At 58.8% G+C, this 115,343-nt stretch carries 102 protein-coding genes and 8 pseudogenes (2 of these 110 running past the window's edge); 70 read left to right on the forward strand and 40 right to left on the reverse strand.

What is annotated here, in order from left to right:
- Nucleotides 1-112 carry the 5' portion of a hybrid sensor histidine kinase/response regulator gene (locus BLS41_RS36095; protein ID WP_253189919.1) on the reverse strand. The gene continues 1,463 nt to the left of window position 1, outside the view, so only the first 112 of its 1,575 coding nucleotides appear in the window; the start codon lies at nt 110-112; its stop codon lies off the left edge, out of view.
- 129 nt (nt 113-241) lie between these two features.
- Between BLS41_RS36095 and BLS41_RS36105 the strand changes: the two are divergent.
- The 3 genes and pseudogenes from BLS41_RS36105 (at nt 242) to BLS41_RS36115 (ending at nt 6,272) form a co-directional block, all read left to right on the forward strand.
- Nucleotides 242-1,415, forward strand: a pseudogene (locus BLS41_RS36105) (IS3 family transposase).
- A gap of 347 nt (nt 1,416-1,762) precedes the next feature.
- A pseudogene (locus BLS41_RS36110) lies at nt 1,763-2,822 on the forward strand (IS110 family transposase).
- Nucleotides 2,823-3,584: 762 nt separating this feature from the next.
- Complete coding sequence (locus BLS41_RS36115; RefSeq protein ID WP_074773878.1) at nt 3,585-6,272, forward strand: excinuclease ABC subunit UvrA; 2,688 nt, start codon at nt 3,585-3,587, stop codon at nt 6,270-6,272.
- Nucleotides 6,273-6,290: 18 nt separating this feature from the next.
- Here BLS41_RS36115 and BLS41_RS40345 read toward each other — a convergent pair.
- Nucleotides 6,291-6,590, reverse strand: a pseudogene (locus tag BLS41_RS40345) (IS66 family transposase); the annotation flags it as partial.
- Nucleotides 6,591-7,117: 527 nt separating this feature from the next.
- On the opposite strand from BLS41_RS40345, the gene BLS41_RS36125 reads away from it, so the two are divergent.
- The 3 genes from BLS41_RS36125 to BLS41_RS36135 all read left to right on the forward strand — a co-directional run bounded on the left by BLS41_RS36125 (nt 7,118) and on the right by BLS41_RS36135 (nt 11,560).
- Nucleotides 7,118-9,316, forward strand: coding sequence for a hybrid sensor histidine kinase/response regulator (locus BLS41_RS36125; protein ID WP_074773881.1), 2,199 nt, complete (start codon nt 7,118-7,120; stop codon nt 9,314-9,316).
- Between the two features lie 749 nt (nt 9,317-10,065).
- Nucleotides 10,066-10,347, forward strand: coding sequence for a DUF6723 family protein (locus tag BLS41_RS36130; RefSeq protein WP_074773884.1), 282 nt, complete (start codon nt 10,066-10,068; stop codon nt 10,345-10,347).
- A gap of 91 nt (nt 10,348-10,438) precedes the next feature.
- Complete coding sequence (locus BLS41_RS36135) at nt 10,439-11,560, forward strand: sensor histidine kinase (RefSeq protein ID WP_074773887.1); 1,122 nt, start codon at nt 10,439-10,441, stop codon at nt 11,558-11,560.
- An 800-nt stretch (nt 11,561-12,360) separates the two neighbouring features.
- Here BLS41_RS36135 and BLS41_RS36145 read toward each other — a convergent pair.
- From BLS41_RS36145 to coxB, 9 genes are all read right to left on the reverse strand, one after another.
- Nucleotides 12,361-14,673, reverse strand: coding sequence for an FdhF/YdeP family oxidoreductase (locus BLS41_RS36145; RefSeq protein ID WP_074774886.1), 2,313 nt, complete (start codon nt 14,671-14,673; stop codon nt 12,361-12,363).
- Between the two features lie 125 nt (nt 14,674-14,798).
- Nucleotides 14,799-15,878, reverse strand: a complete 1,080-nt coding sequence (locus tag BLS41_RS36150) for a catalase family protein (protein WP_074773895.1) — start codon at nt 15,876-15,878, stop codon at nt 14,799-14,801.
- A 185-nt stretch (nt 15,879-16,063) separates the two neighbouring features.
- Nucleotides 16,064-17,200 (reverse strand): glutathione-independent formaldehyde dehydrogenase, encoded by a 1,137-nt coding sequence (locus BLS41_RS36155; RefSeq protein ID WP_074773898.1) that lies wholly within the window; start codon nt 17,198-17,200, stop codon nt 16,064-16,066.
- Nucleotides 17,201-17,322: 122 nt separating this feature from the next.
- Nucleotides 17,323-18,573: a phosphatidylserine decarboxylase family protein gene (locus BLS41_RS36160; RefSeq protein ID WP_074773901.1), complete on the reverse strand. Its 1,251-nt coding sequence runs from the start codon at nt 18,571-18,573 to the stop codon at nt 17,323-17,325.
- Nucleotides 18,574-18,788: 215 nt separating this feature from the next.
- Entirely contained in the window at nt 18,789-20,087 is a 1,299-nt protein-coding gene (locus BLS41_RS36165) for a c-type cytochrome (RefSeq protein ID WP_074774891.1), read from the reverse strand.
- Between the two features lie 98 nt (nt 20,088-20,185).
- Nucleotides 20,186-20,620, reverse strand: a complete 435-nt coding sequence (locus tag BLS41_RS36170; protein WP_074773904.1) for a hypothetical protein — start codon at nt 20,618-20,620, stop codon at nt 20,186-20,188.
- Entirely contained in the window at nt 20,617-21,249 is a 633-nt protein-coding gene (locus BLS41_RS36175) for a cytochrome c oxidase subunit 3 (protein WP_074773907.1), read from the reverse strand. Before BLS41_RS36175 ends, BLS41_RS36170 begins: the two co-directional genes overlap by 4 nt.
- Before the next feature lies 1 nt (nt 21,250).
- Nucleotides 21,251-23,257, reverse strand: a complete 2,007-nt coding sequence (ctaD, locus tag BLS41_RS36180) for a cytochrome c oxidase subunit I (protein ID WP_074773910.1) — start codon at nt 23,255-23,257, stop codon at nt 21,251-21,253.
- Nucleotides 23,258-23,289: 32 nt separating this feature from the next.
- Complete coding sequence (gene coxB / locus BLS41_RS36185; protein ID WP_083380286.1) at nt 23,290-24,354, reverse strand: cytochrome c oxidase subunit II; 1,065 nt, start codon at nt 24,352-24,354, stop codon at nt 23,290-23,292.
- A 527-nt stretch (nt 24,355-24,881) separates the two neighbouring features.
- Between coxB and BLS41_RS36190 the strand changes: the two genes are divergently transcribed.
- From BLS41_RS36190 to BLS41_RS40235, 5 genes are all read left to right on the forward strand, one after another.
- Entirely contained in the window at nt 24,882-25,058 is a 177-nt protein-coding gene (locus tag BLS41_RS36190) for a cold-shock protein (RefSeq protein WP_074774901.1), read from the forward strand.
- 54 nt (nt 25,059-25,112) lie between these two features.
- The gene (locus tag BLS41_RS36195; protein WP_074773913.1) at nt 25,113-25,397 is read left to right on the forward strand and encodes a DUF2934 domain-containing protein; all 285 of its coding nucleotides are present in this window, start codon (nt 25,113-25,115) and stop codon (nt 25,395-25,397) included.
- Nucleotides 25,398-25,850: 453 nt separating this feature from the next.
- Entirely contained in the window at nt 25,851-26,387 is a 537-nt protein-coding gene (locus tag BLS41_RS36200) for a hypothetical protein (RefSeq protein WP_074773916.1), read from the forward strand.
- 129 nt (nt 26,388-26,516) lie between these two features.
- The gene (locus BLS41_RS36205) at nt 26,517-27,068 is read left to right on the forward strand and encodes a low affinity iron permease family protein (protein WP_074773919.1); all 552 of its coding nucleotides are present in this window, start codon (nt 26,517-26,519) and stop codon (nt 27,066-27,068) included.
- The gene (locus BLS41_RS40235) at nt 27,068-27,334 is read left to right on the forward strand and encodes a DUF6723 family protein (RefSeq protein ID WP_074773922.1); all 267 of its coding nucleotides are present in this window, start codon (nt 27,068-27,070) and stop codon (nt 27,332-27,334) included. Before BLS41_RS36205 ends, BLS41_RS40235 begins: the two co-directional genes overlap by 1 nt.
- Before the next feature lie 283 nt (nt 27,335-27,617).
- Here BLS41_RS40235 and BLS41_RS36215 read toward each other — a convergent pair whose 3' ends face one another.
- On the reverse strand, nt 27,618-27,806 hold the full coding sequence (locus tag BLS41_RS36215) for a hypothetical protein (RefSeq protein WP_074773925.1): 189 nt from the start codon (nt 27,804-27,806) through the stop codon (nt 27,618-27,620).
- Nucleotides 27,807-27,993: 187 nt separating this feature from the next.
- Here BLS41_RS36215 and BLS41_RS36220 point away from each other — a divergent pair, with 187 nt between their 5' ends.
- Nucleotides 27,994-28,398, forward strand: a complete 405-nt coding sequence (locus BLS41_RS36220) for a PRC-barrel domain-containing protein (protein ID WP_074773928.1) — start codon at nt 27,994-27,996, stop codon at nt 28,396-28,398.
- 999 nt (nt 28,399-29,397) lie between these two features.
- On the opposite strand, the gene BLS41_RS36230 is transcribed toward BLS41_RS36220, so the two are convergent.
- Both BLS41_RS36230 and BLS41_RS39850 read right to left on the reverse strand, forming a co-directional pair.
- Nucleotides 29,398-30,144: a sensor histidine kinase gene (locus BLS41_RS36230; RefSeq protein ID WP_253189920.1), complete on the reverse strand. Its 747-nt coding sequence runs from the start codon at nt 30,142-30,144 to the stop codon at nt 29,398-29,400.
- Between the two features lie 9 nt (nt 30,145-30,153).
- Complete coding sequence (locus BLS41_RS39850) at nt 30,154-30,519, reverse strand: RsbRD N-terminal domain-containing protein (protein ID WP_253189921.1); 366 nt, start codon at nt 30,517-30,519, stop codon at nt 30,154-30,156.
- A 1,048-nt stretch (nt 30,520-31,567) separates the two neighbouring features.
- Between BLS41_RS39850 and BLS41_RS36240 the strand changes: the two genes are divergently transcribed.
- Both BLS41_RS36240 and BLS41_RS36245 read left to right on the forward strand, forming a co-directional pair.
- Entirely contained in the window at nt 31,568-31,927 is a 360-nt protein-coding gene (locus BLS41_RS36240) for a DUF4148 domain-containing protein (protein WP_074773943.1), read from the forward strand.
- A 454-nt stretch (nt 31,928-32,381) separates the two neighbouring features.
- Entirely contained in the window at nt 32,382-32,744 is a 363-nt protein-coding gene (locus BLS41_RS36245) for a DUF3022 domain-containing protein (protein WP_074773946.1), read from the forward strand.
- Nucleotides 32,745-32,921: 177 nt separating this feature from the next.
- Here the strand turns inward: BLS41_RS36245 and BLS41_RS36250 are convergent, their stop codons facing one another.
- Nucleotides 32,922-34,703, reverse strand: coding sequence for a hybrid sensor histidine kinase/response regulator (locus BLS41_RS36250; protein WP_253189922.1), 1,782 nt, complete (start codon nt 34,701-34,703; stop codon nt 32,922-32,924).
- A 405-nt stretch (nt 34,704-35,108) separates the two neighbouring features.
- Here BLS41_RS36250 and BLS41_RS36255 point away from each other — a divergent pair, with 405 nt between their 5' ends.
- The 4 genes from BLS41_RS36255 (at nt 35,109) to BLS41_RS36270 (ending at nt 39,954) form a co-directional block, all read left to right on the forward strand.
- Nucleotides 35,109-36,011, forward strand: coding sequence for an SDR family oxidoreductase (locus BLS41_RS36255; protein WP_074773952.1), 903 nt, complete (start codon nt 35,109-35,111; stop codon nt 36,009-36,011).
- A gap of 125 nt (nt 36,012-36,136) precedes the next feature.
- The gene (locus tag BLS41_RS36260; RefSeq protein WP_074773955.1) at nt 36,137-36,928 is read left to right on the forward strand and encodes an SDR family NAD(P)-dependent oxidoreductase; all 792 of its coding nucleotides are present in this window, start codon (nt 36,137-36,139) and stop codon (nt 36,926-36,928) included.
- Nucleotides 36,929-36,988: 60 nt separating this feature from the next.
- A complete protein-coding gene (locus BLS41_RS36265; RefSeq protein WP_074773958.1) occupies nt 36,989-38,146 on the forward strand; it encodes a Gfo/Idh/MocA family protein in 1,158 nt (385 codons plus the stop codon).
- Nucleotides 38,143-39,954, forward strand: coding sequence for a glycoside hydrolase family 15 protein (locus BLS41_RS36270; protein ID WP_074773961.1), 1,812 nt, complete (start codon nt 38,143-38,145; stop codon nt 39,952-39,954). The genes BLS41_RS36265 and BLS41_RS36270 overlap by 4 nt, the downstream gene beginning before the upstream one ends.
- 280 nt (nt 39,955-40,234) lie before the next feature.
- Here BLS41_RS36270 and BLS41_RS36275 read toward each other — a convergent pair whose 3' ends face one another.
- Together BLS41_RS36275 and BLS41_RS36280 are read right to left on the reverse strand one after the other, a co-directional pair.
- Entirely contained in the window at nt 40,235-40,780 is a 546-nt protein-coding gene (locus tag BLS41_RS36275; protein ID WP_074773964.1) for a hemerythrin domain-containing protein, read from the reverse strand.
- Nucleotides 40,781-40,947: 167 nt separating this feature from the next.
- On the reverse strand, nt 40,948-41,472 hold the full coding sequence (locus BLS41_RS36280; RefSeq protein ID WP_074773967.1) for a response regulator: 525 nt from the start codon (nt 41,470-41,472) through the stop codon (nt 40,948-40,950).
- Between the two features lie 268 nt (nt 41,473-41,740).
- Here BLS41_RS36280 and BLS41_RS36290 point away from each other — a divergent pair.
- The 3 genes and pseudogenes from BLS41_RS36290 to BLS41_RS36310 form a co-directional block, all read left to right on the forward strand.
- Nucleotides 41,741-42,842: pseudogene (locus tag BLS41_RS36290) on the forward strand (IS3 family transposase); the annotation flags it as partial.
- A 1,256-nt stretch (nt 42,843-44,098) separates the two neighbouring features.
- Nucleotides 44,099-45,445 (forward strand): PQQ-dependent sugar dehydrogenase, encoded by a 1,347-nt coding sequence (locus BLS41_RS36300; RefSeq protein WP_074773976.1) that lies wholly within the window; start codon nt 44,099-44,101, stop codon nt 45,443-45,445.
- A 443-nt stretch (nt 45,446-45,888) separates the two neighbouring features.
- A pseudogene (locus BLS41_RS36310) lies at nt 45,889-46,170 on the forward strand (FadR/GntR family transcriptional regulator); the annotation flags it as partial.
- 595 nt (nt 46,171-46,765) lie between these two features.
- Here BLS41_RS36310 and BLS41_RS39855 read toward each other — a convergent pair.
- A complete protein-coding gene (locus tag BLS41_RS39855; RefSeq protein ID WP_253189923.1) occupies nt 46,766-47,053 on the reverse strand; it encodes an ester cyclase in 288 nt (95 codons plus the stop codon).
- The gene (locus BLS41_RS39860) at nt 47,008-47,211 is read right to left on the reverse strand and encodes a hypothetical protein (protein WP_253189924.1); all 204 of its coding nucleotides are present in this window, start codon (nt 47,209-47,211) and stop codon (nt 47,008-47,010) included. The genes BLS41_RS39855 and BLS41_RS39860 overlap by 46 nt, the downstream gene beginning before the upstream one ends.
- A gap of 334 nt (nt 47,212-47,545) precedes the next feature.
- On the opposite strand from BLS41_RS39860, the gene BLS41_RS36325 reads away from it, so the two are divergent.
- The 3 genes and pseudogenes from BLS41_RS36325 to BLS41_RS36335 all read left to right on the forward strand — a co-directional run bounded on the left by BLS41_RS36325 (nt 47,546) and on the right by BLS41_RS36335 (nt 50,698).
- Complete coding sequence (locus BLS41_RS36325; RefSeq protein WP_074773985.1) at nt 47,546-48,952, forward strand: sugar porter family MFS transporter; 1,407 nt, start codon at nt 47,546-47,548, stop codon at nt 48,950-48,952.
- Between the two features lie 195 nt (nt 48,953-49,147).
- The gene (locus BLS41_RS36330) at nt 49,148-49,786 is read left to right on the forward strand and encodes a nitroreductase family protein (protein WP_074773988.1); all 639 of its coding nucleotides are present in this window, start codon (nt 49,148-49,150) and stop codon (nt 49,784-49,786) included.
- Between the two features lie 217 nt (nt 49,787-50,003).
- Nucleotides 50,004-50,698, forward strand: a pseudogene (locus BLS41_RS36335) (IS6 family transposase).
- Nucleotides 50,699-50,945: 247 nt separating this feature from the next.
- On the opposite strand, the gene BLS41_RS36340 reads toward BLS41_RS36335, so the two are convergent.
- A complete protein-coding gene (locus BLS41_RS36340) occupies nt 50,946-51,236 on the reverse strand; it encodes a hypothetical protein (RefSeq protein ID WP_366487204.1) in 291 nt (96 codons plus the stop codon).
- A gap of 1,421 nt (nt 51,237-52,657) precedes the next feature.
- Here BLS41_RS36340 and BLS41_RS36345 point away from each other — a divergent pair.
- The gene (locus tag BLS41_RS36345; RefSeq protein WP_074774906.1) at nt 52,658-53,629 is read left to right on the forward strand and encodes a tyrosine-type recombinase/integrase; all 972 of its coding nucleotides are present in this window, start codon (nt 52,658-52,660) and stop codon (nt 53,627-53,629) included.
- 976 nt (nt 53,630-54,605) lie between these two features.
- On the opposite strand, the gene BLS41_RS36350 is transcribed toward BLS41_RS36345, so the two are convergent.
- Both BLS41_RS36350 and BLS41_RS36355 read right to left on the reverse strand, forming a co-directional pair.
- On the reverse strand, nt 54,606-55,589 hold the full coding sequence (locus BLS41_RS36350; protein WP_074773994.1) for a ParB/RepB/Spo0J family partition protein: 984 nt from the start codon (nt 55,587-55,589) through the stop codon (nt 54,606-54,608).
- The gene (locus BLS41_RS36355) at nt 55,586-56,794 is read right to left on the reverse strand and encodes a ParA family protein (protein ID WP_074773997.1); all 1,209 of its coding nucleotides are present in this window, start codon (nt 56,792-56,794) and stop codon (nt 55,586-55,588) included. The genes BLS41_RS36350 and BLS41_RS36355 overlap by 4 nt, the downstream gene beginning before the upstream one ends.
- Before the next feature lie 821 nt (nt 56,795-57,615).
- Between BLS41_RS36355 and BLS41_RS36360 the strand changes: the two genes are divergently transcribed.
- The 15 genes from BLS41_RS36360 to BLS41_RS36430 all read left to right on the forward strand — a co-directional run bounded on the left by BLS41_RS36360 (nt 57,616) and on the right by BLS41_RS36430 (nt 74,426).
- Nucleotides 57,616-58,992, forward strand: a complete 1,377-nt coding sequence (locus BLS41_RS36360; RefSeq protein ID WP_074774000.1) for a replication initiation protein — start codon at nt 57,616-57,618, stop codon at nt 58,990-58,992.
- 648 nt (nt 58,993-59,640) lie between these two features.
- Nucleotides 59,641-60,342, forward strand: coding sequence for a VirB8 family type IV secretion system protein (locus BLS41_RS36365; protein WP_074774003.1), 702 nt, complete (start codon nt 59,641-59,643; stop codon nt 60,340-60,342).
- Nucleotides 60,339-61,196, forward strand: coding sequence for a TrbG/VirB9 family P-type conjugative transfer protein (locus tag BLS41_RS36370; RefSeq protein ID WP_074774006.1), 858 nt, complete (start codon nt 60,339-60,341; stop codon nt 61,194-61,196). Before BLS41_RS36365 ends, BLS41_RS36370 begins: the two co-directional genes overlap by 4 nt.
- Before the next feature lie 13 nt (nt 61,197-61,209).
- Nucleotides 61,210-62,493, forward strand: coding sequence for a TraB/TrbI/VirB10 family type IV secretion system protein (locus BLS41_RS36375; RefSeq protein WP_074774009.1), 1,284 nt, complete (start codon nt 61,210-61,212; stop codon nt 62,491-62,493).
- Nucleotides 62,486-63,319: a transglycosylase SLT domain-containing protein gene (locus BLS41_RS36380; protein ID WP_074774012.1), complete on the forward strand. Its 834-nt coding sequence runs from the start codon at nt 62,486-62,488 to the stop codon at nt 63,317-63,319. Before BLS41_RS36375 ends, BLS41_RS36380 begins: the two co-directional genes overlap by 8 nt.
- Entirely contained in the window at nt 63,316-64,659 is a 1,344-nt protein-coding gene (locus BLS41_RS36385; RefSeq protein WP_253189925.1) for a TrbG/VirB9 family P-type conjugative transfer protein, read from the forward strand. The genes BLS41_RS36380 and BLS41_RS36385 overlap by 4 nt, the downstream gene beginning before the upstream one ends.
- On the forward strand, nt 64,656-65,084 hold the full coding sequence (locus tag BLS41_RS36390; protein ID WP_074774015.1) for a lytic transglycosylase domain-containing protein: 429 nt from the start codon (nt 64,656-64,658) through the stop codon (nt 65,082-65,084). Before BLS41_RS36385 ends, BLS41_RS36390 begins: the two co-directional genes overlap by 4 nt.
- Nucleotides 65,085-65,096: 12 nt before the next feature.
- Complete coding sequence (locus BLS41_RS36395) at nt 65,097-65,648, forward strand: toxin co-regulated pilus biosynthesis Q family protein (protein WP_074774018.1); 552 nt, start codon at nt 65,097-65,099, stop codon at nt 65,646-65,648.
- A gap of 2 nt (nt 65,649-65,650) precedes the next feature.
- Nucleotides 65,651-67,264 carry a secretin N-terminal domain-containing protein gene (locus BLS41_RS36400; protein WP_074774021.1) on the forward strand — a complete coding sequence of 538 codons (1,614 nt, stop codon included), beginning with the start codon at nt 65,651-65,653 and terminating at the stop codon, nt 67,262-67,264.
- 8 nt (nt 67,265-67,272) lie between these two features.
- Nucleotides 67,273-68,559, forward strand: a complete 1,287-nt coding sequence (locus BLS41_RS36405; protein ID WP_074774024.1) for a type IV pilus inner membrane component PilO — start codon at nt 67,273-67,275, stop codon at nt 68,557-68,559.
- A complete protein-coding gene (locus BLS41_RS36410) occupies nt 68,546-69,139 on the forward strand; it encodes a hypothetical protein (RefSeq protein ID WP_074774027.1) in 594 nt (197 codons plus the stop codon). Before BLS41_RS36405 ends, BLS41_RS36410 begins: the two co-directional genes overlap by 14 nt.
- A gap of 4 nt (nt 69,140-69,143) precedes the next feature.
- Entirely contained in the window at nt 69,144-71,378 is a 2,235-nt protein-coding gene (locus BLS41_RS36415) for an ATPase, T2SS/T4P/T4SS family (RefSeq protein ID WP_074774030.1), read from the forward strand.
- Between the two features lie 26 nt (nt 71,379-71,404).
- A complete protein-coding gene (locus BLS41_RS36420) occupies nt 71,405-72,517 on the forward strand; it encodes a type II secretion system F family protein (RefSeq protein ID WP_253189955.1) in 1,113 nt (370 codons plus the stop codon).
- Between the two features lie 7 nt (nt 72,518-72,524).
- Nucleotides 72,525-73,115, forward strand: coding sequence for a type 4 pilus major pilin (locus tag BLS41_RS36425; RefSeq protein ID WP_074774036.1), 591 nt, complete (start codon nt 72,525-72,527; stop codon nt 73,113-73,115).
- A 12-nt stretch (nt 73,116-73,127) separates the two neighbouring features.
- A complete protein-coding gene (locus BLS41_RS36430) occupies nt 73,128-74,426 on the forward strand; it encodes a hypothetical protein (protein ID WP_074774039.1) in 1,299 nt (432 codons plus the stop codon).
- 812 nt (nt 74,427-75,238) lie between these two features.
- On the opposite strand, the gene BLS41_RS36440 is transcribed toward BLS41_RS36430, so the two are convergent.
- From BLS41_RS36440 to BLS41_RS36465, 5 genes are all read right to left on the reverse strand, one after another.
- A complete protein-coding gene (locus BLS41_RS36440; protein ID WP_074774045.1) occupies nt 75,239-76,234 on the reverse strand; it encodes a CAP domain-containing protein in 996 nt (331 codons plus the stop codon).
- Nucleotides 76,235-76,482: 248 nt separating this feature from the next.
- Nucleotides 76,483-76,848 carry a hypothetical protein gene (locus BLS41_RS36445; RefSeq protein WP_074774048.1) on the reverse strand — a complete coding sequence of 122 codons (366 nt, stop codon included), beginning with the start codon at nt 76,846-76,848 and terminating at the stop codon, nt 76,483-76,485.
- Between the two features lie 180 nt (nt 76,849-77,028).
- Nucleotides 77,029-78,219 carry a FlhC family transcriptional regulator gene (locus BLS41_RS36455; protein WP_074774054.1) on the reverse strand — a complete coding sequence of 397 codons (1,191 nt, stop codon included), beginning with the start codon at nt 78,217-78,219 and terminating at the stop codon, nt 77,029-77,031.
- Nucleotides 78,220-78,260: 41 nt separating this feature from the next.
- Entirely contained in the window at nt 78,261-79,517 is a 1,257-nt protein-coding gene (locus BLS41_RS36460) for a hypothetical protein (protein WP_074774057.1), read from the reverse strand.
- 227 nt (nt 79,518-79,744) lie between these two features.
- Complete coding sequence (locus BLS41_RS36465) at nt 79,745-80,458, reverse strand: nuclease-related domain-containing protein (protein ID WP_074774060.1); 714 nt, start codon at nt 80,456-80,458, stop codon at nt 79,745-79,747.
- Nucleotides 80,459-80,981: 523 nt separating this feature from the next.
- Between BLS41_RS36465 and BLS41_RS36470 the strand changes: the two genes are divergently transcribed.
- From BLS41_RS36470 to BLS41_RS36490, 5 genes are all read left to right on the forward strand, one after another.
- The gene (locus tag BLS41_RS36470; RefSeq protein ID WP_074774063.1) at nt 80,982-81,365 is read left to right on the forward strand and encodes a hypothetical protein; all 384 of its coding nucleotides are present in this window, start codon (nt 80,982-80,984) and stop codon (nt 81,363-81,365) included.
- A gap of 114 nt (nt 81,366-81,479) precedes the next feature.
- The gene (locus BLS41_RS36475; RefSeq protein ID WP_074774066.1) at nt 81,480-81,908 is read left to right on the forward strand and encodes a hypothetical protein; all 429 of its coding nucleotides are present in this window, start codon (nt 81,480-81,482) and stop codon (nt 81,906-81,908) included.
- A 9-nt stretch (nt 81,909-81,917) separates the two neighbouring features.
- The gene (locus BLS41_RS36480) at nt 81,918-82,754 is read left to right on the forward strand and encodes a hypothetical protein (RefSeq protein ID WP_074774069.1); all 837 of its coding nucleotides are present in this window, start codon (nt 81,918-81,920) and stop codon (nt 82,752-82,754) included.
- Between the two features lie 11 nt (nt 82,755-82,765).
- Nucleotides 82,766-83,344 carry a single-stranded DNA-binding protein gene (locus tag BLS41_RS36485; RefSeq protein WP_074774073.1) on the forward strand — a complete coding sequence of 193 codons (579 nt, stop codon included), beginning with the start codon at nt 82,766-82,768 and terminating at the stop codon, nt 83,342-83,344.
- A 100-nt stretch (nt 83,345-83,444) separates the two neighbouring features.
- Nucleotides 83,445-84,731 carry a primase-helicase zinc-binding domain-containing protein gene (locus BLS41_RS36490; RefSeq protein WP_253189926.1) on the forward strand — a complete coding sequence of 429 codons (1,287 nt, stop codon included), beginning with the start codon at nt 83,445-83,447 and terminating at the stop codon, nt 84,729-84,731.
- A 371-nt stretch (nt 84,732-85,102) separates the two neighbouring features.
- Here BLS41_RS36490 and BLS41_RS36500 read toward each other — a convergent pair whose 3' ends face one another.
- The 4 genes from BLS41_RS36500 to BLS41_RS36510 all read right to left on the reverse strand — a co-directional run bounded on the left by BLS41_RS36500 (nt 85,103) and on the right by BLS41_RS36510 (nt 87,111).
- Nucleotides 85,103-85,357, reverse strand: coding sequence for a hypothetical protein (locus BLS41_RS36500; RefSeq protein ID WP_074774080.1), 255 nt, complete (start codon nt 85,355-85,357; stop codon nt 85,103-85,105).
- 3 nt (nt 85,358-85,360) lie between these two features.
- Entirely contained in the window at nt 85,361-85,507 is a 147-nt protein-coding gene (locus tag BLS41_RS39315; protein ID WP_171910396.1) for a hypothetical protein, read from the reverse strand.
- A 222-nt stretch (nt 85,508-85,729) separates the two neighbouring features.
- The gene (locus BLS41_RS36505; RefSeq protein ID WP_143026498.1) at nt 85,730-86,080 is read right to left on the reverse strand and encodes a hypothetical protein; all 351 of its coding nucleotides are present in this window, start codon (nt 86,078-86,080) and stop codon (nt 85,730-85,732) included.
- Between the two features lie 14 nt (nt 86,081-86,094).
- Nucleotides 86,095-87,111: a PRTRC system protein D gene (locus BLS41_RS36510; protein WP_074774086.1), complete on the reverse strand. Its 1,017-nt coding sequence runs from the start codon at nt 87,109-87,111 to the stop codon at nt 86,095-86,097.
- Between the two features lie 1,172 nt (nt 87,112-88,283).
- On the opposite strand from BLS41_RS36510, the gene BLS41_RS36515 reads away from it, so the two are divergent.
- Complete coding sequence (locus tag BLS41_RS36515; RefSeq protein WP_074774089.1) at nt 88,284-89,426, forward strand: phage integrase N-terminal domain-containing protein; 1,143 nt, start codon at nt 88,284-88,286, stop codon at nt 89,424-89,426.
- A 180-nt stretch (nt 89,427-89,606) separates the two neighbouring features.
- Here BLS41_RS36515 and BLS41_RS36520 read toward each other — a convergent pair whose 3' ends face one another.
- From BLS41_RS36520 to BLS41_RS39450, 3 genes are all read right to left on the reverse strand, one after another.
- Entirely contained in the window at nt 89,607-90,278 is a 672-nt protein-coding gene (locus tag BLS41_RS36520; RefSeq protein ID WP_074774092.1) for a Lar family restriction alleviation protein, read from the reverse strand.
- A 128-nt stretch (nt 90,279-90,406) separates the two neighbouring features.
- On the reverse strand, nt 90,407-90,691 hold the full coding sequence (locus tag BLS41_RS40240; protein WP_074774095.1) for a DUF5131 family protein: 285 nt from the start codon (nt 90,689-90,691) through the stop codon (nt 90,407-90,409).
- The gene (locus BLS41_RS39450) at nt 90,663-90,758 is read right to left on the reverse strand and encodes a phage Gp37/Gp68 family protein (RefSeq protein ID WP_216350661.1); all 96 of its coding nucleotides are present in this window, start codon (nt 90,756-90,758) and stop codon (nt 90,663-90,665) included. Before BLS41_RS39450 ends, BLS41_RS40240 begins: the two co-directional genes overlap by 29 nt.
- 306 nt (nt 90,759-91,064) lie before the next feature.
- On the opposite strand from BLS41_RS39450, the pseudogene BLS41_RS39865 reads away from it, so the two are divergent.
- From BLS41_RS39865 to BLS41_RS36545, 4 genes and pseudogenes are all read left to right on the forward strand, one after another.
- Nucleotides 91,065-91,286 (forward strand): annotated as a pseudogene (locus tag BLS41_RS39865) (IS30 family transposase); the annotation flags it as partial.
- Between the two features lie 772 nt (nt 91,287-92,058).
- Complete coding sequence (locus tag BLS41_RS36535; protein ID WP_074774098.1) at nt 92,059-93,243, forward strand: tetratricopeptide repeat protein; 1,185 nt, start codon at nt 92,059-92,061, stop codon at nt 93,241-93,243.
- Nucleotides 93,240-94,493 carry a tetratricopeptide repeat protein gene (locus BLS41_RS36540; RefSeq protein ID WP_074774103.1) on the forward strand — a complete coding sequence of 418 codons (1,254 nt, stop codon included), beginning with the start codon at nt 93,240-93,242 and terminating at the stop codon, nt 94,491-94,493. Before BLS41_RS36535 ends, BLS41_RS36540 begins: the two co-directional genes overlap by 4 nt.
- Nucleotides 94,486-95,715 (forward strand): MFS transporter, encoded by a 1,230-nt coding sequence (locus tag BLS41_RS36545; RefSeq protein ID WP_074774106.1) that lies wholly within the window; start codon nt 94,486-94,488, stop codon nt 95,713-95,715. Before BLS41_RS36540 ends, BLS41_RS36545 begins: the two co-directional genes overlap by 8 nt.
- An 833-nt stretch (nt 95,716-96,548) precedes the next feature.
- Here the strand turns inward: BLS41_RS36545 and BLS41_RS36550 are convergent.
- The 3 genes and pseudogenes from BLS41_RS36550 to BLS41_RS36560 form a co-directional block, all read right to left on the reverse strand.
- The gene (locus BLS41_RS36550; RefSeq protein WP_074774111.1) at nt 96,549-97,160 is read right to left on the reverse strand and encodes a hypothetical protein; all 612 of its coding nucleotides are present in this window, start codon (nt 97,158-97,160) and stop codon (nt 96,549-96,551) included.
- Between the two features lie 227 nt (nt 97,161-97,387).
- A pseudogene (locus BLS41_RS40245) lies at nt 97,388-97,720 on the reverse strand (DUF5131 family protein); the annotation flags it as partial.
- A 79-nt stretch (nt 97,721-97,799) separates the two neighbouring features.
- Nucleotides 97,800-98,264 carry a hypothetical protein gene (locus BLS41_RS36560; protein WP_074774115.1) on the reverse strand — a complete coding sequence of 155 codons (465 nt, stop codon included), beginning with the start codon at nt 98,262-98,264 and terminating at the stop codon, nt 97,800-97,802.
- A gap of 123 nt (nt 98,265-98,387) precedes the next feature.
- Here BLS41_RS36560 and BLS41_RS36565 point away from each other — a divergent pair, with 123 nt between their 5' ends.
- The gene (locus tag BLS41_RS36565; RefSeq protein WP_074774119.1) at nt 98,388-98,591 is read left to right on the forward strand and encodes a hypothetical protein; all 204 of its coding nucleotides are present in this window, start codon (nt 98,388-98,390) and stop codon (nt 98,589-98,591) included.
- Nucleotides 98,592-99,012: 421 nt separating this feature from the next.
- Here BLS41_RS36565 and BLS41_RS36575 read toward each other — a convergent pair whose 3' ends face one another.
- The 3 genes from BLS41_RS36575 to BLS41_RS36590 form a co-directional block, all read right to left on the reverse strand.
- Nucleotides 99,013-100,254: a DUF1173 family protein gene (locus BLS41_RS36575; RefSeq protein ID WP_074774124.1), complete on the reverse strand. Its 1,242-nt coding sequence runs from the start codon at nt 100,252-100,254 to the stop codon at nt 99,013-99,015.
- A 416-nt stretch (nt 100,255-100,670) separates the two neighbouring features.
- A complete protein-coding gene (locus BLS41_RS36585) occupies nt 100,671-100,925 on the reverse strand; it encodes a hypothetical protein (protein WP_171910397.1) in 255 nt (84 codons plus the stop codon).
- Nucleotides 100,926-101,111: 186 nt separating this feature from the next.
- Nucleotides 101,112-101,636, reverse strand: a complete 525-nt coding sequence (locus tag BLS41_RS36590) for a hypothetical protein (protein WP_074774135.1) — start codon at nt 101,634-101,636, stop codon at nt 101,112-101,114.
- A gap of 513 nt (nt 101,637-102,149) precedes the next feature.
- Here BLS41_RS36590 and BLS41_RS36595 point away from each other — a divergent pair.
- The 19 genes from BLS41_RS36595 to BLS41_RS36680 all read left to right on the forward strand — a co-directional run.
- Nucleotides 102,150-102,371, forward strand: coding sequence for a hypothetical protein (locus tag BLS41_RS36595; RefSeq protein ID WP_074774138.1), 222 nt, complete (start codon nt 102,150-102,152; stop codon nt 102,369-102,371).
- Between the two features lie 71 nt (nt 102,372-102,442).
- Nucleotides 102,443-102,820 carry a hypothetical protein gene (locus BLS41_RS36600; protein ID WP_074774141.1) on the forward strand — a complete coding sequence of 126 codons (378 nt, stop codon included), beginning with the start codon at nt 102,443-102,445 and terminating at the stop codon, nt 102,818-102,820.
- 32 nt (nt 102,821-102,852) lie between these two features.
- Nucleotides 102,853-103,854, forward strand: a complete 1,002-nt coding sequence (locus BLS41_RS36605) for an N-6 DNA methylase (RefSeq protein WP_253189927.1) — start codon at nt 102,853-102,855, stop codon at nt 103,852-103,854.
- Between the two features lie 106 nt (nt 103,855-103,960).
- Nucleotides 103,961-104,221 carry a hypothetical protein gene (locus tag BLS41_RS38800; protein ID WP_143026499.1) on the forward strand — a complete coding sequence of 87 codons (261 nt, stop codon included), beginning with the start codon at nt 103,961-103,963 and terminating at the stop codon, nt 104,219-104,221.
- 259 nt (nt 104,222-104,480) lie between these two features.
- On the forward strand, nt 104,481-106,169 hold the full coding sequence (locus BLS41_RS36610) for a PRTRC system ParB family protein (RefSeq protein WP_074774149.1): 1,689 nt from the start codon (nt 104,481-104,483) through the stop codon (nt 106,167-106,169).
- 82 nt (nt 106,170-106,251) lie between these two features.
- Nucleotides 106,252-106,737, forward strand: a complete 486-nt coding sequence (locus tag BLS41_RS36615; RefSeq protein WP_074774153.1) for a PRTRC system protein E — start codon at nt 106,252-106,254, stop codon at nt 106,735-106,737.
- A gap of 3 nt (nt 106,738-106,740) precedes the next feature.
- Nucleotides 106,741-106,959 carry a PRTRC system protein C gene (locus BLS41_RS36620; RefSeq protein ID WP_074774158.1) on the forward strand — a complete coding sequence of 73 codons (219 nt, stop codon included), beginning with the start codon at nt 106,741-106,743 and terminating at the stop codon, nt 106,957-106,959.
- A gap of 96 nt (nt 106,960-107,055) precedes the next feature.
- Entirely contained in the window at nt 107,056-108,216 is a 1,161-nt protein-coding gene (locus tag BLS41_RS36625) for a PRTRC system protein F (protein WP_074774161.1), read from the forward strand.
- Nucleotides 108,213-108,935 (forward strand): PRTRC system protein B, encoded by a 723-nt coding sequence (locus BLS41_RS36630; RefSeq protein ID WP_074774164.1) that lies wholly within the window; start codon nt 108,213-108,215, stop codon nt 108,933-108,935. Before BLS41_RS36625 ends, BLS41_RS36630 begins: the two co-directional genes overlap by 4 nt.
- 2 nt (nt 108,936-108,937) lie before the next feature.
- Nucleotides 108,938-109,579, forward strand: coding sequence for a PRTRC system protein A (locus BLS41_RS36635; protein ID WP_074774167.1), 642 nt, complete (start codon nt 108,938-108,940; stop codon nt 109,577-109,579).
- Nucleotides 109,576-110,409, forward strand: coding sequence for a PRTRC system ThiF family protein (locus tag BLS41_RS36640; protein ID WP_074774171.1), 834 nt, complete (start codon nt 109,576-109,578; stop codon nt 110,407-110,409). The genes BLS41_RS36635 and BLS41_RS36640 overlap by 4 nt, the downstream gene beginning before the upstream one ends.
- Before the next feature lie 338 nt (nt 110,410-110,747).
- Complete coding sequence (locus BLS41_RS36645; protein WP_074774177.1) at nt 110,748-111,032, forward strand: hypothetical protein; 285 nt, start codon at nt 110,748-110,750, stop codon at nt 111,030-111,032.
- Between the two features lie 107 nt (nt 111,033-111,139).
- Entirely contained in the window at nt 111,140-111,529 is a 390-nt protein-coding gene (locus BLS41_RS36650) for a hypothetical protein (protein ID WP_074774179.1), read from the forward strand.
- 71 nt (nt 111,530-111,600) lie between these two features.
- A complete protein-coding gene (locus BLS41_RS36655; protein WP_074774184.1) occupies nt 111,601-112,062 on the forward strand; it encodes an outer membrane lipoprotein in 462 nt (153 codons plus the stop codon).
- An 89-nt stretch (nt 112,063-112,151) separates the two neighbouring features.
- Complete coding sequence (locus tag BLS41_RS36660) at nt 112,152-112,544, forward strand: hypothetical protein (RefSeq protein WP_074774188.1); 393 nt, start codon at nt 112,152-112,154, stop codon at nt 112,542-112,544.
- 8 nt (nt 112,545-112,552) lie between these two features.
- Entirely contained in the window at nt 112,553-113,035 is a 483-nt protein-coding gene (locus tag BLS41_RS36665) for a hypothetical protein (protein ID WP_074774920.1), read from the forward strand.
- Between the two features lie 200 nt (nt 113,036-113,235).
- The gene (locus BLS41_RS36670) at nt 113,236-113,643 is read left to right on the forward strand and encodes a hypothetical protein (protein ID WP_074774193.1); all 408 of its coding nucleotides are present in this window, start codon (nt 113,236-113,238) and stop codon (nt 113,641-113,643) included.
- Nucleotides 113,644-113,725: 82 nt separating this feature from the next.
- Nucleotides 113,726-115,240 carry a hypothetical protein gene (locus BLS41_RS36675; RefSeq protein WP_074774197.1) on the forward strand — a complete coding sequence of 505 codons (1,515 nt, stop codon included), beginning with the start codon at nt 113,726-113,728 and terminating at the stop codon, nt 115,238-115,240.
- Nucleotides 115,241-115,251: 11 nt separating this feature from the next.
- Nucleotides 115,252-115,343, forward strand: partial view of a hypothetical protein gene (locus tag BLS41_RS36680; protein WP_074774200.1) — the 5' end (the start) only. 373 nt of this gene lie beyond the right edge of the window; only the first 92 of its 465 coding nucleotides appear in the window; its start codon is at nt 115,252-115,254; its stop codon lies beyond the right edge, outside the window.

Consider the following 115,343-nt stretch of genomic DNA (forward strand, 5'->3'; position numbering starts at 1 on the left):
TGCCATCGGTTGTGGTAGCAACCAGTCCACACGCAGCGTATTCGAACGCGTCGTCAACTGTGAGCACACTGACCGCCCGATACAAGGCTGTGAGCGCGGAGAAAGCGTTCAATCGCCTCGATGCTTGCACCTGGCGCGCTCAGATGTGGACAGTGTCCAATATTTTCGACGATGTTGAGGGTGAGGTCGGTCGAAAAAAGTAGAGGCCAACGTTTCGTACAATTGTGAAACGGAGGCATAGATGAATCGAATTCCCAGGGCGGTCTACACGAGCGAATTTCGTGAGCAGGCGGTCAAGCTTGCGCTGACCGAAGGTGTAGGCGTTTCGGAGGCCGCACGTCGGCTGTCAGTTCCGATGAAGACGTTGGCGAACTGGGTCCGTTCGGCTAGAGCGGGCAAGCTGCGGGAGGTCGGCAAGGAGCAGAAACCGCAGACCGAACTTGAAGCCGAGCTGGCACGCGTGCAGCGGGAACTGTCGGAAGTGAAGATGGAGCGCGATCTCCTAAAAAAATTCGCGACGTACTTTGCGAGGGAGTCGCGGTGAAGTACGGCGTGATTGAACAGATGCGACAGGAATATCCGGTGCCGCCGATGTGCCGCTTGCTCGGCGTCTCGGTCAGCGGTTATTACGCATGGCGCAAACGCACGCCCTCCAACCGGGCACGGCAGGAAGCCCGACTGGAGACGGAGGTGCTCGCTGCCCATCAGCGTACGCGCGAAAGTTTCGGTCCGGAGCGGTTGCAAAGGGATCTCGAACGGCACGGCGTTTGTGTGGGCGTACACCGGATAAAACGGTTGCGCAGAAAGCTCGGCCTGCGGTGCCGGCAGAAGCGTAAGTTCAGGGCCACCACTAATTCAAAGCATGACTTGCCGGTCTCGCCGAACCTGCTGAACCAGAAATTCTCCGTGTCAGCGCCCGATCAGGCCTGGTGTGGCGACATCACGTATATTGCGACTGACGAAGGATGGCTATATCTTGCCGGCCTGAAAGACCTGTACAGCGGCGAAATCGTTGGCTATGCAATGAGCGAACGCATGACGAAAGATCTGGTGATGCAGGCGCTGTTTCGCGCCGTCTCAAGCCGACGTCCGAAGCCCGGCCTGATTCAGCACACCGACCGCGGCTCGCAATATTGCGCACGGGCTTACCAGGAGCTCGTCAGGCAGTTCGGCATGCGCGCGTCGATGAGTCGCCGCGGCAATTGCTACGATAACGCGCCGATCGAATCTTTCTGGGGTTCTCTCAAGAGTGAACTGATCTATCATCTGCGCTTCGCTACGCGGGAACAAGCCAGCTCGCCATCAGCGAGTACATCGAAATGTTTTACAACCGGCACCGCACGCAAGCCCGTCTCGGCTACCTGTCGCCTGCCGCATTTACGCAGCGATTTTATCTGGATCGTACTGCGGCTTAACGCGTTGGCCTCCACCGATTCCGACCGACCTCAAAGGAACGCTTAAGGGTCCTCGGATATCGCGTCGATATGTGCGCTTCCGTACATTGATGGGCACACACCCATTGGCCGCGTGAGACTTGGGAACAGACCGTAATCTAACTAGTCGCATCTATGGTCTGGAGTCGAGAGGCCGCTTTGCGCAGTTGAGTGGTCCTCCGAATGTCGTGGTCAGTGTCCCGACAACCGCGCTTCTTGGCCGATTGGTGCGGTATCCAATGAATTGGTAAGGACCTCCCTGATTGCAGGATCGACACCGTCTGGTGCCATCATGGCTGGTGCTTCGACCTTCCGGGAAGGGGGATGTCATGGACAGGATTACTCGTGTTGGCGTGGATCTGGCGAAGAACGTGATGCAGATTCATGCGGTCGACAGCGCCGAACGCGTCGTAGTACGTAAAGCAATTCCGCGGGAGCGATTTGTGAGCTGGTTTGCCAATCTGGAACCGTGTCTGATCGCCATGGAGGCATGCGGTGCGGCGCATTTCTGGGCACGCAAACTACACGCGCTCGGCCATGAGGTGCGGCTGATTCCCCCGCAATTTGTCGCGCCCTATCGTAAAGGCGGCGCCCATGTAAAGAACGATGCACTCGATGCCGAAGCTGTCTGCGAAGCGGCGAGCCGCCCGCACATGCGTTTCGTGCCGGTCAAGTCACCTGCGCAGCAAAGCGTGCTGGTGCTGCACCGCATGCGTACCAGATTTGTCGAAGAGGGTACCGCGCTGGTGAACCGGTTGCGCGGGCTGCTGGCCGAGTTCGGGGTGTTCCTGCCGCAAGGCATCCGCCGGTTACACGAGCACCTCATGGAGCGCATTGAGGACGGCAGCAATGAGCTGACAGGACCGGCGCGGCTGGCCCTGTTGCGCGGCTGCGAACAATGGCAGGTACTGGATGAGCAGATTGCCTGGTTTGACAGACAGATTGCCGAGCATGCCAACCGCGACCCGCAGGCGCAACGCTGCATGGACGTGTGCGGCGTGGGCCGGCTAACGGCATCGGCCGCAGTGGCGACGGTGGTAGATGCCCGCCAGTTCAGGAACGGCCGGCAGATGGCCGCCTGGCTCGGCATCGTGCCCAAACAGAAAAGCAGCGGAGGCAAGCAGCGGCTCGGGAGCATCACCAGACAGGGCAACGACTATCTGCGAACCTTACTGTTCCAGGGTGCCCGCTCAGCGGTCCTGACGGCGCACCGACGTGACGACCGGCTCTCGCGCTGGATTGTCCACTTACAGGCGCGTGGGCTACTACAAGACACTGGTCGCCGTGGCGAACAAGCATGCACGCATTCTGTGGGCAGTGCTCGCCAAGGGGGAGCGATTCGATCCGTCCTACGCGCCCGCCCGCACTGGTGGGGCGACGGGCGCCTGATACCCCAAACGACATCGCCATAAACTGGTTCCGAAGTTGAGGACGCATTCGACGAACGATAGCGACAGGTCAGACCGGCAGCGGGCGAACTCGATAAGCGGTGAGGCGCTACACGAAATGTATTCGCCGTCCAACGGATGGAGTCCTGCTGCGCGGTTACTATCTGGGCCCAGGCGCGGTTGTGATGGCGCCCAACAAGGCCGTTTATAGGCATGCAGTCTGTCACGCCGCCAACCGTTGTCGTTGAAGTCCTCCACTGACCGATACAGGAATCGAACATATGAATCACTAAACCCAGCTTGCAAAAACTGGAAGGTCCTTATAGGCCGCTTATCGGCGCTCCAAGTCGCAAAATCTGAATCTGGCTGGGTGACCGGTTTGGAGGAAGCTATCTGACCGGAGTGGGTCGGGCCGAGTCCGTCCACACTTCAAACTCATCGCCGGAAAGCGGTCAGTGGAATTCAACTGCCTAGAAGCGGCCACTTGGCAACGCGTCTTCCCGACCCACTCCGGACCTTGAACCCGGCCGGACCTCTACGGCTGCTTTGATGTGATTAACGGCCATCCCCAGTACACGGCGTTTCCATGCCGAACTCTCCGAGGAACGAAAACTGCCATCTTCCGCGCGGGTCATTGGGATTTGACGGGCGTGCGGGCGCCCTGCCTTCACTGGCATCATCGCCACATAACCGTCGGGCATGCTTCGTGCGGTTTGGTTAGCGTTGGCCCCATAGGGCCTTGCTTATTCGCCACTCTGCCGATATGGACGCCATCCACAACCAAGCCCGCTCGACATCGCCGCCGTCCGGGGAATCTGCCTTCACCGGTTTCGTGCGGGTGCGCGGCGCTCGCGAACACAATCTGAAAAACGTCGATGTGCAGATTCCGCGTGATGCGCTGGTCGTCTTCACCGGCGTGTCCGGATCGGGCAAATCGTCGCTGGCATTCGGGACATTGTATGCCGAAGCGCAGCGGCGCTATTTTGAATCGGTCGCGCCGTATGCCCGGCGCCTGATCGAGCAGGCCGGCGTGCCCAAAGTGGACGCGATCGAAGGCCTGCCGCCCGCAGTCGCGTTGCAGCAGCAGCGCGGCACGCCGAGCGCGCGCTCGTCGGTTGGCAGCGTGACCACGCTGTCGAGTCTCGTGCGCATGCTCTATTCGCGCACGGGCGACTACCCACCGAAGCAGCCCATGCTGTTCGCCGAGGATTTCTCGCCCAACACGGTGCAAGGCGCCTGTCCGACTTGCCATGGACTTGGCCGCGTGTACGAGGTCACGGAAAAATCGATGGTACCCGACGACTCCCTGACCATTCGCGAGCGCGCAATCGCTGCATGGCCGCCCGCGTGGCACGGACAAAACCTGCGCGACATTCTCGTGACCCTTGGCTACGACGTCGATAAACCGTGGCGCGATTTGCCGAAGAAAGACCGCGACTGGATTCTTTTCACCGACGAGCAGCCGACCGTGCCGGTCTATGCCGGACTCACGCCGAAAGAAACGCGCGCCGCGCAGAATCGCAAGGACGAACCGAGCTACCAGGGCACATTCACCAGTGCACGCCGCTACGTGCTGCACACGTTCGCGAACACGCAAAGCGCGCTGATGAAAAAGCGCGTGTCGCAATTCATGATTGGCGGCGTTTGTCCAGCCTGTCATGGCAAGCGGCTCAAGAAGGAAGCGCTGTCGGTGAAATTCGCCGGGCTCGATATCGGCGCGTTCGCTCAGTTGCCGCTAGCCAGACTTGCCGAAATGCTCGAACCGATCGCGCGCGGCGAATGGCCCGAGCCGGATGCCGCTCATTCGGGGAAAGACGCCGGCAAAGGCAGCGTGCTCAGCAGGAGCGCCATGCGCGATGCCGTCGATAAGCGGATCGCCGCAGGCGGTTCCGCGCATAAAGCCTCGCCCGACGTGCGGCGCACACCCAACCTGTCCGGGGAAAAACGCATCGCCGCGCAACGCATTGCTGCCGAGTTGCTCGAACGCCTGACGACTCTGGTCGATCTGGGTCTGGGCTATCTCGCGCTGGAGCGCAGTACGCCGACACTGTCATCCGGCGAACTGCAGCGCTTGCGACTCGCCACGCAGTTGTCGTCGCAGTTGTTCGGCGTCGTGTATGTACTCGACGAGCCATCGGCCGGCCTGCACCCCGCGGATGGCGAAGCGCTCTTCCGCGCGCTACAAAGTTTGAAAGCCGCGGGCAATTCGCTGTTTGTCGTCGAACACGATCTTCAGATGATGCGGCGTGCCGACTGGCTCGTCGATGTTGGTCCCGAGGCCGGCGAAGCCGGCGGCCATGTGGTCTATAGCGGGCCGCCCGCGGGCCTCGAGAAGGTCGAAGCGTCGCATACGCGCCGGCATCTGTTTGCGTCGGCCGCGCCCGTTGCGCGCGCGACGCGCGAACCGGCCGGCTGGCTTCGGCTCGCCGGCATCACGCGCAACAATCTGCATGGGCTGGACGCCGCGTTTCCGCTCGGCTGCCTGACTGCCGTCACAGGCGTGTCGGGCTCGGGCAAATCGAGCCTCGTGAGCCAGGCGTTACCGGAAATGGTTGCCAGCCACCTTGGCAGCGTCTTTGAAAACCCGGACCACGGCGAGCAGGATTTGTTGCTCGCGGCAGCGAGCGCGCCAACCGGTGGGCACATTGCCGAAGGCATGGACGCGCTGCGCCGCCTCGTGCGCGTCGACCAGAAACCGATCGGCCGCACACCGCGTTCCAATCTCGCCACCTACACCGGCCTCTTCGATTACGTGCGCAAGCTGTTCGCCGACACGCCCCTAGCTCGCAAGCGTCGCTATGGCGCGGGCCGCTTCTCGTTCAACGTGGCGCAAGGCCGTTGCCCGACATGTGAAGGCGAAGGCTTCGTCAGCGTCGAATTACTGTTCCTGCCAAGCGTCTATGCGCCCTGCTCGACCTGTGATGGTACGCGCTACAACCCGCAGACGCTGGAAGTCACATGGCGCGATAAGAACGTCGCCGAGGTGCTCGGCTTGACCGTCGACGCCGCCTGCGATTTCTTCGCCGACGAAGCCAGCGTGATGCGCGCACTGAACGTGCTGCGTGACATCGGCCTCGGCTATCTGCGGCTTGGTCAGCCTGCCACCGAATTGTCCGGGGGAGAAGCTCAGCGCATCAAGCTCGCCACGGAACTACAACGCGCGCAACGCGGCGACACGTTGTACATCCTCGATGAACCGACTACCGGCCTGCATCCCGCCGACGTCGACCGGCTGATGGTGCAACTGCAGCGACTCGTGGATGCGGGCAATACCGTCGTCGTGGTGGAGCACGACATGAGAGTCGTCGCGCAAAGCGACTGGGTTGTCGACGTCGGCCCGGGGGCCGGCGACGCCGGCGGCAAGATCGTGGCGAGCGGCACACCGGCCCACATCGTGCGCGCGAAGGAAAGCTGCACCGCCGAATATCTGCGGCAGCACCTCGTAGCATGAAAGAAGGAAGCATGCACACTACCGAGCGCCGCGCTGCTCTGTCAGAAAGCCGATCAGCGTGCGCAGTCTGGGCGGCATTTGCGCGCCGCTCGACGTGTAGAGACAGAAACCAGGGAAGCTCGGACGCCATGCCTTGAGTCCGGGCACGAGGCGGTCGTCGTCGAGTTGGTCGCGCACATAGTCCTCGATAACATGCGGCAGACCCTGCTGCAGGATTTCCTGATGCAGTGCGTCCACCTGCGGCTGTAGTTGCATCCCGCAGTTTCCGGCCCATGCGCCTAATGTCGAGCGGGATATCGCGAGCCCCTGGGCAAAGGTCTGCTCCTGACGTTACTGGCGAAGGTGCTCAGCGTACCTGGCAACCAACACCGACGCGGGGAGCCCGCTGCTCGGAGAGTGTTTGCTGGTCGAATCGCTGGAACGGTCACAGCCGCCGCATAGCATCGGCAGGGCGATCACAAGCGCCATAGAAAGCAAGAGGTGTTTTATCGTGTTCACGCCCTGTCTCCCTGTCTTCAAACCGCTAGCCGACGCAGACCCAAGATAGTGACGCGTAGCTCAACCGGTCTGCGCTGTTGGTGCAGCAACCACCATTCCCACCTTGCGAAACGACGGAATCATAGCCATTGCACGCACAGAGCAACGAAACGCCAGCGGCATTTACACGCAGCGTTGAAACTTGTTCCTTTCAGCTACGAGTCATTGGTTCGAAAACCTTCAGCGCGTGGCGTTATCGCGATCGGGCACTTCATTTGTGGGTGCCTCGCCCGTGATCCATTCGTCGACAGGCTGGCTACAATAAGGCGCCCTGGCTGCTCCTCCTCTTTTTGCGCAACGGCGCCCACATGCCATTCAGAAAATTGTCTGCCGATCCCACCGCCGCGGCTGGAACCAACCGCAATTCGCAATTCCAGCGGACTCGTCAGGCGTTTTTTCTTGCTCTCGCGCTCACAGTGGTCGCGCCAACGCTTTTTCTGGGCCTGCTCGGCTGGCAGGACTGGGAGGGCCGGCTCCGCGCTGCGCGAGACACGACTGAACGCTCCACATACATCGCCGAAGAGCATGCTCAAAAAATTTTCGACATCAACGCGGCGCTGGCCGAGCGCGTGCTGGACACGCTCAGCGATCAAGCCGACGCTCCGTCAGACCGGCTGCGCAGAGATCGGCCGTTCTACGACTATCTGAACCGGCTCGTGCAGGGCTACCGGCAGGTCGATGCGCTGTCGGTCTGGATGGCGAACGGCCTGCTTGGTGCGACCAGCGTCGTCTATCCGGCGCCGGACCTGAACATCGCCGACCGGTCCGACTTCAAAGAAGCCGTGGCCGGCACCGACCAGTTATACGTGTCCGGGCCGATGAAAGGTCGCGTCACCGGAAGATCGACCTTCAATGTGATGAAGCGTGACGTGCGGCCGGACGGTACCTTTGCGGGCCTCGTTTCGATCTCGATGTCAGCGGACTATTTCGAGCACTTTTACCGCCAGCTTGCGGATGAGCACCCAGTCACGATCGGGCTGATTCGCAGCGATGGCGCGGTTCTCGCATGGTCGCGCAACGCAGGCCCGCGGCCGGAACGCATTGCCCGCGATACACCGTTCTTCAAAATGCTCGCGAGTGGTCAGGAAGCCGGACTGGTCCAGATGGTCTCGAGCGTCGACGGCGAAGAGAAGATCCTCGGGTTCCGCCGCGTCGGCGCCTATAACGTGTATGCGAGCGCCGGAATCCCGCTAGCCTCGATCCGCTCGGCGTGGCTCGCGCGCTTCAGGACGCTCGCGATTGCCACGGCGCTCCCGTCGAGCGCACTGTTCATCCTGATCCTGTTCTCTCTGAGGCGCCTGCGAGTCGAAGAGCGGCTGTGGCTGCACGCCGAAGAAGAATCGGTGAAGCGGGCTGCCGCCGAAGCCGCAGCGAAGGAAAGTCAACGGCTAGAAGCGCTCGGCAACATGGTGGCGCTGGTCGCGCATGACTTCAATAATCTGCTGATGTCGATCCTCGGATACGCGCATGCGGCTTCGCGTGCAGCAAACGCCCAGCATTCCGACCTGCTTGACCGCATCGTGAAGACCGTGCAGCGGGGCCAAACCCTCACCCGGAAACTGCTATCGGTCAGCAGAAAGCTTCCCGTACGTCCCGAGAAGCTGACGGTCGCCGACTGGTCGCGTAACGTCGATCTTCTGCGCTCCGCCGTAGGCGTCGGGATAGAGATCGAACTGACGCTGCAGGAACGCCTGTGGGAGTGTCACGTGGATCAGGCGGAGCTCGAATTGGCCCTGCTCAACATCGCCATCAACGCTCGGGACGCAATGAATGGCCGGGGCCAACTCTCCATTCATATCTCCAACGTCGACGCGCAGTTCGACCCTGCCACAGCCCCAGCGCAATTCGTGAGAATCGATCTCACCGACAGCGGTCCGGGGATTGACGAAGCGACAGCTGCACGGGCTTTCGATCCGTTTTTTTCAACCAAGCCGGCCGGCCGGAGTACGGGCCTCGGACTGGCACAGGTACGCTCATTCTGCGAACTCTCCGGTGGTTATAGCAGCATCGCGGCCGCGCCGACCGCTGGCACGACGGTCAGCCTTTTTCTGCCCCGCACAGACGGTCAGGCCTTGCAGCCTCTTAGCAAGCCAGCGGCAGCGGCGAACACGAGCACACCGGATAGGCCCATCAGGATGCTGCTTGTGGAGGATGACGAAACGGTTGCCGATGCGCAGACGGCAATGTTCTCGGCACTGGGCTACGAGGTGAGACATGCGGCCACAGCGGACGAGGCTTACCTGCTGCTCGTCCCGCCGCATCCTTTCCAGGTAGTTATCTCCGATGTACAGATGCCGGGGAAGCTGAATGGCGTTGATTTGGCCGAGCACCTGCAAACCAGTCAACCGGAGCTTCCCTTGCTGATGCTGACCGGATTTGTCGATCAGGCCGAGCGGCTCAGGGCGCTCGGCCTGCCCGCGTTTCTCAAGCCGGTCATCGACCTCGCCGCAATGGACGAATGGATTCGCCGGCGCGTCGGGGCAATCTCGACCACGAAGAGATCCTGATACCACGCCGGTCGCGGCGCCTTCCTTGAGCTACTCATGTTCCCGGGCCCTGGGCTCTGCAGTTTGTCTTGGCCGTGCAGAAAGGTTTTTGCGCGGTTCGCATCTCTGCATACCCGCAGGACCTAGGCCACCACTTCCTTAACAGAACCTTAAGCGCAAAAAGAGTTGCAGACGTGTATGTTTTGCGCATCTTTTGTCTGGCGGGCGAGTGCGGACTCGCGCACACTCACAACCCTCTCAGGTTATAGCCGCCTCGAGCTGATAACCTTTCAAGGCCGATGTAAATCGGCCTTTTTTTCTTTTCGCGGAAACGTCTTCAAGCTCATCGCCGGAATGCGGTCTGGCATTCATCTGCCTGGAAGCGGCCACTTGCCAATGCGTCTTCCCGACCCCCAGCGGCCACTAGCCGCGTCAGATGGCGGCCGCCTGATCCTGCACTGCAGCCGGCCATCTGGTGTGCACGTAGGATTGGTCCATCCGGCTGGTGCAGCTGAATCGATTATTTGCTTAAGACAGGGTCACCATGAAATGCTTTGGCAGGTATCCTTTTCTGTCTCGCATCCCGTTTTCCGCCATCGCGAGAAAAAAGGTTTCGGTGTAGCAGTGGCTCTCTCAGGGGCGCTGCGTGTGTTAGGGGCGGCCTTCACGGCTGCCCTCCTTTTTGCATCGGCTTGGACCGATGCCCCGGATCCCGTCCGTCACCACGCCGTTATGCGAGCCTTGGCCTGCGGGGCGACAAGGGAGGAAACATGAGCAGACCCAAGCTGCTCTTTGCGAAAGCGGCTATACGCCGATGCAAGAGCGTTCCAGCGACGCGATCCGATTACCGCATGTACGTCAGCTATCGCGCGAACCGTTCGGGCTCGTTTCTGGGTGAGCTGAAAGTGGTCCGGATGACGGACGACCGGCTGCTGTTTCCCTTCGACGGCGCACCCTCCATCGGCCCATTTGCAACACCGGCCGAGGCCCGCGAAGCGGCAGTCAGCAAGGGCGAGGAGATCATCTCGCTGGACCTGGAAAATCCGGAATAATAGTGACGCTGGCAAGCGGTTCGGATTAGCCGCCGCGAAAGCCAGCGAATGTCGCATAAAGCGATGTGGCTCCCACCCACCGAGGATCTCCTTGACACTTTCGGACTTCATCGAAGCAAATCTCGACATCCTGATCAAGGACTGGATGGACTATGCCAGGATAGTGGGACCAAAGGGCTGTCGTATGACCGACGAGCAGCTGCGCGATTCAGCGCGCGATCTGCTGGTCGGGATCGCTGCCAACATTCGCGAACCGCAAGATGCCGGACAGCAGATAGCGAAATCGCGCGGCGAGTGGATTGCTCCGGATCCGGCTTTTGATGAGGTCGGTCGGACCCACGCAGATGACCGTCAGACTCATGGGTTCGATATCAACGCCGTGGTGGCGGAATATCGCGCACTTCGTGCCAGTGTCCTGTACCGGTGGCAACAGGGTTGCGAGGCAGATGCGACCGCGTTTCAGGAAATGGTCCGTTTCAACGAGGCAATCGACCAGATGGTCGCTGAATCTGTGCGGCAGTTCACGAGAAGGACCGAGCGGATTCGAGATCTGTTTGCGGGAGTCCTCGCGCATGACATGCGCTCGCCATTGACGGCCATCGTCAATTCGGCACATCTTCTTCTGCGCGACGAAAACCTGTCGTCGGTCAGTCTGCGGGCGGGAATCAATCTACAACGTGGCACGGAGCGGATCAGGTCTTTGGTGGACGACCTCTTCATCTTCACACGCACCCGCCTGGGCGACACATTGCCTGTAGAACCGACGGAACAGGACTTCGGGCGGATTTGTGTCGGCGCCGTAGAGGAGGTGCGTGCGGCCAGGCCCGGAGCGCAGATCGAGCTAAGTGCGACGGGCAGTCTTGCCGGCACATGGGACGGGCAGCGCATGAGCCAGCTGATCGTCAATCTGCTGACGAACGCTGTGCAGTACGGCAGTAACAAGGTTCGCCTGAAGGCGGTCGGCGACGATGATTCGATTACGCTCGTCGTATCGAATGAGGGGCCTCCGATTCCTGCGGACGTGCTGCCTACGCTGTTCGATCCGTTGACGCGCGCCGTTTCGCCGTCCGCGACAAAACGTTTATCGGCCGGCGTTGGGCTTGGTTTGTACATCTGCCAGTGCATCGCCCATGCCCATCAGGGAACGATTTCCGTCGAGTCTTCCGAACGCGAAACCGCATTTACGCTCAAAATCCCTCGCTTTCGCCCGTGACTGATGCGACGGGCGTTCATCGCCCATTGGCGCTTCGCCCCTCAGTCACGGCGAACGTCCTGCCGTGACCCAGGAACCTTAATCTGAACGACACCGTATGCCCCGACGTGAATGGCGCTTACTGGCCGAGATGGAATGGACACCGCCCTCCCTTCGGGGAAGTGGGCATGATTGAGGGCCTCCAGAACCGAACTGGACGACGACCTCGACCGGCCGCTCCTGGCCGAAGCCGGAAATTCGAGCCGAAGCGGCGCACCAGCGCCTGTAAGTCAGCACTGAATTTCCGTCACCGACCCAAAGCTGTCCCTGAAGACTCTGCACTGCAGTGACCAGTTGAATCTACAGTGTAAGCGGACAAACACCGCAGCCAATTTCGTTTTGGTTTTTCGGCGAAGTGTTACCGCCTATATTCGAAAAGCAGCTATCGCGTGCTTAGCGACAACAATAGCGACGAGGGCCCCTTTCGCATTGATTTTCCGCAATTCCGCGCGTGTCGCTTTCGCGACCTGCGCTGAACTGAACCACACGGTGGCGCGGATCCCTCCCCGCAACGTCCCCGTTCGAACGATGCAGGGATTTCTCCATCCCTGAGGCATCAGGACATTCTCAATGACCCATTGGGTTGCGATAGCGGTCAGCGTGAGCATCGACTACTTGCCAAACTCCTTGACTACGGCTGCGATTTCAAATCGTGTGGGGTGAAAGTCGTGGCCTCATTACGATGTACAATCCGGGCGGCCAGTGCCGAATTTCCCGTGTGTCGACAGAGCCTATCGACAAAACGCTCGTCTGGCAGCCTTTCACGCAGCACTTATCTGCTGACTTTTTCCGCTTTTCCGCAACCGCACCGGTATCGATTTCGACGCGGGTACGAGGCTGTCCTTTGCATGATGCGATAGCGGGATGAGCCGGTTGCACTCAGGGTAATAGCCCATGACACAACCGGCGGGAATATCGAAAGCATGGACGCGCATGCCATCCACTTCGCGTGTTACATCGTCTTTCGAATCGGTGGATGCACACACTTCGTCGCCTTCCGCGAGATCGAGTCTTGTCATGTCGTCGCGATGCATCAGCAGGACATTGCGCGTGCCGTGCACGCCGCGAAAGCGGTCGTCCAGCGAATAGACCGTGGTGTTGAACTGGCTGTCGCCGCGCGTTGTCATCAGACGAAGCACGTCGGGACCGCTGGACGGCATGTCGGCATCTTCGTCGAGCGTATCGGGCATCACGAAATTCGCTTTGCCGTTGGGCGTTTTCCATTTGCGTTCGGCGGCCGGTATCGGTCGATGAAAACCGCCGGGTTCGCAAAAGCGCCGATTGAAGTCGGCAAACTGATCGGGATACGTCCGTTCGATCGCATCGCGGATCGTCGCGTAGTCGGCCACCCAAGCATCCCAGTCGACGTGAGGGTTGTGCGGCAGCAGAGCCTTGGCGATACCGGCCACGATGGCTGGCTCGGACAAAAGCATGTCACTGGCCGGGTCGGCATAACCGTGTGAACCGTGGACGCACGCCGTGCTGTCCTCGACGCTCACCCATTGTTCGCCTTCTGCCTGCTGGTCGATCTCGATGCGCCCGAGGCACGGCAGCAGGTAAGCCACTTCGCCATGCAGCAGATGGCTGCGATTGAGCTTCGTCGCAATCTGCACGGTCAGCCTCAGCGAGCGCCACGCGGCATCCATCACGTGATGATCCGGAATCGCCACCTGGAAATTGCCGCCAAGCCCGATGAACGCTTTGACTTTTCCGTCCAGCACACCCTTGCAGGCCTCTACGGTACTCATACCTTTGTGACGCGGCGGCTCGAAATCGTACAGTTTCTTCAATGTGTCGAGCGGCGCGAGTTCCGGCTTCTCGGTGATGCCGACCGTGCGCTGACCCTGCACGTTCGAGTGTCCCCGTATCGGACAGATACCGGAACCAGGCCGGCCGATATTGCCGCGCAACAGCAGCAGATTGGACAGCATCTGAACGTTGTGCACGCCATTGCGATGCTGTGTGATCCCCATCCCGTACAGCACCATGACAGACTTCGCGCGAGCGTATTCCGTGGCGGCTGCAGTGAGTGCGTCGCGCGTCAATTGCGAGCGCGCTTCGATCTCGGCCCAGGTCGTTGCGCGCATCGCCGCAGCGAATTCTTCGAAGCCTGCCGTGTGTTCGGCAATGAACGCTGCGTCGAGCACCCGAGGTGCTCCATCGCGTTGCGCCGCGTCGTCCCATTCGATCAGCAGCTTGCAGAGACCGGCCACGGCGGCGGCATCGCCGCCAATCCGCACCTGATGATATTGCGTGCTGATGCGCGTCTCGGCCGGCGTCAGCATTTCAAGCGGCGATTGGGGATTAGCGAAACTGACCAGCCCGCGCTCCCTGATCGGATTGAACGTAATGATTTGCGCGCCACGTTTGCGCGCGTCCTGCAACTGATGCAGCATCCGCGGCGCGTTAGTGCCGGTGTTGTGGCCAAAGAAGAACATACAGTCGGTATGTTCAAAGTCGGCGAGTGTGACCGTTCCAACCGGTGAACCAATCGTTTTCGGTAGAGCGACAGACGTACTCTCATGACACATATTGGAACTGTCCGGCAGATTGTTCGTGCCGTACAGGCGAGCGAGAAGTTGATACAGGTACGAGGTTTCGAGCGACGCGCGTCCTGACGCATAGAACACGGCTTCATCGGGTTCGATTGCAAGCAACTCTTTTGCGATGTCGGCGAACGCGTGTTCCCAGGTTGTTTCCACGTAGCGATCGGTGGCGGGGTCCCAGCGCATGGGTGCAGTCAGCCGTCCCGACGATTCGAGTTCCAGGCCGCTCCATGATTCGAGTTCAGTCAGTGTGTGTTGTGCGAAAAAGGCGGGATCGATATGTTTGCTCGTGATCTCCCAGGCAGTCGCCTTCGCCCCGTTCTCGCAGAATTCGAACAGATGCGGGTCAGCGGGTTTGGCCCACGAACAGCTGACGCACGCGAAACCGTCGGGTTTGTTCTGATGAGACAGAATCGCGCTACCGTGCAACGCGACATGCTCCTGAATCAGAATCGTTGCAACCGCCTTGACCGAACCCCAACCGCCGGCCGCGTTCTGATATTCCTTGATTGTGCTGTCCGTGCTCATGCCGTCCGCTCCTTGCGCGATCGCCGCTGACACAGCCTGCGGTTTCGCATGGCTGAACAGCTTGGGGTCCGCAACAAACGGACCCGCGAATCGTTGCCTGAAGCGGGCCGGTCACTTTTATGGATTTATCCGTGCACCGGACATCCGTTGAATCGCCCGCGAAACTCCGCCGACATTTCATAGGCAGGTTTGCGGGATCGCATCACGCCACCGAGCGGTCGATGCGCGGCAATTCCATGCCATGGACTGAACGTCATGCCGTCATCGATGGCGGCCGAGCGCGCCTCGGTCCAGGCAGGTTGAGCCGCTACCCGAATACGCGCGACTGCAATATAAGGGCTGTCGTCTTCCGGCCATTTAACGGACGCGTCTTCGACCGGCATCTTGCCGATATCGGTTGCAAGCTGTACACGCACTTCCCACTCACCCGGATGCGTTGCAAAAAATTCGTTGACCGCATCGCGCAGCGCATTGGGATGGCCGTTGATGTCCAGTGGCGCATCAGTCAAAGCAGTGAGTTCTTCCGAGACCGGCACAACGCTTAGCTTGGCGAAATATTTTCCGTACAGAAACGGCACGGCCGTGAAAAAAGTCTCGCCGAGGATATGTGTTTCAGGATGGCCGCCCAGACTCTTAAGCGTCCCGCTCTCCCCGCCCACCGCCTCGACTACTTTTTCCGCACCACGCAATACAGCCGACAACATCTTCTTGCCGGTCGGCGCGCGGTCGGTTGTTTTGGCCAGTAGTTTCAGACTCGAAAGAAAGTCCTTGGGTGTTGCCGCCGTGAATGCCGGCGCATTGATCATCACAAAGTCCTGGGTGGTCTCGGCTTCACTGCCTGGAAGACGCGCACCCTCTACCTCGGCGATCTTGAGAGCGAGCCCACGCGGCGTTGAAACGCTGTCGTCCAGAATGTCACCGGGATTGGTCGACAGGCGCATCACGACTTTGTGAGTGCCGGGGCGTGCGAAGACGCCTTGGCTAAGCTCCGGTGGCAGGTCTGAAAAAACAGTTAGTTCCCCGTCGAGCAGACCGTGGCTCTTCGCATGCACGCTACGCACGCCGTGCTGATAATCCTGTGACGTGGTTTCCAGGATGCTGTGCATCGCCTCGACAAGTTGGCGAGTGGTGTCTGCTTCATCTTCGGGGACCTGTTCGAACGTCGGATCAAACGGCAGCGCGTGAATAGCAGAAACGGAATTCATGTGGGACTCCAGGTGGGGAACATGTTGGTTGTGCGGAGGTTGCGCAACCGCCATGCCTGTCGGACATTTCGTTCCGTGCCATGCGGATGAGCCGACGCGTAGGGAATGTCATGCGTGGTCGTCACGTCACACTAGCGGTACTGCCGGCTACGGGCATTTCCTTTCGCCGGCAGCGTAACCGCTCGTCAGGCGGCCGTCTTCAGCACCACCTTTGTCCAACCCTCGGCGCGTTCGTCGAAATGCTTATATCCGTCGGCTGCCTGCTCCAGCGGGAGTTCGTGCGAAATAATCTGCGACGGCTGCGCCTTACCCGCTGCAATCAGATCGCACAGGCGACGGTTATATGCCTTGACGTTCGCCTGGCCCGTGGCGATTTTTTGGCCCTTCATCCATAACTGACCGAAGTCCAGCGCGACCTGTCCTTTTTTGGCAAGCGCGTCTTCGGCCTTCGGATCTTCCGCGACGAAAACGCCCACCACGCCGATACCGCCCGTCGGCCGGACGGCTTTGATCAGGTTATTCATCGTCGCATTCGGAACCTCATGGCCCTTGCATGTGCACTGATAGCCCACGCATTCGCAACCGCGGTCCGCACCCTCTCCGCCGGTCATGTCGAGAATTCGCTCAGCCGATTTGCCGTCGGTGTCGTCCACCGGAATCGCGCCTATCTTCTCAGCCAGTTTCAGGCGATCAGGATGAGTGTCGACCACCATGATCTTGCTGGCCCCCTTGATTTGCGCCGATAGCGCCGCCATGAGTCCGACTGGCCCCGCTCCGTAAATCACCACGCTTTCGCCGGGCAGAACGCCGGCCAGTTCGGTCGCGTGATAGCCGGTCGGAAAAATATCCGACAGCATCACGTAGTCATTCTCCTTTTCTTCCGAATCGGCCGGCAGCACCAGGCAGTTGAAGTCGCCGAACGGCACGCGCAGATATTCCGCCTGACCGCCGCTATACGGCCCCATTCCGGCGAAGCCATACGCTGCGCCAGCCACACCCGGATTCGCAGTTAGACAGAAACCTGTCAGCCCGCGCTCGCAATTCTTGCAGAAACCACAGCCGATATTGAACGGCAAACAAACTCGATCGCCGACCTTGATCCGCTCGACGCCCTTGCCGATTTCAGTCACCACGCCGAGATTCTCGTGGCCGAGAATGCGGCCCGATTCCATGTTTGTACGACCTTCGTACATATGCAGGTCCGAACCGCAAATATTGGTCGTCGTGATTTTTACCAGCACGTCATTGGGACGTTCGATTTTTGCATCCGGCATTTCCTTGACAGTCACTTTGCGGGGGCCTTCATACACTAATGCTTTCATTGCTGATCTCCGGGAACGGCGCTCGCCGTTGTGGCGACCGTTCATATGATCGAGCAGCGGCCGTGCCCGAAGAACAAAGCGCATGAAAATGAATTGCATGGACGTGCAATTGCCGTGCAAAACTATCTGGCGATGGCGATACGCGAGTTCACCTTCACGGGTGTGCTTTTGTCGTCGAACGGCGGCTGCGGAACGAAGCCTTCGATTACCCCTGGCTCGAACACGAGACAACAGGTCGATCCTCCGTACTGGAAGAATCCCAGTTCGTCACCTTTGCGCAGTCGCATGCCTGGCAGCGCTTCGATGATGCACGATGAGACGTCGGCCATACCGACAAAGATGCAAGCCACTTTACCGATCGAACGATCATCGCATTCGATGACGATCACCGCTCTTGCAGCCACGGCTGTAATGTAGCCCTGCGAATCGTTGAGACCAGCCGGGTCTTCACCTTCCGAATCCGCATTCGAATAATACGTACCGTCAACGGCGTATGCGTGAGAAACGACGCCGCTTACCGGCGCATGCCAGCGGTGATAGTTAAACGCACTGAGAAAAGCCTGATAGACCGAGCCGCCTGCAAACGTGTCTGCCAGTTCGCTCCGGTTCGCAGTAAATACGTCCCGCAACGAGTAAGGCTGCGCTTTTATCCAGAACGTGTCGTCGGCTTTTACATCGTGCTGGACGTTATAAGGAGCGGCCTCGCAGGCGCTCACGATCACCTTGTCATTATCAGGCTCATCGACCGGCCGCATGCCGTCGCGAAACCGTCGCGTGAAGAAATCATTCCACGACGCAAATCCCCAGTAAGGTTGATCTGGATTGCAAATAAACTGGGAAAGGCCGATTCGTTGATCGGCCTCGCGGGACAGCCAGCCGTCGGGTGGCGAAACAGTCAGGTGCTCGCGCGAATGCGGGCCGCTCAGAAAGCCGCACCAGCAATTCAGCACGCGTTTGAGTTGCGCGTTCAAGGCAGGGTCCCGAAACAGCGCGTAGCCCGAGGGCATGCACATCGGCCAGTCGAGCAACGCATTCAAAGGACAATGAATCAGGCTTGTCGTGCTGAAGGGCGGCGCATAGGTCATCAGATAATCGATCACATCCATCAATTCGTCGATGTTTGAATAACCCAGAACGAATCCGGCTTCACGTGCCTGGGCGATAGCTCGCGTCAGGTCCATTCGAAGGACCGCATCGTCATTTACCAGTGCTGCGAGTTCCTCGACAGCCCTCGTTCGCGGCTCGCTAGCGCCTCGCTGCCGCGCTTTCGCCGCTACCTCCGTGCGGTATCGAGCCAGGTGGGGCTCATGAGTCGGGAGCCAGCCTCCCAGGCGACGTCGCTCTTCAGTTGCCTTGCCGGCTTCGTGTGCCATGTCCAATCCTTTCATTTGTTGGGGAGAAATTCCGAATCGTGCAATGGAGCCGCCACATGACGCGGACACTGTGGGCTACACCGGAAGCGCGGGTCAAGAACTCTAATCGTGCACACGGGATGAATTGATACTCTGAAACCGGCGAGCAACCTCCATACCCGTGTCCCGCAATGCGGAAGTGGCCCTCGACGACGCATTCATCCCGCCGCAGCCGCCTATTTGTGTATCGCGCTACGTACCGCCGACACGTCATGCGCTGTGACAGGCTCAGCCGCGTTTCCCCACGCACTGCGCACAAACGTCAGAACGTGCGCAATTTCGCTGTTATTCAATTTATCGGCAAAGGGCGGCATTTTGCGCGAATCGGGACCGTCAACGGTGTTCGGGCTCGCGCCGCCCTCCACTAGCAGTCGCACCAGCGAGACCGTTTGCGGCGCCAGCACCGCGGGATTGCCAGCGAGGCGCGGATACTTTTGCGGCACACCCGCGCCGGTCGACTGATGGCATCGAGCGCAATAAGTCGCATAAATGCCGGCGCCGGGCCGTTCGACGTCGCCGGTCGCGAGCGCCTGCGCGCTTTGTTGCGCGGCGCTCGAACGCGGGTCGAAATGAGCGTTCGGGGCTCGCGGCGGCAAGTTCTTCAGATAAGAGGCGATTGCGATGAGATCAGCGTCATTGAGGTACTGGGTACTGTCCTCCACCACTTGCACCATGCTACCGAACGTAACCAGGCCTCCGCCGTGGCCATGCTTGAGGAACGCCGCAACGTCCGACGCGGAAATTCGTCCGAGTCCCGAGCCCTCGTCGCCGCTCAGATTGGGCGCAAACCAGTGGTCGTTCGTGCCGCCAGTCAGATAAAGCAGGCTGGCTTCCGTGTAGCCTCGCTCCTCATACGCAGGTCCTCGGGGCGTGTGGCATGCGCCACAATGCCCCAACGACTGCACGAGATAGGCACCCCGGTTCCATTGTGCGTCGTGCCGGGCGTCCGCCTTGAATGGACCAGTTGGAGCGAACGCCCAGTCCCAGAACATCAGCGCCCAGCGCTGATTGAACGGAAACGGCAAACGCGTCGGCGTTGCGGGCGTCGCAACCGGTGTCACACCGTGCATGAAGTACGCGTAGAGTGCGTGCATGTCATCGTCGTCGATTCGGGCAAATGACGGATACGGCATGGCCGGATAAAGCCGTTTTCCGCGAGGCGCAACACCGTCGCGCAGCGCTCGCGCAAAATCGTCGTAGTTATACCGGCCGATGCCCGCTTGTGGATCAGGGGTGATATTCGACGAATAGATGGTGCCAAACGGAGACGCCATGCCGAGTCCACCGGCGAACGGCACGCCTGGAATCAAAGCGCCACCTGCCGGTTTCGCATGCGGCGCGGCAGTGTGGCAGCCCGCGCAATCGGCAGCTTTCGCGAGATACGCGCCGCGCGCGATCTGGGCCGCGTCCGCCGTGGGGACCGCGCCGGATGCAGCGCTTGCAACGTGGACGGGAATAGCGGCGCCCAGCAACATCGCGAGCATCGCAGCCGTCGGGCGCGCAGCACGTCTAAATCCGTGCAAGACCGAGACCCGACGTCGGATCGACGGAGGTTGCCTACGCGTATCCATCGTCACCATCCCTTGCACGGAAATACCAGCGCAAGCGCCACATCGGTCGCGACCAGAGCGAACAGAAACAGAGCGCTACTCATCGCTGCGACGCGCGCCAGAAATCCTTCGAGCCCTCTGCTCCGGCTTCCTTCGCCGGTCGAGGACCCGACTGCCGCGACTGCATCGCGGCGAACGTCTCGCCAGGCGCACCCCGCACCGATGCCGCCCACCACGAGACACACCGCGCTGACCATGACAAGCACAAAGCGCAGCCAAGGCACCGCGGGTGCGGCGAGCGGTCGATCGAACGGATAGCAGCTTTGCGCAGCCAACGTTTCGGCTATTACCATCTGTGCCAGCCACGCAAGCGGTGCAAGCAACAGACCGGCGAGCAGATACCATCGCGACGGGCGCTCATGGCGATTGGGCGACGCGCCCGTGTCGGGGGCCGTCATGTCCAACCCCGAAACAGATAGGGCGTGAGATACAGCGTGCTAAAAATAAACAGCCACACGACGTCCACGAAATGCCAGTAGAGACCGCCGATGGTCAGCGCCGCGCAGCGTTGTTCGTCAAAATAACCGAGGGCGGTCCATAGCAGCAAAAGGAGCAAGACCACGATACCGACCACCACGTGCGCCATATGAAAGCCCGTGATCGTGAAATACAGCGAGCCGTACAGATGCGTTGTCAGGCCATAAGGATGATCGTGCCACTCGATCATCTGGATGCCCACGAATACGATACCGAGCAACGCACCTGTTGCCATCGAGGCAACCGCCCACCGCCGACGTCTGCGCCTCACGCAGCGCTCGCACAGCCAGACGAACATACTGCTCGACAGAAGAATGACCGTATTCGCGATACCGAGCCCTAACTTCGGCAATCCTTCGGGCGGCCAGTGCTGCGTACTTTGCGAAGCCAGGTACAGATACGAAAAGATCAGGTAGCCGAACAACGCGCCTTCAGTTGCGATCAACGTGAGGCAGCCCCACCACCCGCCGGAGCGTTCGCCGGCGCTGCGTACCGGCAACGGCTGATACGGCTCGGCAGCGGAGGCGCTCAGATCGGCGGCGTCGCTCATATCAGTCCCCTGCGTCGCGCACGGTGGCCGGTTCGCGCTGGATCAGCGCGCGCTCGGGCCACAACCAGACAATAATCGACAGCGCACAGCCGCACACCATCGCGCCCGCAAAAGCCCATGCGCCCGCCGCGAGTCCAGCGAAAACGAGCGTGGCGAACACGGCGAGCCAGAACGGCGCGTAAGAATCGCCCGGCATCTTCAGGATGACGTCGGGATTCGCTTCGAGCGCGCTCGTGCCAAGTGCCTCGCGACCTTGCGCGAGCAGATAGCCTTCTTCGAGTTGCGAGCGCGTGTGCGCAGTAGCGCCCGGTTCGTCGAGACGCCCCTCCCATAACGGATGACGGCTCGCGAGCGACGGCACCACCGCGAAGTTGTACGGCGGTGGCGGCGAACTGACCGACCATTCGAGCGTGGGTGCATCCCACGGATTGTCGACGGCCGGTTTGCCATGTTTAAAGCTCGTCAGCAGATCGATCAGAAAGATCAGCACGCCGGCTGCGAACAGGAAAGATCCCAGCGAGGTCACGAGGTTCACCGTGTTCCACCCCATATCGGGAGGATAGGTGTAGATGCGCCGCGGCATGCCGAGAAGTCCCGCGATATGCATCGGAAAGAACGCGACGTTGAAGCCGATGAACAGCACCCAGAAACCCAGCTTGCCAAGACGCTCGCTCATCATCTTGCCGGTGAATTTCGGGAACCAGAAATAGATGCCTCCGATGACGGGAAACACATTGATGCCGAGCAGCACGTAATGCAGATGAGCCACGACGAAGTACGTGTCGGTGAGCTGCCAGTCAAGCGGAATGGCCGCCGTCATGACACCGGACACCCCACCGATCACAAACAGCAATACGAAGCCGGCGAAATAGAAGAACGGCACGCGAAACACCGGACGTCCGGTCCAGATCGTGGCAATCCACGCGAAGGTCGCAACCGCGCTGGGAATCGCGATCACCATGCTGGCCGCGCCGAAAAAAGATAGTGCGAGCGCGGGAATGCCGGTCGCGAACATGTGGTGAATCCACACGACAAAGCCGATGATCATAGTCGCGACGGTCGATAGCGCCACCGCCCCGTAGCCGACGAGCGGCCGGCGGCAAAAGACCGGCAACGCGTCGGAAACAATGCCCATGGCCGGCAATACGACCGCGTAAACCCACGGGTGCGCGAATATCCAGAACAGGTGCTGCCAGAGCAGCGGACGGCCGCCGTCGAGGACATCGAAGAAGTGCGTGCCGATGCGCCGGTCCATCCATAGCATAAAGAATGCAAGGCTCACCGAAGGCACAGCCAACAGGTTGCCGCCCGACGCGGTCAGGGTGCCCCACACCAGCACGGGCATCCGGTCGAGCGACATGCCCGGTGCGCGCATCCGCAACAGGGTCACGACGAAGTTCATCGATCCCACTGTCGTGGAAATGCCGAGCAGAACCATGCCGAGCGCGTAAATGTCGATATTCGGCCCAGTGCTGTACTGCGGGCCCGAAAGCGGCACGTAATTGAACCAGCCCGCGTCCGGCGCCTGCCCCGCCGGAAAACTCGTGTACAGAAAAATCCCCGCGAATAGAAAGATCCAATACGACAATGCATTCAAACGCGGAAACGCCATGTCGCGCGCGCCGAGCACGAGCGGCCACAGATAGTTCGAAAAGCCGGAAAGCACCGATAACGCGTACAAAAAGATCATCGTGACGCCGTGCATCGTGAACAGCTGGTTGTACTGTTCGGGCGTGAGGATGGTCGCATCGGGCCGCGCGAGCTGGATGCGCATGATGAGCGCTTCAACGCCACCCATCAGCAGAAACACGAATGCGGTGACCAGATAGCGCAGGCCGATCGTTTTGTGATCCACGGTGGAGAGCCAGCCTCGCCAACCCGGCGGTGATTCCCATATTTCGCGCAGGCGTTTTTCCGCGACACTGCCGGGAGGCACGCGTCCACGCTGCGGCGTGCGTAACGTGCGTTGCATGCCTTGCTGTGAAGCGGGTTCAGCATGATCGGACATGCGATGACGCTCCCTAATTATTGACGGGACCTTCAATGCAGCGTCGCCAAGTACGCCGACAACGCCGCAGCATCGCTTGCGCTCAGCGGGATATCCGGCATCAGCGATTCGGGTTTTATCCTCTGCGCGTGTTGAATCCAGTCGAGCAGATGATCCGGTGTGTTGGTCAACGCTCCGGCCGCGATCGAGCGGCGTGAGCCGAGATGCGTCAGATCGGGCGCTTGCCGGCCCACGGCATCGGTGCCGCGGATCATGTGACAGCCGGCGCAGCGCTCGGCGAAAAGCTGCTTGCCAGCATCGACCGTATCGGCATTCGTCAAAGCAATCGGCCGCGCTTGCGCGTCCCGCCATGCGTTGAACTCATCAGGTGTCTGTGCCACCACTTCGAAGGCCATATGGGCATGTTGCTCGCCGCAAAACTGCGAACACTGCCCCCGATAGATACCGGGCCGGTCGGCCTCGATCCACTGCTCGTTGGTTTGGCCCGGGATTGTCTGGGTTTTGCCTGCCAGTTGCGGCACCCAGAAAGCGTGCACGACATCAGCGCTTTTCAGCGCAATCCTCACCGGCTCGCCAACCGGGATATGAATTTCGTTGGCGGTGCTGAAACGGTGCGCAGGATTGGGATCGTCGACGTAGTCCACCTTCCACCACCAGTCATAGGCGGTGACCGTCACGGTCAACTGCGGGTGTGTGGCAGGCGATGCTACCGCGCCGAGCGTGAGCAGGATATAGACAAGCATCGCGAACAGGGCGACCGACGACACGCCGGTGCCGATGTAAAGCCAGCGCATGCCGCCCGTCGCCGCGACCAGCGAGTCGGCGCGGACGACCGGGCGCGTACGGAGGATCGCAACAATCAAAAGCGCTGCAACGACGCCTGTGACAACAACCGCGACACCGGTCAGCACCCAGCCGAGATGCATGGTCGGGATCGCCGAAGGTCCATCTGCATGCAGAAAGTAGTTGAGAGGCGCAGACGGATGGGCTTGCGCTAACGAAGCGGTAGACGCGGCGCCAAGCGCCGGAATCAGAATAAGTGCAGTCGATCCAGCGGTTAGGGGCCGTTGTTTGACATATGCTGGCGCCAATCGCATGGAACCTCTCCTCACCGCCGTCGCTCAGCCAATGCAGGGTGTCGTACCGCGCACGATTTGGCGCGTCGACTAATACGGGCCGGCAAGGATCGGGCCACTGCAAACGAATAAATACTGTTCGCGTGACGCTTCACCCATTCGCGCCCTCCTCTACCTGCGGTAAATGGCTCCTATGTAGTCAGATACGCTGTCGCGCGGGTCGGCCAATGTCATAGCCGCGCTGATTCGAGTTCACCCCGACCGCCTGGCGGCGTATAGTCGAGCGCCGGTTCTGGCGAGCGCCCTGCTTCTCCAAACGGAAAGCGCCGCTGCGGGGCAGCCCCGGCGTAATTCTCTATCCATTCCAAAAAATAACTCGCTATAACGCGCCCCCTTATGAACGTCGGGCACGCCACCTGCTAACGTTGTGGCGCTTCAGCCGCGGTCGCTCACCACCGTCAGCGCGTAATGCGGTTTTCCAGCGACTAAAGCTCATTAGCAGAATTTTAACTGCGGGCATACGCCTGCGTTTTAAGACGTAAAGAGGAATTTATGGCAACAGGTACCGTGAAGTCACTCCGGACGGTGGCGGCGAAGATCTCTTTGCTCACTTTTCGGAGATTCAATCCAGCGGCTTCAAGTCGCTGCAGGAAAACCAGAACGTGACCTTTGAAGTGAAGCAGGGTCCGAAGGGCAAGCAGGCGTCGAATATCCAGGCGAGCTAAATCTTTAGTGCGGCTGCGGCAACGCGCCAGCAGCTCTCCAACCGGAAGAAACCCATGCAAGCATCTCCAGGCCGGGCAGACATTGAGTTACGAGCGTATTACCTTTGGGAATCTAACGGGCGACCGGCAGGTCGAGCGGAGGAATACTGGGAAAAAGCTATTGCCATGCTGGACGAGGAGTCGCGCATCGTAGCGCCGATTGATGAGGCGACCGCTGCTGGTTCGCTGCTGACGCAGCATGTATCTGCCTCGAAGAAAATCGCTATGGAAGACGCCGCCATGACGGTTGCGACCGCACCACCGGCAAAGTCTTCGACTCGTCGGAAAAAGGCGGGGTAGCTTCCTTCGCCGCGCGCCTCGTATGCCCGGGCGCTCGATGATTTGCAAAGACGTCTCCTCCATAGCTCCACGACGTGGATTTTTGCCCGCCAGTTGTGCGGGCATTTTTTTCCCGGCATGACCTGCAGGAACAAACGCGCGAAGCGACTCCTATTCACTGACTCGGTGGCCATCCTGTACCCGCCATGGCGTGCGTATGAGCCCCGATGGTCAACAAGTGGCGTTCCGATAAGTACTACCCGTATTGATGCCGTAACTCGAGCCGACTTGGCGCGCCAAGGCGCCCTGTCTGTACACGCGGTGCAGCATCGTCTCCAGGCACGTCCCGTGCATAGGGCCTCGCATGCGCGCTCGCTGAAGTTCTCAAAGGTGAGCGATGCTGCCAGATTGCAGAGCCTGTAAATCGACTTCGGTTCGGCGTATGCGGCGAACCGCTTTTAATGGAGAAATACCATGCATTGGATAGACCCTGACTCCCTGCAAGAGACACGCGGGAAAGTCACGCATTTTCTGCTAAACCCGCATGGCGAATTGGACGGCCTGATTCTCGATAGCGCCAGACAGGTCCATTTCCCGCCACATCTGTCCAGACAGGTCGCAAAACACATTGCCGTGGGCGACAAGGTGCGCGTACAGGGAATTAAGCCACGCGGTGCAGACATCGTTGCCGCTGTTCAACTCATTTCTTCCACCGGCGTACCTATTCTTGACGAAGGTCCGCATCAGGAACCTCATGTGCCGCGTCACGTCCAACTGCGCCCCATGACAACAGAGGGCGAAGTAAAGCTCCCGTTGTTCGGACCGCAGGGAGAGCTTCGCGGTGCGCTACTTACTGATGGCACCTCAATCCGCGTGCCCCCACACGCCGCGAAAGAGTTGGCGGACTACCTGGAGCCCGGCGCACATATTCAGGTGTGGGGACATGGAGTAAAAAACAAATCCGGCAAAACGATCGAAGTCGATGAAATTGCTCACATGGTTGGCGCATAGGTGGAACGGCACAGATATTGCGGTTGCTGCCTGGCGTAGGCCCGACCATATTCGAAAGCGGCTGCTTGAGCTCTCGTCGTAGGTGTCGGGCAGCAATGCGCGCGAAAGCCGTCACTCCAGGAGTCGTACATGCAACATCCGCAACATCAGCCGGTCGACCGGCTAGACACGGTTCCCGACACGTCGAGTCCGGCGTATGCATCCCGACATCCTGTCACCAAAGCTTTCGATACGTTTGCCGCTACGGTTACACGTTGGGCAGGATCGCCGATGGCATTCGGGGCTGCCGTAATTTCTGTTCTCGCATGGCTTACCTGCGGACCTGTATTCAAGTATTCGGAAAACTGGCAGCTGGTGATCAATACAGGAACGACCATCGTTACGTTCCTGATGGTTTTTCTTATCCAGCAAAGCCAGAATAAAGACAGCGTCGCTGTACATCTGAAGTTAAACGAGCTCCTCGCCTCAAACCGTTCTGCGAGCAATCAGCTCATCGGTATAGAGGACGCGTCGGAAGAGGACTTGCGTCGCATCGCCAGCGCGTACCTTCGTCTAGCCAAAAAAGCTGGTGAACGCAACGGTCAGCAGGATAACGTTGACAACTGCGTTGAAGAAGCTCGTAGGAACACAAAGCCTCATGAGCAAACTGCCCAGCACGATGCAGCCGAAGAGGCAAAGTGATGGCGCGGAGACTTTCATCCACAAAAGCTGCAGCGAGGCCGCAAACCGCGGACGACTATTTCGTGAGCATCGCGAGTAAATCGGTTCAGAAGGGACGTTACTACGGGACACTTTCGGTGGTCCGGAAGACCGACGGACGGATTCTTTACCCATTCGACGGTGCACCTGATCTCGGCCCTTTCCCCACATTCGTGGAGGCACGAGATGCCGCTCAAGTTTGGGCGTCCCGCCTGATCAGCGCCGACCTTCTGAATCCAGAGAGGTGAGCCAAACCTTCACGTCCAAACATGTGCTCTCACGGAGCATGAAGTATGTTGAGCCGGGTCACAACCGTCAGTGCGACGGTTACAGCATCGCGCACCTCTTTTATTTCCAAATGTCACCGGTTGACTCAACAGCAATCCCGCTTTTGCACGGATCCCTTTGTCGCTACCGCATGAAGGAAAACTTGCGGCCACGATGGGTGTCGATATGCTCAGTCGCGTCTTGTGCGACGCGAAGACGGACGAAATTCCGTTTTTTTCAACTACGTAACAAAACTCTTTTAAGTCATTGCGTACCGATCTCGATGGCAACAATTTCATGCCCGGCGTCAGCGTATTTATTTGCCGCCTCTTCCGCTTCTTCACGGGACAGGAAGCGCTTCGCTTCCTTGATTTCTGGCGCCAACCCGATGTCGCCATCTTCCGCACTACAGAGAAATTTTTCACCGGTTTTGACAACGTACGCGTCAGTCATGCCTGCCTCCACTACCTTGTTAGATGAATGGTCAGTCTAGCACCCTGACGAAACTGCGGGTGTAGTCGCAATCGCGGGGTTTGTGCGGCACAACTTTTGCAGCTTCCAATTCGAAAGCTGAAATTCTGGGGTGCTATTTATCGGTGCAGTCAGGCGTCAGTCGGTCGAACACGACAGGGAGAATCTCATGCGGAAAATTCAATTCAAGTCGTATGTCGGCGCAGCGTTGCTTCTCGCAACTCTCGCATCCTATGGCAACGCGTACGCACAGGGTGCGCCACAAGCCATTACGGAAAAGCGCACAGACGTAGTTCAGCTTGCGAGCGGATATCGTGCGTCGAAGCTCGCAGGCGCCGACGTGTACAACAAGATAAAGGACAACATCGGCACGCTGGACGATCTGATCGTCTCGCCGGGTGGGGACCGTGGCACATACGCGATTTTGTCGGTTGGCGGCTTTCTGGGCATGGGCAAACATCTGATCTCCGTACCGTTCAACGATCTGCAGATCAATAACCGGCGCATAGTCTTGCCAGAAGCGACAAAAAAGTCACTCGAGGCGTTGCCGGAGTTCAAGTACGCACTGGACTAAGCAGCAAATGCGTCGCAACGAACCGAGGAATTCTGCTTCCGGCGAAGCGGCAGACTGGGCAAGGGGGGGCGTGATGCGTCTACGAACGGGATAACTTCATCCCCAGCGGCTCGACGCATTGACAACGCTTATGCTCTACAAGGCCGCCTCCCGTACTCTGCAATGGTGCGATCCCGTTCGACGGAGCAGGACTTACTCCACCTCCGGCCTCGACCGCTCTTTGTAACTAAAGCGGATCGCGCGACACAGTGCTTCGGGCTGCGCACGAGCAACCCGGCAGTGGCTAACAAATCGATTAAATAAAGCTCGCCAGTTCCGCTTAAAGCGAACATACTGGCCTCCTCTCAGGGTCTGGCTCCCTCGACTACGCTAGATTCCCATTGGCCGACTGACGTCGGCTTTTTTTCGTTCGTGCTCGCCTGGCATGCCACCGCTCTGTATCTGGGCACGCCCGGTTACCAAGCCTAACTTGCTTCCTGCCCTTCATACGTCTCTTAAGTCAGACGCGATGTAGAGTCGCCGGACGTCGATGCATGGAGCCGTTTGACCACTTGAAATCCGAGAAGCGATCGTTGTTCGCAACCGTAGGCCAGCAAAAGGCCGAATACCCCACAAGAACATGAGAGTCCGATGGTGCAACGACGAAAACCGAAGCGACCGAGCCCTGATCTCTATCGGTCCGTCTACATGCTTGATCTTGCGCGAGGAGGCTCGCATATAGGCAGCGCGTTATCTGAAGCCTCACAGCGCGCTGCCATCGATGACGCCTTGAAAGAATTTCGTCAACGGCACACAAACGGTGACGTCGACGGCTTTTTGAACCTGCTTGCCGAGGAGCTTGAGAAAAGAGGAAGGACCGGTGCCGCACGCCTTGTTCGCGCTATAGCTGGTGCTGACTGATGCTATGAGAACAACAGCACGGACTGGCCTACTAGTTTATCAGGCTGTCGGTCGACAGCGGCCGGTTCGTTCGCACCGCAGCAGCACCGCGGCCGTTTGCTAAGTTGAAAAGCGCGGGATTTCGATCGTGAATACAGTTTCGTTTGCCTGAGAATCTACTGAGACTGTCCCGTGATGAGCATTCGCGATGCAACGGCAAATGTAAAGGCCGAGTCCAACACCTGACGTAACGCGCTTCGGGCCAGCGGAAGGACCTGCGCGCGTCAACGGATCAAAGATTGTCGGCAGAGCGGTTTCGGGTATCGGCGAACCTTCATTCGAAACTGCAAGAACGATATGCCCGTCGTCGCCGCTAACTCTCACAATCGCGGAGCCACACCCATATTCAATCGCATTGGTCAACAGGTTGACGACCAGTTGGTTCATGCGTCCCGCGTCCCACATGCCCCCCAGATCGCCCGTCGAGTGCAGTTCGATATGTGCGTCGGGCCTTGCGGCGCGGATCTCTTCGACCGCACCGGCGCAGATACGTCCTAAATCCTGTTCTGTGGCTTCAACCGGCAGAGAGTCTCCCAGGCGGGTACGTGTAAAGACAAAAAGACCGTCGACCAGCGACTTTATCCGCTCGACACCGCGTTGAAGGTTGATCCCCGCGCGAAGGCTGATAGGCGACAAATTCTCGTCGCGAAGCAGTACGTTCGCCGAATTCACGATCGCCGTCACTGGCGAGCGCATATCGTGAGCAAGGACGCCTGTGAATAGATCCCGGATACGCTCCGAACGCGTTGAGAACTGCCTGACCGACTCTGCGACCATCTGATCAATCGCTTCGTTGAAGCGGAGCATTTCCCCGAACTAGGCGGCATCAATCGGGCATGTCTGCTGCCATCTGCGCAGGACACTCGCGCGAAGCGCGCGATACTCCGCGACCAAGGCGTTAACGTCAAAGCCGTGAGTCTGCCGCGCGTCCGCATGCTCGCGCCCCACCTCGTTGAAGGCTGAGTCTGGTTCCGAGCGGTTTCCGTGAGACTTCGCCTGCTGCTGCGCGGCACTTTGCGATGCGCGCATATCTGCTGCGATGCCGATCAGAAGCTGGCGACCCGAGTCGCGTAGTTGCTCATCAGTAAGTCTGACACTTTCGGGTCCAACCACGCGCGCGTACTCTATCCAGTCTTCGAGCAAGCCGTCGAGATTTGCCTCAATAAAGTCCGACAAAGTCACGTGATCCTCGCGAGACAATCAACGGTCTTACGCACCGCTGCGCTATTGAGTTGCAATCGGGTATCGGGAACAGCGAGTGCTTGAAGAGTTTCGCACTTTACGCAGACCGATCCCGGCAGACCTATGCCCGCATCAGCGGCGCCTTTCATAGGGTGAAGCTTACCGACGTGTCGCAGCTAATATGCTCCGGTGAGATGAACAGAAAGGCACGAATCGTCCTCGAACAATTCGACTGGGTTCACTGTTAATTTAATGGTGACCGCATGCACTTGCTCTCAAATTACTGCTTGACTCGGCTTGGCTGAACGCTTTTACGCCGGCCGGATCGAGGATTGCAACTCACGTGCGGTGGGACCGCGGCAGTGCAGCAGTCGAAAACGGATTGAACGCGGAAGTGCTGGGCCGCTTAGAGGGTTTCTCGTCCCGCCGACGTTTGTCCTGGCGCGCGCTTCTCGCCAATTGCCCAACTAGCTCGTCGGCAATGTCAGATACATCATCAGCCTTCGTGGCGCTTCGTCTACCCTGGCGGGGACCCTCAGCCTTTCGAGCGCCCGGCTTTGCCGCACCGGCGGGGATCGGGGCACCAAGGATATGTTCGATGACCGTCCTGAATGACTCCGATGCAGAGTCCCCGGGAACTTCGCGCGAAAGCATCGTCCTCGCAATAATTTCGTGTAGCGAATGACCGTCGACGGCTTGCCTTTTCGGCACTCGAGTCCATTCAACATCTATAGACGCGAAGCCGCGAATCACCCTTTCGAGCACCGCAGGTGAAAGAACTCCACCGTCATATAGGCTGATTGCGACGCTCTCAAACTGGTCGAATGCTCTCGTTCGAGGTGATTTTTGCATGGCTCTTCCTGATTTTTCTCAAACTGACTTTTGATAACAAGCAATAAATTCGAGCAAAGCGCATGCCGGTCAAACGCGCGCCCGTCCAGTCGATCACTAAAACTCTCATGCGAGGCCGCTACGATGATGTCTTTTTCCGCAGCTGGCATAGCGCATGCGGGGAGAGCTTCGTGTTTAACCTCACGGGAGATATCAAATGAACACGATTAAACGTGCTGTTGCCGTCGCCGCCCTCATCGCTATGCCGGTAGTGGCATTTGCCCAAACGGATACCGCTCCTTCCGGCGACTCATTGAGCCGGGCCCAAGTCAAGCACGACCAGTTAAATGTCGAGCGAGCGGGTTATAACAACTCGATCGGCGATCAAACGTCGTATCCGCGCGAGGCGCAAGCGGCAGAGGCACGGGTGGGTGCACAGCAGGTACGTAGCGCGGAAAGCGGGAGTTACGGCGGCGTGATGCCCGGGTCGTCTGCCTCGGGCGCGCCCGAGCAGATCAGGCAGCCCGCACACACGGGAGGCGCACCCGGAACCAAGCCGGTCTATTTCGGACAGTAATCTCGAATCGTTTGATGAGTAGCCTGGATTGCGCAGATGTTCGATGCAGAGCACCTGCGCAATCCAGCGTAAGGGCTGAGAAAATATCTGCACGCATCAGCTGATGGGCGACCAACCAGTCAAACTATTCAATTTTCCAAAGAGCGTACACAGAAGCGCTCATGGCGCACCATCAAATCGTTGAGCTGTGCCGTCTACCACTAAGAAAATAGCCACATTTATACGTTCCATCCTTTTCTGGCGCCATTGCCGTAGATCTCGCGTTGACTCGGGTAAGTCACGTCACTCGGCATGTGTATGGAGCAATAGGCGGCATGCACCGACCGTGCTGCTATCTGCTCGAATCCGGATGCGCGGGCTTGACACTCACAAACCTATACGTCCTGTCGATGGGAATGGGGCTTGCTGGTGCTCGGCTATTCGCTAACACCAATCAATGCATACGAAGCTGTCAATGAACGAATCGGAGTTGGAACAACGCGCCGAAGAAATAGAGCTGGCACTGGCCGATATCTTCGAGTCGCCCAAGGCTCCCGCTATGAGCAGTTATGACGAAGGCACGCGGCTTTTTGTGCAGATTTCGTGGGTCGTAGAATCTCGCGGCGACACGACGCTGGACGCTCGGCGCGTCCTTACGCTGACATTCGCAACTGCACAATTCGAGAGATATGCAGAGATGGACACGGCGCATCGCAAGACTTTCCAGTCTCGCTTACGCGCGTGGGTCAAGCATCGATTTGCAGAGCAGCGCGACGGAGCCGTGACGCCAGACGATTGCTCGCTGGAAGCGGCGGTGCCGGACGAGCTATTTTCCTGAAACCCATTCAGATTGGAAAAATTCGGGGTGACTGGTTACTGCCTACCCCCGCACATTCGCGTTCGACCTGCCAAACTGCCCACACCAAACAATCGCAAAATCCGAAACGCCGCACGTTAGCGACGTGCGCCAATTCACGCAAAGCGCTCGTGATCGGTCCGAGCGCAAATCGCCTTTCTAGACGATACCGCGTAACCTGCCCTCGAGTCGATTCGCAAGGACGTATTGGAGTTTGTCGAGTGAGAGTGGCTTGGTCAGGTGGTAATCGAAGCCTGCCGCGAGCGCCCGCGACTTGTCAGATTCCGATGCGTAGCCAGTCAGCGCCACCAACATGACGTCGTCGAGATTCGCATTGCGACGAACTCGCTGAGCCACTTCGAAACCGTCCATTTCCGGCATTCCGACATCGATGATCGCCACCTCCGGATGCCGCTCCATCATCAATTGCAGCGCGTCTCGCCCGTTGTCTGCTGTCGTGACCTCGTGTCCTTCCAGTTCGAGCAACACGCCGAGTGCCTGCAGGGCGTCGCGGTTATCATCCACGAGTAGCAGTCGGGCCGCAGTCGTGACGGTATGCTTTTCGGCGGCAGCCAGCAGCTCTTCACCTGCCGACGCTCGCAATATTGGCAGCCTCAGCGTCACAGATGTGCCGCGTCCAGGCCCTTCGCTGTAAAGGGCAATCGTGCCACCGTGGAGTTCGACCATGCGCTTTGCCACGGCTAGCCCGATTCCCAAGCCACCTGCTGCGTGAGCTTTTCCACGAGTAGTTTGTGCAAACAGATCGAACAGGTGCGGCTGGACCGCAGTATCGATACCCATGCCGTCATCAGTGATGGCGATAATGACTGAGCCGGCGGGCGCGTCATCCAGACTTCCGTTCTCGACTTCAACAGAGATTTCGATATTGCCGCCCGCCGGCGTGTATTTGGCGGAGTTCGACAGAAGGTTGCCCAGCACCTGGCTCAACCGGACATGGTCGGCGCGCACATAAACGGGCAGTTCCAGCCCTTTGATGACCAGCTTGTGCCGGCGCGATTCGACATGATGCTTGATCGCGGTGACGGCATCGAACGCAATGTCGTTAAGCGTGGTGTCGCTGGGCCTGACGGCCAGTTTTCCGTGCTGCAAGCGCGCGGCATCGAGGAGGTCGTCGACGAGGGTTCGCAAATGCCTCATCTGCTTTTGTGCAATATCGAGCACATCGACGGCCTGTCGATTCTCGGCGCACAAACGCTTCGCCGCGCCGACCGCACTGTCGATCGGCGCCATTGGGTTGCGCAGTTCGTGCCCGAGCATGGCGATGAAATCATTGTGGCGGCGATCGCTTTCTTCGCTGGTATCCCGAGCGTTGATAATGGTAAGCGACGAGCCGGCGAAGACGGCAAGATTCGATAGAAGCCTGACGTCTTCGAGATCGAAGCTGCATTCGTCGGTATGCGACATGACCCAGATTGCACCCAGATCCTGTCCCATCAAACTGATCGGCACGACTATGCCTTCCTGCACCGATACGCCGGGAAACGCGAGACACGAAAACCGTTCCTGTGGCCTGACGAATAGCTGCGGGGTTTGAGCCTCCAGTGCCACTGCACAAGGGCACTCTTCCCACGTTGTGATCTTTCCGCGCAGATCGGCACATAGCCCTGAGACCGAGAGCCATCTGAAGACCCGCGCATTACCGGCTGCCTCGATCAGGCTGATGCCTGCGCTGCCGGCGCGGCAGAGCGACAGCGCGGCATCCGCGATGGTTTGCAACAGATCGGTGCGGGGTCCGGCCTGAGCACGCGCCAGCGTCACGAGTGAACGGTTTTCTGCCGCGTAATCAGGCGCCCGCGCAACGCGCCGGGCAAGCTCGTCGGTTTGCCCGAGCGTGCAATTGCTGTTCATGCGATATGGAAAAGAGAAAGCCAGAAGGGGCGCCCTGCGTATTGACTCTACAGCGGCAACATTTGCCGACACGAGATACGCAAGAACGCTGGTCTAACATTAGGGGAAGCAATAGCGGAAGTCAACGAAGTACGTTGTTTGCGGCGCGTGACAATGACCAAATGCGGAACGGTTCACGTACGCCTTTGCCCACTCCGCAAAAATGGGCCTGTCCCAGGGTGACGACGGTCATCTTTACGCATATCTTCTTCCATCCCGGCATTGTGTTCATTACGCGCGGTGCCGGCTGTGCACGGTCAAGCACGAACGCGTGATGTTGCTGTGCATTCGCTCCAGCAATTTTTCGGAGTCGCTCCCCTACTGAACAACGCCCATCGCTTCACTGCACCGTATTCACACAGGAATACACCTTGCTGTCTAACGTGATCCATACGGAGGCCTCTGCTCCGTTTCACGTCACCCCCAAGGAGTCGAGTCATGCCCGAAACTCAGGATCAATTCACCATGCAGGATCCTCTGACTCAATATCCGCAACCTGATTTCGAGCGTCAGCCTCAATCTGAGCCCGGCCTTGCCAAAGACATGACGCCGCGACCGGATCATGGAGAGACAAGCTACAAAGGGTTCGGGCGGCTCGCCGGACGCCGGGCACTGATCACCGGTGCGGATAGCGGAATAGGCCGCGCGGTTGCGATCGCCTTTGCTCGCGAAGGCGCCGACATCGCGATGAACTATCTGCCTAGTGAAGAAAAAGATGCGCGGGAAGTCATGCAGCTCATCGAAGACGCAGGACGCAAGGCAGTCGCGTTGCCAGGTAACATTGCCGACGAGGCTTTTTGCAAACGTCTGGTCGATGAATCCGTCGCGGGCCTGGGCGGTCTCGATATCCTCGTGAATGTCGCGGGCAAACAGACGTTCGTCGAAAATATCGCCGATCTCGCCACCGAGCAGATCGAAGCAACTTTCCGCACCAATGTTTTTGCAATGTTCTGGCTATGCAAAGCCGCTCTGCCCCATCTCCCGCCGGGCGCGACGATCATCAATACGACGTCGATCCAGAGCTATCAACCAAGTCCCGGTTTGCTCGACTATGCATGCACCAAGGCGGCAATTACTGCCTTTACCCATGCGTTCGCCAAGCAGGTGATCGGCAAGGGCGTGCGGGTCAACGCGGTTGCGCCTGGACCCGTCTGGACCCCGTTGCAGCCAAGCGGAGGCCAGCCGCAGGAAAAGGTCGAAAAATTCGGTTCGGAGGCTCCGATGAAACGCCCCGGTCAACCAGCCGAACTTGCACCGATCTATGTGGTTCTGGCGTCGCAGGAATCGAGCTTTGTCACCGGTGAGGTGTATGGCGTGACAGGTGGCAATCATTTGCCCTGATCGGGATTTTTAGGGCCGCGTCGAAATCCCGGCGCTATCCGGGGCGGCCAACGTCACTCCACTGCGTTGCGCCGACTATCCGGGCTACCCGCCCGGAGGACTTTGAATCCCACTCGGGGAAAGATATGGACCTAGGCATCAAGGGGCGCGTCGCGCTCGTCAGCGGTGCGGACTCTGGCATTGGCTTCGCCACCGCGACGCTACTGGCAGCGGAAGGCGCCAGTGTTGTCATCACTGATAAATCGCAGGCGGCGCTGGACGAGGCGGCGCAAAAGCTTCCTTTGGGCATCCATGCGTTCGCCGCGGATCTGACGGACGTTACGCAAATAGCCTCATTAAAAAAGCGGGTGCTGGACGCAGTCGGCGCGCCGCAGATTCTTGTCAATGCGGCAGGAGTGACCGGCGCAACCGGCCTGTTCCACGAAATCGACGACCAAGGCTGGCTGGATACGCTCAACATCGATCTGATGTCGCCGGTCCGTCTGGTGCGCGCGTTCATCGACGAAATGAGGGCAAGCGGCTGGGGCCGCATCGTTTTACTGGCATCCGAAGATGCGGTGCAACCGTACGTCGATGAACTGCCCTACTGCGCCGCAAAAGCGGCCGTGCTGAATCTCGCCAAAGGTTTGTCGAAAACCTACGCAAAAGAAGGTGTGCTGGTGAATGCCGTTTCACCCGCCTTTATAGCGACACCGATGACGGACGCGATGATGCGCAAGCGAGCCAATGAAAAAGGCACCGACTTCGACGAAGCGATCGCGAGCTTTCTGGACGAAGAGCGGCCGTTCATGGAATTGAAAAGACGAGGCAAAGCTGACGAAGTAGCGTCCGTCGTTGCCTTTCTGTGTTCGGAACGCGCGAGTTTCGTAAATGGCAGCAATTACCGGGTCGATTCGGGATCGGTTGCTACCGTCTGATGCGAGGCTCGCGACGCTCTGCCGGCCAGTCACTTCACCACCGCAACCAGGGGTAACAACATGAGTATCCTCTCAGCAATAGGCCTGACGAACAGCAAGAAAATCCGTTACGCGATTGTCGGACTCGGTGACATCGCGCAGGAAGCGATGATGCCTGGCGTCGACCATACCGGGAATTCGGAGATCACCGCCCTCGTCTCTGGAGATCCCGAAAAGGCGCAGCAGGTGGCCGAGCAATATGGCGTGACCGACGTCTACCGGTATGAGCAGTTCGACCAGATGCTTTCATCGGGGAAGATCGACGCGATCTATCTCGCTACGCCGAACTGGCGACATGCGGAGTTCGCCATTCCCGCATTACGCGCGGGCATACATGTGCTGGTGGAAAAGCCGCTCGAAGTATCGACCGAACAGTGCAAGGCAATTGCAGAAGCCGCGAATGCGTCGACGGCAAAGCTGATGGTGGCTTATCGATTGCATTTTGAACCTGCCACGCTGTCCGCTATCGAGCGTATTCGTTCAGGCGAGCTGGGCGAGATCATTCTGTTTTCGTCGACCTTCGTTCAGAAGGTGGATCCTGCGAACCATCGTGCCCGCAGTGGTGTGGCAGCCGGTCCGCTGCTGGATATGGGTCCCTATCCGATCAATGCCGCGCGCTACGTATTCGAAGACGAACCGATTGAGATCGTGTCTGCGGTCGGCGTCCGGCATGAAAAGGCGGGACTAGGCGATTTCGACGACACCGTCGCCGTCACACTCAGATTTCCCGGCGAGCGCCTCGCACAGTTTGTCGTTTCTTATGCGGCCAATGCACTGGAGTCGTATTTCGTGGTCGGCACGAAGGGCAGTATTGCCATGCAACCTTGTTATACGTACGGTAAGCCGCTTCAGCAAACCGTGACCATTGGCCAGGACGAAAGTCGTCATTCATTCAAAAACACCGATCATTTCGGCGGTGAGATGAAGTATTTTTCCGACTGCATCCTCAACGACACACACCCGGAGCCGGACGTCGAAGAAGGATATGCGGACGTGCGTGTCATCGAGGGCATCCTCAAGGCGCTCGAAAGCGGTGGACCGGTCCAGCTCGAGCCTTTCGCGAGGACAATGCGAATCGACACGAGCGCGCAGGCGGAAACGCTGCGCGCGGTCAAGTCGCCGGATCTTGTCGGGGTCAGCAACCCGGGAGCAGGCATCGATAAGGTTCCGAAGAATTGAGCGACACCCGCAAAGACTGGGAGCGCAGTAGCGGCGGTGCGCTCGCCCTTCGTGCTTATGGCGCGATTGGAGACGGACGCTCTGTTGCATTGAGCGGCGCCGACGGTTCTATCGACTGGTGGTGCGTGCCGGGGATCGACTCACCGCCGCTCTTCGATCGTCTTCTCGATCCGGAGCGCGGCGGATTCTTTGCCCTCACGCCGACCGACCCGTTCACCGCCGAACGCCGGTATCGGCCCGATAGCAACGTGCTCGAAACGACCTTCACCACCGCTTCAGGAGAGGCGAAACTGGCGGAGTCGCACAATAGCAGCGGCGCCGGGCGCCTTCCCTGGGCGGAGTTAGCCCGGCGCATCGAAGGCATTGCAGGAACGGTCAGGTTCGACATCCGCATCCGTTGGGGACGTCAGGGCGATACGATCAACCCCTATTGCTCCGTCATCGGCGGACATGACGTCTTTCACGCCGGCCGCGTGCTCGGGCTGTTTCTACACAGCGAGGGTCTCACGATCGACGCACGCGAAGACGGTGGCCTGACTGCGCATCTGGTTGTCTGTGCGGGGCACCGGGAAACCGTCGCTATCGTCGCAGGACAGGACGAGCCGCTGGTCGTCCCTCCGATCGAACAGATCGACCGCCGGATTGACCGTTCCGATGAGGCCTGGCGCGAGTGGACGCACCAATTGCGGTACGACGGAGCGTATCGATCGTTACTCGTGCGCAGCGCGCTCGCGCTCAAACTCTTACTGTATTCACCGAGCGGCGCGATCGCAGCTGCCGCGACCACCTCGTTGCCCGAGCGCGTCGGTGGTAGCAAGAACTTCGACTATCGCTACGCGTGGGTACGTGACGCCGGCTACACCATCAAGGCGTTTCTTCGGATAGATGCTCAGGAAGAAGCCAAGGCGGCATTCTCGTGGCTACTCAGGCAAATCGAGAACGACGGCGCCCGGGTTCTGTTCCCGCTGTCCGGCGGCGTTGTCCCCGCTGTTACCGAGCTGGATCTTCCCGGCTACAGGAACTCGACGCCAGTCGTGGTCGGCAATGCCGCGACGAATCAGCATCAGCACGGCATTTACGGCGATATCTTCGGAACGGCTGCCGAATTTGTCCGCGGTGGCAACATTCTCGACTCGCAAAGTGCACAAACACTTTCCCGCCTCGCCGATCAGTGCGCAGACCGTTGGCGACGCGAAGATGCCGGCATCTGGGAGCTCGAAGAGGCCCGGCAATACACGATGTCCAAATTCAGCGCGTGGGAGGCGCTGGCGCGCGCGGTCGAGCTGGCCGACAGCGGGCAATTGCCCACCACGTGCCGCGATCGCTGGGAACGCGAACGCGACCGGATCGCCGAATGGATCAATGAACACGGCTGGTCCGAAGAGAGAAGCGCCTATGTCATGTACCCGGGCAGCGACAGGCTGGATGCGTCGATAGCGCTCGCCGTACGATTCCGCTTTGGCGATAACGACCGGATGGAGAAGACACTCGACGCCATTCAGCGCGAGCTGGGAAACGGTCCTTATCACCACCGTTACTCCGGCGTGGCGAATGAAGAAGGCGCGTTCCTCGCCTGCACGTTCTGGCAAATCGAAGCGAGAGCGTTACTGGGACAAACTGAAGTAGCGACGCGGGCAATGGATGCGATCATTCAGGCGCTACAAGGGGGAACGGGTATCTACCCTGAAATGGCCGATCCGCACAGCGGCGAGTTTTTGGGGAATTTGCCGCAGGGACTGACGCACCTTGCGTTGGTGCAGGCGCTGACCTCGATTGCGACCCAAACACGTTCTGAGCTGCGGCGGTGAGCCGGGCCTGCTGGTCGATTTGCGGAACGGCTGAACCAGACGGTGCCCGGACAGCTTTTAAATAGCTCGACACAAAGATCCGTATTGTGCCGTCTGGAAGCAGCCCGGCGACCTGCTTGCCGCTTTGCAATGCGACTGCCCTAGCGCTGAACCTCGGCATGCGCACTGCGTCACCCAGTGCCCCACGTCTCGCGTGTTGTCTCGCGCAAGCTGCGAAGCCGTTGGCCCCGCGACGCAGAGCGTTTCGCCGTCGCCATCTGGAAAAGGTTGTGATGTTGCTTCAGAGACCTGAAAGCATCGCGCTTTTGTCACCCACCTGTCTGCTGCCCACCGCATCCAGCTTTCCCTGCAGTTCCGCTTTGCGTCGCTCCATTTTCTCTCCGAGCGCACGTAAGTCACACTTCGATTTGCGCAGCTCCGGAAAAAGTTCCTCCTCTTCTTCCTCCACATGATGACCGACCATTTCGCTCATCACTTTGAAAGTCGCGTCGAAGCCCTTCTCGCCGGCTTTCAGCGTTTCAAACTTTCCGATCAGCGTCTTGACCAGAAAGTGCTCGACATAGGCTTCTTCCACGTCAACCTTGTCGCTTTCGGGTAGAGCCTGCTGGGCGGCGGGATAAAGCAACTCTTCTTCGATCATCGTGTGAATCGTCAGCTCTTCGCAGGCGCGCTGCGCGAGTGCTGCTTTTGCTTCGAGGTCGTCATCGGCCGCACGCTCGAATGCCTTGAACAGCTTTTCAACCGCTCGATGGTCCGCCTCCAGCAAATGCAGCGCATCTTGTGCGCCAGAAGCCGCTTTTGCCTCATGCTTTGTCGTTGTTGCCATGCTGACCTCCTAGGTGATGCCGGTCTTCACCCCGAATCAGAATGTTCCGGCTGACTCTTCGTAGCACAAGCGCTATGCCTATCGACGAGACGGGCGATCGCAACGGGAAAACCGAAACCACTAGGGGAAAAAGCACGTGGTCCCGATCCGCCCCGCCGTGTCCGCCGTCATGAGTCGGAATCGCGTTGGAACCCGGAAGGCGCTAGCGCCGCGATACGGCCCGTATCGTCCACATCCATAACGGACCGACGACCGACAAGGGCGAGGACCCGCCCCTCCAGCTCGTCGAGCTCAGCAGGTTTGCGACAGATGATGTCAAAGCCCACCGCTTTCATTTCTCCGAGATAGTCTTCCGTGTCGAACGCGGTATAGGCGAGCAGCGGAATCTTCGCCGTCGCTGCAATTCGCTTGAGGGCGGCCGCGACGCCAATGCCGGACAGCCCGGGCATCGCCACATCCAGAACAATGCAATGCGGTATCCAGGTTCGCGCCACGCTTAATGCATCCGAGCCGTGATACACGGTGCGCACGCACATTCCGCCTCCTTGTAGATAAGCGCTGAGCGCGTCAGCCGACGGACGCGAGTCGTCCACGACCAGCACGCGCATGGCTGTTTCATGGGGACGGCCGTCATTCAGGCTCTCGGACCGCAAAGTATTGTCCCGTTCGCAGCTTTCCTGTTTCGAGTCCATGGACGCTCTCTTGCTGGTAGGGTGGAAGGTCGTTTCCTGGCAGCCGCAACGATCGTACCCATGGTCAAGACAATGGCGCTTCTCACGGATATCTGAACTGAAAAAAGCGTTTTGCCGCAGTCGAACACACAATGCAGCGAGCGACGAACCAGTACGGCTCTCGCTCGCCCTCTCTACACATTAACTGTCGCTGATCTGCTGTCGAAATCCTGGACAGAAATGAGTGTTAGTGTTTCGGAGCGATTTCCCCTGACATGGGAGGTTGGCGATGAAACGCAAACAGTATTCGGTAGAACAGATCGTGGCCGCGCTCAAGCAGGCCGAACTGGGCATGCCGGTGGCGGATCTGATCCGGCAACCGGGCATTTCCGAGCAGACGTACTACCGCTGGAAGAGGCTGTATGCAGGCCTGGAGTCTAACCAGGTCCGCGAACTGAAGCAGCTCCAGGATGAGAATGCGCGGCTCAAGAAGCTGGTTGCGGAACTCAGTCTGGACAAGGCGATCCTGCAGGATATCGCCATAAAAAAGTGGCCCCGCCCGCGCTGAAGAGGGACGCAGTGCCTACATCATGAATCACTACGGTCTTCCGACGCAGCGGGCGTGCCGTCTGGTCAAACAGGCGCGCAGCACCCACTACTATCGCAGCGTCAAGAATCCGCAGACGGCATTACGCCAGCGGATGCGCGAGATCGCGCAGACCCGGGTGCGATACGGATATCGACGCGTACATGTGCTGCTCAAACGCGAAGGCTGGCATGTGAGTCGCAACCGGGTCTACCGGCTGTACGCCGATGAACAGTTGCAGCTACGCTCGAAGCTGCCCAGGCGACGCAAGATGGTGGTGGCGCGCCGTGAACGGTGCGTACCGGTGCGCCCTGACGAAGTCTGGAGTCTGGATTTCGTGGCCGATCAACTGGCCAGTGGCACCCGCCTGCGGGCTTTGACGATCGTCGATGTGTTCAGCCGTGAAGCACTTGCCATCGAAGTCGGACAGCGCCTGCGCGCAGAAGACGTGGTGTCGGTGCTGAACCGGCTGGTAGCGCAACGTCGGGCGCCACGGTTCCTGTTCGCCGATAACGGCAGCGAGTTCTCAGGCCGTCTGCTGGATATGTGGGCCTACCACTACAAGGTACAGATCGACTTCAGCCGTCCAGGCAAACCCACCGATAACAGCTTCATCGAGACGTTCAATGGTTCATTCCGGGACGAATGCCTGAACCTGCACTGGTTCGAATCCCTGGCGGAAGCGAAACGCGAGATCGAGGCCTGGCGGCGGGACTACAATGAGAGTCGGCCTCACATGGCGCTCAACGACCTGACGCCGGGCGAATTTGCCCGGCAGTACAGCCTTCGGCCTACGGCCTACGGCCGAAGGCTCATGAAACTCCGGACACTAACATTGCAAGGTGTCCAGGAAACGCAAGCGGATCAGTCGCCGGCCTTGATATCAACCGACCCTGTGCAATGGATCAGTGCCACCAGATTATTTGAGTCTGCACTTTGGCCCGCCGTACGGAACGAAACCACCCACAGATGATTCTCTGCGTCCCAGTGCGATCCGGCCTGAACATCGAAAGACTTTGCCTTCAGCAAGGGAGCATTGGTGCTGTCTATCTTGTTTCTGAGCGCCGTTTGCCGCCAATCTGCACCGTTCGTGGGACACTCGCCTGCATCGGCTGGCTTTCTCGACTAGGGTTTGAGTTCGGCGATACCGAAAGTCACTAATAGCAACGCGGCACAAATTAAAGCAACCATCCGGGCGTTCTTACGTTCGCGGCGACCAGTAGCTTGTTGCATCAAAGACTCCTATGAATTCAGGGGCAATCGTTCGCTTCATGACCTACAGCAATTTCCGGCCTCGCTGCGAGTCATCTCGGCAAAAACGGATATATAGACACCCCCGATGGTGTATTGGCTCTTTCATTTAGCAACCCTCGGGCCAGTGTTGATAATTTTCCCGGCGCTAGCGGCCTCTTGATATTCGGATCGCGCGTTGATCGGCAAATTAACCGATCGCAGCCGATAGCTGCCTCTGATCACGCAGCCAAGAAAATCCGCGGAATCCGCTGCAGTTCTCAGGCAACACGTATGCGCCCGTCAATGCGCGGGCCATCGGTGATCTCCTCGACTCGGTCCAATTCGACCGAGGTCACGACGACCATCAAAATGGCAATGGGCTGCGTATTAACGTCGGCTTTGGCCCTTGGACATTCCGAAAAGGTTTGAGCCGAGCAAACAGATGACAACCTTCGCGGAATAGCAGGCGACTGTATTGAGGAAAGATGTCACGGCTCAAGTCGCGCCGAATATAGCACCGACCGCGGATGCCACACCCATCGACAGCACGCTCCAGAAGGTAACCCGCAATACGCCCGGACCCACTCTCGCTCCTCCGGCGCGCGCGGCAATTCCGCTAACGATTACCAAGGAAATCAGCGCCGCCACCGCGATACTCGGGGCCACCCATCGCTGCGGGGCGAGCGCCGTGACGAGGCCGCGCCGCACCTAAATCGCCGCCAACTCTCAATGCTCGCGCGCGCTGCGCCTTAGCAGGCAACGTCACGGGCCGGCTTCTTGCTATTCCACCCATGCGTCATCAATTAAAGACCTTCGCTGGGAACCGACATGCGCCTGCTAAGCCGTCTGGCTATTTCAATAGTTTTGCCTCTGGCCTCCTGCGCGGTCGGACCATCAAGTTCAAGCGACGCGGGCTTCGGCGCGTCGCCCGCCATACCGGCTCCGGAATCGTCGTTGGTTCCGACGGTCAACATCGCGCCCGTTCAGGCACGCCCCGACGGTTTCGCGCCCACCGCCCCCGCCGGCTTTCTCGTCACCGAGTTTGCCGGTGGCCTCGCGCATCCGCGCTGGCTTTACACGCTGCCCAATGGTGACGTACTGGTAGCGGAAAGCGACGCGCCAAAAGAACACGATGAAGGCAGCGGCCTATTCGGCTGGGTCAGAAAGCAGGTCATGAAGCGCGCAGGCGCCGGTGTGCCGAGCCCCGATCGTATTGTGCTGTTGCGCGATGTCGACGGCAGCGGCGTCGCGAGCACTCAGACCGTGTTTCTGGGCGGCCTCCACTCGCCGTTCGGGATGGCGCTCATCGGCAATCAACTCTATGTTGCCGATACGGATGCTCTGCTGCGTTTCGACTATGTGACGGGCACCACCCAGATTACAAGCCTCGGCGTAAAGGTTGCTGACTTGCCGGCCGGGCCGATCAACCATCACTGGACCAAAAATATCCTGGCCGATCGCTCCGGTAAGCACCTGTACATCACGGTAGGATCGAACAGCAACGCAGGGGAAAATGGAGTCGATGCCGAAGAAGGTCGAGCGCGCATCCTCGCGTTCGACATCGACACGGGCCACGTGCGGCCCTATGCGACTGGATTGCGCAACGCCAACGGACTTGCCTGGCAACCGGATAGCGGCGCGTTGTGGACGGCGGTCAATGAGCGGGACGATCTCGGCAACAATCTTGTCCCCGACTACATGACGGCTGTGAAAGATGGCGCTTTCTATGGTTTTCCTTATAGCTATTACGGCCAGCACATCGACACCCGCGTCAAACCGCAACGCGCCGATCTGGTTGCAAAGGCCATCGCGCCGGACTACGCCCTGGGCAATCATACGGCTTCGCTAGGTCTGGTCTTTTACGACCGGACGCTGTTCCCGCCTCATTATCGTGGAGGCGCATTTGTCGGCCAGCATGGATCATGGAACCGTAAACCGCGTACCGGCTACAAGGTGGTCTTCGTGCCATTTATCGATGGAAAACCTGCTGGCGTACCCGAGGACTTCCTGAGCGGCTTTCTGACGGCAGACGGCTACGCCGTGGGTCGACCTGTTGGCGTCGCCCTGGATGCGCATGGGGCCTTGCTTGTGGCTGACGACGTCGGTAACGCTGTATGGCGAGTCGCGCCGCGTAACAACGACAAATCGGCTGACATCGCGCCGGCAGGTAAATGACAAGGCCTTGGCCGCTTTGCTCCGAAGCCCGGCGGACTTCAGGTTGTCGTGCAGATCAGAACCGTTTCATCAGTCAAAGCCGCATGCCCGTGGCGTCACCTCAAAAAACGGGGATCCGCAACTGGATCCCGGCGAGGCTCCGCATGGTAGAGCCAGCATTGTCGCGATTCGGCAGCTTGCGGTAATTGATCGGAAAATCCGCGCCGGTTGACCGCTCCCTCGCCGAATTATCGAACGGCCGCTAACTCGACAATCATTGGCTCTTCGCAACAACCCATTGAGACCGTCGCTTCCTGGGCCGGCAAGCGTTCGCTTGCCGGCCGCCAGCTATCAAACTTCAATCTGCTCGGCCATCTCGAGCGCATCGTCTACCTCGATCCCGAGGTATCGTACCTGTAAGCATCGGCAGGCAAGGCTGCCGCCTTCCTACGAAACTTACGCAACACCATCTCGCAATCGCGCAGATGACCGGCAACGAGGTGCTGGTGCGTACCGTCAGTTCCGTTTTCGACGCGCGGCAAAGTCCGCTGTCCGAAAAACTGCGAGGGCATTTCGAAAACGAGAGCACATGGGGCGCGGTGCCGGATGATCATCTGGTGATCCTCGAAGCGCTCGAGGCGCATGACCCGATCCAGGCTCAGGCGAGCATGCAGCGTCATCTGAAGATGTCGCTAGAGCGTGTCATCACGGGCGGACGGCGCGGCGGCAGCGCACCGCCGCGCTGACGACTCCGAAAATGCAGTCCGGGCACGACCAGGCCGGGGGCCGTCGCATCGCGAAGGCCCCGCTCTTGCGTCACTTGAAAGCCCGTAAGCTACGCACCATTTACGTTCCGTGAACAAACGAACTCGCCGCCCTCCGCTTCCGCGCTGGCCCTTCCCTCCGGGGAGGGACGTCGCTGGCCGCCCGTGCGGCGATCTCGTTGCGCTTCAATACGACGGCGCCGGCGCGTGGCTCTGGCAATGCCGGTGCGGTAACGTCGTCAGAGCCGCGCTGCAGATGGTGGAAAGCGGCGTGTTGAACGATTGCGGCTGCCGGGAGCAGCGTCGCGTGTGGCGTTCGCGACCCAGCTCGCCCGCACTGAAAAGCGGCGAAGTATTCGGCCAGTTGACGACCGAGCGCTACGCCGGCGACGGACTGTGGGTCTGCCGCTGCGAGTGCGGTTCCGAAACGACGGTGAGTGCTGGGCGCCTCCGGCTGGGTAAGGCGCGCATGTGCGATATCTGCGCCGTCACGTCGCCCCATCGCGCGTTATAGCGCATTAACGGGGTGAGCCGATTGCCGTGAATATGTGGACGGACCGGTACGGTCGCGTTGACTTTACTCCCGTAGATCAAGTGCGCGGGGAAGCTGTCCGATCTGTTGAAACACGGTGAGCCAGTCCTCCAGATGCCATGTCTTCGCGACCCGCCCGCCGCGCATCTCGTGGAACGAGTGAATTGCAAAGCGCACCGGCTTCGAGGTGGCCGCAATGCCCATTAGCGGCCCCGCCTGGGTTCCCGTGACTTCGGCTCGCACGCCGACCCGGTCGCCATGTATCAGCAGGTCGTGGATTTCGATCTTCATGTCGGGCAGTGCCGCCGCGATGTTGTGGAATATCGCGGCCATCTGGTCCGGACCGGGCGCTGCCCCTTCGGCTCGGGCAGATATTCCCAGTCGGCGGTGACCACGTCACGCAGCAACGCCAGGTCATGGCGCGAGAAGGCCTCGTATAAACGCTCGATTTTCGCGCGCGTCTCGGCCTCGGCAACAACGTTCGATGTCATGGCTACTGTCCTTTCAGAATGCCCGGCTGGGACTTCGGTGCAGGTACAAATCATGTTACCGCAGTCGGGCTCAGCGGGCGTACGGTGGTTCATGACCTTTCATGACCATTCACAGCTATTCCAGCGGCTGAAAACACCCGGCACTCGTAGCCCAGGTGAAAGCGTTTCGTCATCGACGGGCACGCGACATGCTGCCGTCACGGCAGTTGGCACCATAGCCGGCGCTGCATCGTCGATGCTCGCGCGCTGCCCGTCGCAATCTCTTGAGCCGTCTTGACGCTCAAGCCGATACGCGTGGTGCCCTCCATCAAGCAAAAAAAATCATAGGATCACCATGTCGACTACACACCATGGACTAAAAGCGCGGACTGCCGGCGCGGATAAACGATTTCAGATCATCTTGACCTGCGTCATTGCGGCCCTCGCGGGTCTGCTGTTCGGGTTGGACATCGGCGTCATCTCCGGGGCGCTGCCGTTCATCACCAAACAGTTTCACGTGAGCGACCGGGCGCAGGAATGGATCGTTAGCTCGATGATGGTCGGCGCCGCGTTCGGCGCGCTCATGTCGGGCTGGACCGGAAAGCGGATCGGCCGGAAATATTCGCTGATGATCGGCGCCGCGCTATTTGCGGGTGCCAGCGCGCTGTGCGCATTCGCCCCCGATCCCGGCTGGCTGATCGGCGGCCGCGTGCTGCTCGGTATCGCGGTGGGTATCGCTTCGTTCACGGCGCCGTTGTATCTGTCGGAGGTCGCGCCGCGCAAGATGCGCGGCTCGATGATCTCGCTGCATCAGTTGATGGTGACCGTCGGCATACTCGTGGCCTTCCTGTCCAACACCGCGTTTAGCGGCACCGGCAATTGGCGCTGGATGCTCGGAGTGATCGCGTTGCCGGCGCTCGTCATGCTCGCCGGCCTGTTGCTGCTGCCGCAAAGTCCGCGCTGGTTGATGAGCGTCGGCCGCGAGAAAGAAGCGAATTCGGTACTCGAGAAATTGCGCGCCGACCCGAACGAGATTGCGGTCGAAGTGAAAGAGATCCGCGCGCAACTGAAGATCAGCGAGGAAGGCTGGGGCCTGTTCAGGAGCAACGCGAATTTCCGTCGCTCGGTATGGCTCGGCGTGGCACTTCAGGTGATGCAGCAACTCACCGGCATCAACGTGGTGATGTACTACGCGCCTCGCATTTTCGGCCTGGCCGGATTTGCGTCGTCGCACGATCAGCTGTGGGGGACGGTGATTGTCGGCGCGGTGAACGTCGCCGCCACTTTCGTGGCCATCGCACTGGTCGACCGTTGGGGCCGCAAGCCCATCCTTCTGACAGGGTTCACGGTGATGGCCGCGTCGCTCGCCACGCTGGGCGTGCTTCTGCACGCCGGCATTTCGCCGGGCACGCCGCAGATACTCGCTGTCGCCGCGCTGATGGTTTTTATCGCGGGCTTTGCGATGTCCGCCGGTCCGATGATCTGGATTCTGTGCGCCGAGATTCAACCGATCAAGGGCCGCGACTTCGGCATCTCGGCCTCCACCTTCGTCAACTGGGTTGCCAATACCGTGGCGGGGGCCACGTTTCTCACGCTGCTCAACACGATGGGGCATGCGCAAACCTTCTGGCTCTATGCCGCGATGAATGCGCTGTTCATTCTGGTCACGCTGCGTTTCGTGCCGGAAACACGCTCGGCTTCGCTGGAGCAGATCGAGCGCAACCTGATGATGGGAAAGCCGTTGCGGCAACTCGGCGAATAGATTTTCTGCCACTGTCGCGTGAAATCGTGGCGTGTCCCGCATGTAGTCGAGCCTCGAATCAGTCGAGGCCACGCTCAGCGGGCACGCCCGTTTTACGTTAGGATGGCGGCGATTTTTGCTCCGGCCATCCCGATGACGGGTAAGCATAGACGCTGGCCGATACCCTCTTCAAGATAGATGCAGAAGGAAAATGTCATGACGACAGTAAATGAAAGACTGGCCTGGCGCTACGCGACCAAGAAATTCGACGCGACCAAAAGCGTGCCCGCCGACAAACTCGAACGGATTGTCGAGGCAGTTCGGCTCGCCCCGACTTCGAGCGGTCTTCAGCCTTTCGAATTGTTCGTCGTCACCAATGCGGAGATTCGCGCGAAGATCCGCACCGTTGCGTGGGATCAGGCGCAAGTGACCGACTGTTCGCACCTGCTGGTCTTCGCGGCATGGGACGACATCACCGCCGACCGCGTCAATATGATGTTCGATCTGACCAACGAAGTCCGTGGCTTCAGGAACGAAGGCTGGGAAAATTATCGGCAGATGCTGCTGGGAATCGTCGCCGATCGGGGCACCGACGCGAACTATCACGCTGCGGCGCGGCAAGCGTACATCGGCCTGGGCGCTGCGTTGATCGCGGCCGCTTTCGAAGATGTCGACGCAACGCCGATGGAAGGCTTCGATCCGGCAGCCGTCGATGACATTCTCGATCTGAAATCGAAGAACCTGCGCAGCGTGGTCATGCTGCCGCTCGGATACCGGGCAAGCGAAGGCGACTGGCTGGTCAACCTGAAGAAGGTGCGACGCAGCCGCGAAAACTTCGTCACGGACATCGCGTAAAGCTGGCACACGCGGCGGGTGGGTCTCACCCGCCCGTGGCGACTGTCGCCGCAAACATACGCGCCCGGCTTGTCAATTCTCCCGCCATTTCAAATCCCCAATAGCGCGACGGCCCTGCACGCTCGCGCGGACGGCGCACGCCGCTACCGGCTCGCCGATTCTGTCGCAATAAGGCGGTGCGGTATTATGTTCGGCGCCAAAACGAAGTCTTTGCCCGATGAAACAGAGCCTAACGCCAGCCTTAGCGCGCGTGTTTAAACGCCTTCGTTATCCGTTTGATGTGATGCTGATGTGTGTGCGCTGGTATGTTTCATACGGACTGAGTGTACGAAACCTGGAAGAGATGATGGCTGAGCGAGGCATCGAGGTCGACCATTCGACGGTGCATCGTTGGGCAATCAAATTGCTGCCAGTGCTTGGAAAAGCGTTCGGTCGCCACAAGCGCCCAGTGGGCAAGAGCTGGCGCCTTGATGAGACGTACATCAAGGTCAAGGGAGCATGAAAGTATCTGTATCGAGCAGTAGACAAGGCCTGCCACACGGTTGATTTCCTTCTCCGAGCCCATCGCGACAAGGCTGCAGCACAGCGTTACTTTGAGAAATCGATTGATCAGAACGGCGAGCCTGAGACGATTACGATCGATAAAAGTGGCTCAAACCTGGCCGCGATTGAAGCGCTGAACGCCCAGCGCGGCACACCGATCAAGATCCGCCAGAATGGTATTTGAATAACATTATTGAACAGGATCACCGAGCAATCAAACGGCGCACTCGGCACATGCTCGGCTTCGAGACATTCCGGTGTGCACGCATTCTGCTGGGCGGCATCGAACTCATGCATATGATTAAGAAAGGCCAGATGACAGGCACTGGCCAAGCTGCTGCCGAGCAGTTTTACTCGTTATCCAAATAAGCACTGCATATTATATCGCTTTTGCTTGCCCCGCCATCCTTATTGCGACAGAACCTAAAAATCACGATCTTCAGTCAAGACGTCGCTGGTGCCACGCTTACGGTTCGACTGCGCTCCGCCCTGTTCCAATCGGACACGGAACTCAGATTGTCGGAACCGAGGAGAGAAGGACCCGCCGGTTACGTAACGTGAGCTATTTAACCCGTCAGTCGCCGGACGGATTGAGAAGGCATCTCTTCGCAGTAAGTTACTGGCCTGGCAGCGGATCCCCGAGCAGATCCAGACGAAATGGATCGCCAAAAAGATCCATGGTCGTGCCACCCAATTCAGCGGGCAGAATTCCGCTTCGAATCTGGCTCGAAATTTCCTTGGGTAGCCACACGTCCTCCATGGCTGCGATCCCATCTTCGATTAACTGCTTGAGAAAGAACGACTGGCTTTGCCCAGTACTTTCCGCAAGTAGCTTCAGTCGTTGTTCAATCATCGGCTCGACGCGTACTGCAATGACCTGCGAACTCTTTTCCGGCTTACTTCGCAATCCCCACTCCTTGTTTCCTCGTTACCCGCTAGACCCGGGCATTCGCGCGCTGTTGTACCACAAGCGGCGGACATGGGGAAAGGAGCTGACACGTCCAGTGGGATTGCGTTTGTTCGGTTCACGATGAGGCCAACCTTGGATCCGGAGATCAACTCCCGGGTGGAACGTCGGGCGGGCAGTACCGCTCATCACAACGCAACGGCACGTGATTGGACTGTCGTGACTTCAAACGTCCGCAGCGATCATTGACAACGAACGCTTTACCAGACTTACGTTTGGGCAAGGCCGGGCAGTCTAGGCGTTATATCCTGTTCGGCATGCGTGCTCGGGGGGTAGTGAGAGGCGACCGGTCCGCCACCCGCACTTACAGAATACGTAGCGTTTGCTACAACACACAAGGACATCGACGATAGGTTCGATCAACCCAGCAGAAAACGGCGTCTGAATCGTCCCACAAGGAAAGATTCGTGAAACATTCCGCCCGCTCCGCCTGAATGGCGTTCTGATTCAATCAGTTAGGGTTGGGCCGATGAGGCGCCGGATGTTTCACGGTCGGGCGTCGCGCTCTCACTTTAAATATGTTGACATTACCGCCAGAATGTCGATTTTTCAGGATTCGCAACACGAATCATTTTGGGTGGCCTTTGGGTTCTCCTCCATTGCGATTACGAGAACTTGCCGACGAGTGGTTGGAGCTGACTATGAATGGTTCGGTAGCTCCCCTGCATAAGTACTTTGGATGACTTGATCGTTAGTTGCATTATTTGTCGGCTATCATTGATGTGAGCACATCCTTAGACTTGGCGGATGACTGACGCGTCGGTTCCCCGTTGCTGCATCAGACACCCGGGTTATCGCGGTTGTCCGTGCGGCTAGTTGGGCCGGGCCATATGATGTTCGATGCGGCTGCACCTGCTCGTAGTCAACCAGTCCCTCCCCTCGCGCTGCTGCATGCCCATTGCCGCACCGGGTTCACGCGACGCTGCTCCTCTCGCCGGCGTTGGCCGCGCTCCTGCAATGCCAAGGAAGTCGTGCTTTGCAACCGGCGTGCGGCGCTTGACAGAGCTCCCTGGCGCTATCAAGCGCCGCAAATCTTCGTGCGCAGCGAAGGTTGCGCAAGACGCGATCTGGGCGCGGGGGCGATGAACTGACCTCAAAGCCTCAGTAATGGCATCCGAAGAGGCGTGGGTAGTGTTCCAAAAAGTCCCCTGGCGCGGATTGTTCAAATGGTGTCGTGCACGCCATTGTCAGACGCAACGCTTACCTACCGCCTATGGTTTGCATTCACTCAAGTACGCATCGAACGCAACGCGGTAGACGCCGACCGGAACCGCTCCCGCGACCAGCTCCACACGCGGCGCGGGTATATCGGGGAGTTGGTTTGCTTCTTTTCGTGTGCCGTAATCGTGCGCGGAAAGCCGATGATCGCGTTGCTGGTCGAGGCGTGCGAAGCCTACAAAGACTTCCTCGCCCTGCCCTCCCCCGCGTTGGTCGGCCCGAAAACGGCGCGTCAGTTGGCTTACTGGCGACGGTTTGCAAGCGATGCACTAGCGCCGGAGTCGCAACGCTACGCGACGCGCGCCCTGCGCGCGGCATTCACTTGGCTGGTCGATGTCCGCTATCTGGCGGGCAATCCTTGGAACGCCGTGAACGACCCGCGAGTGGTCCGTCGCGAGGCCCCGATCAGCATCGACCGTGCCCTGCCAAGAGATCTGTGGGAGCGGGCGCGGCATTTTATGGATCGTGCGTGTGCGCCGGCCGACGCTAAACAGTGGCGAATCGCGCGCGCCCTACTGTTGCGTATGGGCGAGTCCGGCCTGCGGCGCGAGGAGGCGGCTAGCGCGCAACGCGACAAGTTGAGGGTTTCGCCGCACAGCGCTGGGGTAGATCCGGTCTGGGCGTTGACCGTCGTCGGCAAGCGCAACCGCGAGCGTACTGTCCCGGTGAGTCCAGCCACGGTGTCGGCGCTATGCGCACACTGGCGCGACAGGGACCGAGCCTTCGATGATCCTGCCTCGACGGCCCCCCTGCTGGCTCCTCTTGTCGTCCCGGGTTCTCGCGTGGCGGAAGCGCGACATAGCGACGGTACACAACCCGGCTATACGAGGCACGGATTGTGGAAGCTGGTCCGGCGGGCGATGGAAGGCATGTTGAGGGAAATGGAAGACCTCTCAGAAACGGACCGGATGTCACTTCATCAGGCGTCGCCTCATGCTTTTCGCCATACATTTGGCACGCACGCGGCTGTAGAAGAAGTGCCGATCGATGTGATTCAGCGGGCCCTTGGACATGCAAGCATGCAGACAACCTCGATTTGTGTGCAGGCCGAACAACGTCGTATGGCCGATGAATTCGAAAGTTTTATTCGCGTAGGCCAAACTCGAGCGACGTGAAATAGTGGTCGTTGCAGGTACGTGTGAACGGTCCCTATCAACTCTCGCGGGATGCAGGCGACGCTGGTCGGCCCGGTAAGCGACTGAGAGCGAAGCGCTCAATCAGTAAAAGCGGACTAATTCAGTATGTAAGACTCACTTACGGCTGTTGTCTGTGATGAGCGCCCATAGAGCGAGAAGAGTTTGCGTCCGGCTGTGGTTTTTTGTGGACAGGCCGTCGCGATGAGTAACTATCAGAAAACTGATAGAAACAATGCTTGCATCGGCAAGCCTCCGTCGATCTGACAGATTCCTGATAGAAAAGTGTTAGTTCGAGCTGAGCGCTGCCCCAGCTGTTCGCGTCGACTCAACGAAAGATCCATTCATTTGGCCGCCTTCGCCGCGAAGTCGATCTCTCCGAACCTCTAGAGCAAATGGTATTTCGGAGCAGGAAACCCGGCGCTCAGGCTTTGGCACTAAGTGGCCTGAGGAGCCGGCACCTTCTACTTTGAGGCAATCGTGATCGGGTAAGACGCAGAATCGAAGCGAAGGCCTAGCCCACCCGGTGTTTGCTAGGCGCGCGTAAAAACCGCTGCAGCACATCACGACGTCCATGCGTGTCATTAGCAGGAGGGTGTCCCCAATGGGGACACCCTCTCCACCCGTCGTGTTTTCGGAGGATTTCCAACTGGAAGAGGATTGCAATCAATCGGGATTAAATTGATGCCCCAAGGACACGGCCAAACCTCCTGATGCCTCCGCCCGTCAAGCTTCGGATGCTTGATATCTACAACCAATGGCGGACAGCCCATTGCGCGGCAGGTGATACCCAGCACATCTTCGTGAGTGACACCATTGGGGACACGGTCGCTGCATATAAAGTCACCCACGCTATACGACGAACACTTGCATCACCCGTGTGGATCTTTTATTGGGGCGACTTCGCTCTAGCTCAACTGTGTCTGTGTCCCCAATGGGGACACAGACACAGCAACATTCAGTCAGTGCTAGCGTTACCGGCTGAGAAGAGCTCCGCGATAAGCGTTCGAATCTGTTGCTCTTTGTCGACTGTCAGCATCCCCGCTTTGATTTTGACTGTGAAGCCAACGGCATCCTTTGTAATCGAACCTGCTTGATTCTTTCCCGCAAAGATTTTTTCAATGCTCCGGTCGCTAACGCCACTGGAGACTTGCCCTCCATTTTCGATTGCTATCTTGATGACCCGTCCTAGTTTGGACTGGTCAAGATCCCCGCTAACTACTCTCGCCCAAACCCCCCGCGCTATTTCAAGAGCCCGATCATCCTTGTCTCGGAGAGCTGACACCACAGCTTCCGCCGCATGGGCACCGATTAGGCGTGGTTGTACGTCGAGGTCTTTGCTAATGAACTCAGGAAGGTCAGCAAAAGCAAGATACCGGTAAAGCTCCGACCGGGACATCCCCAAAGCCTCCGCCGTCCTCTTCCGGTTCGGAAATTCCTTCTCGGTACGCCGAATGGAGCGCGCAATCTCATAGTCAGAAAGATCCTCACGCGCAACGTTTTCCACCAGAGCCAACATTGCCATTTCTTCGTCAGAGATATCAATAATGACTACCTTGATTGTCTCCTTTCCGATCATCTTGTGAGCACGCCAACGCCGCTCGCCAGCGACTAACTGGTACCCCTCACCAGCGCGACGGACCACAATCGGCTGAACTAGCCCCGATGCGCGGATAGATTCGGCGAGTTGCTGCAGTTTCGCGTCGTTGAATAGCTGGCGAGGTTGCCACGGGTTCGGCACGATATCTAAGACGCCCACATCCGAAGCAGCCCCCGTCTTTTCAAGCTCCGAGATGCGTTGTTGTGCATGCGCAAGCGCCCCGGCCATTCCAGGTGCAGTTCGCGGGCTCGTTGGCTTATCCTGCTGTGGATCGATCTTTATATCTTTGGCTGCACGGACGTCTGCAGTCTTGCTCATCATGCGTTCGCGAAGGCTACTCATTGTCCATCCCTCCATTGGGCCACGTATTGATCATCAATCCACTTGCAATAGTCCAACAACGGCTGTTTCACCCGAGCCAGCGTCTTGGCCACTGCGTCGGAACGGGATAGGTCGAACACCGTCGAAAACGCGAGCGCGCCGTTACTCATCACCGAGCTTGAGGGAATTTCTGTTGTATGAAGCCAATCCCCATAAGCCCGCTGTGACCACGAACGCACCACAGGAGCCGACGAAGTAGTGCCGTAGTCAACCCTCGACAGGAGAACGGATATGAAGTCATAGGTTTTATCGACTTCATGTTTAACAAATCCATTCGCGACTTCCGAGAAAAGCGACCAGAACGACACTGACGAAATAAAATCCAGACTTTCGGGGACTAGCGGCATAACCATAGAGTCGGCCGCCATCAGACCGTTGAGGGTCATATACGATAGGGACGGGGCGGTGTCGAGAATGATGTAGTCATATTGAGCCCGCAGCGGCTCAATCCCTTTGCGCAAAACGGACCAGAACTCGAAACCAGGATTTGTTTGCTGCGCCGTCGGCAAATGAAATTCCGCGTCATGCAGGTAGTTATGTGCCGGAATCACATCAATGCCGTCCCAATATGTACTCTGCACTTTGGACGCCAAACCGCCTTCCATTTCCGGTTCGTAGATGAAGGGCAAGACCGTGTCTTCCCACGTCACATCCTTTTCGGCATACAAGCCGCATAGCTCCGAGAGCGACGCTTGAGGATCCAAGTCAATAACTAAGACCTTCCGCCCGCGCAAGCTCAGCCCTTGCGCGATACACATCGTCGTTGTAGTTTTGCAGGAGCCACCTTTGAAGTTGGCGGTAATCAAAACACGGCCACGATGGTCACGCGTACCACTGACAAGTGGTGTTTGGTAAATGTCGGAAACCTGTTGAACCCAGGTTCGCACATCTTTCAGCGAAAAACTGCGCGCTCGACCTGTGCCGTGAGTTGTACCCGACGGCAACTCGCCGCCTTCCTTAGTTGCTAAATAGTTGATCTTCTGCCGGTCGATGCCGCAAAGCTCCGACAGCTCACCGATTGTGAAAATTGGTGGATTCTTCCGCGGACGGGGAGCCAAGATTTGGTCGCGCAGTTCATTCGCCATCACCGACAACCGCTCGGCGAACTCTCCTAGATTAGAGAGCTTCACGCGCCGATCAATTCCTGGCAACTCGCTCAGATTCATTTGCAAACTTCCTTTTTGTTAACGGTGAGCTGATTTCTCAACGCTCCCCGTGCGTTTTTACGGTTTATACGTATAGATACATCAAACCGTAGAATACTCATCACACTGATTAATAGCTACAAAAATATCCAATACCGCTATTGAAAGCCCAGTTTCCAATCAAATTCCTTTGATTTCGGCTACTTACCGAGAAAATTGTGCTTGATAAAGCTCCTTCTCGATGGTGTCAGGCTTCTGATATTCGCGGATCGCCCGCCATGCCACTCAAGTCCAACACAATTTGCCTCACCTAAGCGCACCAAAAGCTGCGACATTTGCAACGTTTCACCGAGCAACACAATTCGCCTCACCTATCGGATCGCTATCAAACGGGAGATCCAACCGTCCGTCTTTCAGCAAATTCCGTTCATTCCACCGATTTCCAAGCGGATCACGAACTGATGTTGCCCACAGGAAGTTCTCCGGTTTGCGTCACCGGTGGTAAGTTCTTATACAAAAATCAAAACCACAAACCACTAACAGGAAAACTTACGTCTATATAAATCAATGACTTACTGTCGCAAGGTGAGCTGTTTTGTGTTGAAGGTGCTGTGAATTGAGTAAAGAGGTGAGGTGTTTACCACGCCAAAGTGAGATGAATTGGCGACCAAGGTGAGGTGTCGTGGCACCAATGGTGAGGTGAAATGTGATGCGCGAATCGAAAGGTGAGGTGTTTTGTGATTAGTCTCGGAGTTAAGGTGAGGTGTTCTGTGTTGACACCGCACCTTGCGGTCGGTACCGTACCGCTCCAGATCACCCTCAAACCATGATTCGGAGGCGGAATGTCGATAGGGCAGGTAGCCACGTCGCGGCAGCTAGCCCTAGCTTTGTTCGACGATGCCAATGCGGAGGACCTCCCGGTTGACGCGGCTCGTTCGGACGTCGGTTTCGCACGAAAGAATGTTCTTATCCGTATTGTTGACTTGGGAGTCGCGGCTCGACGTTTGATTGACGCGGCGTACTTCATCGTCGCGCAAGACGAGAAGGTTCGCGACTTGTATGACGTGGAGTTGGACTATTTCAAGTGGCTTATGCGCTACTCCAGTCGCAACAACACGCATCTCGAGCAGGTCATCACTGAGGCGCAGAGGGCATTGATTCAAGCGACCGCCGCGCCGGACGCGGACGGCGAGAAGCCTTTCGGTTCTGTCCAATTGATCGGTCGTATATCCTACGCCAGTGGTCGGTTTCAGTTCCGGGTGCCACCCGACCTCGTAGGCATTATTAGAGGTCCCGGGAAATCACATTGGTTAAGCCTGCGCATTACCTCTCTGTTTTCGCTCAGCTACGCTCGGGTGATGTATGACCATCTGCTGCCCTATGCTGACGAAGGTGAGACTGATTGGCTCGCTCTGGAAGAATTACGCTCGTGGCAGGGGGCGATGGGGGCGAAGGCACACGAGTTCAAGTATTTCAAACGGGACTGGCTCTCGCCGGCCGTTGATCAGATCAACGAAGTATCTGATCTGAAGCTCTCTTACGAGACACGAAATGAGCAGGGCTCTCGCAAGATTGGCCGCTTGAAGTTTCGCATCGAGCGAAAAGAAATGGCGGAACGAGTTCTCCAAACGCACGAGCAGGCCCAAGAGATCTACCAGACGTTGAAGCAGGAATTCGGCTTGTCCAGCACCCAGCTGAATCAGATTGCCGCTCAGCGCGAGACCTTCACAGACGACCGATTGCAGCAAGCGATCGAGCGTACCCGCTTCAGCTTGAAACTGGGCAAGGTGTCTAAAAGCCCAGCGGGCTTCTTTATGAAAGCCTTAAAAGAAGGGTGGATCGTCTCTGACGCGGAACGCAAGATGATCGAGGTTCAGGAAAGTCTCGCCTTACATGAGCAGCGCGAGGTTGCCGTAAAGCAGCAGGCAGTCACTCAGATAGCACTGCGCGTTGCCGCCCAAGATGTAGACGCGCATGATCGTCGAGTCAATGAGATTCGACTGGGGTGGGACGCGTATGAAGCAGCAGGGCCGAGGCAGCGAGAAGAGTGGCGGCGCACGTACAAGACGACCCCGGCCGGTAAATTGACTTTACGTCGGCTTGGTATTGACCCGGCAGTCGACCTAACAGAACAGACGATTGGACGGTATCCCGACCTGAAGGACGGATTCGCAGGGTACGTTTTTAACAGGGCGAAATCCGTTAAGTCTAAGAGCTGACGAGGGTGCACGCGCGGTTACAACGACGGACTGATGCCGCCAAAGAAGCCAGCGTTTCGCATCGTATCGATTGGCGACTACCGACAGCTTGCGCCCTTCGGTACTCACTTAGCGATGGTGAGCGTTCCAACCTGACGCGTCGGGGAACGCGACAGTGAAATGGCAATGTTCGCATGCGCGTCTGAACGCCTTTGCTGACGCGTCGCAGGGTTTCGTGGCATCTTTAAATGGCTGTGTCGCGACAACAATGTGACGTTCGTCCGGGACGTCGAGCCAAGTTGCACCGGGAGCGTCGCTGTTTCAATTTCCGCAATAAGACCCTCAACCGGTTGAAGGTTGTGAACTTGTGCCGTTGTTCCCAACTTATTGACCCGAAGAAACTGATTCGATTCGGCGCTTCTTCGAAACGGTGAAACCGTGAAACTCTTCGCCGACGAGCTAACATCCATTTCGGCTACAGATTCTCCCGAAAGCTACACGATTTCACGCACCATTTCGCCTTAACTCCGTCAACCGGTTGACGCGAGCCGCGCACTCAGCCTGAGAGAAAAGCAGTTATCCAAAAGCCCGCCAAAATGGCAGCTCTTTTGGATGACCGGGTACCCATGCGGACTGATTCAATTGAGTCGGCCCAATTGGATCCTTCTCATGCGTCTCTTCCGAAACAAAAAACAGGTTGCCCTTGCCGTCGCCCCAGGCGGTTACTCCGAAGACGATCCCGAAAAGATCATCTTTGATAACGGCGCGCGTCTGCGTGTCGAGGCCAATCACTGGAAGACGTTCTGCTTCATTCTCGCGGTGATCACGGCGGGCGCAGTGTATTCACGCAACCCACCGCCGTCCGTCGTCAAGGCGTATGGCGTCTCTTCCGACGTCAACGGGCACGCGGTCGTCACCCAACTGACGGCCTACAAGCCGGACGATCAATCCATTCGCACCGCGCTGAGGGAGACCGTTGAGCGCTGGTGGACCATCGAACCGGTCTTGACCGACGACATCCAGAGCTCGCGCATGGCGAAGAACATCAACGCAGCCAAGGCAATGATGGTCGGCAATGCCAGAAACCAGTTTGCCGAATGGATCAAGAGTGACGCGCCATTCCAGGCGATCACGCTCAATCCCAAGCTCGTACGCGAGCCGAAGGTCACCAATATTGCATTGCTGGAGGATTCGACAGCGGTCGTTGAATTCACGGCAAGCACGACCCAGTCACCGACCGACAAGCCGGTCGTGCAGAAGTACGCGGTGACTCTCCGGTACCAGATCGTTCCGCCTGCCTCAGAGGACGCACTCGGCACCAACCCCTTCGGCGTGTTCTATCCGCTGTTCACCGTCCAGAAGACCCAATGATGATCGATTCCCGCGCGCTCGCCCTGTGGGTTACCGCTGCCGCATGCGCAGTGGTCGTGTCTGTGCCTGCCGTTGCCGCCACTTCGCCGGATATCGCCAGTGCCATCAGCGACCCGATGAGTCCAATTAACCCCTACAACGTCGGCACCGATCCAATCACGATGCCAGGTGACGCCCGCATGGCGGTCTTTCCGTACAGCCGCGATCAGATCTACCGGATCATGACCGCGCCGCTGAAGAATACGACCATCGAGCTGGCGCGTGGCGAGCTGCTCGTCACCGATCCGGCGCTGGGCGACTCCATCCAGTGGATCGTGGATACGGACGGCGCGAACCACGTCTTCATCAAGCCGATCAAGCCGGGTCTCGTCAACACGCTGCACCTGACGACCAACCAGCGGGAGTACGACATGACGCTCGTCTCGTCGCCGATGGGCGGGTTGTTTTATCAGACCGTGCGATTCAACTACCCCAGCTCGCTGATGGCAAAGGTCCGCGCCCGTGAAGACCGGGCGGATGCGGCGGCAGGAGAGGGCGCAGGAGTATCCGCAACCGATTCAGGACCCATCGGCGTCTCGCCCGACAAGCTCAACTTCGGCTATACGGTGTCGGGCTCTGCACCGTTCCGTCCCGAAACCGTGTTCGACGATGGCAAGTCGGTCTGGCTGCGCCTGCCTGCAGATGCGCCGTTTGCCGTGCCGATCGTCAAGGATCACGGCGATGTCATCACGCCCAACTTCATTCGTCGCGGCCAGTACATCGTTGTGCAGGAAATGGCTAACGAGATCGTTCTGCGCGCGGCGGACGACAAGGTCACGATCACGCGTCGCAGGCCCGGCCTCTTCGGCTTCTGAGAGCGCGTTCGCCATGGCACAACAGAATACGCAACCAACCGGCGATCAGGCTGCGATCGTCAAGGGGAAATCACCTCGCAACGCGCTTATCAGCGCGGGCGTCGTCGCGGCCGTCGTCATCGCGGGACTTGGTTTCTACTACCAGGTGAAAGAGAGCGGGCAGCTCGAAGAAGAGGCCAAACTGCAAAAAAAGGCCAAGGCAGCCGAGGTGGTCGACAAAACCAATAACACGCAGGACGTCGACAAGATCATCGAGGAGCAGCAGTCGGACGCGCGCCGCATCGCGGCGTCTGAAGCACGCGCGGCAGTTGCGCCCCGCTCGACAGGGTCGCCTGATACGAAGCCTGGCATCACAGCGGATGACTTCAATAACGAAGAGCGAACACACGAGATCAAGGCGCAATCCGATTCGGATGCCATCTTCGCCTCCCCGATCTTCCGTGCCGGCTTGAAAGTCAAGGACACGCAGCAACAACAGCAGATTCCGCAACTGGCCGGCATCCTGACACCGCAACAGGTTGCCGCACAGCAGGCAGCCGCTCAGCAGGCCGCGACGGGCTCGGCGAATGCACAGGCTGCCGCGCTCGTCGCGTCCGGGCAGCAGGCAGGACGAGGTGGTCTCGCAAGCACACAGGATCAGGATACGGCGTTCATGCGTAACGCCGGTGCACAGTCGGCCGACGGGCAGGATTTCGCACGCGCGGGTTTCGTCGGGCAGGCGCACGGCTGTGTGCTTTCGCCACCGCATCATATTCCGGTGCTGTCGATGGAAGGGTTGAATTCGGATCGCCCGGGCACCGCTGCGCTACTCGTTGAGAAGGATGTGTACGACAGCATCCGCGGCGACTGTCTCATGATTCCCAAGGGCACGACGATCACAGCGCCCTACAGCTCCGATATCAAGCCAGGTCAGGAAAGCATCCTCGTTGCGGCCACTGAGATGCGCCTGCCGAATGGCAAGCACGTCCCCCTCTTTGGTGGACAGGGTGCGGACGCCGACGGCGCCGCGGGGTTTTCGGGTGACGTCAACAACCACTTCCTCAAGATATTCGGCACGTCGTTCCTGACCGCAATCCTGCTGCGTAAATTCGACGGTGGCGACACGTCGACCACGACAGGCCCGCTCGGTGTCACCCAGGTGGGCAGCACCGGCGGACAGGTCGCGGCGCAGACGGCCCAGTCGGTTCTGGACCGCTACAAGAACATTCCACCGACCATTACGACGGATCTTGGTCAGCACCACTTCATGATCAAGGTCAACCGCGACATCTACATGGAGCCATATCGCGGTGACTAAGCCACTCGTTCGCAGCCTTGCGCTTGCCGCTGCCTTTGCAGTTTCTGCAGCTGCTGCCAACAGCAGTTTTGCGGCGACTGTCACCATCGAACATGTCATCAGCCCAACGAGCATCGTGCTAGCCAGCTCGGGCACGCGCAAAGTCGTGACGCTTGCGGGCAAGCCGGTCTTCTATTGCGGCCTGACGGCATTCTCGAAATGGGCTGCGCCGCTGGCCGGTCAGCGTGTGTCGAGCACCCCGGAAACTGGCATGACCGTGGCGATCGATTCCCGGCCGACCTCGCTTGAACAGATGCTGGTCGCGCGCGGGTGGCTCGAGCCGACGCAACTGGACGACGACGCCGAGGCGGCGATCACCGAAGGGCGTGGCGGGTGGGCGTGCGCCAGCGCGACGACTCCATTCGAGCTGATGCACACGAGCGTTGATCCGAAAGTGCTGGCCGGCATCGCGCTGAATGAATCCGGCCTGAACGGCCGCGCCTGGCCGTGGACGCTGAACGTCGCGGGGCAGGGCTTCTTTTTCAGAAGCCGGATGGACGCATACCGTGCGATCCAATCGCTGATCGCGGCTGGCCGCAACGACTTCGATGTCGGGCTGATGCAGATCAACTGGCGGTGCCATGGGTATCGATTTACCTCTGCGTGGGATGCCTTGCGGCCTTCGACCAATATCCGCGTCGCGGAAATCATCCTCAACGAGAACTACAGCCGGACGCACTCGGTCGCGAAGGCCATTGCCTGGTACCACAGCGCCAATCCGGCACCGGGCCAGGCGTACCTCGCGCGTTTCGCGCGGCACCTCAACCAGATTCAGGCAGGCCTATGAAGCACACCGTTTCCCGTATTGCACTGGCCTGCGTCGCGTTGCTCAACGCGATCACGTCGCATGCTGCAAACACCGACCCGTTCGATTTCGACTATGAAATATCCGGCGGTATCTCGGAGCGGCCGGCGCTTATCTTCAACGATGGTTCGAAGACGTACATCCAGCCCCGCGCAGGGCAGGTGATCACCGCGCAGGAAGGCCACCGCGAAGGTCCGTATGTCGTGGTCGACGGAACGCCGGAGACGATCACGTACAGCGTGGCCGGCCGAAACGCGACTGCGCGCTGGACGAAGGCGAATACGTTCATCGGCGATGGCGCACATGGGGCGCTCGCTGCTCTGCGCGACGATCAGCCGGCAGCGTTCGACGGATTTACGAATCGCCTCGCGCTGATTGGTACGCGCGGCGCATTGGAGCCAGTGCGGAACCTGGATTCAACGATGCCGGTAGGCAGTATCGTGAAGGCGCTGGTGCCGCAGGGCTGGACCGGCTCCGCGCAGAAGGATGTCGATCTGAACAATGCGTCTGCGTTCGCTACCCGTGCCCGCGAGAACTGGATGCAGGCGCTGGACCGCCTGATGTCGCAGACCGGGCTGTATGCCGATGTTGATTTCAATGCACGGCACGTGCGACTGCATCGCGATACGCCCAAGTCGGCCGCACTGAACTACGCCGTCGGCCAACAACCGTCAGCGGCAACGTCCCCGATCGCGCTTGTCCCCGGCTCGCCCGCAACGGTCGCGCAACCGTCGCTTCTGGCGCAGCGTTTTGGTGCGCAGGCCATCCGCGATGGTGACGATGCTCACACGCAGATCCGGTTTGCCTCCCGACCCGCGAAGGATCTTCAGTTCCGCGATATGAGCGGCAACTCCCTCCATCCAAAGTGGGATGACGCCGCAAAGGTGATGACGATTGACCGCACGTCACCCTTCGTTGTTGCGGACGCTTCAGCCAGCGTGGAGATGAGCCGGACCGCGGCATGGGTCTATGACTTTGACGCGGCGAGCCCGGCTCACCTTGAGGCCGTGTTCGATCACGACGGTGAGACCTACTTCAAGTTCGCTGAATCCGTCGTGGCGGTGACCGTTGCGGACACTCACCACCTGGGTTCGGGGGAGCAGAAGGGCCGTTACTACCGTTTCCGGGGAACGGCAGAACAGTTCATCGTCGTCGCGGATGGCAACACCGTGAATGTCGTGCGTCGGCGCGAGCTGAAATACGTTGAAGGGGCCGCCACTGCCACGGCAGACGCGTCCGGTGTAAAGCCTGCAACAGACACGACAGGCGCGACAGGCACAGGCATCACGAATACCGTTGCGACGACCGCGGTGCTCCCATGAGTCGCCTCGCGCGCGTTCTGATGAGCCTGATCGCGGGAGCGCTCGCCACACCCTGCGTCGCTGACTGTCTGGACGATGCGGCGGCGTACCGCCATCTGAATCCCGCGCTCGTGCGTGCCGTTGCCCAGCACGAGTCAGGCATGCGTGCGACTGCTGTGAACATCAACAGCAACGGGTCTGAAGACATCGGCCTCATGCAGATCAACTCATCTTGGCTGCCGACGCTCAGTCGTTTCGGCATCCGGCGTGAGCACCTCTTCGACGCATGCGTGAACGCTTATGTCGGCACCTGGATCCTCGCGTCGAACTGTCACCGCTTGGGCGCGACATGGAAGTGTGTCGGGGCCTACAACGCGGTCTCGCCGCAAAAGCAACTCACCTATGCGAATGCCATCTATCGAATCCTGCAGCGCGCAGGGAACTGAGAAATCGTGAATATGAACCAGACAATTCCCACGACGCGTTGCAGCGGCCTTGTCACGAAACTGTTGGCCGCGCTGCTGCTCGCTGGCCTGAACTCTCCAGGCCATGCCGCACAGTCGCCTGCTACTGACGGCTGGCAGATGCTTTCCGCGACCACACCCGGTAGTGGATCGTCGTCCAACGCTGCCGCACCGGCTGCTGCACTCGCGAACCTCGCAGTGCCGCAGGCAATGTCCACACCGTCGCCTTCTCTGGCCGAGTCCGCGGTGGTGCTTCCCGGTGCACCGAGCGTCCCGGCAGATGACCTGACGCTTTCCGTCACGCCGCAGGACATCAATCTGCGCAATGCGCTTGACCGTTGGCTGCAAACGCAGGGTTGGCAGCTCGCCTGGAAGATCGACGACGACCTCCCGCTCGAATTCAATGCGTCGTTCAGCGGCGATTTCACGGCAGTGCTGACCCAGGTCATGAAAGCGACCAATCACATGCGCACCCCGACCCGCATCTGCCGGCACACCAACCACGTCATTCGCGTCATCGCGCGCGCAGCGAACTGCCAGGACTGACCATGATCCGTCATCTGAAATTTAAATTCCTCACGGCGTCGGTCGCTTCGTTCGTACTCGCCGGATGCGCGGTCACGCAGGAAGACGTCAATAGCGCCTATGACGCCGCGCATCGTGCGATGAATGCTGCGACCGCCAACGGCCCGGAATCGATGGCGCTCGTTGAAGACGTGCCCAATGCGTTCCTTGGCGACAGGCTGGTGCCGGTGGCTTATGAGGCCGGTCTTCCCGCAGTGTTTCGCGACAAGAGCGTCACGTTCCCCGCGAACATCAAGCTGAGGACGCTCGCGACCATGGTATCGAGCGCGACTGGTTACCCGGTGCATCTGAGCCCCGACGTGTTCATCCCACGTGACACGTTGATCCCGCACGTGGGTAGTGATGGAAAGGGTGCGGGCCTCTCCTTGGGCAAGACGTCGGAAGAGCCAGTCTACGCGCAGCCGTTCGCCGGGAACGTCGGCATGTATTTGCGCAACGTGACCGAGGACCTGGGTCTCGACTGGTCATTCGACGGATCCACGATCAACGTGACGCGTTTCGTGACGCGCATGTTCCAGATCGCGGCGATCCCCGGCAAGGTGTCGATCCGTTCAACGATGTCGAAGGGGATGGACACCTCCACCGGCAATCAGGCGAACGGCAGCGGAGGCAGCTCGGGCGGTAATACGGGCTCGTTCTCCGCGATCACGTCGACTGGCCGTGAGGGCGAGTTCGACCAGATGAAGATCATCGGTGACGCGCTTGGCAAACTCAAGTCGCCGATGGGCAACATCGTGGTCAATCCGCAGAGCCGCCTCGTGATGGTGTACGACACGAAGGAGGCCGCCGACCGCATGGGGCAGTTTCTGACCCGCGAGAACGCGATTTCGACCCGTCAGGTGGCGGTCCGCGTGCGCACGCTGCAGATCGCGCTGAACAACGGCAGTCAGGCTGGCCTGAACGCCGACGTAGTGTTCAACAGCATCCAGGGTGGCCTCGCGAAATATGCGATCAGTTTCACGTCGCCGACTTCGCTCTCGTCGGGCGGTGGTTCGGTTGGCCTGTCGGTGTTGCGCCCGGACGCACCGTTGTCAGGCACCAACGCAGTCATCAACGCGCTGAACAGCTACGGCAAGACTGTGCAGGACAACACGCTGACCAAGATGACGCTCAACGGTCTGCCGGTGTCGGTGGCCTCGTTCCAGAGCGATGACTATCTGCGCTCGACCCAGGCGTCTTCCGGCAGCCTGACAGGCACCTCGGGCGGTGTACCTGGCCTGACGCCGGGAACCGTCACGACGGGAGACTTCGTGAACGTGCTGCCGTCGGTGAACGATCACAACCAGATCATTCTCGCGTACTGGAGCGACAGCTCGAAACTGAATGGACCGTTCACGAGTGCCAGCGTGGGTTCTGGTGAGACGCAACAGCAGATCCAGCTCGCGCATACGACCGGTAGCAAGGACGATCAGACGGTCGCGCTCGCCGATGGCCAGACGGTCGTCCTGTACGGCGCGATCACGGACCATGCTGACAGCACGACCAACGGCGGTATTGCTGGTATCACCGGTATCTGGAATAAGACGCGCACCTTTCAGGTCATCATGCTGACGGCGACCGTCGTCCCGTCGATGTGAGCGCCGGTATGCATATCACCGGACCACTTCCAACCGACAAAAGGGCCCGACTGGTTTTCGGGCTGGACTGGCGCGCGTATCCGGCCAAAGGTGCCAAAGCGGAGCGCCGCCGGTATGCGGACGGCTTCGGCGCGACGCACTACGTCGAGTTTAAGGTTGGGCAGGAGACGATCGCGGGTTTCGCGCTGCCCGAGTCATCCGAAATCCGGGGACTCAGGCTTTACTCAGGCGCGGCGCGCGTCGCACTGCACGCCCGCGTCAAGTCGAGGCAGGCTGCGCTTGTGCTGCTACAGGATGGTGAACGGGTTCACCTGGTTTTCGTGGTACGCGGGGCCGTGCGCAGCGATGAAGTCCTCACGCCAGAAGCCGCGCGCGACCGGCGCGACGCCATTCGCAATGAATGCCAGCGCCTGAACCTTCCGCTCGTCACGCTTGGCTCGGGACAGTCGATCGGCGACATCGACGAGAGTTTCCCGGCCGCCTCCCTGCTGGAGGACCGGAAAGCAGGACGCATTGCGAAAGTGCCGGCTGCCATTCCGGTTGCGATACCGCTTACCGTCATCACCGTTGCGCTCCTCGCTGGCGGAAGCAAAGTCTACGACGCGATGCAGCCGCCGCCACCGCCGCCACCGCATGAGCCGACGTATGCCGAAAAGTACGCGGATGCCATCCGTCACACCTTCGCTTCGAAGCCGCCCCGCGCCAGTGCGCTCGCGCCGATGCTGGTCGGGACACTTGCGACCACTGAAACCAATCGCACAGGTTTCCGCTTTGATACCGGCGACTGCGGCACCTCTGGCAACTGCACGATCAAATACAGCCGGGAAGGGGGGACGTTTGCGGGCTTTGACCGTGAGGCGACGTCCTCCATGCGTCCGATCACTTTCGATCCGGACGGACTGCATCTGAAAACCCGTGGTCCTGTCATTCCCCCAGTGCCTTCGGTGTCGTCAGCCGATGAGAGCACATGGCCGTCAGAGCAGGTGCTGATCGAGCTGCTGCAGACCCCACCGCAGCGCCTGTCACAACAGCCGTTCGAACTCGATAGCCAGGGTTACACCGTCCTGCTGCAGCCGTCGAAGCCGGTGCTCCAGGACCAGACAGGCGCGGGTCCGCGACCCGCGCATCCGATGCGTCAGGGCGACTGGCAGATCGATGGCTTCAGATGGCAGGCGGTGTTACTCACCCGCCTGCCTTCGAACATGGCGCTCGACAGTCTGAAAGTCGAATACCGGGTCAAGGATCCGGTCGGCATCCATTTCACCGCGAAGGGCAAATACTATGTTCTCGACTAACCGTATTCTCGCGCGCGCTGTCATCACGCTGGGCACCTGCGCAACGTTGACCGCGCCGCTCACAGCGCGCGCTGAAACTCCACATCTCACGCTCGACGACATCGACCAGTTGTCCCGGGACAAGGTCGTGCGTCAACTCAAGGGCACGCCAGAGGGCGCACCCGGTGCGTCAGCATCGGCGCCGCTGTCCGCGTCGTTGCCTCCAGCACCGGATGCGAGCCAGGTCCCGAAGATCGTACCGAAACCTGCAGTGATCGCGCGATCGCACGCTGAGGCCGCCACCTTCGTTGGTGCATACAGCGACGCAACAGGGGGCTACGTCCTGTACGAAATGGGCGGCGGCATCTACACGGCTCACGTTGGCAAAAAGCTCATTAATGGGTGGATAGCCCAGAAGGTAGATGGATATCAGGTCACCGTTGCCGAGGGCAAACACGTGTGGACCGAAACGATCCGCGGCGAGGCAGCGGCCGCCAGTCCATCGAATCCTGCGCTGCAGGCACTTAACGACCTGAGCAGTCCGTTGCCACCGGCCGGAATGATGTCCAGCGCACCTATTCGCCAACCTTCGGGGAGATAAGACCATGAGCATGTTTTCTGGCGTTGAATCCGACGAGCCTGCCGCGCGCGGCTTTTTTGGTCGCCTGAAAGGCTGGCGGCCGGGTTTTACGGAGTCGGGCGCGTCGACGATCCTGCCGGTGTCGGAACCGCGTTTCGACACAGATAGCCTTCCGTCGGGTGCGCAACCCATGACACTCGGCATGCGACTTCGAAATGCGGACATCACGGATGTCGAACCGCACGATCCGTATCATCCGCATGATCCGCATGATCCGCATGGGCCGTCCGATGAGCGTGTCCCTCCCAGGACCCGGGAAGGACACACACCTGCTGAAAAAGATCCAGCGCGTGAGCCTGAGTGCGCCCAGGCCGGTGAGCCGGTCGATCGCGCAGAGCACCCACCGCAGCATGCTCAGCGGGATACCCGGCAGGACGCAGCAGAGCCGCCGGTCGATCCCACTATTGCCGATGAGGGAAGCTGGGACACGGACGCCGTCATTGCAAAGGAGCCGCCCGCACCGCCGCTGCGCACGCAGGAACCGGTTACCGCCGAGAGCGAAAAGGCGCTGATCGAATCGGACGTGCTCTATACGCCCATCGGGTTGCCGCAACTGATTTCGGTCGACGGGCTGGGTCCGTTCAAACGCATCCTTTGTGGGACCGCCGCCGACGCTACCCTGAACATCACGGCTGCAGCGCGCCGCAGCTTTGTCGCCGTGGACATGCAGGCGGGCGTCGCCATGGTGGTGGCCACGCGCGAGTTTCACGAGGGCGCGCTATATGCCACCTACCTCAAGGATCTTGAGCGCGCGGATATCGCGATTCGCGAGGAGATGGTCGCCACGCAGGACGTCATTGCAGCGATTTATGCGGCAGCCAAGGCGCGGGAAGCGGGTAGCGTAGTGCCGGACGGCTCGCGGGCGATCGGCACGTTCCGCGATGTCCTGGAGGCTGCGCACGAGTTCAACAGCAGTGATGCCCACTGGGAGTACCGGGATTTCAACGACGACGTCGAAGTGCGCTTTCGCGTGGACGGGGACCTGTACACCTACCGTCGCATGCCAAAGGCGCTGGTGAAGCGCGCGCTCTCTGCGGCGTATCAGGATCTGGTCCAGCGCAACACCAACTCGGGCGAGACGTTCCAGCCGAGCGCGCCGCAGTCAGCCATGATTCCGATGGTCTCTCGCATGGACCTGCTGAACCTTCGCTGGCAGAGCGCGCCGGCGGTCGGTGGTTTCGACGTTGCGTTGCGGCTGCTCGATGGCAACTTCCGTAACGTGCGCGTCATGCAACCGGCCGAAATGGGACTGGAGCCAAGCCAGCTGGCGATTCTCGACTTATTGAGCAATGTCAGCGGCGGCGTCACCATCCTTAGCGGAGAAACTGGTTCAGCGAAATCGACGCTTCTGCGCGCGATGTCCTACAACATGGCGGCCCGCGATCTACGCAAACAGTACGCAGTGAGCGAGCCGGCCGAATATCCGAACCCGTGGCTCTCTGAAATTTCCATCGCCCGGCGAACCGACGAGACCGACGACGAAGCCAGTCGCAAGAGCGCGGAAGTGGTCCGCACGTTGATGCGGATGGATCCCGACGATCTGACCGTCAATGAAATCCGCGACCGGATCATGGCGGCGCTGGTCGCCGAACTTGCGTTGACGGGTCACCCGGTGCGCACAACGATCCATGGGGACAGCCTGATCGGTGTCTTCATGCGGCTTGCCGGTGGCCGGCTTCAGTTGCCGATGGACGAGGTGTCGTCTGAAAAATTCGTCAATGCGGCGGGGAACCAGAAACTGATTCCGCTCCTGTGCCCGCACTGCAAGGTGCCGGCGCGCGACGTGATGCCAGCATCGCAACTTGAACTGCTATCGACGAAATTCGGCCTCGACACAGCGCGGATGGCGTGCCGTAGCGAAGACGGCTGCGAACGGTGTCGCCTGAAGGGACTCTTCACGCGTGCTGGCAAGGTCGCAGGTGGCACCAAAGGGCAGACGCTCGCGATGGAGTTGTACCAGCCAACGCCTGAGTTTCTTGCGCACGTGGCCGTGCGCGACTGGTCGGGAGCCGAGAAGGTGTGGCGTGGCGAACGCGTGAGCGGATTCGGCGACGCTGACATGACCGGCAAGACGATTTACGAGCATGCGCTGTATAAGGCGTCGACCGGGATCATCGATCCGCGCTTCATCGACCTGACGATGCGGCCATTCGCGCATTACCGCGTGATGCCTGACCGCGACGGGAGGATGCCGTCGTGATCCGCAGCTTCATTCACGCAGTGTTCATGATGCTGCCGGTACAGGAACGGATGCGGGTGGCGACGTGGCGCTTTCGCAAGGTGCGGGAGAACTTCTATCGCGAAACACGCCTCGATGTCGCGGTAAAAGGCCTGCGCAACCGCGAGACGCTACTTGAACGGCTGACGACGCTCGAGCAGCGCAATCGCTCGCGCAAAACGCTCGTCTGGCCGGTTTTCCAGGCTATTGCCCGGCGCATGCGCGCGGGCGATGACTTCGCGCTGGCGATCCGGCCGTTTATCCCGACCGACGAGTATGCGCTGCTTGAACTGGCTGGCTCGTCGACGCGGGAAGACGCGGCGGTGCGCGGTCTGGAGCTTGCCGAGATGGCGGCTAATGCGAAGCGTGTCCTGTCCGGGACGACCTCGACCCAGCTGGCCTATCCGGCATTTCTGCTCGTCTACCTGTACAGCTTCTGCATGCTCTTCGGCGGGGCGATTTTCCCCCAGGTGCGCGACGTACGACCGCTTGAAGACTGGCCCGGTGCAGGTCAGGTGCTCTATGCGTTCGACACTTTCTGCTACGAATACTGGTGGCTGAGTGCTGCGATCGTCGTGGGCGCGGTGTTCAGCTACGTCTCGTCACTTCGCCGCTGGACGGGCGAAATGCGCAACCGCCTCGACGCCGCCCCGCTGATGTGGCGCAACCGGCGCGATCTGCGCGCCGCGCTCCTGATCGTTTCGTTGTCAGGCCTGTTCGATTCAGGTCTTACGCTTCGCGCCGCACTCGATCGGCTGACCCGAACCGCCGATCCGTGGCTCAGATGGCATCTGAACCGGATGAGTCGGCGTCTGACCGAAACGCCTGATGAGCCGATGCGCGCTTTAGACACGGGCATTTTCTCGGAATCCATCGTCGACACGATCACGGACGCCGCCGGTCGCGACCAGTTCGTGCAGGCCATCAAGGATCTCGGCCGGGATTCGCTGTCCCGCGTCGTCGAAAACGTGCGGCGCAACGCGAAGATTACCCATTACGTCCTGCTTGGTCTGGCCGCGACGCTCTTTCTCACGCTTGGCGTTGGGTCATATGTCATGACCGGCGCCGCCAGCCTTGATACATCCGTTGTCCAGTCTTCAACCACCTTTACCGCTCACTGAGGTTGTCATGCAAATCCAGAACAAAGAAATCAGCAAAACCACGCTGCTCAAACTCGGTCGCCGTCGCAGGCAGTCGGGCGAACTATCGATGATTGAAAGCGCAGCGGTGATGGCTGCTGCGGCGCTGCTTGCCCTGCTCGCGTACGCCGGTGGCAAGTTCGTGATGGATCGGGTCCACGCGTCGCAGTTCAAGAGCGAGGCACAACTGTTCCACACAGGCATTCTCGACGCCACGGCCAACGACACGGACTTTTCGGCAGAAACTCTCAAGACGCTCTCACAGAATCACGCGTTTGATTCGGCGGGCTCGCGCGTGGCCTCGGGCGGCTCTGGAGTGACCGGTATGTTCGGGGGCGCTGTCACGGCTTCGACCGGGACGGTCATCAACACGAACGACGCAATGGTGCTGACGTATCCGGTTCCGGCGACGGTGTGCTCATTGAGCGTGGCTGCGATCGCGAACGCGTACACCGAGGTGACCGTCAACGGTACGACCATCGCGTCACCATCGACGACCTTCAGCAGCGCAACGGGCGCAACCGCCTGCACGTCTGCCGGCGCGACGGCGACTGTCGCGATGTACACCACGCGCAGCTAGGGAGTTCGGGATATGGGCGGCAGCATCATCGAGATGGTGATCGTGCTGGTGGCGTCGGCGTTGCTGCTCGTACAGGGCATTCATGAAGACCTGGCTCACAAGCGCGCGGCGTTGATGGCAACGGAGGGGCAGAACGAGGCGATCATCAACGACGCGCTGTCGAAGTGGGTGACCGACAATTACGCGGCGAAGCTGGCCGAGTACACCGCATCAGGGTCGACGACGTTGACGCCGCCCAGCCTGTCTGAGCTTTTCACGCAAGGGTATCTGAAGCAGGCGCACCGAAACGGTCCATTCTGGGGAGGCATCTACGCCATTTCAATGACCATGGTGCCGGACACCTGTATGGCTGCCGCGGGTGACTGTCATGTCGCCTATCTGATGTACCCATCCTTGCCGTTGCTGAAAGGGGGTAAGTCCGACGTGGTTGGTGCGTCGCAGATCGCGCAGGCGGGCGGCAGTCAGTTCGGCTATTCGACGCAACAGAACAGCGCGACGGTGGTCGGTCTTAACGGTGCATGGAACACGCCGAATCCGCTGGGAAATATACCGGCTGCGATCGTCGCAACCAACGCACTCAATGCTGACGGTGATTCGGTTTATATCCGGCGTGATGGCAGTCTGACATGGACCGGTAGCCAGAACGTCAACGGCGTTGATCTTCACAATGTTGGCAACATCGACGCGACCGGAACGATTGCGGCAACGACGGTGGCCGCGTCTGATGCAAACGTCAGTGGGACCTCCACCACGACGAACCTTGTCGTTAGCGCTGACGCGCAGCTTCAGGGTTCTGCGACGCCTGGCGCGGCCTGTTCGGTCGATCGATCAGTGCGAACCAATTCGACCACCTGGGGCGGTCTGCTTGAATGCCTTGGCGGACAGTGGTGGTCGGTCGGACTGGGAAACTCGTCTGTTTCTGTTGGGGTCGCATGCTCGATACGTGGCCAGGGCGCGTGGGATATCAACGGGCTGCAGTATCTCTGCAACGGTTCGACATACAGGCCGATTACCGAATTCATGGGCAATAGCCAGGTCATGTTCACGATGGTGGCGGGTGACAACAACACTGGCGTGTCCAAACCGAATTGTCCGAACGGAACGCCTGTGATTGAGTTAGTGCCGCAGACCGTCGGGCTGGACGTAGGCAACCCCGATTCGCCCTTTACCTCGGTACGGTATTACTACTCAGATCAAGGCTCGTACTGGGTGCCGCAGATTACCCTCATCGCGCCGAACGGAGCTGTTGAGTCCGGCAACAATCTCGGACTACAGGTGCTCGTGAAAGGCGAGTGCTACTACAACAACTAGAACGGAGTATGAAATGAGATTTCTGATCTTGCTCTGTGCGTTTCTGCTTTCGCTATGCGGTCAGGCGGACGCGCAACAGTGCATTCAGTGTATGGCGGCGCAACCAAAGGCCGCCGACTGCATTGCAGGATATCAATGGACGTATGCGAATGGATTCTGGCGCTGTGCAAAGCCTGTACCGCCGGCCCCGACATGCCCCGCGGGATACGATCAGAGAACCGCGCCAACATGGAACGGGTCCGTTTGGGTCGGGTTGGTATGCGACCCGCAAACGCCGCCGCCACCAGCTACAGGTAGTGTTGGCTATATGTACGGAAACATCTGGTGCCACCAGGATGGGATAACGGGACCATATTTTTTCTGGACGAACACCGATAGAGTCGTTGTAATCACGACGACTTCGGGATCGACGTTCTATTACTATGATCTCGGAATCCCAGCGGGATATGCCAACAATCCAGACGGACTCCAGGCGCTCTATAGCAACCCTAACTCCGCGTCTGCCGGCGCCGAGCTATTGCGCGCGCCAGCCCGAGATATGAGTGGTAGAGCCTCATTTGAATTTCCAGGCTGTGTCATTACAACGGATAATTGGGGGTAAGTCTCGCTGAACAGCGTGCGTGGTAGAAGCGTTTGAAGCACCAATCCGCGGGTTACAGATTCCATCGGGTGTTGCTGGGTGCTTATGCGCTGCCCTCGAGGAATTACCGAGCGATCGACACGCGATACCGAAAAGAGAAATGCCCCGAGCAGATCCGTCTGCCGGGGCATTTTTTGTGTTCTAAGTCCCTCTCAGAAAAGGGCTTCGGCGATCAGCCGACGATGTTGCCGGTCGTGAACGTGAAATTGCGAGAGAAAGCTGTACCGTTCACGGTTCCTGCCAGCGATACCGAGTAGGAAGTGTTGGGTAACAACGGGGTTGCGGGATAAGCGACAGCTTCATATTTTGGCAATACTTTGTTCGGATCATTCGCCGAATCGAGCAACTGGAGAGTAGTTACGTTGCCCGAGGCGTCGGTTACCGTGCCAGCTATCAATGCGATCGTGTCGCCGGAGTTGCCTGCCACGGCAATAGGGGTTCCCCAGTTCCCCGAAACGTTTGGCGGCGTCGGAGTTTCGCCGCCGCTCAGATAAGCAACTCCCGAGGTGCCTTGGCAGGGGAAAGTCAACGGCACATTACTCATCGTCGTGAAGTTGGCGATTAACAGTGACGCTTGGATTTCCGGGAAGCTATTGTAGGTCGTCTGGTTGAAACCCACCCCTATTGCTGTTACTGGCCAAACGCCGACCGCAATGTGATAGACGCCGCTCAGCCAGTCATAGGCGAGCTGCTGTCCGTATGCCGCGTCGGTGAGTGTTGCGTTCGTGTAATACCCTCCGCTCACACCTCCGGAGTAGGTCGTGGTCGCACTAGGGAAGCCAAAGTGGACGGCCCGATCCGTGTATGTAACGCCCGTGAAGCCGGGATTGCCAACCACTTCAGTATCGGTGATCTGGCCGCCATTCTGACCCATGTACGACGCATGGGCCTGCGCGGCCTGATCGAGTTGGGTATTTTCTACGAGAGCAGGGAAGCCGCACGACTGCCGCTGTTGGTTTAGCGTGTTGAATGCCGCCAATTGTGCAGAGTCCGTCGCATACTGCGGCGTCGCGACGTTTGCGCCAGTGGCAGTCGCTGTTGGCGTGCTGGCGCCTGTGGATGGTGCCGCTTCGCCGCTATTGCCGCCACCGCCGCCGCCGCCGCATGCAGCGAGTGTCAACACGGCAGCGATCGAAATGGCGGACAGTGCGACGTTGTTGTTCTTCATTTATTTTCCTCGGTTTTCTAATGGTGGCCACACCCTCTGTGTGACCTTCATTTCATCTTATTGATTTGCGCGCGAAGTCAAGCTATCGCGCGGAAGGGCACTGCTAACCCATATCGCATAGACCGGCGGGCTATTGCGCGGGCATTCTATTTCTATCGGAAATATTCGGTAAGTCTTTAGTACATTAAATTCTTTCGGGCGAGTGACCAATGCACGGAGAGCTGTCTTCGTCAATTTGGCCGACCCGGCTATTTGCGCGTGCGCCGCCGCCAGTGAAACACTCGCAGCCCGATAAAAATGATGACGAGCAAGCCGCCGGTAGCGATGGGCAACCTGCTGGCAAGCGCGGGGACTAGGCGGGTGCCCATATACACGCTCAAGAACGCGACCAGAACCCGACCGAACCATGGAGCGCTCATGATCGAGAGCAGGCGTCCAGGCTGGCTACTCGCCCATTCGACGTATTCCTCGTTGGTCTTTTCCAGATCGAAGCCCTCAGACTGCCGCGATCGTTCTTCCCGATAGAAGCGCTCGTAACGCTCGAAGCGCCCGTCGCCGCTGCCGTCGAGCCACGCCGCGTTGCTTTCCGGAGCAAGATAGTCGAAGTCTTCCACGGGGTGCTTCCTTATCAATGGACGCGGCTCGCGTGCCACTCAACTGCACCGACCGCGTCGGGAATGACGCGTCCGTCGGACTCCGCGTACAGATCGCCCGTCTCAGGGTTACGCCAACCGAACTGCGCGCGCCCGTCAAGACTGAAGACAACGAGACCCGCCGGCAACTCTTGGTTTGGTTCACGCTGGGTCATTCGCATTTCTCCTCGCGGCGCGCTTTTTCGGGCCTAGCTGTTGCTGGCAGGCGGGACAGACAAAGCGGTTGTGCATCTCGATCTTCGTGTCAGAGTTTGATACGACGTAGTGCGTGCTGCACTGGCGGCAGGGCGCAACAGTAAGACGCGTGTCTGCGGCCATCGAGCGCGTGAGATTCCAGCCTCGATCGGCCGAGATAAGCCGCTTGCCGCCGAACAGTCGGTCATAGATGTCGTTCGTTGCGATGAGTGCCTCCGGCGCGTTAGCGCCCATCGCTATAGCGGAGCGGTATAGCCAGATATACGTGGTCGCGTGAAGCCGGTTGTGCGGCGTCTCAACAAACCACGGCAACGATGTCGGGACGTTGCCGCATGGCGAGCTTGCGCCATGAATTTTCATGTAAAGAATGCGCATGGCGTTCTGGTTGAGCCGGAACAGTGTGGACGCCGTCGACGCGCGCAGGCCGTGCGCCATCATTGCGGCTGCATAGATTTCGTTACGAGCCCGTTCAAGACGCAATTCGCTCCAGCCCGCGACAAGCGGCAGTGCGCCAGAACGGATGGGCGAGGTCAGCATGATCTGGTGTGCAATAGTTTCGTCAGTGAGCGAACTCGCCGCGAATTCGTACCAGAAAGTCGGGCTGTTAAAGCGCCATCGGAATAGCGGAAGCCCCTTCATGCGACCGAGCGCGAAGTGCAGTTTCCACGACGGTACGGACGCGAGATACTGGGCCAGCTCGTTGGTGATACCGAGGAGTGGGGCACACAGTACGCTCATGTGGATCACCTGCGTGACGAGCGACAGGAAGTGTCGGTTCGAGTTATCTATTGCAAAGTTGCCGAGCGAACCGAGCTCGGGTGTCTTGCGGCGTAATACGTCGACCGTTACGGTCGTTGGCGTATCGTCGATGAAGCAGCGCCAGTCCTCGACAGTCTGAAGCGTCGGCTCCACCATCAGGAACGGCGTGCGCAACAGGTTGCGCAGCGACGACTGGTTGTGTTTCAGGTGTTCGAGTTCTTTGCGTTCGACCTGCAGCACTTCGTTAAAGCGGCCATCCTGCTGAAGCATCAGCTTCATGTGGTCCACGAGCTCGAAGTTCGTGACCTGAATCTGATCGAGGAGCCAATCGTGGATATATAACCGTTCGACCGAGCGGTATTCGTTCTTTTGGTCCATATGTTGTTTTTCTCTCTTCTATTGCGAGGCGGCGGCCCCAGTCAGGCCGCGCGCGTAGCTGCAAGCAATTCGACGTGAAATTTGCCGACGAGATCGGCGAGTGCGCCGAACAGCGTGGCAAAGCGCGCCGGCGAGCCTCCTGCTGTCGCCAGCAGCTGCGCGCTGTGATATTCCTGAACGAAAGTGCCGAAGCGTTGGACCAGGCTGCTCATGGTCTTTTCGAGTACTTCGTTGGCTTCAATTGAGGAGTTCTGCGCCGTTATCTTTTCTTCAAGTTCGGTAAGTTCCGCGCGTTTCTGTTCAAGTTGCTCGGTTGTTGTTCTCAGCTTCGCCAGTTCCGTTTCCATTGCCTCGTGGAGATTTTTCAGGCCCTCCGGGAGAGTTGGAACAGGTACCTCTTTGGTCTCGACCTTGCCCGATGTTTCGGCAAGTTGGCGGGTCCTGATCTCCAGGTCGCGTTCGCGGTTGGCCAGTTCTTGCTGTAGCACACTGATTTGACGCTGGACGCCATTCATTTCCACCAGGGTGCTTTGTCTGCTTTCCTGATCCCGCGCGATATCCTGACGAAGACGTTCTGCTTCGGCCGCCAGGCGCTCGTTATCGAGTTGGGCCTGATCCAGTTGGGCGACGACGTTTTCGAGTTCGTTATTGACCAGTTCGATGCGCGTGTCCTTCTCCGCGATCTGCTCGCGCGCCTGACGCATGTCCTGGATCAGCTTCTTCACGTCGCGCTTGCTGAGGTCAGGGTTATCCTGCTTGGCATCGATCACCGCGTCGATGACGTCGTCGCCAATGTCGTTGCCGACCAGTAGGGACATGTCGCTGTGAGAGAGCATCGCCACGGCGCCGCTATTCGTGCTGAACTTTTCATAGCATCGGATGTAGAGCCTGACTGAGGAACGCTTGCGCCGGAAGAGCCGTTCCAGATAGTCGTAGACCAGCTCTTTCGCACGATTGCGCACGCCGGTTGAGTCACCGTGTTCGCTAACTTTCTGGTTGATCACGCGAGTCATGATGTGAGCAAAGTTCCCGCCGATACGCATATGTTCCTGAAGAATCTTGCGGGTGGAGTGCGCGACCTCTTCGCTTTCCGCAACAATCGTCTTGATGAGGGAATCAGGAAGGTCCGTGCTGAGCATGTCGCGCGCTGCGGCACTGATCTCACGCTCGGACGGGATGTGCGCAAATGTCGGGGGGAGCGATTCTTCGACTGCGCCAGAGTCATCCGGTGCGCCTTCCGGCTGCGTGGGATCGAACTCACCGTCGGAACTCTCTTTTGGATTTTTCTTGTTGCTCATGCTCACGACTCCGTTTGTTTTGCATGTCCCGTGGCCTACGGGTGTTTATTTAAAGAAGTATTTACTGAATAACGAGAACGCATGTCGTTCGAGCTATCACAGTCGAGATTACGCGGCATATTTCCTTCATCACCGGCAAAAGCTGCAAAAAAACACCATGCTTTCGGATGAAGCACGAAAATATTACGCGCGTAAGGTTCTTACCATCGGCAGATGCGCCGGTAACTTTAGGAAAGATTTTTGGGAATTTGAGTTTTTTCTTGAGCCCGCAAACAGTGGCGGGCGATCGCCAACCCGTCAGGATCGGGCGTCCGCAGCGACTGGATGGCTCTCCACGCCATATTGACGTTGACGTCGCGCAGAGATGCGGCTTCGTGTCGGTACTTCCTCTCACGCAGCCATTGACCCAAGTCCGGGCGACGGATCAGATCGGCTGGAAGGTTCGGAGAGAGGAAGCATGTCTCGTTCGAGAACACACCGAGCCCTTCAATGGCCCATGAGGCGGGAAGGGCGGCCCGCAGAAACGCGACTTTTGAGCGGTTCTGCCGAAGCGGGCACCGACGGGTCTCTCGCTGGCCGCCCGCTCCGACCCGAACCACCGTACCGGGGTCTGTACCGGGCGCGATTTCGCCGGTCCAATGCTTCGTCTCGACGACGAAGATGCCAAACGGGGTGATGACCAGGTGATCGACCTCGGCAGTGGGGAAGGCCGTGCCCGGTGCATGATCGAGCAGAACCGCGGTCGGATGCAGATAGAAGTTCGCACCGCATAGCCAGGACAACACCTGGAGCAGTTCATCATGTACGAGCTTCTCGCCTGCGTCGCCCTGATGCTCGCTTCGCGCAATGGGCCAGCGTTCGTGTGAACGCGCCGTCTTATTGCGAGGGTAGGCGCGTCGAACAAGAAAGCCGATCAGTAACAGACAGAGGATGGTCGTCATGGTCGTTGAATCACGAGTTGGGATAAGACCTGTCTGCCGATCAAATCTGGAAGTCAAGTTTGCGTCCGGCAGAGCGCGCAACGGGTTGTTGATCTCGCGCCTTACGTAGTGCTTTCATCGTGCCTGAGAAAGCTATTTGTTTTTGTGAAGCATTCGGGTTTAAGACCTTCAACCGGTTGACGTGCATCGATCCCGAGCGGGATCGCACATAACGCATGCTGGTCAAAGCTGCATCCGTTTGTCGAGCATTCGGCCCGGGTGCGTCCCACCGCACGCGCTAACCTTGATTCATTCCGGCGTCGCTCCCGACGCATCGACATTGGCACAGTGACTGCCGTCGCCCAGCTTCGCGGTATCCATCGTCAGCTCACTTTCTTCCTTTGTGCGTGAAACTCTTCCGTCAGTGCTTCCATGAGCACGCACGAAAGCGCTTCGCGCCGGTTTTTCCTGCTCTGCTGAGCATCGAAACCACCGGACGCTGTCCGGACATTCCCTTGTGCGTGAAATTTTTCTGGAGAGAAAAATGCTGAAAGTCCTGTTCAAAGATGCACTCAAATCGCCGGGCAAGCTGCTCGCCCTGTGTCTTGTCGTGTATCTCGCTGCGGCGTCGTTCTTCGTTGCGGGCTTCCTCCTGTTGGTTGCAGCTCGCTGGATTCAGAAATCCATGCAGCAGAAAGCGAAAGCCATCGCAGCGGCCGATGCAGAAGCAGAAGCCGCACGCATCGAGACTGAAAAGCTCGCTGCTGCAGCACGCGCTGCCCAGGCTGCTAAGACTGCAGTTGCCGATACGCCTGTCGCATCGGCAACCGGACCCGCTGCTAACGACCCGAGTGCAAGTCAGTCTACGGCCCTGCCGCAATATGCCAAATCGGCCGTAGTCATTCCGTTCAGAACGGGCACCCAGTAACGGGTCGCCTCCACCCTTACCGTCTCCTGTCTTTTCGGAGACGGTCCTCTACCCACGCCGGGAATTCATTCCCGGTCACGGGCGATGAGCTTCCCGGCATTCCGGAGCAATCTCATGGAAACGCATGTGGCTGCTTGGCAGCTGGACATGTTCGGCGATCCGTCGCCGGTTCACATCAATACCGCCAAACCGGACCCGCTACCTGATCCTCATCTGTGGAGCGAGTCGGTGCGTGACAAGATGGTCGACGCACTGATCTCTCTCGCAAGAGACAGCAGGCGCGGCGACAGCATGCCCGAGTCCCTGATGGACTGCGCCTCGATGCTCTCCGACCGCCTCGTGAACAGAAAGGTGGATGCCGCTGACTACGCGGCGACGCTTGGCTGGATCATGGGTTATTGGGATGGAGCCGTGTCGTACCAGCACGTATGCGATGTAAGCGGCACGAACCCTGAATGCATGCGCGATGTCATTCTGGAAAACGCGCTTCTCAGCCACGATCTCCAGAATCTGCAGCGCGCGTGCTTCGGCACGTTGCTTTAGGAGCGCACCATGGCTCGTCACGCTGCTTTTTTCACCCGGGTTCTTGCCGAGCTTTTTCCTGGCAAGCCTGTCGTCACCACTCCCACTCCCACTTCCACCTCAACGCCAACGCCGGCAGCGACACGATCGCCGTCATCGCCTGTTTCTCCATCGGGGCCGCGCATCATCGGGCAGGGCGCCGACAATGAAACGCACATCACGATCGCTGACGAGCCGAACCTGTTCGTTGAAGAGGCCGATTGCGTGGTGCAGTTCCGACCGGCATTCGATGAACAGGCCAGTCAGACCCAGTTCGGTCTGAAAATCCTCCCCGAGCTTGCACCGCACTGGTCGCAGGTTCACGTCCATCGCTGTTCGCTGAAAGACGCGATCCGCACAGCGATCCGTTCGCCGTCGGGTGCGACCAGCGCCGCCGTGAAAGCTGTGTCGGTCTCGGCAGATGCGGCTGAAGCGCCTGTTTCGTCGTCCGCGTCAACCGTGCGGTCGCCTGAGGCAGTTCCTGTCCGCCGAAGCGTTCAGCGCGAACAGCGTCACGACACGGCAGCGGTGATCGGTCGTGTTGTTTCATGGGGTGAAGAGAAGTTTCCTGATCGCAAATCGGGTGCGGCTTCGCGCTTCTACACCTCGTTTGCGATGCATCTCGACACAGTTGCTGGTGAGCGCACTCTACAGGGCGAAGGCCTGAAGGAAGCGATCGCCGAATCGGGCTGCGTCGTCGGCGATCATGTTTCAGTGCGGCGCCTCAGGAAGATAAAGGTCCCTGCGATCCGCGCTGACGGCAGTCCAAAAATCGTCGATGGGCAACAGGTCATGTGGGACAAATGGCTCTGGTCAATCACTAAATAAAGGAGTTTCAGATGGCATCTGTGAACAAGGTCATTCTCGTGGGCAACCTCGGAGCCGACCCTGAAGTACGTTATCTGCCCAGCGGAGACGCTGTGGCCAACATCCGTCTGGCCACAACCGATCGCTACAAGGACAAGGCGTCGGGTGAAATGAAAGAAGCAACTGAGTGGCATCGCGTGTCGTTCTTCGGACGGCTCGCAGAGATCGTTTCGGAATATCTGAAGAAAGGTTCGTCGGTCTACCTCGAGGGACGTATTCGTACCCGTAAGTGGCAGGCCCAGGATGGCACTGATCGTTACTCGACAGAGATCGTCGCGGACCAGATGCAGATGCTCGGTGGCCGCAATCGTGACGACGGCAACGGTGACGGTGACTTCGAACAGCGGGGCAGCTCACGCGCTCAACGTTCAGCGCCGGCGTCCCGAGCATCAAACGCCGCTGACAACGTTGGAACCCGTGCTCACCCTCCGCAGTCGTCAGCTGGTGGTGGCGGTGGCACGCGTGCGCCGGCTGGCGGTGGCTTCGACGAGATGGACGACGACATTCCCTTCCGGGAATATCACCCGCGGGCGGCCTGGTCGGCCATCTGATCCCGAAAAGCCTCACCCTCGTCAGCAACCTCTCCTGTATTGCCTCACCTTTGTTGCATCGACACACCTTCGGGTGTGTCGTGCGACGCAACTCCTCGCCATGTCGGCGACATCGCTTCTTCCCTTTCCAAGCCGTTTGCTGAAAAAAGCTGCCCGCTCGAGCGCGGACCGCTTTTTTGAGCACGCGTTTTCGCGCCTGTCTCAGGCACCGACCAACCCACTTCCACTTTGGAGAGTGAACATGAATGCATCTGGACGCGGGCTTTCACCCGAGAAGTACGAGTGGCTGCAACGCAAGCTGAAGGAATTCAGGCTCTCTCCGGAGGCGTGGATTTCGACATTGATGAGTTATGGCATTCCCGCCGATTCCCTGACCGGCAATGGGGCACCATGCCCGATCTGCGGCGGTGATGACCGCTTTACCTATGACAACAGGAACGGTCGTGGTGACTGGGTTTGCCGCCAATGCAACGGTGGCAATCCCGGTGCAGGCGATGGCCTCCAGCTCATCTCGAAAGTAAGCGGCATCGGACTTTATCGACTGATATGCCAACTCGAGGGGAGTGCGCCGCGACCGTTGCCTGCGGTCTGCAATGAAAAAGCACCCAAGCCCAAAAGCAAGGTCGATCCTGCCTTCGTTGAGAAGATTCTGAATTCAACCTGGGAGAATGATTGTGCGCCGCTCGAACCCGGCGGATTCGCGATGCAGTATCTAGCAGGTCGGGTCCCGGGGTTGTCAGTCGAGCCATCGAAAGCCCTGCGTTTCGGCATGCTGGAATACCGCGACAACGACAGGTCAGTGCTTGGCACGTGGCCCGGGATCGTCGCGCGATATGTTTTGCCGGACGGACGGCTCGGGACGTTGCACCGGACCTATCTCGATCACCGTGTACCGAAGAAGGCCGAGATCATTTCAGCAAGCGGGGAGATTCTTGATCCCAAGAAGAACCACATTACGCTGAACCCTCTGCTAGGGGGAGCTGTTCGACTGATGGACCCGGTCGATGGAGAAATCGGCGTGGGAGAGGGCCTTGAATCGGCGTATGGCGCGCACATGGAATTTGATGTGCCTGTCTGGTACTGCCTGAACAAGGATCTTCTGCGGCAGTTCGTGGTTCCTCATGGGCTCTGTATCAAGGTCGTCCACATCTTCATGGACTTCGATGAGATCGACCCCAGGACCCGAAAGTCGCCAGGCGTCGCGGCGGCATTACAACTGGCAGCTCGCTTGCGTGCCGACGGATATCGCGTTGTGTTGCATCGCCCGAAGCGCCGTGGGCATGACTTCTGTACCGAGTGGAACGAGTTGTGGCAGCTCAGGCATAAAAGGTCAATGCAAATGCAGCATCGTTCTGTTTATTCGCGGCAAGCTATTGCCGCTCAGTAGCGCCGGAACATCGGCGATCTTTAACCTGCCCGGTGGGGATGTTCCCCACCGGGAATATCGCGTCGGGCCTTTTTCTTTGGAGTAGGAAAATGGGCTCTTTCCGTGTTCTGGTGGGTGGTTTTGCGATTGTTGGCACGACTGGCGCAGCGGGTGGACATCAGCCGGCGCCGAAGTCGAAAGCAGTGGCGTTTGATGTCATCGATCGTCGGGGGATGGGCATTACACAGTACCTATGCCGCGATCAGCCGTTTGACGAGGCATGGGATTTTTGCACGCGACGTCTTGCGATTGTGGTTACAACCAGGCCGCACTAACTTCTTGAAACAGCAGCGCACCTTCGGGTGTCGCTGCTTTTTTTTCGTCCATTGGTTTTAGTGGAAGATTCGAAGGTAAATCACGAAGGCCTTGAACAGCGGTCGTCCCAAACGCCACAGGCCCGTTGCCCAGACCAGGCCAACCTGGCAGAAGATCAGGAACGCGCCACCGAGGTGCTCTGAGTACGGAAAGAGCTTGACGCCGACCACGAAGCAGGCGAGAAACAACACGATCAATAGGGCGCGCTGTACAAGGAACGGCAGCGCGTTGAACTTGCGGTAGTACGGTACCAGGTAATCTATCGGGTCCATCAGTTATTCTCCCTTCAGCTTTTCCGATACTGCGTGAGCAATATCGCCGCAATACCAGCCAGCCACGCAGCAGGCTACAAACGTTGCAACACCAAGCCACGAGTGCGGCTTGTGAATTTGGGAAACAGCGGTCTGGATCAGCATACTCATCGAAATCTCCTCTGAATTAATTACGGGTGCATGGCATGTTTCGCGGCGAACATCGGTGCATAACCCATCTTCGCATCTGTATTTAAAAGTCAAGTTGCCGCCAGCAGCCGTTGGCTATTTCGACATACGTTAGCCATGGACGGATTAACGGCGCGGCGATCGGATTTTCAAGGGAGATCGGGGAGCGCACCGGGTTGTGGTCGGTGCGCTGGCTTTCTTCAACTAAAAAAAGCTGCCGAATGCATCGGCGATCTGCTCTACGTCGTGCCCCTCGCATGCCTGCGCCTCGTTGGCGTTTAACGCAACTGTGTATCCGGTCGGTGCAACCAGAAATTCGGCGTTCGCGTTGGATCGCTGGCTGTTCGCGAAGGTGGTGTTATGTGGCGTCAACATTTCCTCTGGCGGTGCGGCATGGGCCTCGACGGACGATATTGCAATGGGCTTCGCCTGGTCGCCGCGTAACGCGGCCTCCGCGAGCGACCGCAATAGCGCGGCCCGCTCCCTGTATGACGCCGCCCGTCCGAGCCGCTCGTGCAACAACGGCGTGGTCACCGCGTCGATGACCAGCTTCATGTCGAACTTCCCGCTCATGCTTTCGCGGTCGCGCGCTCGCGGGTGAGACCAGCTTCACCCACAACCAGAAAGCCCTTCGCGTTGGCCATGCAGGGGGTGTCGATGACCTCCAGTGCGACGCGCGGAAAAGCCTTCCGGATTGCGGGTGCATACAGGGCGCCGCCCCCGCCCGAGAGGATGATGGAACGGACATTCGTCAACTGCCCCACGTTGTTCTGCATCTCCTTGACGACCCCCGCAATCATCGGTTGCGAGTTCTCGAGGTACGGATCGAGATCAATGTCGTTGCCGTAAAAGAAGAACGGCTTGCGCTCGCGCAGAGCCTTGTCGATGCGTTCGATGTCGTCGACCTGTTCGTCCTGGTCGCGTGAAATGAGCGAAGCGATCCGCTGGTAGATCTGCGATGCGCCACCGGGAATCCCGTTGCTTCGCTTGTCGTCCATCGTGAACCCGTTCGCATACACCCAGTCGGTCGTGAAATAGCCGACGTCGACCACAAGGTGCGCACTATCCCGGCCAAATTCGTTCTGCCGGTTTGCAGACGCTGCAACCAGCGATCCGAGCGGTTGGGGGATCACAACGACCTTGTCGATCGTGACGCGACCGGCGCCGAAATCGAACAGCCCCGTAAAGCGATCGCGCAGTGCGGCCGAATACTTTTTCATGTTGTGTACGGGAAGCCCAAGTACAAGCCGCGCGACATGGGTGACGCCAGCGAAGTGGAACGCGCCGGCGAGCAGTGCAGCGTAGTTGTCGGAGAGCACAAAATCGTTCGACAGCGCGCGCCCCGTGTTGCCATAGGCAGCCGTCAGCGAAACGTCGGGGCCGACTTCGTATTCGATCTGATCGAGAATCACGGTCACGACCTTGCGGGCAATCAGTACGCCGTCACCGTACCCGGACAGTGCGCGGCTCGCGGTCAGCGGAGCAAGGGACGGGAACATACCCGTTGCGATGCTGCCACTTGCAGCACGGTGAGCGTATTTAGTATTGCCGTAACCGACATCAACAGCGAAGACAGAAGTTTTCATCAAGACTCCATTGAGTAAAGGGATTTACGAAGAAGTGGCAGATAACTGACAGATAACTATTAGGTTGGCCCGTCGCATCTGAGTCACCCCGGCGAACTATCAGATAACTGACACTTAAGTGTCAGTTCGCCTATGCGCCGAAGGTTGATCTGGTCGAACTGATACTTTTCTGTCAGTTCTGCCTGGTTTCCAGTCTAGCGAGCCGCCAGCGAAGTCAAGTCAGCGAAAGCCAGCAGGTTCCGCGCAGCTTTCGCGTGCCGTGATCGGGCGAAACAGGCTATGCTTGGCATTACCTACCGCGTCCACGGACGCATCGAATGAGAGTGCCAGGCACTCGCTCGTCTTTTCCCCTGCCCGCAACGGGCGAAACTCACCGCAGTGACGGGGCCGCACAATGAGGCGGCCTTTTTCTGAATCAGATCAAGTCCACGCTGGTCCACCATGAGGACCACTGGACAGTGCGATATCCATACGATTGGCGGCGGTTTGCCGCGATGTGACGCAATGAGGACATGTGGAGACCGGACACCGGACACTCTGCGATGGTCCTGGTTGCGTCTGTACGCGCCCTTTCAGCACACGACGCTGGGTGCACCCAGGAAGCCCGATACACCGCGGCGGACATGAGTGTGCTTTGGGGCGGGGGAACTCCTGCGGGCCGGTCAGACACCGGAGCACCCGCGATTCCCTGGACGGAAGACAGAACGGTAGGCGCAGCCGTAACCCAAATGCGCAACAGGAATTGCCCGGCACTTAGCCCGGAAACGCCAACGCCATACGGCGGGCGGACCGAGACGCGAACACGTCAGGCTGGCAGGGTAGCCACAAAGCTGCATGGCGCGGGGGGCACACGCGCAGCGCGACGGCAGAAATGCCACGCGAACATGTCGGCGGGGGTTTGCGCGTAGCGCAACCACTGGCGGCACAGCAGCAGGTTGGACAGTCGGACTGCATGCTCTTCCCATGCAACGGGCTGATCGGATGGAATCGCTAAAGGACAGGAAGGCAGGAAACCCACGTCGGGGTTAAACGGCGAAGCCGCAATGGATGCGGCGGGTAGAGCAGGCCCGTGCGGACGGGGTACGGCATCAGGTAGGGATGCTGCGCTCGCGCGGGCTGGATCAGTCAACGGGAAAGCGGTGTTCGCGAGACGACCCGCATGAGGTAACAGGATGGCAGCGATACTGAACGTTCGCGCGATCGTCAGCGGCTATGGTCTGTCGCCGGAACTTCGCGACGCATTGCTCAAACTGTTCGATGAGCATGTCGCCAGCATTCACAGTGCGACGCGCATCAGCAGCAAGGCCCTGTCGATCAAAACTCAGGAGCGGCGCGCGACAGCGCTATGCAAGTTCTTTGTCGAACTTCGTGAGGGTGGATTTGCGTTGCAAACGCCTTGGTCACTGAAGGCGAAGCACGTGGACTATCTGGTGCGCGGGTGGGTCGCAAAGGGACAAAGTGGCGGGACGATCGAAAACAAGCTGACGTATCTGCGTGCCATCGCTAAGTGGATGGGCAAGGCGAATCTTGTCGGCACGCTCGGCGACTATGTCGACCGGCGCGAGCACGACCTCGTGCGCAGCTACGTTGCGACCGAGGACCGGTCATGGGAAGCGCACGGCGTCGACGCCGTCGCCAAGATCGAGGAGATCGCGCGCAGCTGCCCATACACGGCGGTGCAACTGAAACTACAGGCGGCGTTTGGGCTGCGTGTCGAAGAGAGTTTCATGCTGCGGCCGGTCGAGGCGGTGAGAGACCAGAGGATGCTGGCTGTCACGCGTGGGACTAAAGGTGGCCGGCCGCGCGAGGTTCCGGTCGGCCGCAAGCTGGTCATTCTCGAAGAGGCCGCGCGTCTGTGTAATGGCGTGTCAGGTTCGACGGTACCCGCGGACCGTACGCTGAAACAGTGGCGCGACTGGTACTACTACGTGCTCGCAAAACATGGGGTGACGAGAAGCGGGCTGGGCGTGACGAGTCACGGCCTGCGTCACGGCTATCTGCAAACGCTTTATGAGGAGGCGAGCGGCGTTCCGGCGCCGGTCAAACGCGCTGGTCTGCGTCCTGATCCGAAAGAGCATGAGGAGGCCATGCGGCGGGTGGTGGAAGCGGCGGGGCATAGCCGGGTCACGAAGGCTAATGCATATCTCTCAACCTTTGCGACGCAGGATCGTCTGCAGAAAACGCTGCCGACGCCAGAAGCGGTACGAGCTGCGCTGAGTACGGCAAATGGCAACAAGAGCCACGCCGCGAAGGCGCTTGGTATATCGCGACAGGCGCTCTACCGGATTCTCGGTGCGGCGGCCCCGTCAGCGTAGAGCCGGAATGGGTGCGAAAACAGGCTCTGTTATGCACTGAATGCGGTGCAGGCATCCATGCACAATGAAACCTCTCTCAGTTCTGGTGACGGCCCTCGGAAAAACACCAGAATCTTTGAAGCCGGCTTACGCCGGCTTTTTTTTCTTCTGAAGAGCAACGTATTTTATTAATCAGACAAATCACCAGCGATTGCGATCTGGCATCGCGTCGATGGCATTCGCGATCCTGTCTTCGAAAAGGAAGTTCGCGTGTTCGCGCGGTGTCGGAATTCTCGGGAACGACACGTACCGTTCCCCATCAATGTCGAGCCATTTGACCAGCTGAACCAGCTTGCGGTATCGGGCGGCATCCTTGAGGACCGGATCGATCGGCCAGCTTTCAATGGTGACGATCGAGGCGTCAACGACGCGTTGCGCGAGCATTTTGAAAATCGGGCCGCGCTCTTCCCAGTCGCCATCACTGCGCGAGAGCAGGTCAAGGATCAGTTGGGCGTCGCATGCCCCAACTTCCTTCTCGACCAGGTCGCGCAGTTCCCCAACGGTGACCGGCGGCCTGCTCAAACGGGCATTCCATACGGCCGCACAGCGGGCCATCGCAGTCTTTTCGTCGTCGCCGATCGCTTCCCAGGGCGTCTGCATGCCGCACACGTCACAGTGGATGCAGACCAGCCGTTCAGTCGGGGGTGTGCCCAACGGTCGACGCATGGTGTCGCCCATGACTGGCTGGTCGGCGCCGAGCACGAACCGGTCGTAGCGGACGCCGGCGTCGCCTGCCGGGGAGAGGGTCCTTTGAGAGTAACCGAGGGTCGGGCGGCCACCACAATGGTCACAGGGATAGAGCTGCTCAATCATTATCTGGCGATAATCGGAATGGAAAACGGATTATTGTCGCAGGTCCGAAAACCGCCAAGCTCGAATTACTGTAATGAAACTTATTTTGAGAGTTTGTCGATATTACGACACCGGAACTGGAAACGCGTTTAACAAACTGTTATCAAGCAACCGGCCAGCGTTATTTTTCCGACCCGGCGCATCAATACGTCGCCAGTGGTGAATTGCTGTTCATCTGCTTCGCTTCTTTTGACGACGCGCACCGCGCGGGGGGGCCTGGTCAAACCGGGCTGGTCGCCCGACGAGAGCGCTTCAACCCACTCGCCGTGCTGCTTAAAGAAAAACGGGATATCAGCGGCTGCGCACTGATCGCGCGACGACCGCGTCCAGGCTGGGGTGCATCGGTCACGCGCGCTGGCCGCTTTCGCCGCCAACGATCATCCAGTGGATCTGGCCGAGATACGGGGAAGGCAGACTCACCTCGCCGAGCAGAGGTTTCATTCACAGAAGGCGTACACACGCGCGCAGACTGGCCAGCTTGGGGATGTCGCGATGGGCCTCCTCCTGATTGACTACCGCGCCGCCAATCCTGACATTCGCCGTCCATCTGCCCGGAAACAGTCAACTGCGCGACACCACGTACGATGTCTTCAACGCGTTTGGTCAACAGCAAATGATCAACGTGCGGGGAAACCGAATTTGTAAGTCTGGGCTCAGTGAGACTAGCCGAAACGTGAAGAAGTCGGTGGCGGATTCAACCGGTCGGTGCAACACCTAGAATCTGCGTTAGCAGCGGAGGTGTTGCAAATGAAACAGCGACCGAGAATTTATTACTCTGAGACCCAGAAAGCGCTGATGTGGGACCGATGGCGCAAGGGCGATACGATTCATCAGATTGCCAAACTGTTTGATCGGGGCCATTCTTCGATTCAGCGAATACTATCGGAGAACGGTGACATCCAGCTGCTGCAAAGGCACCGTGCGCCACAGGCATCGACGCTCGCGGAGCCGGAACAGACCGCCCGTTCAAGCTGCCGGACGTATGCCCGGCCCGTCTGACCTATCGCCGCCGCTATCTTCTAGAAAGGTTAATTCACGGCGTTGATCGGTGCCGGGAACCATTCACCTTTGCCGCCCATAGAGATCATCGAGTGGAAGAAGCTGTTCTGCTCGACGGATATAGCGGCACTACGTTTACGTTTGTGCGAATCTTCGCTGTCCGGGCGCTCAGCATAGCGGCTCGCGGTAGTTTATTGCGATTACCGGCCTTGTGTGAGGCGACTGGCGTGAAGATGCACTCACGTGCAGACTCTTTTATAGGCCCGATTCGGGCATTCTCAGTAAAAAATTTAAGCCAATCCAAAATGCATATCCAATGCTTACAGCATAAACTGCACCAGTCTGATGAATTAGAGTATTTTTTCAAATTCATTGGATTGACAGGGGGTTTTCTGAGTGTCAAATTTAATCAAAATTTGTTTGATTAAACTTTAATTAGTTTGTAAGTTGTCCAAAGGAGATTGCTGAATCCTCGGCAGCATCTCTCGGCTTCACTTTCATCCGAGGTCTCAAGGAAAAGAAATGAAAACTCAGCGTCAATTTAAAACTAAGTCGAAACAGAAATCGCACTTCGCTATGTTCTCATTGGATGTCTAGCATTTGATCACGGGCGGCGACCACGCTCGCCGCCTTCATTCCTCGCTCAGCGAAAAACGATGAACGTCAAAACATTAAAAGAATCGATTCATAGCCTTTCTTGAATTTGACTGATGGCGGAATATCTCATTTATACGGTGACGTAATGCTTTTTGCCGGAGAAATGCTTAAATCAGAGGTGGAAAACGTTCCATTCTGGTTTCAACGCCATTTCCCGCTTGATTACCGGACTGAGATTACCAAAGAGACCCGCCTGTTCCAGTATGCGGTACAGCAGCCAAGTGCGCTTCCAGCGGCACTAGCATCGCCCAGTTGGGATGCCTTGGTTCACCGATGTAAAGACTGGCATCTCCTTTCGTTTGAGTCGGCACAGCTCGTCATAAGAATATTATTCTTACTTGGTTTCTATGGGCACGCGATTGATCTGCTGCAACGAGATGCGCGCGTACACCATGCGGCGCCGGGTTGGAGTTCTCTTATGGTAGCTGCTGCAAAAGTAAAAATCTATCGATCAGGTTTTCTATCCGATGGGGAAATGTCTGATGTCGTTGAATCTTTGAACAAATGCGTTATTGAAAAAGGCGCGTCGCTTCGTACTAGATTGTCTGCGCATCAACATCTTTTTTTAATTTATCTTACAGATTTCAAAGACCTTCAGAGCGCCACGCGGCATATAACAGCCGTCGAGCAGATGCTGATCGAACTGGATGGAGAAATGTCCACATTCGAGCGAAGCGTTCGTGTCAGTAGTTGGTACCGTGCTGCCGCAATGATTCCATTTGCGAAACGCGACCATTCGGATACGCGCGCGTACATGGCGTCATCTGAATCAATCGCGACCGGGTTGCAACCTACAAACGAGTTTGAGCGGCTGATCAAGCAGGATTTGTTGTATTCCATCTATGAAAGCTCTATGAAGGCAGCTCTCGGTAGTGGCGAGATCGCGAAAGCCCGCGAGCTTGCAACGCAGCAAACCAAACGATTCCCGTTTGATGTCGCTGCTTATTTCGAACTCGGTGAGGTGTGTGTAGAAGATGGTGACACTCGGGCGGCTGCGTCTGCGTTTCATCGTGCCGCCATGTTTGGACCGCCGGGCACCGCTCACGCGTACTTTATGTCGGCTCAATGCTATCGAGATCAAAATTTGCCGACTCATGCCTTGCGTTGCCTTGACGCATGCCTGCGTGTCGATGAGTTAGCCATCAGCGCTTCAGATGAGCTGGAGGAACTTGCAGACGAAGCCTTTCCCTTCCTCCGTGAATGCGGGAAAAACATGAGTGGCTTGATACCGGATCGGTCGACAACAACTAATTTGGAGGGGGCGATATGACGACCAACTCTCTTCTTGCTCAGCTTTTCGATAGTTACGCTACGCTGGAATTTCCGAATCGAGCGCCGATCCACGGATATGCGCCTGCCCTCACCTACGCGCGCTTCGAGGATCCCACAAGTTCTCCTCGCGGACTTCAGCGCATGATGCCGGCTAGCTTTCGTGTCGAATTAGCAAAGGCATTTCCGGCAGCACCGATTGCCCTGCTTGACCCTCGGGAGGTTGCAGCTATCCATCGGAGCGACCGGTGGGCACACCTCTGCGACATGCTGGATAGATTTGGGGGCATCACAATTGAAGAAAGGACCGTCCTATTTGCCCAGCTTCTGTCTTTAGGTTTCCATAGGATCGTGCTCGACCTTTCAACCTCTGCGCCAATTAAAGGATCAAACGAGGATATCGCTATACTCCAATATCAATATGCTGTTGCAAACGCGCGGTATGCGTTAACAAATGACGGTGAAGAAGTCGGGTATACGCCGTCGGAATTTGAACTTATCGCCAATCGCGCACCCGAAGGATCAAGACTATCAGTCAATGCCTGCATACATATGCTTGTGCAGAATGCTCGTCATCAAAGTAACGTTGAGGTGGCAGCACTGTGGGCCGCTAGGGCAGAGAAAAACCTGCAAAAATTCGAACTAACTAACGACATCTTCGATTCAAATCTTCTTCGAAGCAGATTCTATCGAGCTTCATCGTTCATCCCGTTTATGATGGATGAAAAAGACGAATGCGTTCGCGTTATGGAACTTGCCGAAGAACATGCGAGCCGTCTCGAGGCAATGGACAGGAATTTGGTTGAAACTATTCTATGCAGGGAGAACTGGCTACCTTTGCTTCAAAGCCGTTCGAAAGAGGCCAGATTCACAGGTGACTTACGCGCAGCGCTTGAGAGGCTTGCTCGCAGTACAAAAATCGACCCGCTCGACGCCATTCGCTGGTCAGAACTAGGCGATTGTCAGTATGACATCGGTGATATTGACAATGCACTTCGTTCATTTAACGTAGCGGCGTCACTGTCACCTCCGGGTGGCGCTTACGCGAATTTTATGATCGGTCAGTGTCATGAAACAATGGGCTTCTACGTCGATGCGGAAAACGATTACCTCGCGTGCATATCTCTTGATCCTCTATGCATTTCTGCGTATGAATGTCTTGTCTCAATAGGGGAAAAGACAGGCGATTCTGCATTATCGTCCTGGGCGATTAAGCAGATTAATGAACTGGCGTGCTCCTCGGATGAGTGAATACAAATTCTACACTCTGCTTGTATCGAGATTGCTGACTACAGCAGCGAACCAAGGTACAACACCTTTTTTAGTATTATTGCTTGCGGCAGTGTTTCACTTTACGGCTGCAACTGCAGTCGCAGCCGTAGGCGCCATGTTGCTGCTTGGACGCTTTCTAAGCGTTCCGACAGGTACGTTAATTGATCGATTTGGTGCAAGGAAGGTCGTTTTGCTATCCTTGCTCTCATCTTTCGTATCATACGTCTTTCTTTCATGTGCTACGAACCATCCGGGAAGCTACGTTCTCCTCGCCCTGTTTATAGTTTTTCGGACCATCGGGCTCGCATCTCAACTTATCGGCTTTCGAGTCATCGTTGCCAAATACACATCAGATGAAAAGATTTCGTCGCGGGCCAGTTGGGCTGGTTCGGTGGTCAGTGTCGGCACGGTTCTCGGCGCAACCATAGCCGGGCCAATGGTTGCCGCACAAAATTATTTCCTGCTGTGCTTTGTCGCAGCAACGTGCGAGTTAATTTCAATAGCTTCGATGGTGGTCGCTACACGTGATTTGGATTTTTCTACCCGAAGTGCGCATCGCAATGATGTCGCGCAAACGAAACTGAGCGACCCCGAGTCACTGCGTGACTTTCTTTACGTAACAGCGGTCACTGCCTGTTTGCTGCAGGTGATTCTTTTAACATTGGCAACGTATTTAAAAGTAGTCCATCATCATGCGGAGTTTGCGTCAGTGTTTTATGGAATTCAGGCGGCGGCGCTGATGCTATTGTTACCTCTTGCGGGAAAAGTGTTTAAAAAATCTTCACTTTCGGAATCGTACGCCCTTTATTCGCTGGGGACTATTGTGCTATTCGCGGGTATTGCAGCTGTAGGGCTCGCACACACCGTTAGCGGTTTGGTTGCCGTGGCGATACTCGGATTCGCGGCCGTGCTGTCCCAGCTCCTCGCTACGCCGACTGCGGATTCATTTATTGTCCGTTCTGTTGGCCGCCACAACATTGGCCAAGTCTACGGTCGCGTTAGCAATGCGTTTGCGATAGGGAATCTCGCGGGTATCGGAATTTCTGCGGCAATGTTATCAATGATCGCTAACGCGCGGTGGTTACCTATCGCGTATCTGGCGATTGGCACCGTGGGTATCGTTGCCACTGGCTTCCTTGCACATAAAGGTAACCGACGATTGGCTAGTGCGTTGCGCAAGAACTGCCGGGAAACAGTTTGAATTCTAGGACAGTTCGCCGGTTGTTGCGTTCCACTCGCTCGCTTTTCTGTTTGCTTCGGTTTGACAATCATCCAGGGTCCGGTCTGACGAGCGTCATCGCGGATGCGCACGAGGATCAGACTTTGATCTTCGACCGCAACAGATCAATTGAAGGTGGTTTGATTATCTTGCAGTAGGAGCGACTTAAGCTGTCCAAGCGTTCCGGGATATGGCTCCCACGTCGACAAACCGTAGTAAGCCTCGACCAATCTTTCAACCATCGCTCCGAATACCATGGCGCTCCTATGTGATGGGGGGGGCGGAAACTTTCTGTGAGGAGGAAATGCTGGGGCGACAAGACCAGTGCAAAACCAACTGCTTTCCAGAAACCTTTTACGATCTCCTCCTGTCACAACCGATGTGACGGAAATAATCTTGAAGTTCGGAAGCACAGACGGTGCAACAGAATCGACTGGCTGAATCGAAAAAATTGAATACCGCGATAGCTAGAACTTTCGGATAGTATCCGTGCAGAATTTGGCCTAGAACGATCCAGCCGTCCAAACAGGGAAGTCCAAAGAGCGTACCGACACTCGTCGAGCATCGCTTTCTCGGCATATTCGCTCTGTCACCTACACACAGAGGTACTGCCATGCGATCCGCAATGGCCGGCAGACCTCCGGTGCGCACGTGGCACGATTTTCACCGATTTGCGCGACACCGTCGACCGTCCGTTGCTGCCCGACCGGTGCCTGACGAGGTTGGATCCAGTCGACCCGGAGCGGACGATGAGCATTCCCCGCATCGGACATTCAAAAAGGCGACGTTGGCAACCTTGGACGGTTCGGTGAACCTCAAGTGATCAGCGACGGTCCTTCATCGCTTCTAAGTCTTGCTGGCCGAAAAAGCGAATCAATGGCATGAATCGAAAGAACACGGATACCATACGGGCCGGTCAGAACATGAACGATAGACGCTCTTCGCGCATTCCGGTCTGCAGGGTAGTTAAAGAGCGCAAATGTCGAGCAGGTAAATACCATGCCGTCGACTTGACGGTCATACCCCGTCACGGAGTTTGGGCATTTCCTTGAAATCGGCTGCGCGGATGTTAGGTAATAGCGGCTTTCATGGGACGTGGTTCGGACAAGTAGTCGTTCACCGGCATCCGTCAGCATCCACCCGGCAAAGACGAGATACGCGAAGACAAGGAATAGGACGGCGATCAATTGGCGGCTGCTAATCCGCCTGTTCGAACTTACTTGCTTTGCCGACATTCGAGTCAGCATACAGATCGCGGCAACAACTAGCGTGGCGACGCCAAACCCGAGCCACACAGGATCGAATCGGCCACGGAGCGCACCATTTGCGAAAGAATCAGAGACAGCACTGGACAGGACGAACGCAACAGGGAAAATCGAAATCAGGCCGAAGAACAGGATATACCCCATTACCGACCGGATTTTCATTTTCTATTTCTCCAAGGATCGTAAGCGTCGCAGCGTAGCATCTGCGACCGATGCTGACGGATTGTCAGCGATCCGAGCGCCAGTGTCGCGTGTCCGCAATTGGCTTAATCACGGATCCGGTCACGCAGAAGATCACACCCGAACCGAGTTCGTGAGAATAGCCAGAATCGTTATGCGAAACAATTGGACTGGCAGGATGTGCCATTGACGCATGTTGTTCCGATGGCCTAGTGGCAGCATGCGGCGACAGGAGCGGACACTCGACCTAAGAGCCTGAATCGTCGACAAACTTCGAGTTCGTGCACGTCGTGCGGCGTGCTTGCGATATAGGTACAGCGCCGTTCGCGCACGCCGTCCGGCGCGTACCGGTCGAAGAGGTCGGACATGCTGTTCGTGAAGGCGGGGCGACGTACACCTTGCGCTGCGGCTTTTCTGTCCCAGAGCAGCAGATCGTTCCAGTGCGATTCATCGAATTGGCGTTTGGCTGACCCATCGCCCCAGCCGTATCCAAACCTGCGTGCGAGGTTTTCCGCATAGCAGCCGTCGCAACCCGGGCTGACCTTGCTGCAGCCTCAGTGCGTGTTAAACGTGTGGTCGGTCCACTCAATGCCCGAGTATTCGCTCATATCGCTTCCGTTGTTAGGGAGGATCGACAATGGCCGGCTGTTCAGTCGCAACAGCGTCCACCAGGTTTCGTGCGCGCGCTTCGGCCGCCTTGAGGAGTCCAATCAGCCGAAGGTTATCGCCGCACTCGCTGTGGGCCAGATCCAGCGACAGGCCGCTGACCGGCGTGTCATCGCTGCATTGAAGGGCACATTTTTCCGCCGCGCTTCCAACTATCCAGAAATTCCACCGGCGAACGAAGTGCCACCAGGTCTTCGCACGGTCGAGCTCGTCCCATGTGGCGCTGAAGTCCAGCACAGAGCCGTGGCTGCTGAAGAAGATACAGCGAACACCGGTCGCACTCGTTGTGGCAACAACGACCTGTCTGCCCTGTGAGATCGAGCCGACCTCCTGGCCCGATGCGGCGAGCGCGGGAAACCGGCATTGCCATTCACCAGTGCGGGAAATTGCGCGATCCAGAAAAAGATTTTTGCCCTGCATGAGAACTCCAGATTTGAAGGGATATGCGGAAATCCGCACGTCGTGAGAACAGCTTGCCTGGTCTCTCGCGATGTCAAGAAAGGGTGCACGGTCAGCCGGTATCGACCGCGCGAACGATTGCCTATGCTGATCGAACACACGTTCCGCAGCGAGCTCACGACCATGTGGAAATGCATCCGGTGCCGCAGTTTGATTCCATTCGAGGCGGTCGAGCCAGGCATCGACAGCTTCGGCATTTACTTCATCTGTCCGGTATGCCGGCGACGCAACAAGCTGGTCAACGTCGGCAAGCGAGGGCGCATTGCGCTGATGCAGACGGGAACCTGATGGCGGCAATCAGAGAGTCCGGTTGCGGCTGACCGCCCACGTCGATAGCGAATACCGCGACAGGATCGATCCCAAAGTGCGGGTGCGTGATCGTCCTCGGAACATAGCCGCGCCACGGCACCAATAGCTGCCGTCGGAAATCGTCGGCGCGCGGATAGCCTCGCGTCATGAGCACGAAGTCGTAGTGTCGACCGACCAGGCGCTTACGCCAGTGGTCGGTCTCAAGCCGGAACTCCTCCGGCTTCCGGCCTGCACGGATTTCATCGAAGTAGAAGCCCTTCAGCGGTAGAAACAGGACGGCGGTGCTTACGTCTTCATCGATTGATTCACGCGCGCTGCGCGGTCGGCCCGGGTACATGGCTCTTCCTGTTTGATCGTGAAAGGTCCAAGGTTGCCTGACGGTACCGGAAGTCAAGCGCCGTCACACCGGGATCGGGCGACGTTCCTTGCGGACGGTCGGAAGCTGGACCGTACTGAGGGCTTCGCGGTCGACGTTCCATTCAACAGCCGGGATGCTCCGCGAGAGTCGCAGTTCGCGCTTCTGTTCCTTCCTCGCTTCGTAGGACGCGAGGCCATTCATCCCGTAGACCTCGATGTGCGTTGGCACGGCGGTGTCGCGCAGCACGAAATCTGGCAGCATGACGTCGTCTGTTGACATGCGCACCGGCTTGAGAAAGCTTCGATGTTCTGCAACCAGCCGATTTGCCATCGCCACCTCGTGGATCGAGTCGCAGGGTATATACGTCGCTGAGCAGAGCATTGCAGCCAGATCGATTAGCTTCAGATGACCCTTCGAGGTGCGTTCGACGAGAAGGAGGGCGACAACGCGAGCGGCACGATCTCCTCGAGCGGTCCAGGCGTGCCGGAAGGTTTTCGCCGCATGGTCGATGAGTGTGGAGCTGGCGTAGTATTTACGGGCGCTTTGTCTCAGGCTTAGTGCGTGGCCGTATTGCGTCGGAGTGACCTCGTTGATTTCGCCGATGACGAGACCCCGCTGGGTCGTGCCTTGCGCGTTGCTCACCAGTCTCGCGATAAAGGCATCAAATTCTGCATTGATCGCGACGCGGTCAGCTTCGTCGAAACGCCGCATGATGTGCAGGACGTTCTGCGCTTCAGCGCCGTTGATCAAGGCGGTGCCAACCTCAGCGAGTAGCAGCGCGTTGCACAGTCCCCAGTGGCGATTGGTGCTCAGGCCCGTCCACTGGTTGAGACCCGCTTCCGTCCAGAGCGCCTGAAGAAAGGCAAGGAGGGTGGCGGAACGGCGGCTGGTGCGGGTTGTTGACGGGGAGCCCACGCCGCGAGTACCCGGCGTCACGTCGCGCAGCGTAAGGGCAGCATCCAGCTTCACATTCAGCCCTGTGGGCGTTGCCACGATCGCGGCATTGCTGTCGCCTCCACCTGTGGCTCTCGAAGCATCCGGGTCTTTGTAGAACGGACAACTGCCGCGCTTATGACGATGACCGTCCTCTGGCCAACCCGCGAGATGAAGCAGGCTGCCATAACGCCTGATGACCAGTTTCAGCGGCGTCGTACCGGTCGTGCACAGGCAGAGCGCGAATCCCGGCGCCACCTTCGCACGCTCGAGGCGTTTGACATAGCGGGCGGGGTTTTCCTGCAAGTCTTCCAGCGGGAACGTGCTGTTATCGAATGAGACGAGGGACATGAGTTGTGCACCATAGAAAATGGCCGCGCACGGCGGCCATGAGTCGATGTATCGGGGACACGAGGGTCACCGGCTGGAGTTATGGAGAGAGGGCGTGTCGTCAGGTCCGACGTCCCGAAAATCCCGTGCATTCAGACAATGACCCCGATATCCGCGTCCGGTCCCCGCCAGAAAGAGCCGTCAAAGTCGTCAAGCACCACAACCGTCCCGGTTGAGCGATCGTGCAGGGTGACGAACCCTTCGCTGATTCTTGAGTCTCCCGCCTCGTAGCGCACACGGCGCTTCCATAGCGACGCCTCTCGGTGAGGTGGATGCTGCTTGTGGGGCATTGCGTGGGGCTCCGTGACATATGCCCGCGGCGGGTCTTTTCGAAAAGGTTGCTGCTTGCGTCAAGCGACAAAGATCAGGCGAAGGAATTACCCTTGCGACAGCTTATCGCCGTCGCAATACGTTTCCGTCGTGATCGTTGTCTTCTTGTCCGCGCCAAGCAAAACATCCCGCACATACGGGCGGCAGACTTTCCCATCGGGCATCTGAACGGACGAAAGTTCGACGCTTGCTCCGTTGGCCGAAAATGTGCTGACTGAGAGCAGCTTGCCTTGAGGGGCGCTCGCCTCGGCGTGAGCGACAACAGTAAAAGCGCTCAGCGCAATCAACAGAATTCTTTTCATCTCCTTGTCCTTGGTCGGGTTTGGTTGAGTCGGACGAGTCACGGGTGCCGCCGCCAGCGGTCAGGCGTAGCACTCTTCCATTTTTATTCCAGTCGAAACGGAATTTGGGTGCAAAAGAGGCATGATCAGGCGAGGCTTTCATCGACCGCTAAGACGAAGTCGCCAGCTTGTGTGGCGGTTGGGCACTTACTCCGCTGCGCGGGCCGGTTGCAGCGTCAGCGTGTACTGGTCCCGCAAAGGAACTGCTACCGAATCGCCAACCCGGACTTTCACGGTTTTACTGTCGCTCCAGCCGTGCGAGAGCGGTCGTTGTGTAGCGAAGCCCTCGTTCTCGATGGTCTGCATGCCGTCAAGCGTCTGGCGATTCACCCATGCGGTTAGCGAAACCGTGCCGGGCGTCGCATCGGCCAACGCTAACTGCAGCGTATTGCCAATGTCAGCGGTCGCCAACTGACACTTCGGCTCGTTGCTGATGACACCGGTGTCAGGACTGCACGACGCGACGTAACTCACGCGCACGTAGCTGGTGCTCATCTGTACCGGATTCCGTTTCGAAAGCGCAACGCGGCCGCTCTGGACGACATTGCCCGTTGCGTCGGCGAGCCGGTATTCGAGTGTGTAACCGCTGGGCAGAGCGTTGGCGGCAAACGCAGTTGTTGCCCCTGACAAAAGGGCTGGAGCGGCGAAGCAGACGAGCAGTTTCCTGAACATAACGATTCCTGGAAGAGGTAGTGTTAAAGGTAGTAACGCCCCACTGATTCTGTATCCAGTCAGTCGAAGTCAAGAGGGCGAAAGGGCCATGCTTTTGCGCGTCTTTCGCCGATTTTCGATCCCGGGGTTCTTTCGGTGCCGGCGAAAGCTATACGTTTTTGTGGAGCATTCCCGGTTAAGGCCGTCAACCGGTTGACGGAGCGTCGCTTTGCCTCCTATACGAGGCTCCCGGAAAGGAGCCCTTTGGCTCAGGAATCCGTCTCACTTGTCCACAGGGATTTGCACAGAAGATGTGGATAACTACGAAAGCGGCGGTCACGTGCGTGCGGTTGAAAGCTACGTCGTTTGTTCGTGCATACCTGGGCGCAAAGCCAGCCGCGCTCCGCTACGATTGCGCCATCTACCGCGTCAGTGACGCATCGACCGACGCCCGCGTTTTGCGGGCGTTTCCTTTTACCCCGACGGGTTCCATATCCGTCGGGATGTGCTCCCGTCGCAACACCCGGAAAGCACATGATCCGCCAACGCATCCTCCGTTTCGGTATGCAGATGTTCCATACGTACGGCCTGTCTCGCGATGAGCTGGTACGTGTCGTCAAAGCAAAGAAGCGCTATTCGGCGCACTACCGGGCGGCAGCTTTGCGCCACCTGGTTGCCGATGCACCGCTTTCTGTGACAGCTGGCCAGCCGTTTGCAGAGCGGCGACGTCGTGTACGCCGGCACTACGGCCTTTGACTGCTTAAGTATTCAATCTCCCACTGGGGCATGCCCCGTGGGGACATGCCTCTGTTTCTTCAGGAACTGGCATGTACAACCACTTTATCCAGACTTTCATTGATGCTCAGACTGCCGCTCACCGGCATTACAGTGCGATCGCCGAAACAGAGAAGCGGCTTTTCGGAAGCGGCGCGGTAGCGGCGGTTCGGCCGGCCGGCACCGCGCAGATCGTGGCGGAGTTGCGGCGCGTGTACGAAACGCTCGCGGACCGGATCATTACGAAAGCGCGCGTTGAGTTTCCCGCCGTTGATGGCCGTCCTCCGGTCGACCGCAAACGCTTGTTCCGCCTAGCGGCGTTTGATATCGAGCGCTCACTTCAGCAAGGGGTGGCGCCGGATTTTGATCGCCTGTGGCACGTGCTCGAAACGGAGCTGCGGGGCGTTGATGTGTTGGGGGGAGAGCGGTGATGGGGCGCCGCCAACGAATCGAACGCGCCGCAATGGGAGGGGATCCCCATAAGGCCGCGATCATCCGGGCAATGCGTGAGTTTTCTCACTCGCATGACCAGTACACCGTCTTCTCGGATTTTGTCGAGATCAGCGCGATCGCCATCAGTAGCAAGGTCGACCAGTCGCAGTTCGAGGCCCGCGAGAAGCGGTATCTGGACATTGTCGGAAAGTACAAGCCGGATGAGGTACAGCTATTTTGTGCCATGTTCGCCGAACTGCATATGTGCTACCGCGAGCGTGTCGATGCTCTTGGCGACCCAGGTGCGGCGTTAGTACGCGATGACAGTCTCGGCGACGTACTGGGCGAAATCTTCATGGCGCTCGAGTTGGGCAATGACCGCGCCGGCCAGTTTTTTACACCCTATAGCGTGTCGTTGCTGATGGCCATGATGACGGTCGGCGATGGTGCCGCGATCCGGGAAAAGGGCTTTATCACGCTTCAGGAGCCGGCATGCGGCTCTGCGGGCATGGTGGTGGCGACAGCACAGGCGATGCATTGTGCAGGGCTCAGTTATCCCGAAACCCTGCATGCGACGTGCGTCGATATCGATCAGCGTTGCGTTCACATGGCCTACGTACAGTTGTCGCTGTTGGGCGTACCTGCGGTGGTCGTACACGGCAATGCATTGTCGCTCGACGTTTGGGGGGTGTGGTACACACCAGCCCATGCGATCGTAGGCTGGGGCTCAAGGCTTCGTCACCGCCGTGCGGCAGATGCGATGACACAGTTGCTACGCGGTGATCGCGAGGATGGCGAAGGCAGCGGGCACCAGAGTTCCGGGCAGCCTGTTGAAGCGTCCTTGCAGCCGCCTGAAGCTGAGGCGATCGATTCCGCGCAAGCGGACATCGAAAGCGAGGTGGCGGTCGTTGATGATGTCGACAAGCAGAAGGCCGGATGCGAGGAGTCGCTCGCGGATCTGTTTGAACAGCTTTCCGCGGACGTGAAAGCGGAGACGATTTTCGACCGTGTCGGCCAGCTGGCGTTGTTCTGACGGAGTCTGTTGTCGTCGTGCGTCGTCAGGTGGCTGTTTCATTAATCCGCGCGGGATCGCTCCCGTACGGGTGCGCTCCTGCAATTTCTATTGAAGGTAAAGCACCATGTACACGGCACCCGTTGCACGCAACGACAGTTGCACAAACGGTGGTGGCAGGACCGGGCCGAACGTCCCGGCAGGTTTTCGCGAGGTCACGAAAGATGAATTCTTTGCTGCGCTCTACAGTGACCCGCGCGACATCATGCCCAGCAATGTCAATCCCAACTTCACGTCCTGGGAGACGAAAAGAAGGGAGGTATGGGGCTGGACTTACCCGGGATGGAAGAATCCACGGGAAGAAAAGATCTTCGCCCTGAAGCTCTGATGGTGTATTGACCTCCCGGCGACGGACCACCGACTCTTTGACAGACCCGGCTTTTTGCCGGGTTTTTTTTTGCCTTCAGAAAAGCGTACATGTTTTCCGTGGCTTTCTACCCGAGGGCAGGGGATCTATAAATGTATTGTGGCGATACCTACCGCGTCTCCGACGCATCGATCCGCCGGCACCCCCGGCAACACGCTGTCAAACCCCATCGGGAACCACTCCCGACCGGGGGCAGGTTCCCCTCTCTGGAGAACCTGCAATGCAACAACCTACTATTGCCCTGAAGCACATCAAAATCGGCCGCAATCCGCGGACTTACTTCGATCCAAAGAAGATGGCCGAACTCACCGAGTCAATCCGCGAGCGCGGCGTGGACACACCTGTCATCGTGCGGCCGTTGAATGACGTGGATTTCGAACTGATCGCCGGTGGTCGTCGCTATCGCGCTGCGATGGAGGCACACGGTGAGGAGTATCCGATGCCCGTGTCTGTTCGCGACGTAGACGACGCCGAAGCGCGAATCATTGCGCTGACGGAAAACTCGCAGCGTGATGATCTCTCTCCCTCGGAAGAGGCGATCGACGCGGCGGAAATGCTTGGCCTCCTGGGCGGCGATCGTGACGAAGTCGCGAAACGCCTCGGCTGGTCGCGCTCGACGCTCGATAGCCGTCTTGCGCTGATGAACTGCGCTCAAGTGGTTCTCGAAGCGCTGAACACGCGACAGATCACTCTTGGCGTAGCCGAGCTGCTGGCCGCGCTGTCGAAAGAGAATCAGGAGAAAGTCCTTCCTGTGATCGTCGCAGAAAAGCGGCCAGTGGCCGATGTCCGGAAACTGGTCGAGAGCGCGTCTTGCGCCCTTGCATCTGCGATATTCGACAAAGCGGACTGCGCGGGATGTCCTCACAACTCGTCGACGCAGGCACAGATGTTCGGCGAAGCCATTGGAACCGGCAACTGCACGAACCGTGTCTGTTTCACGGAAAAGACCGAGAAACAGCTTGAAACCGTCGCACAGCCGTTGCGCGATGAATTTCAGGTGGTGCGGATCGTCCGGGCGGGGGATAACAACACGCGCGTGCAGCTTGCCGTTGACGGGTCGAAGGGAGTGGGGCTGGAGCAGGCGAAAGCCTGTCACGGCTGTGCAAACTACGGCGCCGCGGTGAGCGCATTGCCGGATTCGCTGGGCAAGGTCTATCGCGGGCAATGCTTCGACACCGTCTGCAATATGAAGATGGTCGGCAAGCGCATCCAGGCTGAGAAGGCCGCCGCTCAACCTGAGAAGTCGGCGGCCGGGAAGGCGAAGGCGGCCGGGAAAGCTAGCAATGGCGCATCGGCAAGCACCTCGACATCGATCAGTGCATCCACCAGCACATCGACCAACCCGTCGGTCACGGTGATCGCTGAGTCCGAGAAGGTGAAGGCCTACCGCGTCAAGCTCTGGCGCAAGGCGCTGCGCGCGGATATCGGCGTAAATCACGAACTGGCAAGGCAGTATCTGATTGCCATCGTGCTGAGCGGCTACGCGCGGCAGATCGACGACGCGGTGTTTCGCAAGCTGTTTGCACGTATCGCCGAAACTGAGGCGCCGACAGGCAATCTGCCGAAGGCTGTCGAAGCGGTGCAGGCTGCCAGCGAAGTCGCGCAGGCGAACCTGATGATCGGGATGCTGTTTTCCGCGATCGACGGGCTTGAAGTCGCCAACCTGACGTCACTCTGCAAGACGCACCGTCTGGATCTGAAGAAGCACTGGAAGCTCGACAAGGAGTTTCTGGAGCTGATCACCAAGTCCGAGATGATGGTGCTGGCCGACGAGATTGGTATTCGTACCGCGCTCGGAGACAACTTCAAAAAGGTCTTCGGAAAATCGAAGCCTGAAGTTATCGAAGCGTTGCTCAACGTCGATGGCTTCGACTACGAAGGCAAGCTGCCGAAAGTCCTGAAGTTCTGATTTTCCCCGCGCGTACGCGCTCGACACTTTCCCCCCTCTATACGCCGCGCTCGCGCGGCATTCCCTATTTGTGGAGTTATTCATGTTTCAACAACTCGAAGCGCTGGTGCGAGCCAGCGGCAAGCTGCAGATTACACTGAAGATGGACAACGACCGGATGGCTGTGGTGATCGTTCCACAGGGCGACGGAAAGGAAGCTGCGTTGCGTCAGCCGCTCGTGCTGATTGCCACGCCGGCTGAACTGGATGACGGTTTCGCTGCGGCGGTTCTGTCGTACTCGTCGGTGCATGCCTCGCTTTCCGAGCAGGTCGCGGTCACTGCGGCGATCCTGCAGGAAGCGGAAAAGAGTCAGGCGTCGAAAGCGCAGAAGTCTCTTGCCAAGGCAGGCACGCCTTCGAAGAAAGCCGTCACGGTGGACGACGAAGGGGACAACGATGGTGACGGTAACAACAGCGATGAGAAGGGCGACAGCCCTGAAGCATCGCCGTCCCAATTGAACTCTGCTGCAGACCCGACACCGGGCAACGCTGCGGGAACCGATCTGTTCGCATTGCTCGGCGGAGAGTAAGCCATGTCCATCTCAATCGCCAAGCTGGTCCGCGAGTTCGCTTACAACGATGTCAAATTCGTTGATCCCGGTCCCACATTTTCTCCCGAAGAAGTGCGCGACCTGTATTCCGCCCAGTACCCGGAGTTGACGACGGCCGCAATCGAAGGTCCTGTCTACGACGCCGATATCGCCCGCTACACGTTCCGGCGTGCTGCGGGCGCGAAGGGTAGCGATGCGTAAGCGCGCACTGATGCAGAGCCTCGCTGAAGAAGCGTCGACCACTTCCAATGAACCGCCCGAAAGGGCGGCTTTTTTTCATGACAAGGAGATCGAGCAATGTTCTTCGATCCTCGGCAATCTGGTGAGGACGTCGCTATCAACGGGACGCTCTGGCAACCAGCGGGCAGTACCTCTTCCCGACGTCGACCTGCCCATGATTTTCTGAGTCTGCCCGATGTGTCGCGCGCAGTGCCGGCGAGACCTAAAGTCAGATATCAGGCGGATCGTGAGCTGGCGGCGCAGGCGCATCGTCACTTCGAGGCGGGCGTGCTGCGGGCATCGGACGTCAAGGACTATAGCGGTGCTGGAGACGCCGTGGCCCAGGCGCTGTTTGCCTGGGTGACCCGGCAATCCGGCTCGCTCAGACGGCTGTCTTTCAAGCCAGCGCTATTCGACGTCGAAGCCGTTCGCGAACAGACTACGTATCACGAAGGCGACACCGATTTCGATGCCTCGTCCGCACTGTATCTCGGGATCCAAACGCCGGAAGACTACATCTACGTGATGGAGGGCCGTGCGGCGCAGCTGCAGGCGGCACATCCGCGCCTGCTTGCGAGCGCACTGATCCTGATCAACCGCGCATCGTTCCGTACCTTGATCATGCGCACACCCGATGATTTCCTGGGGCTGTTCGCTCAGTGGCATTGGGATGGCGACCCGCACACTACCGACGAAGACGCGGCCGAATTGCTCGCCGACCGCTTTGGCGACGACGAGAACGAGATCGCGCACTTTCTTCCGTCCGTTGTCCGGGATGAACTCTGTCCCGACAGCATGGTGATCGGCCGGTTTGATCAGCGTCGCAACCGTTGGCGAACGTTCAACGCGCTCGGTATCCAGTCGCTTCGGCAACTGGCGTGGCGACAGACCGGCTGGATCCGGCAACTGTGTGCGGAACTGGAGGAGCTGACGCTGCTCCTTTCGCGCGCAGGTGAGAGTCAACTGTTCGACTGGGCGTTCCGGCCCGAAACGGTCTATGCGGCCACATCGATCGCTGCGTGCGAAAGCGGGCATGTGAATGATGTGCTCGATACGCATTACGACTACTTCAGCAACGGCGGCGATGGATCCCTCTTTCACGGATTCGTCGCGCTCGCCAATGATCCCGTCGCCATCCGCAAGCAGTACGCGGACTGGTCGCTCGGATTTTCCATTCTTCGTCAGGTTGATCGCGTTGCCGCGCTCATCTCGTACGATCCACAGGACCCTTCCCGATGAAAAATGTCCATCTTTCCACTGGTCGCTCGATGGAGCTGTCGGTGACCAGCGCAATTCTTCTTTATTCCCATACGGGCGGCAATCCGGTCTACGCGACGGTGCACCCGGTCACTCATCAGGGCAAGCGCCCGGTCATTGGCGCAGGCAGGCCCGTGAACCGGCAGGCTCTTTTCACGGCCATGGATTCGCTGGCTGAGCGGTGCGCGTTGAAGGGCCAGTTTTTGCCCGAAACGGTGTTGTCAGTTGATCAGACCTCGATCACCTGGTGGTGCCGGCCGGGCATGCGCCGAGTTTTCTTTCAATGCAAGGAGCTTGGCAACGTCAGCGCGGTTGTGCCGCATCCCGGGCTGATCTTCCAGGCACGTCAATCTGGCTTTTATGTCTTCGCGCTCGATGGCTGTACGCGTCCGACGCCTGACACGGCGGTTTTCGAGCCGCCGTACTTCAACACATGGGACCGGGGCAGCATCTGTATTGGTTCCGCTCAGGTACCCGATCGCATCGACGTCCAGTCGACAGCAGGCTGGGAGAAGGGCTTTTTCGAATCCGCGTTCACTCATCCGAATGCAGGAGGCAAGCGCGTTAATCACCCGCGAGGGGAATACGCGTTCTGGAAGGAGATGCTGGCCGGCCAGTACGGCGAGCTGTTCCCCCTGCAATGTCTCGTCCCTATGAATCTGACACTCGGCGATCTGATCGCGCGAGGCTCACGAGGTTAAACATGAATATTCTTGATCTGACGTTGCAGCGCTCGTTTCCGACCGTCATGGTCCCCCGGGCAGAACCCGTTGCGGCAATGGAGTCGGCCGGTGAGCGATTGCTCATTGCCGAAAACGGCGTATTTCTTGAAATCCGCCGCAGCTGGATCAGTCTGGTGCGGCGTATCGCCCAGTTCGATGTCCAGACGCCTGTGCCGTATGGGCGCGCTGCCGAATCGACAGCGGTGTGCTTCGGCAGTATTCCGGCCGAGCTTGTCGGCCAGTTTTCAGCGATGGCGCGCAAGGCCGTTCCCAACGAAACCGGAGCATGGATCGTCTGGAGCGCGTCGACACGCGCATTCAGGCTCGTCCCGGTGCTTATCATTTCCCACGATGCAGGTTCGCTGAAGTATGAGCGGCCTTCACTGTCGGGCGACGAGGTCCTTGTCGTTGACTGCCATTCACATGGCCGGCATCCAGCGTACTTCTCGGCGACGGACAACGAGGACGACCGGCACGACGTGAAAATGGCGCTCGTGATCGGCAACTGTGACAGGCCGCAGCCGAGTATCGCGGCGCGCTTGTGTGCAAAGGGCATCTTCGAAGAGTCCGCGCGTGTCCCGTCGGCCTGGTATCAGGCCGTCCGGGAATCGGAGGCAGCATGACGGAAATCACGGTTCATCAGATTCCGTCACATATGCCAGAACGCCCATGGCGCGTTGTCGTTGTCGGTGCGGGGGGAACCGGTAGTGCTGTTCTCCCGTGCCTTGCGCGCCTGCACCACGCGATGGTGGAGCTGGGTCACCCCGGTGGCATCGATTGCACGGTGTTCGATGATGATGTGGTCAGCCCCACCAATGTCGGACGGCAGGGCTTTTATCCGAACGACGTCGGCAACTATAAGGCATCGCTCATCGTCAACCGGTTGAACATGCTCATGGGTACGAACTGGCGCGCTGTCACCCAACGTCTGACCGGGCGAACAGCGATGTTCAACGTGGATCTGGTCATCGGCTGCGTGGATACGAGGTCCGCACGCAAGACTATCCTGGAGGCGATCGAAGGAACCACGACTTACTATCTCGATTGCGGTAACGACACCGACCGGGGGCAGGTGATCCTCGGGCAGATGATGCCCAAGGTTGCCCGCCAGAAGTACCCGCATCGTTTGCCGCACGTCGGTGAGCTGTTCCCCGACCTCGTCGATCCGTCTCTGGACGCGGCAGACGAGGCGCCGTCCTGTTCCATGGCCGACGCACTGCGCAAGCAGTCTCTGGTCATCAACTCGGCCATCGCGGTACAGGCGTTCAATCTGCTATGGACCCTGTACCGCACCGGCTCGCTCTCGTACTCGGGCGTGTTCGTGAACCTCAACACGGGGCGCACGAATCCTATCCCGATCAACGCAGCGACCTGGGCCCGTTTCGGATACAAAGCGCCACTGCCGAAGTTGAAGAAGGCTCGAAAGAGTCGGAAAGCCCAGGCGGCAGCGTGAATGTGGCACTCTGCTGTATCCAGTGCCATCGAGCGTGAATCAACTTCAAACGAGCGCCGCTTCCTTCGGGAAAGCGGCGCTTTTTTTTCGTCGTCCGCGGGGATCGGCGAAAGGTGGTCTCATTTCTTGAGGTTTCCGTCGTGGGCATGACAGGTGCTTTCGTAGACTGTCCCTATTCCCCGCGCTTTAGCGCATCGAACGAGCACTCAGGTTATACCTGAGTGCTCATACCTTGGACCGGCGAACGCCGGTCATCCACGACAGGCTTGCGCCTGTCTATCACCCAGTTGGGAGCCAATCCCAACGGGACCAGGCTCCCTTTTTTTTGGAGCCACACCATGCCGCAAGAAATCATCAAGTCCGCAGACCTCCTCAAATCCCTGGCAATCGCCAGCGATCCCGACAAGGTCCCGGAAATGTGGGGCTTTTGCGTCAACGATCGTGTTTCCGCACAAGCCGTTGCAACTTTGCCTGTCAGCACGTTTGGTGGCTCCATTCTGTGTTTGTGGAGCGACGGAACGGCAACAGTGAAGTTTGACCATCAAATCCCGTTTGACGCCGAGCGTGAACTGGTCCATTGCGGTCGTGTCGATTTGCATTACCTCACCCGCATTTCGTCGTAACCGCGTCTGTTCAAGGCTTCAGGTGTAACCCACCTGAAGCACTCATCCTATTTTGTTGGGAGCCAATCCCAACGGGAACCGGCTCCCGCTTTTCGAGGAGCTGTCCCATGTCGAATCTCAATCAGACGCCCGCGGCCGTTTCGGTCAAGTTTTCCCTGATCGTTGCTGCTGTTCTCGTCCTTATCGGGTGTGCACTGGTCGTTTTTGGCTGCGCTTCTGAAGCGCACTACCAACTTGACCTGCTGCGTGCCTCTGGTGCTGGAGCCGTCGACGCGTATCTGTCGCAGGTCACTTCGCATCAGTTGTCTTTCGCTGCGTTCATGGTCGAGTCCGTCACCGGACACTGCTATGCCCGTGGCGCGTTCCTGCAGGGCGTTGGATTCTGGTTTGTCTTCGTTCTCGCCCCCGCCACGATTGTGCTGCAAAGCGCACTGCGTCGGTTTGTGGTGCGTGATCAAGGCGCAAACCGACCCCAGCGTCTCATTGCTGCTCACTGATTAAAAATTTCTTTCCCGTCAGGGCAACCTCCCTGACGGGATGGTTGCCCCTTTCTCGTTGAGGCAATCAAATGTTCAAGATCATCGTCAGTCTCGTTCTCGCATCCATGTTGTCGGCTTGCGCTGGTGTCGACTTCGGTTCTCCGAACACGTATCAACGCTACGACGTTCAGCGTGCGGGCACGGTTGAAGAAGGCACCGTCATCCGCACTCGCGCAATCACGATCGAAGCCAGCCAGGATAACTCGGGGCTGACTTCGCTGATCAGCGCGGGCGTAGGTGCCTTCCTCGGCAGCCGCACGATCGGTAACGGTTCTGGCCGCTACATCGCTGGCGCGCTGTCTGGCGCCGCGACAGGCTTCGTCACCCAGAAGGTCTCGCAGGTCCTGTCGCAGCACTCCGGCCTCGAGATCATTGTGCGTCGAAGCTCGGGCGGCAATGTGGTCATCGCTCAACCTGATGACCAGCAGTTTGCACCGGGCGAGCACGTGCTTCTCGTCTCGACCAATTCGGGTCTGCGCGTCACGCACTGACCTGTACTAACGCCGGCAATTCCGGCCCATTCCTTCATCGCGAGGCGTCCCGTAGAGGACGCCTCGCTTTTTTTATTTCCGAGGTATTCATGCTCAAGGTTCCGAAGGTGTTCTATGCCGACCGCCGTAGTGCAGGCGTGGCAGCGGATGCCGCTATTACCGATCAGGCGACGCGCATGTTGCGTCGTGTGGCGCGCGACCTCCGTCTTCGCAACGGTGAACACGAGATCGTCGCAGAGCCTGCACGTCGTGGGCGTGGTTGCCGCGTGACGCTGCGCACACCGGCGGTCATGCTCGAAGTGGCGGATTCTCCTTGCCGTCAATCAGTCGTTGTCTCGTTTCGTACCCGCCGCGGCCGCGCTGACCTGTCAGGAGGCGCGGACAATGCGGTCCAACTCGACCAGTTGTCTACCCGGGACGGCTACGAAAGCCTGCTCGGCGGCTTGCGGCTTGCCGCAGGTCTCGACGCCCAGTGTCGTTAGGGGATGTCGTGGAAATTATCGAAGTGTCCGTCGAATACCCGTCTGGCCTTGTCATTACTGATCGCGCAACCCTTATCACGGGCCTCGATCAGGTCTGCATTTCTGAGCGCCTTGGGTCGATCATCCGTGAATTTTCTACATCGGAAGCGCCCCCGGTCTATGCGGGGCGCGCAGCGGGGCGGTCAGTAACGCTTCACGCGAATCCGGACGGAACCCTGAAATTCGAAGGGGAGTGGGTCGATGTCGCAGAAAATGACCAGGGCGGTCTGTGGTCCAGGCTCGGGGCGATGATCAATGCACCGACCAGGGACCAGCGACAGCAGTTTGGCCGCTTCATGCATACGTTGTCGGCTGCGTCGCTGATTGGCGCGATCGGCTTCTGGCACTCAACGACATCCTGGACGACAGGTAACATCCTTAGCGAGGCCAATCTGATTCTGGCCTTTGTGTTAACCTTCTACGTAGGCATGGTATCCATGAACGGAGAATGAGCATGGGCTTCAGTTTCTTCGCCTTAGGCATGGCGATCGCCCTGTCCGCCCTTGGACTGGTGATGGATCGCAACGGCCGCAAAGCCGACCGCGCACGACGCGGGCTTTCGTAATACACGACCTGAACGCCGATCCACGGATCGGCTCCCTCATGCTAAGCCGCACCTTCGGGTGCGGCTTTTGCGTTTCTGGAGCCTCCCTTGTCCCAAACCCTTGATTTGCCCGTCGCCTTGGCGGCTGCGCCGTTCGATCCTGACGGCAAGACCGTATCCGCAGTGGTCGACCATGTATCACGCGTTCTTGCCAAAACGGAAAACGAACCGGAGTGGGTGACGCATGCAAATTTTATCGATGCCGACTGCCCCGACGAGTTCGGCCTCGGGCCTTCCGCTCCGTGGCCGGTCACCGGGCCGACGAGTCGGATCAGTCTGTCGGTCGGGCGCGCTAATTCTGAAGGCTGGATCATCAGCGTCGACCTGATCGAGATGACGAGAAGCGAACAGGCGAAATCGTGGAAGTGGATCCCACTGCTGCGCATCAAGACGCTTTCGCGGTCGCAGGCGTGGTCCGTGGCAGCGATCGTTTCGCGGATGCTCGACATCGACTGACAACGCACCTTTTTAATCCCTCGCGGGGTCAACGACCCGCATGGGGAGTTGGCCCCGTTTTCTTTTGCGGAGACAACTTTCCATGTACACCCTCTCAATCCCGGGCGAGATTTTTACTGTGGCTACCCTTGCTGGCGTAGTCGGTCTTTTTTCAAACGAGCACGTGAAGTCAACCGAAACCGCGTTGATCGGGCTGTCAGGCGGCGAAATTGACGCGCAAGTCACGCGCTACAACGGCAGGCTCGCCATTCGCTGTACGGGCAACGCGGCTGAAATTGTCGGGGTGCTGTTCGATCAGGTCCGTACCTTCTGGACCGGGGAATACGGTTCCGATCCTCGACCCTGGCAGATCCGCCCGGCACATTGGGACGAGCTGTTCGGCCTCTTCGATCTCGCTCGCGCACCTGAGCGATTTCTGTCCAGTAGCCAGATCGAGGCCGAGAGGACGGCAGCGCGAAACGCTCGCCGGTTCTTCGACCTCTCATCGTTGTTCGATCACGCCGCTGCTGAGCGCTTCGGCTTTGGGGCCGGCGGGCCGCCAGCGATCGGGGGTGGGGCGAACGGCAGGCACGAGGTGCACGTTGCATACGCACTGCTGCGCAACGAACCAGTGCCTGAGACCGTCCTCGACGACTATCGCGCGATGGACCGGGCGTTTCGTTACGATCTGGAGTGGGCAATGCCGTTGCTCAACGTGCCCGAACTGCGCGGGCGCCTGCCAGCAGAAAAACAACGATGGGTCGCCTCCGTGATGCGCGGGGCGAAGCAGGCGATCACGGCTGAGAACGTTGACGCCATCGTGGCTGCCCTCGGCAACGTGCCGAACCAGTGCGACTTCGTCGACGTGGACGACGCGCTATTTGCTGCGGGTGTCCTGTCCGTCGAGCCGCTGCCCGCAATGTTCAGCGAGTCGGTTGCGTTGGGCACGCCGGTGAATGCATTCGCCGCGCGCTTACGCCAGATTCTCGCGGACTCGAAGCGCGACCGATCGCTGGATCATGCCGACCTGGAGCGCACACAGGGTCGAACGACAGCGCGTCGTCACAAGCTGGAGCGCGAGATGGCGGTGCTTTCGCACGGTCGTGAGACCTTCGAATGGGCAAACCGCGTCGCCACGGCGATTGACAGGCGCGAACTCGCGTTGTTGCTGGAGGTGCTCGACACGCCTGACGATCGTAACCGTAGCAGCAAGCGCGCGGTCGACGAGCACTACGGCGTGAAGCTGCGCGGCATCAGGGCGCAGGATCGCCGCCGGGCGATTTTTGCGTTGTGCGGAATGGACGTCTCAGCGCAAGGCGTATGGGAAGCGGCCGAGTCAGAGCGTAAGGCCGCAGCACGAAAGGCAGCGGACGAGCAGTACGCAAAGCAGGCCGCCCAGCGGGCGCAGTACCAACGTCCGGATGGTGTCGTCATTGATGGCGCGCAACATGTTGAGGACGCGATCGCTTCCGGCTTTCGCGAAATTCGCGACTGGCGAAAGGGTGCGATCAAACAGTACGCCCTGGTCAATGCCGAGCTCGGTAAGGCTAGGACGCTGCGCGCAAAGGATGGCACGCTGGAATACGCGCGCGCCATGATCGAGCGGCTTGCAGCCTGAGGAGTACGGCCATGCGTTTTGATCGTTACCCCCGTGCTGAGGGCTATCGCTGGACGTCGCGGATGGAAACACTTCACATGCGCCGTCACGAGCGGGCTGCAGA

Source organism: Paraburkholderia fungorum (genome assembly GCF_900099835.1).
Lineage (GTDB): Bacteria > Pseudomonadota > Gammaproteobacteria > Burkholderiales > Burkholderiaceae > Paraburkholderia > Paraburkholderia fungorum_A.

What these genes read in the sequence shown, in the direction of transcription:
- BLS41_RS36360 (WP_074774000.1), top strand. Translation starts at nt 57,616, where the DNA reads ATGTCGATAGGGCAGGTAGCCACGTCGCGGCAGCTAGCCCTAGCTTTG.
- BLS41_RS36370 (WP_074774006.1), top strand. Translation starts at nt 60,339, where the DNA reads ATGATGATCGATTCCCGCGCGCTCGCCCTGTGGGTTACCGCTGCCGCA.
- BLS41_RS36425 (WP_074774036.1), top strand. Translation starts at nt 72,525, where the DNA reads ATGCAAATCCAGAACAAAGAAATCAGCAAAACCACGCTGCTCAAACTC.
- BLS41_RS36635 (WP_074774167.1), top strand. Translation starts at nt 108,938, where the DNA reads ATGAATATTCTTGATCTGACGTTGCAGCGCTCGTTTCCGACCGTCATG.
- BLS41_RS36390 (WP_074774015.1), top strand. Translation starts at nt 64,656, where the DNA reads ATGAGTCGCCTCGCGCGCGTTCTGATGAGCCTGATCGCGGGAGCGCTC.
- BLS41_RS36480 (WP_074774069.1), top strand. Translation starts at nt 81,918, where the DNA reads ATGGCTCGTCACGCTGCTTTTTTCACCCGGGTTCTTGCCGAGCTTTTT.
- BLS41_RS36610 (WP_074774149.1), top strand. Translation starts at nt 104,481, where the DNA reads ATGCAACAACCTACTATTGCCCTGAAGCACATCAAAATCGGCCGCAAT.
- BLS41_RS36230 (WP_253189920.1), bottom strand. Translation starts at nt 30,144, where the DNA reads ATGCTCCGCTTCAACGAAGCGATTGATCAGATGGTCGCAGAGTCGGTC.
- BLS41_RS36155 (WP_074773898.1), bottom strand. Translation starts at nt 17,200, where the DNA reads ATGAAAGCATTAGTGTATGAAGGCCCCCGCAAAGTGACTGTCAAGGAA.
- BLS41_RS36330 (WP_074773988.1), top strand. Translation starts at nt 49,148, where the DNA reads ATGACGACAGTAAATGAAAGACTGGCCTGGCGCTACGCGACCAAGAAA.
- BLS41_RS36465 (WP_074774060.1), bottom strand. Translation starts at nt 80,458, where the DNA reads ATGACGACCATCCTCTGTCTGTTACTGATCGGCTTTCTTGTTCGACGC.
- BLS41_RS36640 (WP_074774171.1), top strand. Translation starts at nt 109,576, where the DNA reads ATGACGGAAATCACGGTTCATCAGATTCCGTCACATATGCCAGAACGC.
- BLS41_RS36455 (WP_074774054.1), bottom strand. Translation starts at nt 78,219, where the DNA reads ATGGACCAAAAGAACGAATACCGCTCGGTCGAACGGTTATATATCCAC.
- BLS41_RS36170 (WP_074773904.1), bottom strand. Translation starts at nt 20,620, where the DNA reads ATGACGGCCCCCGACACGGGCGCGTCGCCCAATCGCCATGAGCGCCCG.
- BLS41_RS36400 (WP_074774021.1), top strand. Translation starts at nt 65,651, where the DNA reads ATGATCCGTCATCTGAAATTTAAATTCCTCACGGCGTCGGTCGCTTCG.
- BLS41_RS36205 (WP_074773919.1), top strand. Translation starts at nt 26,517, where the DNA reads ATGCAACATCCGCAACATCAGCCGGTCGACCGGCTAGACACGGTTCCC.
- BLS41_RS36505 (WP_143026498.1), bottom strand. Translation starts at nt 86,080, where the DNA reads ATGAAGCTGGTCATCGACGCGGTGACCACGCCGTTGTTGCACGAGCGG.
- BLS41_RS36375 (WP_074774009.1), top strand. Translation starts at nt 61,210, where the DNA reads ATGGCACAACAGAATACGCAACCAACCGGCGATCAGGCTGCGATCGTC.
- BLS41_RS36410 (WP_074774027.1), top strand. Translation starts at nt 68,546, where the DNA reads ATGTTCTCGACTAACCGTATTCTCGCGCGCGCTGTCATCACGCTGGGC.
- BLS41_RS36630 (WP_074774164.1), top strand. Translation starts at nt 108,213, where the DNA reads ATGAAAAATGTCCATCTTTCCACTGGTCGCTCGATGGAGCTGTCGGTG.
- BLS41_RS36470 (WP_074774063.1), top strand. Translation starts at nt 80,982, where the DNA reads ATGCTGAAAGTCCTGTTCAAAGATGCACTCAAATCGCCGGGCAAGCTG.
- BLS41_RS36345 (WP_074774906.1), top strand. Translation starts at nt 52,658, where the DNA reads ATGATCGCGTTGCTGGTCGAGGCGTGCGAAGCCTACAAAGACTTCCTC.
- BLS41_RS36545 (WP_074774106.1), top strand. Translation starts at nt 94,486, where the DNA reads ATGAGTGAATACAAATTCTACACTCTGCTTGTATCGAGATTGCTGACT.
- BLS41_RS36645 (WP_074774177.1), top strand. Translation starts at nt 110,748, where the DNA reads ATGCCGCAAGAAATCATCAAGTCCGCAGACCTCCTCAAATCCCTGGCA.
- BLS41_RS39860 (WP_253189924.1), bottom strand. Translation starts at nt 47,211, where the DNA reads ATGACATCGAACGTTGTTGCCGAGGCCGAGACGCGCGCGAAAATCGAG.
- BLS41_RS36395 (WP_074774018.1), top strand. Translation starts at nt 65,097, where the DNA reads ATGAACCAGACAATTCCCACGACGCGTTGCAGCGGCCTTGTCACGAAA.
- BLS41_RS36415 (WP_074774030.1), top strand. Translation starts at nt 69,144, where the DNA reads ATGAGCATGTTTTCTGGCGTTGAATCCGACGAGCCTGCCGCGCGCGGC.
- BLS41_RS36160 (WP_074773901.1), bottom strand. Translation starts at nt 18,573, where the DNA reads ATGGCACACGAAGCCGGCAAGGCAACTGAAGAGCGACGTCGCCTGGGA.
- BLS41_RS40235 (WP_074773922.1), top strand. Translation starts at nt 27,068, where the DNA reads ATGGCGCGGAGACTTTCATCCACAAAAGCTGCAGCGAGGCCGCAAACC.
- BLS41_RS36440 (WP_074774045.1), bottom strand. Translation starts at nt 76,234, where the DNA reads ATGAAGAACAACAACGTCGCACTGTCCGCCATTTCGATCGCTGCCGTG.
- BLS41_RS36350 (WP_074773994.1), bottom strand. Translation starts at nt 55,589, where the DNA reads ATGAGTAGCCTTCGCGAACGCATGATGAGCAAGACTGCAGACGTCCGT.
- BLS41_RS36605 (WP_253189927.1), top strand. Translation starts at nt 102,853, where the DNA reads ATGGGAGGGGATCCCCATAAGGCCGCGATCATCCGGGCAATGCGTGAG.
- BLS41_RS36595 (WP_074774138.1), top strand. Translation starts at nt 102,150, where the DNA reads ATGATCCGCCAACGCATCCTCCGTTTCGGTATGCAGATGTTCCATACG.
- BLS41_RS36275 (WP_074773964.1), bottom strand. Translation starts at nt 40,780, where the DNA reads ATGGCAACAACGACAAAGCATGAGGCAAAAGCGGCTTCTGGCGCACAA.
- BLS41_RS36420 (WP_253189955.1), top strand. Translation starts at nt 71,405, where the DNA reads ATGATGCTGCCGGTACAGGAACGGATGCGGGTGGCGACGTGGCGCTTT.
- BLS41_RS36500 (WP_074774080.1), bottom strand. Translation starts at nt 85,357, where the DNA reads ATGGACCCGATAGATTACCTGGTACCGTACTACCGCAAGTTCAACGCG.
- BLS41_RS36145 (WP_074774886.1), bottom strand. Translation starts at nt 14,673, where the DNA reads ATGAGCACGGACAGCACAATCAAGGAATATCAGAACGCGGCCGGCGGT.
- BLS41_RS36560 (WP_074774115.1), bottom strand. Translation starts at nt 98,264, where the DNA reads ATGCAGGGCAAAAATCTTTTTCTGGATCGCGCAATTTCCCGCACTGGT.
- BLS41_RS36540 (WP_074774103.1), top strand. Translation starts at nt 93,240, where the DNA reads ATGACGACCAACTCTCTTCTTGCTCAGCTTTTCGATAGTTACGCTACG.
- BLS41_RS36265 (WP_074773958.1), top strand. Translation starts at nt 36,989, where the DNA reads ATGAGTATCCTCTCAGCAATAGGCCTGACGAACAGCAAGAAAATCCGT.
- BLS41_RS36620 (WP_074774158.1), top strand. Translation starts at nt 106,741, where the DNA reads ATGTCCATCTCAATCGCCAAGCTGGTCCGCGAGTTCGCTTACAACGAT.
- BLS41_RS36300 (WP_074773976.1), top strand. Translation starts at nt 44,099, where the DNA reads ATGCGCCTGCTAAGCCGTCTGGCTATTTCAATAGTTTTGCCTCTGGCC.
- BLS41_RS36255 (WP_074773952.1), top strand. Translation starts at nt 35,109, where the DNA reads ATGCCCGAAACTCAGGATCAATTCACCATGCAGGATCCTCTGACTCAA.
- BLS41_RS36510 (WP_074774086.1), bottom strand. Translation starts at nt 87,111, where the DNA reads ATGAAAACTTCTGTCTTCGCTGTTGATGTCGGTTACGGCAATACTAAA.
- BLS41_RS39315 (WP_171910396.1), bottom strand. Translation starts at nt 85,507, where the DNA reads ATGAGTATGCTGATCCAGACCGCTGTTTCCCAAATTCACAAGCCGCAC.
- BLS41_RS39450 (WP_216350661.1), bottom strand. Translation starts at nt 90,758, where the DNA reads ATGAAACCTCTGCTCGGCGAGGTGAGTCTGCCTTCCCCGTATCTCGGC.
- BLS41_RS36115 (WP_074773878.1), top strand. Translation starts at nt 3,585, where the DNA reads ATGGACGCCATCCACAACCAAGCCCGCTCGACATCGCCGCCGTCCGGG.
- BLS41_RS36355 (WP_074773997.1), bottom strand. Translation starts at nt 56,794, where the DNA reads ATGAATCTGAGCGAGTTGCCAGGAATTGATCGGCGCGTGAAGCTCTCT.
- BLS41_RS36625 (WP_074774161.1), top strand. Translation starts at nt 107,056, where the DNA reads ATGTTCTTCGATCCTCGGCAATCTGGTGAGGACGTCGCTATCAACGGG.
- BLS41_RS36520 (WP_074774092.1), bottom strand. Translation starts at nt 90,278, where the DNA reads ATGATTGAGCAGCTCTATCCCTGTGACCATTGTGGTGGCCGCCCGACC.
- BLS41_RS36165 (WP_074774891.1), bottom strand. Translation starts at nt 20,087, where the DNA reads ATGTTGCTGGGCGCCGCTATTCCCGTCCACGTTGCAAGCGCTGCATCC.
- BLS41_RS36565 (WP_074774119.1), top strand. Translation starts at nt 98,388, where the DNA reads ATGCTGATCGAACACACGTTCCGCAGCGAGCTCACGACCATGTGGAAA.
- BLS41_RS36430 (WP_074774039.1), top strand. Translation starts at nt 73,128, where the DNA reads ATGGGCGGCAGCATCATCGAGATGGTGATCGTGCTGGTGGCGTCGGCG.
- BLS41_RS39855 (WP_253189923.1), bottom strand. Translation starts at nt 47,053, where the DNA reads ATGGCCGCGATATTCCACAACATCGCGGCGGCACTGCCCGACATGAAG.
- BLS41_RS36220 (WP_074773928.1), top strand. Translation starts at nt 27,994, where the DNA reads ATGCGGAAAATTCAATTCAAGTCGTATGTCGGCGCAGCGTTGCTTCTC.
- BLS41_RS36535 (WP_074774098.1), top strand. Translation starts at nt 92,059, where the DNA reads ATGCTTTTTGCCGGAGAAATGCTTAAATCAGAGGTGGAAAACGTTCCA.
- BLS41_RS36385 (WP_253189925.1), top strand. Translation starts at nt 63,316, where the DNA reads ATGAAGCACACCGTTTCCCGTATTGCACTGGCCTGCGTCGCGTTGCTC.
- BLS41_RS36490 (WP_253189926.1), top strand. Translation starts at nt 83,445, where the DNA reads ATGTCGGCGACATCGCTTCTTCCCTTTCCAAGCCGTTTGCTGAAAAAA.
- BLS41_RS36240 (WP_074773943.1), top strand. Translation starts at nt 31,568, where the DNA reads ATGAACACGATTAAACGTGCTGTTGCCGTCGCCGCCCTCATCGCTATG.
- BLS41_RS36195 (WP_074773913.1), top strand. Translation starts at nt 25,113, where the DNA reads ATGCAAGCATCTCCAGGCCGGGCAGACATTGAGTTACGAGCGTATTAC.
- BLS41_RS36325 (WP_074773985.1), top strand. Translation starts at nt 47,546, where the DNA reads ATGTCGACTACACACCATGGACTAAAAGCGCGGACTGCCGGCGCGGAT.
- BLS41_RS36460 (WP_074774057.1), bottom strand. Translation starts at nt 79,517, where the DNA reads ATGAGCAACAAGAAAAATCCAAAAGAGAGTTCCGACGGTGAGTTCGAT.
- BLS41_RS36615 (WP_074774153.1), top strand. Translation starts at nt 106,252, where the DNA reads ATGTTTCAACAACTCGAAGCGCTGGTGCGAGCCAGCGGCAAGCTGCAG.
- BLS41_RS36650 (WP_074774179.1), top strand. Translation starts at nt 111,140, where the DNA reads ATGTCGAATCTCAATCAGACGCCCGCGGCCGTTTCGGTCAAGTTTTCC.
- ctaD (WP_074773910.1), bottom strand. Translation starts at nt 23,257, where the DNA reads ATGTCCGATCATGCTGAACCCGCTTCACAGCAAGGCATGCAACGCACG.
- BLS41_RS36125 (WP_074773881.1), top strand. Translation starts at nt 7,118, where the DNA reads ATGCCATTCAGAAAATTGTCTGCCGATCCCACCGCCGCGGCTGGAACC.
- BLS41_RS36200 (WP_074773916.1), top strand. Translation starts at nt 25,851, where the DNA reads ATGCATTGGATAGACCCTGACTCCCTGCAAGAGACACGCGGGAAAGTC.
- BLS41_RS36655 (WP_074774184.1), top strand. Translation starts at nt 111,601, where the DNA reads ATGTTCAAGATCATCGTCAGTCTCGTTCTCGCATCCATGTTGTCGGCT.
- BLS41_RS36585 (WP_171910397.1), bottom strand. Translation starts at nt 100,925, where the DNA reads ATGAAAAGAATTCTGTTGATTGCGCTGAGCGCTTTTACTGTTGTCGCT.
- BLS41_RS36675 (WP_074774197.1), top strand. Translation starts at nt 113,726, where the DNA reads ATGTACACCCTCTCAATCCCGGGCGAGATTTTTACTGTGGCTACCCTT.
- BLS41_RS36365 (WP_074774003.1), top strand. Translation starts at nt 59,641, where the DNA reads ATGCGTCTCTTCCGAAACAAAAAACAGGTTGCCCTTGCCGTCGCCCCA.
- BLS41_RS36130 (WP_074773884.1), top strand. Translation starts at nt 10,066, where the DNA reads ATGAGCAGACCCAAGCTGCTCTTTGCGAAAGCGGCTATACGCCGATGC.
- BLS41_RS36660 (WP_074774188.1), top strand. Translation starts at nt 112,152, where the DNA reads ATGCTCAAGGTTCCGAAGGTGTTCTATGCCGACCGCCGTAGTGCAGGC.
- BLS41_RS36550 (WP_074774111.1), bottom strand. Translation starts at nt 97,160, where the DNA reads ATGAAAATCCGGTCGGTAATGGGGTATATCCTGTTCTTCGGCCTGATT.
- BLS41_RS36215 (WP_074773925.1), bottom strand. Translation starts at nt 27,806, where the DNA reads ATGACTGACGCGTACGTTGTCAAAACCGGTGAAAAATTTCTCTGTAGT.
- BLS41_RS36475 (WP_074774066.1), top strand. Translation starts at nt 81,480, where the DNA reads ATGGAAACGCATGTGGCTGCTTGGCAGCTGGACATGTTCGGCGATCCG.
- BLS41_RS36260 (WP_074773955.1), top strand. Translation starts at nt 36,137, where the DNA reads ATGGACCTAGGCATCAAGGGGCGCGTCGCGCTCGTCAGCGGTGCGGAC.
- BLS41_RS36515 (WP_074774089.1), top strand. Translation starts at nt 88,284, where the DNA reads ATGGCAGCGATACTGAACGTTCGCGCGATCGTCAGCGGCTATGGTCTG.
- BLS41_RS36245 (WP_074773946.1), top strand. Translation starts at nt 32,382, where the DNA reads ATGAACGAATCGGAGTTGGAACAACGCGCCGAAGAAATAGAGCTGGCA.
- BLS41_RS36280 (WP_074773967.1), bottom strand. Translation starts at nt 41,472, where the DNA reads ATGGACTCGAAACAGGAAAGCTGCGAACGGGACAATACTTTGCGGTCC.
- BLS41_RS36150 (WP_074773895.1), bottom strand. Translation starts at nt 15,878, where the DNA reads ATGAATTCCGTTTCTGCTATTCACGCGCTGCCGTTTGATCCGACGTTC.
- BLS41_RS36590 (WP_074774135.1), bottom strand. Translation starts at nt 101,636, where the DNA reads ATGTTCAGGAAACTGCTCGTCTGCTTCGCCGCTCCAGCCCTTTTGTCA.
- coxB (WP_083380286.1), bottom strand. Translation starts at nt 24,354, where the DNA reads ATGCGATTGGCGCCAGCATATGTCAAACAACGGCCCCTAACCGCTGGA.
- BLS41_RS36405 (WP_074774024.1), top strand. Translation starts at nt 67,273, where the DNA reads ATGCATATCACCGGACCACTTCCAACCGACAAAAGGGCCCGACTGGTT.
- BLS41_RS36575 (WP_074774124.1), bottom strand. Translation starts at nt 100,254, where the DNA reads ATGTCCCTCGTCTCATTCGATAACAGCACGTTCCCGCTGGAAGACTTG.
- BLS41_RS36485 (WP_074774073.1), top strand. Translation starts at nt 82,766, where the DNA reads ATGGCATCTGTGAACAAGGTCATTCTCGTGGGCAACCTCGGAGCCGAC.
- BLS41_RS36175 (WP_074773907.1), bottom strand. Translation starts at nt 21,249, where the DNA reads ATGAGCGACGCCGCCGATCTGAGCGCCTCCGCTGCCGAGCCGTATCAG.
- BLS41_RS38800 (WP_143026499.1), top strand. Translation starts at nt 103,961, where the DNA reads ATGTACACGGCACCCGTTGCACGCAACGACAGTTGCACAAACGGTGGT.
- BLS41_RS36600 (WP_074774141.1), top strand. Translation starts at nt 102,443, where the DNA reads ATGTACAACCACTTTATCCAGACTTTCATTGATGCTCAGACTGCCGCT.